Here is a 114,353-nt window from a genome sequence, read left to right on the forward strand (position 1 = left end):
CCGGCGAGCTGCCACCAGGTGAACACCTGGCCCTGCCGGACGGTGAACACCTGCAACCGGCCGTCGGCGTTGCGCCCGATCCAGGTCGTACCCCGGGGCCACCGGTAGACCATCCGCTCGGTCCAACCGAGCGTCGCGGCGGCCGGGTCGTAGACCCGGTAGGCGTCGAAGGCGGCCAGCTTCCGGGTCGCCTGGTCGGGCGGCAGGTTCATCGGCAGTGACCCGATGCTGTACGCGCGGTACGACGTCACCGGAACCTGCGTCACCGCCTCCGTGACGAGTCGGGCCGTGGTCACGTGATCGCCGTGATCCGGTGGCGAGTACCGGGATTCCGGCAGCGGGTCGAGCGTCCGCACCTCGCCTATCGGGTAGAAGGCGACCAGGCCGGCGATCAGCGCCACCACGTCCGCCCTGTTGTACGTGTACTGGGGCACCCCCGCTCCCCCGTCGGGGATGACGGTCCGGTGCGGGGTGCCCGCGTACAGGTCGTCGAGCTCGCCGTCCCGCAGCCCGACGAAGATCAGGTGTACGCGCGCACCCTTCAGCATGTACCGCTCGATCTGCCTCCCGTTGATGCTGATCACGTCGTGGTTCCACTCGGCCTGGTTCCCGGCCGGTGTGACCCCGGCCATCACCGCGTGCGCGTCCTGGATGCCGCGTTGCCGGTTGCGGGCCCGCTCCCCCTCCTCGGTGCCGAGGCCGGAGAGCTGACCGGCGGTCAGGAAGGCGGTGATCGTGGCGGTGCCGGAGCGGATCGTGTCGGCCAGGTCCGTACTGAGGAACAGCAGATCGTCGTCCTCGTGGGCGACCACGTGCAGGATCGGATCGGACATGGATCTCCTAGGGGTGCTGAGGGGTGAGTGGAGGGCGAGCGTCGCTACCGGTCGTGACGGATGTGAAACGGTCCCGGTATCTCCCGGTGGACCGGCGGGCCCTCGCCCACGGGTGTCGTCGTACCCGCGCCGCTGCAGCGGCGCGGATGATCATGTTAACGACGAGCCCCGACAGTCGACATTGGACGGCTGGCCATGCCGCGATGCCTTACCCGACACCGTAAAGCGCGCCGTCCACCCTCATCCGACGACTGGAACCGGACCGGCCGGTACGGGCGGCGCTGGGCGTGGATCAGCCGCAGCAGCCACCGGTGGACTCGGTGGGGGTACCGATGGCGACCAGCGGCAGGGGGGTGACCGACAGCCCGCCGGTGAGGCCGGTGGCCAGTCCCCGCCCTGCGCGTTCGGGCGCCGGGGTGGGGCCGCAGCAGGCACCCGACCGGGCCGTGGTCGGGTCGTCGGCGAAGGCCAGGTCGCTGGAGCAGACTCCGGTCTCCGGCAGTTGGAGTCGGACGTCCCGGGCGGCCTCCCAGTCTCCGGCGAGGGCGGCGACGACCGACCGGACCTGTTCGTAGCCGGTGGCCATGAGGAAGGTGGGTGCGCGGCCGTAGCTCTTCATACCGACGGTGTAGAAGCCGGGCTCGGGGTGGGCGAGGTCGTCGGCGCCGTGTGGTGGGACGGTGCCGCAGGAGTGCTGGTTCGGGTCGATCAGCGGAGCGAGCGCACGGGGCGACTCCATGATCGGGTCGAGATCGAGGCGCAGTTCGGTGCTGATCGTGTGGTCGGGGCGGAACCCGGTGGCGGCCACGATCCGATCCACCGTCACCGCCCGTCGACCGCCGGCGGCGTCGAGGGCCACCACCTCCACCCCGCCCTCCGTGACCCGCACATCGTGTACGGAGAACCCGGTGAGCAGCGTGATCCGGCCCGCTTCGACGTGGGCGTGGAGTCGGGTTCCGAGAGCGCCCCGTGCGGGTAGCGCGTCGTTGTCGCCGCCGCCGTAGACCCGGGAGGCGTTCGCGGCACGGATCGCCCAGTACACAGTGGTGCCCGGTTCCCGGGCGGCGAGGTCGGCAAGGTTCAGCAGGGTGTTCGCGGCGGAGTGCCCGGCACCGACGACGAGTACCCGGGCACCGGCGAAACGGTCCCGGTCCGCGCCGAGCACGTCCGGCAGCGCCTGCTCGATCACCCCTGGGGTGTCGGTTTCGCCGTGTGCCGGTAGTCCGTTGGCGCCGAGGACGTTGGGCGTGGCCCAGGTGCCCGAGGCGTCGATCACCGCGCGGGCGAGGATCTCCGCACCGGTGGCGAGCCGGATCACAAACGGGGTCTCCTCCCGGCCTCGGGAGCGGACCCGGTCGAGGCCGACCCGGCTGATCGCGACGACCCGGGCGTCGTAGCGCAGGTGGGGGGCGATCGCCGGGAGCTTCGCCAGCGGTTGCAGGTAGCTGTCGACGAGTTCCGCACCGGTCGGGAGCAGTTCCGGGTCGGGTGCGGTCCAACCGGCGGCGTCGAGGAGCCGTCGTGCGGCGGTGTCGATGTCGTACCGCCACGGGCTGAACACCCGGACGTGCCCCCATCGGGCGACCGAGGCGGCAGCCTGCGGGCCGGCTTCCAGGACCACGAAGTCCAGGCCGCGTTCGGCGAGGTGCGCGGCGGCGGCCAGACCGACCGGGCCGGCGCCGATCACCGCGACCGGCAGGGTGGTATCGGTATTGCTGGCACTCATTCCGAACTCCTTGTCTCGACGTTTCTCAAAATAAGAGGTTGGACTGATCCGCGGCCCCGATGGGCCTCGCGGTCAGCCGATGGTGGCGCTGCGTCGTTCGATCAACACCACGTCACGCCAGGCACCGTGATGCCGCCCGACGCGTTCCCTGGTGCCGACGATCCGGAACCCGACCCGCCGGTGCAGCGCGAGGCTGGCGGTGTTCTCCGGGAAGACCCCGGACTGGATGGTCCAGATCCCGGCGACCTCGGTCGAGGCGATCAGGGTGTCGAGCAGGACCCGACCCACTCCCCGCCCACGGGCCGCGGGGTCGACGTAGACGGAGTGCTCGACCACTCCGGCGTACACCGGGCGGGCGGAGACGGCCGACACCGCGACCCAGCCGAGCACCTTCCCGGTGGCCGCGTCGGTCGCGACGTACCGGTGTTCAGGTAGCCGGGCGGCATGGAAGGTCGCCCAGTCGGGGGCGGTGACCTCGAAGCTGGCCTGGCCGCCGTCGAGGCCCGCCTGGTAGATCGCCAGCACCAGGTCCGCGTCGGCGGGAACCAGCGGGCGTACGCGCAGCGGCCGGCTGCCGGTCGGCTCCGTAGCGCGATCCGGCATGTCCGCTGATGTCGCACGCGTCTGGTGCACGGCACGTCCTCTGTACGGGTGGCGGTCTGCTGTCTTGACGTTGCTCTAATCAGAGAGTTGCACGCTGTTTCGAGATCTGTCAACCTAGAGGCATGTCGAAGCAGTCGGCGTCCCTCAACCTCACCGACCTCAACGCCGGCGCGCCCTGCTGCGCGCCGATCAGCGAGCAGCGGATCCCGGCCGAGACCGCCGCCGTACTCGCTCCCGCCTTCAAAGCCCTCGGTGACCCGGTACGGCTCCAGTTGATGTCGATGATCGCCTCAGCGCCGTCCGGTGAGATCTGCGTCTGCGACCTCACCCCGGCCTTCGACCTGACCGGCCCCACCATCTCGCATCACCTGAAGACCCTCCGGGACACCGGCCTGGTCGACGCCGAACGGCGTGGCACCTGGGTCTACTACCGGGCCCGGCCCGGCATCATGCGGCAACTCGCGAGCCTCCTCGCGATCGAGGCCCCCGCGTCGGTGTAGGGAGTGGGCGGGACGGCCCACGGCAGCGGCGCTTCTCATCGACGGTGGGCCCGGATCCGGACCGGTCAAGCCCGCCGACCCCTCGGAACCGGAGCACCACCCCGATGACCACCGAAGCACCCTGGCGGCGACTCGTCGCCGAATTCCTCGGCACCGCACTGCTCGTCACCGCCGTCGTCGGCTCCGGAATCATGGCCACCACCCTGTCGCCCGACGACATCGGCCTACAACTGCTGGAAAACTCCGTCGCTACCGCCCTCGCCCTGGGCGCGCTCATCCTGATCTTCGGGCCGGTGTCCGGGGCGCACTTCAACCCCGTCGTCTCCGCCGCCGACTGGTTCCTCGGCCGGCGCACCCGGACCGGCCTCACCGCCCGGGAACTGGGCGGTTACGTCGCCGCCCAGAGCGCGGGCGCCATCGGTGGCTCGATCCTGGCCAACCTGATGTTCGCGCTGCCCGCCGTCGAGTGGTCCACCAGGGAACGGTCCGCCGGGCACCTGTGGCTCGGCGAGGTGATCGCCACCGCCGGGCTCATCCTGCTGGTCTTCGCCCTCGCCCGCTCCGGCCGCTCCGCGGTCGCACCGGCAGCGGTCGGCGCCTACATCGGCGCCGCCTACTGGTTCACCTCGTCCACGTCGTTCGCCAACCCAGCCGTCACCCTCGGTCGGGCGTTCACCGACACCTTCGCGGGCATCAGTCCCACGTCGGTGCCCGGATTCGTCCTCGCCCAACTCGGCGGCCTCCTCCTCGGCGTCGCCCTCCTCCTCGCCCTGTACCCGCGCGGCGGTCAGGCCGCCGACCAGGTGCTTGTCCCGCACACACCCGCCAGCAGTCCAGCCACCGGCAGTGCGGCCGGAGGCCCTGAAGCCGAAGGAAGACAACAGCAATGAGCAAGCCCAGCGTCCTGTTCGTCTGCGTACACAACGCCGGCCGCTCCCAGATGGCCGCGGGTTGGCTACGCCACCTCGCCGGTGACAGCGTCGAGGTCCGCTCCGCCGGGAGCGAACCCGCCGACCGGATCAACCCCGTCGCCGTCGAGGCAATGCGGGAGGTCGGCATCGACATCACCGCCAACACCCCGCGCCTGCTCGACCACGCCACCGCCGAATCCTCCGACGTCCTCATCACCATGGGCTGCGGCGACGTCTGCCCCGTGTTCCCCGGCAAGCGCTACCTCGACTGGCAACTCGACGACCCCGCCGGCCAGGACATCGCGGCAGTACGCCTCATCCGCGACGACATCCGCACCCGCGTCGAACAGCTCATCGCCGAACTACCCGCCAGAACCGGCTAGTGCCTCGTCTTGAAAGGTTGATCGTGTAATCCGTTGGTTTCCGAGTCGATCCCAGCCGAGCCGGGCCAGGCACCCGGCAGGCTGGACCCTCGGCGCCGTTGGAAAGCCGATGCTCCACTGCGCGTGCCAGTCATCCGTCACATGTCGGACAATCGCTGCTTCCCGCCGCCGTGTCGAGAACCGTTGGCCGCACAACCGGTCCGGAGCGCCGGAAAGCCTTGTGCCACGCGCAAATTCCACGGCTCACGCGCCCGACGCGGCCCGCTCCCGGGCGACCCGGAGGCCCTCTGAACAGGGAAAATGAGCAGGTCGAGCAGTTGGATGACCGGTTGTGTCGGTGGTACCAATGAGATGTCAGGAGGCCACCATGAGGCCCGTCTTGCACATCGAGAGTCAGCTCATCTCCGCTGAACCCCAGCCGATGGTCTGCCATCCTTCACCGCGCTGCGACCAACCGCCCGTGACCATGCCTCGCCCGCCGGCCGAATGTCCGGCTGCCGCATCGTACGACGGCCGACCTCGCCGTGGATCTACCCCGCTCCGTCGCCGTACCGGCGGCAGGGCCCGCGACCAGTCCGGCCAGCGAGTGAGAGCCGGTAGGACATCGGAAGGTGCCCCAGTGCCAGCCATCCGAATCAGATCGGGCCGTCACCCATTCCAGATCACACTGCTGGCTGCCACGCTCGCCTGCGGCCTCGCGCAGCTCATCGTCGATGTCCGACCCCGGTCGGTCAGCACCTCCATGCCCATCCTGGTGCAGAACGTCTGGGAGTGGGGGCTCGTCGTCGTTGGGATCGCCGGTCTACTCGGCATCGCCTGGCGCGGCCGGCTCAGTACGGGATTGGGCATCGAACTCGGCGCCATGTTCGTACTCGGCACCACCACCGGCATGTACGCCTTCGCACTGTTCGCCGTCTCCGGCACGGCAGCCCTGACCTCCAGTACGTTCATCGCCGCCATCGCCGTGGGGTCCGGGTGGCGAGCGGTGGAAATCCTGTCCGACCTCCGCGACCTCGCCACACCTGCGCAACCAGCAGCGGCTGGCCAACCCTCTCCCCGGTTAGAAAGAGATCCATCGTGATCGCCGCAGCCGCACCAACTGGTCCTCCATGGATCCAGATCCTGCTCTCCGCCGTGGGCTTGCTCGGTGGCACAGGCGGAGTGGCCGCGGTCGCCACCGTGCTGGGCCAGCGCCGCAAGTTCCGGGCCGACACCGCTGACGTCCTGACCGACACCGCACTGACCCTGATCGCGCCGCTGAAGACCCGAGTGATCGAACTCGAGGCGGAAACCGCCGAGGCCCGCCGGCTGGCCCTAGCCACGAGCGAGCAGATCGGCGAACTACGCGGCGCGGTGAACGAGGTGAGAATCCTGATGCGTGGCTGGCGCAGCGCCATCCTCGACCCGAACGCGACCCTCGCTCAGCTGCGTGACCTGATAAAACGCGACTGAGCCGCCTACCCGAGGCCCTGGCACGCTCCGCAAGAGAGCATGATCACAACCGGCCGAGCACAAGCCGGAATCCACAGCATTGTGAGGCTCCGAGCGACGAACCCGCCCATACAGGGCGCACCAGCAACGGCTCGACACCGGACACCCGACCATGTCGAACTGATCGCCTACGGGCGTTATCGGGGGGACGTCGGGGGCGATTCAAGACCACATAGATAAACATGAGGCCCTGACCAGCATTTCTGCTGGTCAGGGCCTCATCCCTGGAGCCGCCTGACGGAATCGAACCGTCGACCTACGCATTACGAGTGCGTCGCTCTAGCCGACTGAGCTAAGGCGGCAACGCCCGTCGAGTGTACGGCACGCCCCCCGCGCCCACTCCACGGGTTTCCCCTCCCTCGCCCCGAACACAGACCCTCTCCCCGAGATCGAAAGACAACTAGAGATCAACTATCCGAAATTCGCACTCGCATCGTGCGGCGAGCGCGGGCAGGGAGGGCGGGAGAAAGGGGCGGAGGGTCATGTACTGGACAGCAGAGGTGGGGTGCCGTTGAGTAGGCTGCCGGCCGTGAATAGGGATGAGGCAGCCGGGGCCGACCCGGTCACGCCAGACCGGCCGCGCAGCCTCGATCCCCGGGAACTCGGCTTCACACCGGCCCGCCCGGTGCCCTGGTTGGCGCCCCTGCTGCTGATCAGCACCGGTGTCCGTACGCTGCTGGCGCTGCTGTTCGGCGCCTATCTCGACAAGCGTGAGCTGCAGAACGCCCTGCCCAGCGAGGTCTACCGGGAGCCGGGCACCGACGGCGAGCTGTGGCTCGACTACGTGGCCGACCTGGGCGACGGGTTCAACGCGACGTACTCGGTGGCGTACCTGCTGGCGCAGCCGGAACTCGTGGTCGACTCCCACCGGCTGCCCCGTGGGCAGATGCTGATGATGGGTGGCGACCAGGTCTATCCGACCGCCAGCAGCGCCGCGTACGAGCAGCGGTTCAAGGGGCCGTACCAGGCGGCCATGCCGTGTCCGCCGGCCACCGGACCCCAACCGACGCTGTACGCGATCCCCGGCAACCACGACTGGTACGACGGCCTGACCGCATTCCTGCGCCTGTTCGCCCGCTCCCGCGACGACAACATCGGCGGGTGGCGTACCCCGCAGTCCCGCTCCTACTTCGCCGTACGGCTGCCGTCCGACTGGTGGCTGTTCGCCCTGGACGAGCAGTCCGGCACGTACCTGGACGACCCGCAGTTGCGGTACTTCGAGCAGGCCGCGGCCGAGTTGGGGCCGCAGTCGCGGGTGATCGTGGCGGTGCCGGCACCGACCTGGGTCAAGGCCGTCGACAACCCGCAGGCGTACGAGTCGGTCGACTACTTCGTCCGTACCGTGCTCGATCCGAGCGGCGCCCGGGTCCGGCTGATCGTCTCGGGTGATCTCCATCACTACGCCCGGTACGAGGGACCGGATCGCCAGTTGATCCACTGTGGTGGCGGGGGCGCGTACCTCTACCCGACCCATCACCTGCCCGAGCGGATCGAGGTCCCGCCCCGGGACACCCTGGCCCGCCGAGCCAGCCAGTCCCGCGAGTACGACCTCGCCGGCCGCTACCCGGAGGCGAGCCGGTCCCGGCGTTACGCCTGGGGCATCTTCGGCCGGTTGCCGCTGCGCAATCCCGGCTTCATCACCCTGCTCGGCGCCCTGCACGTGCTGCTGATGCTGCCGATCGCCGGGGTCGCGACCCAGCGGGCCAGCTCGACCGACCAGGGCCTGTTCAGCATCCCGCTGGTGCTGATGCTGGCCGTCGTCCTGCTCGGTGCGGCGTTCTTCGCCAAACCACCGACCGCGAGCGGCAAACGGCAGATCCGGCACTACCTGCTCGGCGTGATTCATGGGGTCGCCCACATCGCACTGGGCGCGGCCGGCGCCTGGCTCTGGCTGCAACTGCCGTTCCGGGACTGGCCGTGGCCGCTTCCGGTGGCCGCCGCCGCTCTGCTGTACGCCCCGGTCGCCGGGCTCGTCGCCAGCCAGCTCACCGCCGCGTACCTGCTGGTGGCCGGGTATTTCGGGGTGAACCTCAACGAACTCTTCGCCGGGCAGGGGATCGAGGACGCGAAGAGCTTCCTGCGGATGCGGTTCGCCCCGGACGGTTCGCTGACCATCTATCCCGTCGCGATCGACCGGGTGGGCCGGGAGTGGCGGGTGGACCCGGACAACAGCCGGCCGGACGGTCCGTGGCTGGCACCGCGGCAACCGCTGGTCGCCCGGCTCGCCGAACCACCGGTCGTCCTCCGCTGAGCCTTCCCCTACCGCCTTTTGTGACATTTCGCATCATTGCCCCGCTTTGCGCAGATAACCTCCGCTAGAAGGCCTTCTGGCGCCCGTCACCCGCGGTACGCCCGTTGAGGACCTTCGCGCTCTGAATCCCGCCGGGGGCGGGATCTCGATTGGTGGGGGAATTCTGTGTCGGTGATCCGTTTGGCCCGCGCGTGTCGTGTACGCCGTCGGTCTGCTGCGATGGTGATGGCAGGGGCACTCGCCTCTGCGACGGTTCTCGTCGGGATCGTTGGGATGCCAGCGGCCTGGGCCCAGGCCCCGGTTCCGTTGGGGGTCGCCGAGTCCTACGGGGTGTTGGCCGGCCAGGCCGTCACCGATGTCCCGCCTCCCGTCGGCCCTTCCACCATCAACGGGGACCTGGGTGTCTGGCCGGGCACCTCGGTCACCGGCGCCCCCGTGGTGAACGGCGAGGTGCACGTCGGTGACACCGAGGCGATGCAGGCCCAGGCCGCGCTGACCACGGCGTACAACTTTGCCGCCGCCGAACCGTCCACCGGCACGATCAGCGCCGACCTCGGCGGTCAGACGCTCCCCGCCGGGGTCTACACGTCCCCTGCCACCATGTCGCTGACCGGGACGGTGACGCTGGATGCGGCGAACGACCCCAACGCGGTCTTCGTCTTCCAGGTGGGATCGGACCTGATCACGGCGACCGACAGCCGGGTCAGCCTGATCCGTGGCGCGCAACCGTGCAACGTGTTCTGGCAGGTCACCAGCTCGGCGACGCTGAACACCAGAACAGTTTTCGTCGGGAGCATCCTGGCGTTGCAATCCGCGACCCTGGGCGAGGGAGCCACCGTTGCCGGACGGGTGCTGGCCCGCAACGGCGCGGTCACGCTGATCCACAACACCATCACGCGACCGTTCTGCGCCGCATCCGTCGCGCCACCGACGATCGCGAAGGCTTTCGAGGACGCGACCATCCCGTTCGGCGGTACGACAACGCTCGACTTCACCCTCACCAACCCCAACACGGCCACGTCGTTGACCGGGGTCAACTTCAGTGACGCATTGCCCGCAGGGCTCGTGGTCTCCACTCCCAGCGGTCTGACCGGCACCTGCGGCGGCGGCACGATCACGGCAACCGCCGGCAGCGGCACCATCACCCTCGCCGGCGCGACCCTACCCGCCAGCGGGACCTGCACCTTCTCCGTGAACGTCACCGCCACCACCAGCGGAACCAAGGTGAACACGAGCGGCCCGGTCGACTCGACCGAGAGCGGTCCGGGCGCACCCGCCTCGGCAACCGTCACGGTCGCCGCGCCGGTGATCGCACCACCGACGATCGCCAAAGCCTTCGGAGACGCAACCATTCCCTCCGGCGGGACAACGTCACTGGCCTTCACCCTCACCAACCCCAATACCGGCACACCGCTGACCGGGGTCAACTTCACCGACGCGTTGCCCGCAGGACTCGTCGTCTCCACGCCCAACGGCCTGACCGGCACCTGCGGCGGCGGCACGATCACGGCAACCGCCGGCAGCGGCACCATCAGCCTCGCCGGCGCAACCCTGCCCGCCAACGGAACCTGCACCTTCTCCGTCAACGTCACCGCCACCACCAGCGGAACCAAGCTCAACACCAGCGGCCCGGTCGACTCGACCGAAAGCGGCCCCGGCGCACCCGCCTCCGCCACCGTCACGGTCGGCGCGCCAGTCGTCGCACCACCGACGATCGCCAAGGCTTTCGACGACGCGACCATCCCGTTCGGCGGTACGACAGCGCTCGACTTCACCCTCACCAACCCCAACACCGGTACGCCACTGACCGGGGTCAACTTCACCGACGCGCTGCCTGCCGGGTTGGTGGTAGCGACACCCAACGGTCTGACCGGCACCTGCGGCGGCGGCACCATCACCGCAACCGCCGGCAGCGGCACCATCAGCCTCACCGGCGCGACCCTGCCCGCCAACGGAACCTGCACCTTCTCCGTCAACGTCACCGCCACCACCAGCGGAACCAAGCTCAACACCAGCGGCCCGGTCGACTCGACCGAAAGCGGTCCGGGCGCCCCCGCCGCAGCAACCGTCACGGTCGCCGCGGCGGTGATCGCACCACCGACGATCGCCAAAGCCTTCGGAGACGCGACCATCCCCTCCGGCGGGACATCGTCACTCGACTTCACCCTCACCAACCCCAACACCGGCACAGCTCTGACCGGGGTCAACTTCAGTGACGCGTTGCCCGCCGGGTTGGTGGTGGCGACACCCAACGGTCTGACCGGCACCTGCGGCGGCGGCACCATCACCGCAACCGCCGGCAGCGGCACCATCAGCCTCACCGGCGCGACCCTGCCCGCCAACGGAACCTGCACCTTCTCCGTCAACGTCACCGCCACCACCAGTGGGATCAAGGTGAACACCAGCGGCCCGGTCGACTCGAACGAGAGCAGCCCCGGCGGCCCCGCCGCGGCGAGCATCACGGTTGCCGTCACCACACCACCGACGATCACCAAGGCCTTCGGGAGCACGACCATCGGTAGCGGCGGAACGACATCGCTCGGTTTCACCCTCAGCAACCCCAACACGATCACGCCGCTGACCGGGGTCGGTTTCAGTGACACCCTGCCCGCAGGGCTCGTCGTCGCCACGCCCAACGGGCTGACCGGCTCCTGCGGTGGCGGAACGATCACCGCAACCGCGGGTAGCAGCATCATCAGCCTGGCCGGCGCGACCCTGGCGCCCAACGGAACCTGCACCTTCTCGGTGAACGTCACCGCCACCACCAGCGGAACCAAGGTGAACACCAGCGGCCCGGTCGACTCGAACGAGAGCGGCCCGGGTACCCCCGCCGCGGCGAGCGTCACGGTTGCCATCGCTTCACCACCGACGATCGCCAAGACCTTCGGGGAAACGACCATCCCCGTCGACGGGACGACGTCCCTGGGTTTCACCCTCACCAACCCGAACACCGAAACACCGCTGACCGGCGTCAGTTTCGTCGACAATCTTCCGGCGGGGCTGGTGGTCGCCACACCCAGTGCCGCGCAAACCACCTGCGCCGGCGGCACGATCGTCGCGACCCCAGGTAGCAGCACCATCAGCCTGTTCAGCGCAACCCTGCCGGCCAACGGGAGCTGCACGGTGTCGGTGAACGTCACCGCCACCACCACCGGAACGAAGGTCAATACGACGGCCGCCATCACCTCGGTCGAAAGCGGCCCCGGCACACCCGCCACGGCAACCGTCACGGTCGTCGCGGTGGTCGTCGCGGCGCCCACGATCGCCAAGGACTTCGGCGACGGGATCATCCCGTTCGGGGGGACGACGTCGCTCGACTTCACCCTCACCAACCCGAACACGGGTACGCCGCTGACCGGGGTCGGCTTCAGTGACACGCTGCCCGCGGGGCTCGTCGTCGCCACGCCCAACGGCCTGACCGGCACCTGCGGCGGCGGCACGATCACCGCAACCGCCGGCAGTGGGACCATCGCCCTCGTCGGCGCGACCCTGCCGGCGAACGGGAGCTGCACCTTCTCCGTGAACGTCACCGCCACCACCAGCGGAACCAAGGTGAACACCAGCGGCCCGGTCGACTCGAACGAGAGTGGCCCCGGCACCCCCGCGACGGCAACCGTCACGGTCAGCGCGGCGGTCGCCTCGGCACCGACACTTGCCAAAGCCTTCGGGAAGGCCACCCTCCCCCTCTACGGGACGACGTCACTGGGTTTCACCCTCACCAACCCCAATACCGAAACGCCGCTGACCGGTGTCGGTTTCGTCGACAACCTTCCGGTGGGACTGGTGGTCGCCACACCCAACGGTGTGAGTGGCTCCTGTGACGGCACGATCACCGCGACGCCCGGTAGCAGCACCATCAGCCTGGCTGACGCCACCCTGCCGGCCAACGGGAGCTGCACGGTGTCGGTGAACGTCACCGGCACCACCGCCGGAACGAAGGTCAACACGACCGTCGTCACCTCGGCGCAAAGCGGCCCGGGCACTCCCACCTCGGCAACCATCACGATCCGGAAGGCGGTTCTGCCCGTCACCGGAGGCCAGTACTCGGCGTACGTCACCATCGCCCTGACCGCGATCGGCCTCGGTGCGGCACTCATCGCGATCAGCCACCAGCGACTGATCGGACGTAGGCGCGACACCGCGTAGCTCGCGACGCGGGGCGGAACGGCGGATTCGGTGCTCGTGCGGGACAACGCACGAGCACCGAATTCGCTGCGGACCCGGCCGGGGTGAAGGCTGTCCTGTACGACAGCGGTCGCATCCCCCGAGCACTAGCTCGGGTCGGCCCCCTCGTACGCACGACGCGATCCGCAGACGTCGGCCACGGCGCACCGCCTGACGGTGCCGTCCTCGATCTGCCGGACCGTGACCGTCTCGCTCGGTGGATGACGGGACACCACCTTCGCCAGGCCGTCCGGGGTCTCGATCCGCTGACCGGAGGTGGGGTAGTTGCTGCTGTTGGCGTACAGCGGGTGTTCGTACTTGAGGCAGCACATCAGCCGGCCGCAGGCGCCGGAGATGCGCAGCGGGTTGAGCGGCAGATCCTGGTCCTTGGCCATCCGGATGGTGACCGGCTCGAAGTCGGTCAGGAAGGTGGCGCAGCACAGGTCGCGCCCGCAGGAACCGATGCCACCCTGCACCCGCGCCGAGTCCCTGGCCGAGAGCTGGCGCAACTCGACCCGGCAGTGCAGGGTCGCGCCGAGGTCGCGGACCAGTGCCCGGAAGTCGACCCGGTGCGGCGCGGTGAAGTAGACGGTGGTCCGGGAGCCGGACGAGGTGCCGCCCGGCGACTCCAGCACGTGGTCGACGGCGATCACCTTCATCGGCAGCCCGTGCTCCCGGATGAGCCGCTTGGCGGCGACCTTCGCCTCCGCCTTCCGCTTGCGCTGAAGCTCGTCGCGGCGTAGGTCGGGCTCGCCGGCCAGGCCGGCCAGGCGCGGGAAACCGCTGGTGTCGTCGCTGACCCACTGGGCCGCCCAGACACACTCGGCGACCTCGGTGCCGTCGTCGGTGGGGACCAGCACCCGGTCACCGACCGCCGGCCGGAACTCGCCCGGGTCCAGGTAGTAGAGACGCCCGTACCGGGTGAAGCTAACCGCACACAGCATCCCCATGTGCCCACCCTACGTCCAAACCACCGGGTCCTTACCTACCTGTTTTCCACCACCGGGCCGTGAGCACCGGCGTCAGCCGGAGATCCAGGTGGTCGCGTCGAGCCGGGTCGGACCCGGGTCGACCGGGCCCCGGTACGGCAACTCGGTCAGATCCGGCGCCCACTGGTGCAGCAGTGCCGTGCCCCGCGCCTCCGCCTCGGTCACCGTCGCCAGCACCCGCGCACCGATCTCGGCGGCAGCGAGCGCGACGGTGCCGGAGTCGGTGCCGGTGACGACCGCTACCGCCTCGGCCGAACCGAGGACGTCGGCGAGCGTACGGGCGAGGGCGTGCCGGCTCTGCGCCACCCAGTCGTCGACCGCGTCCGCGTACGCGGCGGTCGCCTCGAGTCGACCGGTGAGGCTCTCCGGATCACCGTCGAGGTACGCCGCGAGCGCGTCCCGGTGGGCCGCGTACGCCTGCGCCCCGGCCCCCTGCCACGGGTCACCGCCGGTCAGGTCCGCCCGCGCGTGGTCGTACTCCCGGACCAGGGTGCGTACGGCATGCCCGGCGGCGGCCAGCGGCGCCGGGCGCAGCGCGACGACCTCGCCCAGCGCGTCGCCGGGCAGTGTCCCGAGCCGGCGCAGCAGCGGCCAGATCCAGTGGTCGTCCGGCGCCCCGGCGGCGGCGAGCAGGTCGTCGACCCGGCGCAGCAGGTCGGATCCGGGTCCGGCGAGGTGGTCCAGCGGGTCCATCACGCCTCCTCGGCGTGCCGGCGCCGGGCGGCGTCATCGGTGTCGGTGTAGCCGTCGGCCACCACCCGCAGCCTGGCGGCGAGGTCGGCCACCCGGTCGGCGGTCACCGTCGCCTCGGTGGCCCGCGCCCCGGTCGCGGCCAGCCACTGCCCGGTCAGCGCACGGACGGTCTCGGCCAGCCGCCCCGGCCCGTCCGAGCCCGACGCCGGAGACGTACGGTCGAGCCGGCCCAGTTCGCGGCCGGCGGCGGTGAGGGTGCCGGCCGCCTCGTCCAGCCGGTTGGCGAGTTCGCGCAGACTCTCCACTCAGGCCTCCGCCAGCCGCCGGTACGCACCGAACGTCTCGGTGTGCAGCTTCTCCCGCGCCCACCGGGCGGCATCCGCTGCGGCCGTCACCGCCGCCTGCACCGAGCGGGCCAGTTCGGCGTTGCCGCGATGCTGGACCGGGGCCAGGAAACGGACGTCGGTGATCGCCCCGGCGGCGGTCACCATCACCTCGACCAGCCCGTCCGGCGACCGTACGCTGACCTCGACCGCGCGTACCGCCTGGTCGAACTCGGCCTGCAACGACTCGATCCGGCGGTACCGCTCGACCGCCTCCTCGACCCAGGCCTCGTCGATCTCCCGCGACATCGATGGGCTCCTCCCGGCAGCCATTCACTGACTGTGCCGTCGCTGTTGCACTAAGCACCGCACCGTACCGGTTGCTTCCGCCGAGCGGAACCCCGTACGGGCGACGGTGCTCAGCCGCGCCAGAGGGCGAGCATCATCGCCTCGACGGCGATCCGGGGCTTGACGTTCGTGTCGATCGCCGTACGGCAGGCGAGCACCGCCTCCAGCCGGCGCAACGCGGCCTCCGGCGCCCACTTCGCCGCCGCCGCGCTCGCCAGCGGCGCGGTGTCGGTGTGCACCGGCGCGACCGGGGCACCGAGGGTCACCGCCAGCACGTCCCGGTAGAAGCCGGCCAGGTCGACCAGGGCCCGGTCCAGCGCGTCCCGTTGCGCCCGGGTGGCCCGCGACTTCTGCCGGCGCTCCAGGTCCTTGAGCTGCCCGGCGGAGCCGCGCGCCGCACCGGCGGCACCCTTGCCGGTGCCGCCCGCACCCAGGGCGGTCTGCAACGCGGCCCGTTCGCTCGCGTCCGACTCGGCCACCGCCGCCTCCGCCTCCGCCTCGGCCGAGTCGATCAGTGTGGCGGCGGCGTCGAAACAGGCCCCGACCCCGGTCAGGCGCCGGGGTACGGCCAGTACCGCGTCCCGCCGCTTGCGGGCCTCCGGGTCGCGGGCCAACCGGCGGGCCCGGCCGACATGCCCCTGCGACGCGGCTGCCGCCCAGGTGGCCAGGTCCGGGGCCACCCCGTCCCGCTCGGCGAGTACGGCCGCCACCGCCTCGGCCGCCGGTTGGCGCAACGGCACCACCCGGCACCGGGACCGGATCGTCACCGAGACGTCGTCCGGGTGGGTGGACGGGGTGCAGAGCAGGAAGACCGTACGCGGGGGCGGTTCCTCGATCGCCTTGAGCAGGGCGTTCCCGGCTGCCTCGGTGAGCCGGTCGGCGTCCTCGATGACCACCACCTGCCAGCGCCCGCCGGACGGGGTGCTCGCCGACCGGAGCACCAGGGCCCGCATCTCACCAACCCCGATGGAGAGGCCCTCGGGGACCACGAACCGTACGTCGGCGTTGGTGCCGGCGAGCGTGGTGTGGCAGCCGGCGCAGTCACCACAGCCGGTTCCCCGTTCGCACTGCAACGCGGCGGCGAACGCGCGGGCGGCGACGGACCGGCCGGATCCCGGTGGCCCGGTGAAGATCCACGCGTGGGTCATCGCGCTGTTCGTGACGGCCGCCGGGTCGGTGATCGCGGCACCTACCCGGACCACCTCCGCCGCCGAGGCGGCCGCCCGACGCAGGGTCACGGTCGCCTCGTCCTGGCCGACGAGGTCGGCGAAGACATCGGGCATCAGGACCGCCGCTCCAACTCCAGGCCACCCGCCCCGTCACCGGAGCCCGAACCGGACCCGGTGGAACCGCCGCCGCCGGAACCGCCGTCTGCGGCGGCGCCAGGGCGCGGGACGTCGATCTCCGGCGTCCTCGGTTCCACCGACGGGTCCAGCGGCTTCGCCGGGTCGGGATGGACGATGGTCTCCGGGTCGGTGAGCATGCCCCGGACCCGCTGGGCGACCGTGTCGGAGATCCGCTCGATCGGACCACTCCCGTCGAGCACCAGGTAACGCTTGGGGTCGGCGGCGGCCAGGTCGAGGAAGGCGTCCCGGACCCGGTCGTGGAAGTCGAGCGACTCGCCCTCCAGCCGGTCGGTGCCCTCGCCCCGGGCCGCCACCCGGTCCAGCCCGGCCCGCGGGTCGACGTCGAGCAGCACCACCAGGTCGGGCTTGAGCCCACCGGTCGCCCAGGCAGAGAGCCAGGAGACCTCGTCGACCGGAAGCGTACGACCGGCGCCCTGGTAGGCCAGGGACGAGTCGACGTACCGGTCGCTGATCACCACCGCGCCCCGGGACAGCGCCGGGCGGACCACGGTGGCGACGTGATGGGCCCGGTCGGCGGCGTAGAGCAGTGCCTCGGCACGCGGGGACAGCGGTACGGCACCGGCCGCCACACTGTCGAGCACCAGGGAACGGATCCGTACGCCCACGTCGGTCGCGCCCGGTTCCCGGGTCACCAGCACCTCGCGTCCCTCTCCCCGCAGTGCCTCGGCCAGCGCGGTGACCTGGGTGGACTTGCCGGCCCCCTCACCGCCCTCGAAGACCACGAAGGCACCGGTCGAGGCGAACGGCTCGGCCGGGGAGAGCGGACGCCCCCGGATCGACCCCCACAGGTCCGCCAGGATCGGTACGCCCGGCTTGTCGTCCATCTGGCGGAACGCGTTGATGCCGGCGAAGATCCCGGCGACTCCGGCGACGAGCAGCAGCAGGCGGGTGGACGAGACGGAGATGCCCAGGTCGGCGATGCGCAGTTGACGGGAGCCACCGACGCCGACGAGCAGGCTGCTGACCGAGATGGCCAGGATCAGCACCAGTCGGGTGCCGGTCTGCACCACCGCGAAGACCCGGCCGCGTACCTCGTCGGCGACCTCGCCACCGAGCAGGGTGGTGCCGGCCAGGAACGCCATGCCGGCGCCGGCACCGACCAGGACCGCGCCGAGGATCGCCATCGACAGGTGGATGGCGGCGGCGAGGACCAGCACCGAGGCGCTGGCCAGGACGATGCTCATGCCGAACCAGCGGCGCCGGGACATCTCCCGGACGATCATCGGGCCGAGGCCGATACCGACCGAGAGGCCGACGAAGATCGAGCCGAAGAGCAGGTAGAACGCGGCCTCACCGGCGCTGAGCGACTTGGTGAAGAAGTTCGCCGTACCGATCACCACACCGCCACCGGCGAAGGCGCCGAAGATGCCCAGCACCAGGCCACGGATCAGCGGGGTCTTGCCGATGAACTTCCACCCGTCGACGAACTGCCGCAGCACGCTCTCCTGGCCGCCACCCTCCCGGGCGCCGGCGCGACCGCTGATCTCCCGGATGCCGAAGAAGACGACCAGCGCGGTGGCGAGCCGGCTCAGCGAGTTGAAGTAGAGCGCCAGCTGGGTGGGGTCGTTCCAGCCCTGCGGCGGCCCGCCGGAGACGGCGCGGACGCTGCGGTCGAGCACCGCGATGCTGACCGCGGCCAGCACCGGGGTCACCCCGTAGGTGGTGATCAGCGTGAGCTGGTTGGCCACCTCCAGCCGGGTACGCGGGATCAGGTTCGGGACCGCGGCCTCCTTGGCCGGGATCCAGATCAGGGTGATCGCCTCGATCAGGAAGGTGGCCACCGCCGCCCAGCCGACGACCAGTCCACCGCCGACGTTCAGCAGCGCGGCCAGCGGGATCGAGGCGAAGAGCACGAAGCGCAGCAGGTCGCAGACGACCATGGTGAGGCGCCGGTCGAACCGGTCGGCGAGCACACCGGCCACCGGGCCGAGCAGCAGCGCCGGCAGCAGCCGGACCGCGATCACACCACCGAACGCCAGACCCTTCGCGGTGTCGCCGCTGACCTGGGTGGCGGCGAAGATCGAGGTGGCCAGCAGGCCGAGCCAGTCAGCGAACGAAGCCGCGCCGAGCACCAGCCAGAGCCTGCGGAAGGGTCGGATCCGCAGAACCGACCGGAGTGCCTGGTAGCCCGTCCGGTCGACCTGGGTGGTGGACGACGCTGCCGAGGATGTCGCTCCTGGCTCGCCGCTGCTGTTCGTGTCGATGGCCGTACCTCCGAGTGCCCGGCCCATCGCTGGGCTCCCCCGGACACACTCTAATCGCGGCCCGAACGCGCCAGGTCCCCGACATTCCCCTGATCCCGGGGCCGGGGGTGCGGGGAAGGGCGCAGCGACCCGCCAATACGCGAGGGTGTTTCGCATTGGCTGCCCGCCCGTTAGCGTGCACATGTGCCCACCGAGGAAGCAATCGCCCGTGACGACCTGCGCACCCGCCTGGACCGGGCGACCGCCCACCTCGACCCGCCCTTCGCGGCGGTCGACCTGACCGCCTTCGACGGCAACGCCGACGCCCTCACCGCCCGCGCTGCCGGCAAGCCGCTGCGGGTGGCGAGCAAGTCGGTCCGCTGCCGGGATCTGCTCGGCCGGACGCTGGCCCGGCCCGGCTGGCACGGGGTGATGGCGTACACGGTCCGCGAGGCGATCTGGCTGGTCCGAGCCGGTGTGACGGACGACGCGCTGGTGGCGTACCCGAGTGTGGACCGGGCGGCGCTGGCCGAGCTGGCCGCCGACCCCGAGCTGGCCTCGGCGGTGACCCTCATGGTGGACAGCCCGGAGCAGCTCGACCTGATCGACACGGTCGTCCCGGCCCAGCACCGGGAGCCGATCCGGGTCTGCCTCGACCTCGACGCCTCGTGGCGCCCCGCCGGGGGTCGGCTGCACATCGGGGTACGCCGTTCCCCGGTGCACTCGGCCGCCGCCGCGGGCGCGCTGGCCGCCCGGGTGACGGCCCGTCGCGGGTTCCGGCTGGTCGGACTGATGTCGTACGAGGCACAGATCGCCGGGCTCGCCGACGCCCCGCCCGGACAGGCCATGCGCGGGGTGGCGATCCGGGCGTTGCAGCACTGGTCGTACCCGGAACTGCTGGCCCGGCGCGGCGCGGCGGTGGCCGCCGTACGCGAGTACGCCGACCTGGCCTTCGTCAACGGCGGCGGCACCGGGAGCGTGGCCGCCACCGGTGCGGACCCGTCCGTGACCGAGATCACCGCCGGTTCGGGGCTGTACGGGCCGACCCTGTTCGACGGTTACCGCGCCTGGCGACCGGTCCCGGCCGCGTTCTTCGCCCTCGCCGTCGTACGCCGCCCGGCGCCGGGCCTGGCGACGGTGCTCGGTGGCGGTTGGATCGCCTCCGGCCCGGCCGACCCCAGCCGGCTGCCCGAGCCCTGGCTACCGGCGGGACTGCGGCTGACCGGCTCGGAGGGTGCCGGGGAGGTGCAGACACCGCTGGCCGGGCAGGTGGCGGACACGTTGGCGGTCGGTGACCGGGTCTGGTTCCGGCACGCCAAGGCCGGTGAGCTGAGCGAGCACGTCAACGAGCTGCACCTGATCGAGGGTGAGCAGGTGGTGGCGACGGTGCCGAGCTACCGGGGCGAGGGCCACGCGTTCCTCTGAACCCGGCCGGTGGCTGCGCTGATCCGGCCCGGTGGCTGCGCTGAACCGGGCCGGCGGCACCCGCCGGTTGACCGGTGGGCGTCGGTGCGGACCGGGTCGACCGGTCAGCCGGTCGGGCCGTCCGCCGGTTGGGCGACCCCGACCACAACCGGTCCGTCCGCACCGGCACCTGCTCCCGGCTGCTCCGGCACGGCTGACGCGACCGGCACGGCTGACGCGACCGGCACGGCTGACGCGGCACCGACCTGCCGGTGCAGGTATTCGCGGATCAGCGCCTTGGCCTCGGCGAGGACCCGCTCGTCGCCGTCCTGGTCCCGCCGGAAGGCGAGCTTGATCAGGGCGTCGGCGGCCTCGACCGCGATCTCCAGCGCGAACCGCAGCGGTGGGCCGTCGGTGATCCCGAACTGTTCGACCAGCACCCGGGCGAGCTGTTCGGCGATCACGCCGTTGTTGTCCCGCTGCTCGTCGAGCAGGTGCACGTCGACCACGTCGCCGAAGTGCAGCGTACGGAAACCGGGCACCACCCGGTGCATGGCGATGTACTCGTCGATCCCGGCGTCGACCCCGTCCCACCAGTGGGCGAGGTCGCCCTGGGAGAACCGTTCGGCCAGCCGTTCGAGGTACGCCTCCATGTTGCGCAGCGTGAGCGCCTGCACGATGGCCCGCTTGTCCGGGAAGAACTGGTAGACCGAGCCGATCGCCACCTCTGCCCGCTCGGCGAGCAGGGTCGTGGTCAGCCCCTCGTAGCCCACCTCGTCGACCAGTTCGGCGCAGGCGTCGAGCATGCGCTGCACCCTGGCAACGCTGCGACCCTGCACCGGGACGCGGCGTAGTGGACCACTCGTGGCGGTTGATGTGGACACGCGTCGCCACTCCCCCTTCGACGGATGAGATGTGTCTGCACGTCGCGAGTTCGAAACGTTACCTGGATTAACGATCGGACCTGGTGTGCGATGTTTACTCATCGCATCGAAGCCTGATATGAATGCTACTCATATTCGGTTCTGGAGGCTGCATGGCCAGCACCCCGTCGCCATCCGGCGCGGTGTCGCCGCTCGGCGCGACGCCACCGAAGCCCGTGTCCGGGCCGGACTGGCGCAACTGGGCCGGCAACCAGCGGGCCACGGCGACCGCCGTACTCCGACCGTCGAGCGTGGAGGAACTGGCGGACGCCGTACGGGTCGCCGCGTCGGGCGGGCACCGGATCAAGGCGGTCGGCAGCGGCCACTCCTTCACCGACATCGCCCGTACGGACGACCGGCGGGTGGAGCTGACGAACCTCGCCGGGCCGGTCCGGGTCGACCCCGAACGGCGGCTGGTCACCGTCCCGGCCGGGCTGGAGGTGTGCGAACTCAACGTACTGCTGGCCCGACACGGGCTGGCCATGCCGAACCTCGGTGACATCGACGCCCAGACCATCGCCGGTGCCATCTCCACCGGCACCCACGGCACCGGGGCCGGCTACGGCTGCCTCTCCACCTTCGTCACCGCGCTCACCCTGGTCACCGGCACCGGGGAGGTACGGCACTGCTCGGCCGAGAACGACCCCGAGCTGTTCGCCGCCGCGCGGGTCGGGTTGGGTGCGCTGGGCATCATCACCGAGGTCACCCTGCGGTGCGTGGACGCGTTCGTGCTCCGGGCCGACGAGCGGCCGGCACCGCTGGCGGCGGTCCTGGCCGACCTGCCGGACCTGATCGCCGGGAACGACCACTTCGAGTTCTACTGGTTCCCGTACACCGATCGGGTGCAGGTCAAGACGAACAACCGGGTGCCGGCGGACGACCGGCCGCTGCCCCGGTTCCGGGGCTGGTTCGACGACGAGTTCCTGGCCAACACCGTCTTCGCCGGAGCCTGCCGGCTGGGTCGGGCGGTGCCGGCCCTGGTCCCCCCGATCAGCGCGATCTCGGCCCGCGCGCTCACCGCCCGGACCTACACCGGCCGGTCCGACCGGGTCTTCTGCACCCCGCGCCGGGTCCGGTTCACCGAGATGGAGTACGGCCTGCCCCGCGCCGTCCTGCCCGAGGCGCTGGCGGCGCTGCACCGGGTGGTCGACGGGCTGCCGTTCAAGGTGCAGTTCCCGGTCGAGGTGCGGTTCACCGCGCCGGACGACATCTGGCTGTCGCACGGCTACCAGCGGGAGTCCGCGTACCTGGCGATCCACCAGTACGTCGGGGCGCCGTACGAGCCGTACTTCCGGGCGTTCGAGCGGCTCGTGACCGAGTGGGGCGGTCGGCCGCACTGGGGCAAGCTGCACTACCGGGACGCCGGGTCGCTGCGGCCGGCGTACCCGAGGTTCGACGAGTTCGTGGCCGTACGGGACCGGCTCGATCCGTCACGGGTCTTCGCCAACGCCTACACCGAGCGGGTCCTCGGCGCCTGACCGCGCCCGCACCCGTCAGCCGGTACGGGAGAGCACCTTCAGCCCGTCCTCGGCGGCGCCACGGGCGTTCAGGTACCCGGTGATCCGCGTGTACGCACCCTGGTAGACCTGGCGGCGGGCCTGCGGCAGGGTCGGGTCGGCAAGCGCGGCGGCGAGATCCACCAGCCGGATGTCGGGCGTGAGTTCGGTCCAGATCGGAATTGCCGCAGCCTCGGTTATCTTCCACTTTTTCGGGGCAGTTTCCGTAAAGGTAATTTTCGCCATGACACCCTCGCGGTTGTCGTTCACCGGGTCGGAATGTCGCGCTAATTGGTTACCCATCCCGTAAACAACCCACTTGTCGCCAAACTGCTCGAACGGCTGCACCACGTGCGCGTGGTGTCCGAGGATCAGGTCGATATCGGGTGAGTTGATCAGCGGCTGCACCCAGTCCAACTGATTGGCATCCGGCAGATGCTGGTATTCCGTACCCCAGTGCAGGCTGAGCACGACGATCTCGGCGCCGGCCGCGCGGAGCCGGGCCGCCGCGGCCAGGATCTTGTCCGGCTCGATCAGGTTGGCCATCCAGAGCTTGCCCGCCGGCCGCTGCAGCCCGTTGAAGTTCAGGGTGTACGACAGGTGCCCGACGCTGACCCCGGCCGCCTGGTAGATCCTCGGCGTGCCGGCCTCCTGGGCGTTGCGGGCACTCCCGGAGTGGCCGAGCCCGGCCGCGTCGAGCGCGTCCAGGGTCCGGGTCACCCCCTGCGGGCCCTGGTCCATGGTGTGGTTCGAGGCGGTCGAGCAGGCGTCGAAGCCGGCCCGCTTCAGCCCGTCGACCACCTGGGGCGGGGCACTGAACTGGGGATAACCGAGGAACGGGCCGGCGGCCGGTGCGAGCGGGATCTCCAGGTGACAGATGGCTAGGTCGGCGGCGGCGATGGCCGGTGCGACCGGCTCGAGCATCGGCAGGAAGTCGAAACCACCGGGCTTGCCGTTCCGGGTGGCGTCCCGTTTCGCCTGCTCCGACACGGCCGGGTGGACCAGTACGTCGCCCGCCCCCAGCACGGTGAACAGCCGCCGGCCCTGCGCGTCCAGCCGGGCGTTCGACGTGGCCGCGCCCCCGGAGGACGCCCCCGGCGAACCACTCGGGGCACCCACCCACACAGCGGTACGCGGTGCCGAACCACCCCACCAGTCGGCACTGAGACCGACACCACCGAGACCGATCAGCACCACTGCCAATGCGGCCGAAAACAACAGCATTGTCTGCCGATGTCCACCGAATATCCCCCGTCGTACCACCGGTGGAGCGTAAGGCATGCCGCCGAACCGGAAAATCCGATCCGGCGGCCATTCACCCGTTCAGTTACTCGGCCCGATCGGTCGCCTTCGCCGGAGCGGCCTTCTTCGTCGCGGTGGTCGATTTTGCGGCGGTCGCCTTTCGCGGGGCGGCCTTCCGGGGGGCGGCCTTTTTCGCGGTGGTCTTCTTCGCCGGGGTGTCCGTCCCGGCCGCCGCGGTCGCCTTCTTCGCCGGGGCCTTCTTGGCCGCCGTCTTCTTCGCCGGGGCCTTCTTCGGCGCCGGCCCCTTGGCCCGCTTGTCGGCGAGCATCTCCGAGGCCTCTTCGAGGGTCAGCGACTCCGGGGTCTGGCCCCGCCGCAGCGACGCGTTGACCTCCCCGTCGGTCACGTACGGGCCGAACCGGCCGTCCTTGATCACCAACGGCTTCTCGGTCAGCGGGTCGGGACCCATCTCCCGCAACGGCGGCGCGGCAGCCCGCCGCTGTCGGGTCTTCGGCGCGGCGAGCAGCGCCAACGCCTCCTCCAGGGTGACCGTGAAGATCTTGTCCTCGGAGTCCAGCGAGCGGAACTCGTCGCCCTGCTTGACGTACGGGCCGTAGCGGCCGGCGGCGGCGAGGACCTCCGCACCGTCCGGCGCCAGCCCCACCACCCGGGGCAGGGTGAGCAACCGCAACGCCTCGGTGAGCGAGATGTCGTCCGGCGACTGCGACTTGAGCAGCGACGACTTGCGGTCACCACTGGAGACGTACGGGCCGAAGCGGCCGGACTTGAGCAGGATCGGCTCACCGGTCTCCGGGTGCTCGCCGAGCTTGCGCTCACCACCGCCGCCGAGGAAGAACTCGTTGACCTTCTCCGGGGTCAGCTCGTCCGGCGCGACACCCTCCGGGATCGACACCCTGTCACCCGACGGTCCACCGTCCTCCGGCTGACCGCCGTCCTCGCCACCGGTCTCGGCGGCGGCCGGCGCGGGCGCCTCCACCTCCGGACCGGCCAGGGTCCGTTGCAGGTACGGCCCGTACCGGCCGACCCGGACCACCACGTCGCGACCCTCGTCGTCGCGGAACAGCGGGATCGAGTTGACGCTGCGCGCGTCGATGTCGCTCAGGTTCTCGGTGACCATCTTCTTCAGCCCACCGGAGCGGGCCACCGAGTCGTCACCGGCGACGTCGCTGCCGAAGTAGAACGAGGTGAGGAAGTCGACCGCGGCGTGGTCGCCGCCGGCGATCTCGTCCAGCTCGTTCTCCATCGCGGCGGTGAAGTTGTAGTCGACCAGGCGTGGGTAGTGCTGCTCCAGCAGGCCGACCACGGCGAACGCCAGGAAGGACGGGATCAGCGCCTGACCGCGCTTGAAGACGTACCCCCGGTCCTGGATGGTCTGCATGATCGACGCGTACGTCGACGGGCGGCCGATGCCCAGCTCCTCCAGCGACTTGACCAGCGAGGCTTCGGTGTAGCGGGACGGCGGCTGGGTGGTGTGCCCGGTCGCGGCGAGCTGCTCGGCGGTCAGCGGCTGGTCCTTGACCAGGTTCGGCAGCCGCCGTTCGGCGTCCTCGGCCTCGGCGTTCTCGTCGTCGGAGGACTCCACGTACGCCCGCAGGAAGCCCGGATCGGTGATGGTCTTGCCGGTGGCGCCGAAGTCGGCCTCCTCGCCGGCCGTGGTGACCGCGCGGATCCGGACCGAGACGCTGGAGCCGACCGCGTCGGTCATCTGGGAGGCGATGGTCCGGCGCCAGATCAGCTCGTAGAGCCGGAACTCCTCGCCGGACAGCTCGCCCGCCACCTCCCCCGGCGTACGGAAGTGGTCGCCGGCCGGGCGGATCGCCTCGTGCGCCTCCTGGGCGTTCTTCACCTTGCCGGTGTAGCGGCGCGGCTCCGGCGGCACGTTGCGCTCGCCGTACAGCTCGGCGATCTGCCGGCGGGCCGCCGCGATGGCGGTCTCCGACAGGTTCACCGAGTCGGTACGCATATAGGTGATGTAGCCGTTCTCGTACAGCCGCTGGGCGGTGCGCATCGTCTGCTGGGACGACAGGCGCAGCTTCCGGGCCGCCTCCTGCTGGAGGGTGGAGGTGATGAACGGCGCGTACGGCCGGCGCCGGTAGGGCTTCTCCTCGACCCGGGTGACGGTGAACGGCCGCCCGTCGAGGCGGGCGGCGAGCCCACGGGCACCGTCGCCGTCGAGGTGGGTCACCCCGGCGCCCGGCTTCACCCGGCCGGTGGTCGGTTCGAAGTCCCGGCCGGTGGCGATCCGGTCGCCGTTGAGTCCGATCAGGGTGGCGTGGAACGTACGCGGGCCCTCGCCGGCCTGGCCCACGGCGAGGGTGGCCAGGATGTCCCAGTACTCGGCGGTGCGGAAGGCCATCCGCTGCCGTTCCCGCTCGACCACGATCCTGGTCGCCACCGACTGGACCCGGCCGGCCGACAGCCTCGGCATGACCTTCTTCCAGAGCACCGGGGAGACCTCGTAGCCGTACAGCCGGTCGAGGATGCGGCGGGCCTCCTGGGCGTCGACCAGGTCCTGGTCGATCTCCCGGGGGTTGGCCACGGCGGCCTGGATCGCCGGCTTGGTGATCTCGTGGAAGACCATCCGCTTGACCGGGACGCGCGGCTTGAGCGTCTCGACCAGGTGCCAGGCGATCGCCTCGCCCTCGCGGTCCTCATCGGTGGCGAGGTAGACCTCGTCCACCTCCTTGGCCAGTTTGGTCAGCTTGGCGATCTGCTGGCGCCGGTCGGCGGAGACGACGTAGAGGGCGGTGAAGCCGTGGTCGACGTCGACCCCGAGCCGGGCCCACGGTTCCTTCTTGTATTTGGCGGGCACGTCGGCGGCGTTGCGCGGCAGGTCACGGACGTGCCCCAGGCTGGCCTCGACGATGTAACCCGGGCCGAGATAGCCCGAGATCGTCTTGGCCTTCGCCGGTGACTCGACGATGACCAGACGGGTGCTCTTGGCGTTACTCGGCACGTCTCTCCCCGACCTCACTCACGACTTCTCGCCCCGCGAACCACCGTGGTCCGCCTTCCGACCGGGCTGCCACCACTGCGGCGCCGCGTTGAACGTCCAACGTAACGCGCTGCGCGGCGTCCGGGTTGCGCGGGCCGCGAAGACCCCCACGGAGCAGGGCGAACGCTGGACCCCGGAGCCGGCTTCGTGGTTCATCCCGGACGGCGACACCGTACACCGACGATGAATCGGCCTGGATCCATTAGCGGCGACGATCTCCTCCGAATGCCGCTATTTGCTGGATTATCTCCCAAATCTCCGGGCGGCTGTCTGCCATCGGACAGTGAGCCGGATTGGTTCCAAATGAACACTGGAAGTATTAAAGCGGAAGAACAGCATTGAAAGGCGGAAACCCGCCAAAGGGGATCTAAACGGCAAGAGCCGGCCAGATCGCCGCCGGGGCCGCCGCCGGCCGCTCACCCACCAGCTCCACCAGCCGGGCCAACCGGCGTCGACCCGTGATCCGGTACGCCGGACCCCCGGCTCTGGGAAGCAACAGTACGGCCGGCAGCCCGATCGCGGCGAGCGCCGCCCCGACCGCCTCCCAGCAGCTCTCCTCGGTCTCGCCGAGCCGGAGCAGGAAACCGGGCGGTTCGGGGCTGCCCGCCGCGGCCACCCAGAGCCGCAGCCGTCGCCCGTTGAGGTGCAGCCCGGCCGGCGGTCGTTTCGCCGTACCGCACAGCCAGGTCCCGGCGAGCGGGGCGAGCGTGGTCGCGTACGACGTCCGTACCTCGTGCCGTTGGTCCTCGGTCGGCTCCCAGCTCGCGTGCAGCCCGCGCAGGGCCAGCTCGGCCACGAGCACGTGCACCCGCCAGGCGGTGTCGACCACCACCGAGACCCTGGCCGTCCCGCCCATCCGGACCACCTGTCCGGGGCCGACGAGCAGGCCGGTGAGGTCGGCCGGCGACGGATCGGTCGCCTCCACCCCGAACAGCGAGAGCTGCCGCGCCGGCGGAACCGCCGGCTCGGGTGGGTCCGCCGGTTCGAGCGGCTCGACCGGCTCGACCGGGTTCACCGGTTCCGGCGGCACGACCGGGTCGGGTGGGTCGGCCGGGTCGAGCAAAACCGGCGGATCGGGTGGATCGGGCGGTACCAGTGCCAGCGCCTCCCCCGCCGGTGGTCCGGAGGACCCCACCGGCGGTGAATCGGGGGATGGCGTGGTCAGCGACACTCCGGGACCTCGTCGAAGGCCTGCTTCAACTCCGGTGAATCAAGTGTGCTGGTGTCCAGGGCGCTCGCGTCGTACTCCTCGTTGAGGGTGTCCACCGCCGCCTTCACCCCGTCGTAGAACGGACCCGACTGGCCGATGTTCAGCCCCTCGATCGTCCGCCTGGCCCGGCCGTACGCGTCGCGGACCTCGGTGAGCGAGTCGAGGAAACCACGGGACACCTCTTCACCCTGGGACACGTCGGGTACGCCCGCGTCGGCCACGCCGCGACGGGCGGTCTCGCTCGCCTGTTCCGCACCGGCCATCATCCGGACCAGGTTCTCCTTGGCCTGCGCGGGTGTCGTCTGCGCCGTCATCTGCTGCTGGGCGCTGCTGGTCAGGGCATTGATCTCGAGCCGCCAGGGGGCTAACGCCTCGCAGACCGAAGCCGCCCAGGCCGGTGCCGTCGGGCCCCCACCACATCCGGTCAGCAACACGAGGGTGCACAGAACCGCCGGGAGAATCCCGGCGGCCGGCGCGCGGGGCGTACGCATGCGTTGCAGCGTACGGGTTGCGCCGGGCGGTGCGGTGGCACAGCCGTACGCCCTCCGCGCCCCGGCCGGGGACGGGCCCCTCGTTGTCACCCGAGCGACACCGAGAGGCCCGTCCTGCGTCACGAACCCGATCAGGCGGTGATCGTCTCGGGTCGCTGCTCGGCGCCACCCGTGGCACCCGAACCGGAGTCGTCATCCGACATCGCGATCGGCTTGCGCTTGCTCCACACCATCGCGCCCACCACGATCAGTACGGCGACCAGCGCGACGGCGATCCGCAACGGGGTGTTCCGGTCACCCCCGACGCTCCACGCCACCACGGCCGGTGCGATCAGCAGCGAGACCAGGTTCATCACCTTGATCAGCGGGTTGATCGCCGGGCCGGCGGTGTCCTTGAACGGGTCACCGACGGTGTCACCGATGATGGTCGCCTCGTGCGAGGCGGAACCCTTGCCGCCGTAGGCACCGTCCTCGACCAGCTTCTTGGCGTTGTCCCAGGCTCCACCGGAGTTGGCCAGGAAGACCGCCATCAGGGTGCCGGCGCCGATCGCACCGGCCAGGTACGAGGCGAGCGCGCCCGGACCGAGGCCGAAGCCGACCGCGATCGGGGCGAGGATGGCCAGCAGTCCGGGGGTGACCAGCTCACGCTGGGCGTCCCGGGTGCAGATGTCGACCACCTTGCCGTACTCGGGGCGCTGGCTGTAGTCCATGATGCCGGGCAGCTCACGGAACTGTCGGCGTACCTCCATCACCACGGCACCGGCCGAGCGGGAGACCGCGTTGATGGCCAGCCCGGAGAAGAGGAAGACCACCGCCGCACCGATGATCAGGCCGACCAGGTTGCGCGGGTTGGCCACGTTCAGCGCGTTCAGGATCTCGGCGCCGACGTCACCCACACCCGCGTCGGCGTACGCCGAGCGCAGCGTGTCGGTGTACGACCCGAACAGGGCGGTCGCGGCGAGCACCGCGGTGGCGATCGCGATGCCCTTGGTGATCGCCTTGGTGGTGTTGCCGACGGCGTCCAGCTCGGTGAGCGTACGGGCGCCGGCCTCGTCGATGTCGCCGGACATCTCGGCGATGCCCTGGGCGTTGTCCGAGATCGGGCCGAAGGTGTCCATGGCCACGATCACGCCGACGGTGGTGAGCAGGCCGGTGCCGGCCAGCGCCACCGCGAACAGGGAGAGCACGATCGAGGTGCCGCCGAGCAGGAACGCGCCGAAGACCCCGGCCGCGATCAGCAGTGCGGAGTAGACCGCCGACTCCAGCCCGATGCTGATGCCGGCGAGCACGACGGTGGCCGGTCCGGTCAGCGAGCTCTTGCCGATGTCCTGCACCGGGCGCTTGTTGGTCTCGGTGAAGTAGCCGGTCAGCGCCTGGATGGCGGCGGCGAGCACGATGCCGATGACAACCGCGCCGATGGCCACCCAGCGGGGGCCGAGCGGCAGGTCACCCGTGACGCCGAGCTGCGTACGCCACTCGTCGCCGAGCAGTTCGGCCCAGGTCGCCGGCAGGTAGACGAAGGACATCGCCGCGACCAGGACCGCGGACAGCACCGCGGAGGCGTAGAAGGCCCGGTTGATCGCGGTCAGCCCGGACCGGTCGGAGGCGCGCAGCCGGGTGATGAAGACCCCGACGATCGCCACGATCACCCCGATGGTGGAGATGATCAGCGGGAAGACCAGGCCGTCCTGACCGAAGGCGGCCCGGCCGAGGATCAGTGCGGCGACCAGGGTCACCGCGTACGACTCGAACAGGTCGGCGGCCATGCCGGCACAGTCGCCGACGTTGTCACCGACGTTGTCGGCGATGGTCGCCGCGTTGCGCGGGTCGTCCTCGGGGATGCCCTTCTCGACCTTGCCGACCAGGTCCGCGCCGACGTCGGCGGCCTTGGTGAAGATGCCACCGCCGACCCGCATGAACATGGCCAGCAGCGCGGCACCGAAGCCGAACCCCTCCAGCACGGTCGGCGCGTCGGCCCGGAACAGGACGACAACCAGCGCCGCACCGAACAGGCCGAGCCCGACGGTGAGGAAGCCGACGACGCCACCGGTCCGGAAGGCGATCTGCATCGCCTTCTCCCTGCCGCCCTGGTGTTCCCGGGCGGCGGCGGCCACCCGCAGGTTGGCGCGGGTGGCCAGGGCCATGCCGGCACCGCCGATGAACGCGCTGAACACCGCGCCGACCACGAAGAAGGCCGACCGGCCGATCTTCACCAGGGTCTCGTTGTCGGTGTCGTGCACCGGCAGCAGGAAGAGCAGCACCACCGCCAGTACGACGAAGATCGCGAGGGTTCTGAACTGCCGGAAGAGGTACGCCGAGGCGCCCTCCTGGACCGCTGCCGCGATCTCCTGCATCTTTGGTGTGCCCCTACCGGTTGCCAGTACCGCCCGGGTCAGGGCGGCGGCAAAGCCGAGCGCCACCAGCGCGATGACCGCGGCGATGATGACGTACGACAGGTTCTGATCGGTGAGGGACAACCCGCCGCTTTCGGCGGCGAAGGTCGTGGACATCTATGTCCTCCTGTACCCAACACTCGCGCCGGCCGGCGGACGAGACCGGCCCGGCGTCTCCACACGTGGAGTCACGGTTCGCAAGCGTCTCCGCCGGGCCAGGCTTCAGCTCAGCGGTGACCACCCGGTCACGCGAGCGCGGGACCAGGGCTCTTGCTGATAACCCCGGGTACTCTAGCCGTCCGCAGTGTTGGAGGTCACAATTCCCACCCACCGTGTCGCAATGATCTTCGTCGCTGTACTAGTGGAGTTGATCTGTTATGGGAACTGCGACCGGGGGATGACCGGTCAGCGGCCGACCGGCCAGACCATGCGCACCTCGGTGCCGATGCCCTCGTCCACGGGACGCACCTGAAGGTCCTCGACGAAGCCCGCGAGCAGGGCGAAGCCCACCCCGACGGTGAGCGCCTCGTCGGTCAGCGACTCGTCTGCCAGCTCGTCCGGGGGCAACGCGGCCAGGCCCAGCCCGGCTTCGATCGGCGCCCGGTCGGTGACCCGGACCGTGTAGGAACCGCCGTCGGACATCTCCACCTGCACCAGGTCACTGAGGCCGTACTGGCGGTGCAGGGCCACCGCGCGGGTGCAGGCTTCGCCGATGGCCAGACGTACCTCGTCGAGCAGTTCCTCGGCGACGCCGGCCCGGCGGGCGACCGCGACCCCGACCAGGCGCGCGGTGCGGACGTGCACCGGCGCGGGAGAGAAGGACAACCGGACGGTCGACATCACGCGGTGGGGTTCGCCGCGCCCGGCGCAGTCGCCGCGTCGATCGTGGGGTAGAGCGGGAAGACCTGGTCCAGCGCGGTGATCCGGAAGATCTTGAGCAGCGGTTCCTTGTCGCAGACCAGCCCGAAGGTGCCGCCCACCGCACGCAGCCGCTTCAGTGCGCCGACCAGCACACCGAGACCGGTGGAGTCGAGGAAGTCGACCCGGCTCAGGTCCACCACGACCTGACGGGCACCGCCGTCGACCATCTCGATCAGCCGTTCCCGGAGCCGGGGGGCGGTGTAGACGTCCACCTCGCCACCGACCTCCAGCACCGCGTGCTCGGCGATGGTGCGGGTCGTCAGCGACAGCTCCATCCGTCCTCCTCGACTACCTCTCCGGCTGATGCCGGCCCGACCGGGCGGCTCCCGCCAGGAATGCTCATGGGCATCTAACCATCGTCCGGCCGGCGCCGCACCGAGCCGGAGCGTCGCCTACCTGACCCACGGTGCCACTGCCCGTCCCGCGCCCCCGCTTTCCGATTCCGGCGGGTCGGTGCGAGAGTGCAGGGCGTGACCACCGCAGCCACAGTATCCGCCGAGGCCGACCGGCCCCGCCCGGCCGGTGGCCCCACCCCCGGCCCGGCCGAGCTGCTACGTCAGCTACGGGCCCGGACCCGGACCGATCCGGTCACCCACGTCGAGCGGGTACCGGCCAGTGCCGGGCACGCCGTGCCGTGGCCGGGATGGGTGCCGGAGCCGCTGCGGGCGGCGTTCGTCGGGCGCGGCGTGGTCGCCCCCTGGCAGCACCAGGCCGAGGCGGCCACCCTGGCGTACGGCGGCCAGCACGTGATCGTCGCCACCGGCACCGGGTCGGGCAAGTCCCTGGCGTACCAGTTGCCGGCGCTGGCCACCCTGCTCACCGACCCCCGCGCGACCGTGCTCTACCTGGCACCGACGAAGGCACTCGCCGCCGACCAGTTGCGCGCCGTCGCCGCCCTGGACCTCGACGGTGTACGTCCGGCAAGCTACGACGGGGACACCCCGCGCGCCGAGCGGGAGTGGATCCGCAAGCACTCCCGGTTCGTCCTGACCAACCCGGACATGCTGCACCACGGCATCCTGCCCGGACACGGCCACTGGGCGACGTTCCTGCGCCGGCTCGCGTTCGTGGTGGTCGACGAGTGCCACACGTACCGTGGCGTGTTCGGCTCGCACGTGGCGCACGTGCTGCGCCGGCTGCGCCGCCAGGCCGCCCGGTACGGACCCACCGTCGACGGTGCACCCCGGTCCCCGGTCTTCGTGCTGGCCTCCGCCACCTCCGGTGACCCGGCGAACGCCGCCGAGCGGCTGACCGGGCTCCCGGTCACCGCCGTCACCGAGGACTCGTCCCCCCGGGGCGGGGTCACGTTCGCCCTCTGGGAGCCGCCGCTGCTGCCGCCCTCCCCCGACGCGGTCGAACTCACCGAGGCGGAACCGGTCCGGCGCTCGGCCCTGCGGGAGACCGCCGACCTGCTCAGCGACACCGTCGCCGCGGGTGTGCGTACGCTCGCGTTCGTCCGGTCCCGGCGCGGCGCCGAGGTGGTCGCGAGCACCGCCCGCCGATCGCTGGACGAGGCGGTGCCCGGCCTCGGCAGCCGGGTTGCCGCGTACCGGGCCGGCTATCTGCGCGAGGACCGGCGGAAACTGGAACGGGCGCTGCTCCACGGGGACCTGCTCGGACTCGCCTCGACCAACGCCCTCGAACTCGGCGTGGACCTGGTCGGGCTGGACGCGGTGCTGATCTGCGGCTGGCCGGGAACCCGGGCGTCGCTCTGGCAGCAGGCCGGGCGGGCGGGTCGCTCCGGCGGCGAGGCGCTCGCCGTACTGGTGGCGCGGGACGATCCGCTGGACACGTACCTGGTCCACCATCCGGAGGCGCTGTTCGGGCGACCGGTCGAGGCGACCGTGCTCGACCCGGCCAACCCGTACGTGCTCGGGCCACAACTGTGCTGCGCGGCCTCCGAGGCCCCGCTGACACAGGCCGACCTGGCGCTGTTCGGGCCGGGGGCGGCGGAGGCGGTGGCCGCCCTGGTCGAGTCCGGCGCGCTGCGGCAGCGCCCGACCGGGTGGTACTGGCGACACACCGGGCGCCCCGAGGTGGACCTGCGCGGGACCGGTGGCGCCCCCATCTCGGTGGTCGAGACGGCCACCGGGCGCCTGCTCGGCACCGTCGACCCGGCCTCGTCCCACTTCATGCTCCATTCCGGTGCGGTCTACCTGCACCAGGGCGTGTCGTACGTGGTCGACAACCTGGACTTGGACGACGCGTGCGCGCTGGTGCACGCCGAGGAGCCGGACTGGTCCACCCACGCGCGGGACGTCACCTCCCTCGGGGTGGTGTCGGTGCGGTCGTACCGGGACGCCGGGCCGGTCGGGCTGTTCCTCGGGGAGGTGGACGTGACCAGCCAGGTGGTGTCGTACCAGCGGCGGCGGCTCGCCTCCGGCGAGGTGCTGGACACCCGCCCGCTGGACCTGCCCGCCCGCGAACTGCGTACGGTCGCGGTCTGGTTCACCGTGTCGCTGAACGCGCTCACCCAGGCCGGGGTGGAGGTGGCCGACGTACCGGGTGCGTTGCACGCGGCCGAGCACGCGGCGATCGGCCTGTTGCCGCTGATCGCGACCTGTGACCGGTGGGACATCGGCGGGCTCTCCACCGGGATCCACCCGGACACCGGCGCGCCGACGGTTTTCGTCTACGACGGACATCCCGGCGGGGCCGGTTTCGCCGAGCGGGCGTACCACGCGGCGACGGAGTGGTTGACGGCGACGCGGGACGCGATCAGCGAGTGCGGTTGCGAGTCCGGGTGCCCGTCCTGCGTGCAGTCGCCGAAGTGCGGCAACGGCAACAACCCGCTGGCCAAGGCGGAGGCGGTCAAGGTCCTGGACGTGGTGCTGGCGAACCTGGCAGAGGAATCCGCCTGATTCATCTGTATGGATGACCACCCGTGTGGGTACCCTGCATGGGAGCGCTTCCATAGCACTGTCCAAGGAGGACGAGGTGGCCGACACCATCGCCGAGACCGTCGACCTGCTCTACGGCGTCGACCAGGACAACCTCACGGTGGACCAGCAGATCTCGCTCAGTCAGGCGTACGCCACCCTGGCCCAGGCCGAGCAACTGCACCGGATGAACGAGCACCTGCACGGCATCCACCAGATCCTCAGCGCCTCGGCGCTACGCGCCGCCACCGACGGCACCGCCCGCTGACCGCCCACCCCGGTCCGGTCCGGTCCGGCGCGGCTCGGCCCGCTCCGGTCCGGCGCGGCTCGGGATCTCATGGCCAGTCGTAGACGGTCACGGCAAGCTGACGTTCGCAGAGCGCGGCGACAACGAGGGGCTCGATCTTCTCCCAGCGACCACCGGCGAGCCCACAACCGATCCGTGGCATGTGTACGGACGCCGCGAGCCCCAGCGCCTGCTCGCCGAGCGCGGCCAGGCAGCGCTCGACGGCGTCGTACCGGATCGGCGGCCCCGCACTGCCACGCTTGATGCCGCGTTGCCCGATCATGTTCGCGACCCAGATGTCGGGTCGAACCTGCACCAGCCGTACGGCACCGAGCCCGAAGTCGTTGCCCGCCCTCCCTCGGTGCCACTGACGGTAGTCACGTTCGGGCTCCGGCCACCGACGCGAGACCGCGACGACAAATCCGGCACCCCAGCCCCCGATGTCGTTGCACACATGGGCGATGACCTTCGGGCCTGCCGCCTGCGGGCTGGTCGCATCACCCTTGACGATCCGCAACGGTGTCACCGCCCGCACTCTGCCATCCGGGTACGACGCCTCCATCGGACCACCGACGGCCGGGTCGGGTGACGTCGCCGCCGTGGTTGTTTCCTGCCCCTCCGGGGGCAGTGATCGAGCACAGTCCGCGCTCCGGCCACTGGTTCCGGAAGCAGCTCAATCAGCCGGGCGCTCCGGACCGGCTTCCGTCCTGGGCTGGTCCGGGACGACAACCAGGCTGACGACGCGACGGATACGGCCGTCGTCCCTGGTATGGCCGACCCGGGCGAGGACGGCGCTCTCGATCTCCTCGACCAGCGTGGCGAACTCCTCCTCGGTCAGCCACACCGCCGCCTGCCGGTAGACCACCCCGTCCACGGTGGGGTCGGCGTTTGCGTGGGCGAGGTAGCGGTCGAAATCCCCCATCAACGATGCCGAGAACGTCGTGTACGCCCGCAGGTGGTCCTCCTTCGTCATCGCCGCTCGCGCAGCGGGGTCGATCACCGCCTGCTCCTTGCGTACCCGGTAGCTGCGTTCCACCGTGCCGCGTACCCGTTTCTCGTCCACCACCTCGAGCACGCCCGCGTCGGCCAGCACGGCGATATGCCGGTACATCGTCGCGGCCGGGATGTCGGGTAGGCGGTCGCGCAGCTGTGCGGTGGTCAACGGATCGGCGTCGAACAGCGCTTGCAGGATGCGCATCCGGACGGGGTGCAGGAGAAGGTCCGCAGTTGCCATGGCCCCATGTTCCCACATACGATAATGTTCCCACATCTGATAATGTTCCCAAAGCCGAGAATGATGGGAGTGGAACATGCGGGACGTCGACATGACCGCCACCGCCGACGACGGGCTGCCCCTGGCCGGCACGTTGACCCTGCCCGCGGGCGCCGGCCCGCACCCGGCCGTCCTGCTGCTGCACGCCTCGGGGCGGCTGGACCGCGACGGCAACACCACCAGCCGGCACCGGATGGAACTCGGACCGCCGCTGGCCGCCGCGCTCGCGAACAACGGCATCGCGACCCTGCGCTACGACCGGCGCGGCGTCGGAGCCACCTCCGGCGATTGGCGTACGACCGGATTCGTCGACAACCGACGCGATGCCGCCGCCGCACTACGCGCCCTGGCCGGAAGATCCGACATTCGGGCGGACGCCATCGGTGTGGTCGGGCACAGCGAAGGCGCCGTGCACGCCATGTCCCTCGGCGCGGGCCCGGGGGTGGCCGCGGTGGTGCTGCTGGCCGGGTTCGCCCGACCGGGCGAGGACGCGCTGCGCTGGCAGGCCGGGATGATCGCCCGCACCCTGCCGGTCGCCGTACGCCCGCTGCTGCCGCTGCTGGGAGCCCTGGCCGGTCGGCAGTTGACTCGGATCAAGGCGACCAGCACGGATGTGGTGCGGGTCGCCGGGATGCGGATGAACGCCCGGTGGATGCGGGAGATGCTCGCCCACGATCCGCGCCCGGATCTGGCGAACATCAAGGTCCCCGTCCTGGCGATCACCGGTGCCAAGGACGTCCAGGTCGATCCCGCGGACCTGGACGAGATCCGCCGGCTGGTGCCCGGTGAGGTCAGGGTTCACCGGATCCCCGACCTCACCCACCCGTTGCGCCGCGACCCCGGTCGTGCGTCGGTGCGCTCCTATCCGCGACTCCTCCGCCGGCCGGTCGACCCCGATCTGCTCGCACAGGTCACCGGCTGGCTCGCCCAGCGACTGAACGAAAGCCCTCGCTAGATCCGGTTCGCACAACGGACGGATCAACTCCCGCCCGTCCCCGACAGGGCGGGATCCGGAACCCCCTCATGCACACCCCTCGAAAGGGAAACGGCGTGACTATCGCAGCCCCCACTCGTCCGCGCGGCGGCCTTACTGCTTTCTGGGCGGTCACCTTCGGCTGGACGTTCGCGTTCTGGCTTCTGGCAATCGCACTCGGCGGATCGGCGACGAGTTCCCCCACCGCCGTTCCTTACCTGCTCGGTGGCTTCGGCCCGGTGATCGGAGCGATCGTCCTGCGAGTACGGCGCTCCCGCCGCCGCGAACCCGTACCCGCCCATGCGGTGAGGACCCGGCTGGGCGTACGACTGCTCTGGGCCCTGCCCATGCTGGCGCTGGCCTCGGTAACCGTCCTGGCAGGCGCACTGCTCGCGGAATTCCTGGGCGGTCCCGTGCTGAGTCTGACCGAGGGGCGGGACCTCGTCGCGACCGTCGGCGGGCCCGTGCCGTTCTTCGTCAGCATGCTGATCGCCGGTCCATTGGCCGAGGAGCCCGGTTGGCGTGGTACGGCGTACCCACGCCTGCTCGCGTCGCTGAGTCGCCTTCAGGCCGGTCTGCTGCTGGGTGCCGCCTGGGCGGTATGGCACCTGCCACTGTTCTTCATCGACGGCACCCTTCAGGCCGAGTTCGGTTTGGTCAGCTGGAGCGGGTTGCTGTTCACCCTCAGCGTCTTCCCGATGGCACTGCTCACCGGTTACGCCTACGAGCTTGCCGGGGTTACCTCGTCGATCGCGGTCCACCTGGGCGTCAACATGACAATGGCGCTGTTGACCGTCAAGTCACCAATCACGCAGGTCTTCGTCCTGGCGGTTCAGGTCATCGTCGCGATCGCGCTGCTCGCCCGGCAGCGTCGTCTCCGGCCGGCTCGGGTGGACCTCCACCCGGTCGTCGCGGACTCGTCGCTTCAGGTCAGTCCGACCCGAGGTTGATCGGTTCGGGCGGCCCAACCCGAAGCGGTTCAGTGGCAGACCTGCCGGTTGGCAGGTCTGCCACTTTGTCTCGGGGGACTCGGCGAGTTTGTCCAGGGGCTTCGTGGGGGTGCGTCAGCCTCGTGCCGGGCCGGCGCGGGCGGAGGCGCGGGCCACCCGGCCCAGGCCCGGTAGTGGGGTCACCGCGACCTCGACCACGAGTTGCAGGTCGAGCCCGTCCACCATGCAGTCGAGCATCCGGCCACCGTTGGCGTCGACCAGTTCGGCGGCGCGTGCACAGGCCACGGCCGGGCCGTCGGGCGTACGGGCGGCGCCGGCCAGGGCGCCGAAGTCGGCGGCCACCCTTGCCCGGTGCTTGGCGACCCTGGCCGCACCCACCGCAGCCCCGGCCATACCGGCCATGACCAGCGTCAGCCCGACTGCCAGCAGCCACAGCGAAGCGCTCCCCCGATCCCCGCGACCGAACACGGACCCGGTCATGTCAGAGGTTCCGGGTTGCCGGGTTCCACGGCGGCCACCGCGGTCGCGGTGACGGTCAGCCTCGGCAGTCGGGTGCCGAAGACCCGAATCGGTGCGCGTACGGTCGCGATCACCCGCTCGCCCGCGACCGTGACCGACACGGTGGCGCCGGGTGGGGCGGACCCGGCTCCGGCCGGCACTCCGGGTTCGCCCCGGGAGACGGCGAGTGCCGCCTCCCGAGCCGCGTCCACACACTGGGCCTTCATGGTGACCGCACCGACGGCGGCCAGCCCGACGAGCAGCAGCATCACCAGCGCCGGCAGGCCGGCCGCCAACTCGGCGGTGAACGAGCCCCGGTCGCCCTCGGCCCACCGGCGCCGGATCACTTCAGCGCCCGGTCGATCACGGCGGTCAACGCCGACTGGACGTTTCCGGAGGTCAGGACCTTGAGCAGGATGCCGGCGAACGCGACGGCGGCGAGCGTGCCGACGGCGTACTCGGCGGTGTTCATCCCGGCGTCGCCGCGCAGCCGGGCCCTCAGTTTGCGGATCACGGTTGTTCCTTCCTCTGTGGAGTGTTCAGAGCACGTCGCCGAGCACGGCGACGATCACCGGCACCAGGCCGGCGAGAATGAAGGCGGGCAGGAAACACAGCCCGAGCGGCAGCACGATCAGGACACCGGCCCGCCGCGCCGCGGCCTCGACCGTGACGGCCCGATCGGCGCGGAGATCGTCGGCGAGCCGGGTCAGCGCCCCGGCGAGCGCCGCACCGCTGGTGGAGGTACGGACGGCGGCGGCGGTGAGCCGGTCCCCGCCGGGCACCGAACCGAGATGGGCCCACGCCTCCGCCGGTTCTCCGCCGAGGCGCAGGGTCCGGCCGACCCGGTGCAGCCGGTCACCGAGTGGACCGCCGAGGGCCTCGGCGACGGACAGCACCGCCCGGTCGACCGGGGCGCCGGCACGCAGCGCCGCAGCCAGCAGGTCCGCGCCGAGCGGCAGGTCGGCAACCTCGCGCAGCCGGAGCCGGCGGGCACTGGCCGGTTCGAGCCGGCGCAACAGCCGGTCGCTCACGATGCCGGCCAGCACCCCTGCCACCGCCCCGGTCCAGCCGCCGAGCACAACCACCACGGCCACGCCACCGAGCAGCGCCCCGAGCCGGATCAGATCCGGCCGGCGGTGGCCGTTCCCGGCAGCGGCATCCGGGCCCTTGCCGGCACCAGCCCGACCGTCTGCACCGGCGGCGCCCCGGACGCTGTCCAGGTCGAGTCGGACCAGCCGGCGCCGGGTCGACCGTTTGGTGGGTCGGCCGGCGGCGAGAACGAGTCCGGCCGCGCCGGCCAGGCCGAGGACCACCGCCGTGGGAGTCGACATCAGGCCGCCCGCAAGGCGCTGCCGGCGAGTCGGTCGGCCCAGGCCAGGCCCGCGAGTTGCAGGACGATCGCGCCGACCGCGCAGCCGGCCCCGATCGGCGTACGCAGCAGCACGGCGAGCGGGTCGACGCCGATGCCGTACCCGAGTGCGATGCCGCCCAGGGGCAGCCCGGCCAGCAGCATCGCGGTCGCTCGGGCACCGGCGGCCTGGGCGGCGGCAGCGGCGAGTCCGCGATCCATCGCTCGGGCGTCGGCCTCGATCCGCTCCAACAGATCGGCCAGGGGTGCGCCGGTCTGCTCGGCGAGCCGGACGGCCGCTCGGGCCAGCCCGTCGATCCGCCCTGCGCTCCCGCTCCCGCCGCCAGTCGCCGCGGCAGCGGCAACTGCGCGATCTGCCTCCGGACCGGCGGTCGACGGCAGCGCGTTGGTGATCGGTAGGCCGGCGCGGAGGTCGGCGGCGAGTGCACAGAGGCCGTCCAGTTGGCGGCGGCGGGCCCGCTCGACGACCCGTCCGGTACGCCGACGCAACGCCGCCCGTCCCGCGAGGCCGCCGTACGCCAGGCCGGCGAATCCGGCGACCGGTCCACCCAGCACGGCTCCGGCAACCGCCGCCAACCCGGCGACAACCACGGCAACCCGCTTCGGTGCGGCGTCCACCCAGCCGGGCACACCAATCCGCCATCCGACCGCAGCCTGTCCGGCGTCCTCGGCCGGTGCTCCGACGATTGCCCGCCACCGCGCCCGGTTTCCCACCGGCGACCAGGCAACGAGCCCCGCCGCCGCCACCAGGCAGGCCGCGACGAGCCACCAACCGGAGATCACGATCGACCTCCCGCCGGCCGGGACGGCAACTCCGGCCGAGCTAGCGGTCCCGATCGAGCCGGCAACTCCGGGCGAGTCGGGAGGCCCGGTCGCGCCGGCAACTCCGGCCGAGTCGGCGCCGCCGGTTCGAGCAGGACCGCTGGTACGGGCACCCCTCGTTCGGTGAGGAGTCGGGCCAGCGCGGTGGCGGCCGGTCCCGCCCCCTCACCTCGTCGCCAGGCCGGTACGACGGTGACCAGCCGTTCCGGCCCGCTCGGCAGGAGCAGGCAGACCGCTTCCAGCACCCGGCCCGCCTCGGTACGGCGTACCTGCAACAGGACCTGGAGGGCGGCGGTGACCTGTGCGTGCAGGGCTGCTCGGGGCAGGCCACCGAGCAGGCCGAGCGCCTCCAGTCTGGCCGGTACGTCAGCCGGGGCGTTGGCGTGCAGGGTCCCCGCCCCGCCGTCGTGTCCGGTGTTGAGCGCGGCGAGCAGGTCGACCACCTCGGCGCCCCGGCACTCGCCCACCACGATCCGGTCCGGGCGCATCCGCAGGGCCTGACGAACCAGGTCACTGAGCCCGACCGTGCCGGTGCCCTCCACGTTGGCGGTCCTGGCCTGTAGGCCGACCACGTGCGGGTGCACCGGGCGTAGTTCGGCGGCGTCCTCGACCAGGACGATCCGTTCGGTCGGCGGAACCAGGCCGAGCAGCGTGTTGAGCAGGGTGGTCTTGCCGGATCCGGTGCCGCCGACAACCAGGTACGCCAACCGGGCGGCCACCACGGCGGCGAGCAGTCCTGCCGCCGGCCGGGGCACGGTGCCGTGGCGTACGAGTTCGTCGAGGGTGAACGGGCGCTGCCGAAAGGTACGCAGTGACAGGTACGGCCCGTCGGTCGCCACCGGCGGCAGTACGGCGTGCAGCCGAGTGCCGTCCGGCAGCCGCCCGTCGACGTACGGGGATCCCTCGTCGAGGCGCCGCCCACAACCGGCCGCGAGCCGCTGGGCCAGCCTGCGTACGTCGTCACGAGTGCCGAGTGCGACCGGCACCGGTTGCAGTCCCCGTCCCCGGTCGACCCAGACCCGTACGCCGTTCACCAGCACGTCGGTGACCTCGGTATCGGCGAGCAGTGGGGCGAGCGGGCCGGCGCCGACGAGGTCGTCATGGACCTGACCGGCCATCCGGAGCACGGCGGTGTCGCCGAGGACCGCCGCACCGGGTTCGTCGCGTACGGCGGCGACCACGGCGGCCGGGGTGATCGCCGTACCCTCGGTGGCGAACCGTCGGCGGACCCGGCTGGCCAAGGGGCCACCGGCGGCGGCGCCCCGGCCGGCGGACGGGGGTCGGTTGTCCGCCGGCCCCGAACCGGTGGGACCGGCGACGCGGATGCGGTCGGTCATGCCGCACCCGCCGTCGGCAGGTCGTTGAGTTCGGTGAGCAGTCGCTGGCAGAGGATGGCGAGCGGTCCCCGGCCGGAGGCCGCGGGCGCCTCGCCGCGTTCCAGGCCGCGGCTGAGTCCCGGCTCCGGTCGCAGGGTGCCGGCGAGCGGCAGGCTCAGCGCCCGGGCGACGACGCGTTGCCTGATTCCCGTCTGCCCCATACCGTCGCCCCATGAGACGTGGTGCGAAGTACCGCCGGATCAGCGATGACCGGGAAGGGCGGGAGCTAGGGATCGCCCGCCAGGACGAGGACTTGGACGAGCTTGGCGAACGGGAAGGGGTCGTGTGGGTAGCGGACTACGTTGACAACGACATCTCGGCGAGCACCCGGTCATCCAAACCTCGGCCGGACTATGAACGGATGCTCCGCGACGCAAAGGCTGGCCAGTTCGAGGTCATCGGGGCTTACACCACCGGTCGCCTGACCCGTCGTCCTCGCGAACATGAAGACCTCATCGAGCTGGCCGAGAAGCACGGCACCGAGTTTGTCTACATCAAATCGCCGTCGTTCGACCTCAACACATCAGCCGGACGACGGATCGCGCGCATCCTGGCTGCCAACGACGCAGGCGAGGCGGAGGACATCGCGGAACGGGTCCAACGTGACGTGAGGCGCCGCGCTGAGGCAGGCGAGTTCCACGGTGGGCAGGTCCCGTTCGGTGTCACCCCGGTCTGGGGAACGAAACGAGTGCGTGGCCGGGAGGTGCCTCGGATCATCGACTTCAACCTGGACGCTGAACACGTCGCGTGGCTTGACGATGGTGCCGACCGGTTGCTCAACGGCGAGACGATCTACGGCCTGTGCAAGTCCTGGAACGACGCAGGCCGCCGGACCGACGCCGGGAACCTGTGGGAACCGAGAACCCTGAAGCGGATCTACACCGAGCCAGCGATCATCGGAAAGCGCGAGTACGGGGGCAAGCTAGTACCGGCACCCTGGCCAGCCATGATCGCTGAGACCAAGTGGCACCGCCTCCGCATCCTGCTGCTAGATCCGGACCGCCGGACCAGCGAAACGAACCAGCGGCGGTACGAGCTGTCTGGCCTGGTGTTCTGTTGCCGGGTCATCAACGGCAAGGCGTGCGGCACCCGCCTGCATTCCAACGCCAACGGGACGTTCGAGTGCCCGAAGATGCAGGGTGGGTGTGGTCGACTGCGCATCGCCATGGAACACCTCGACCGGTACGTGGTCGACATGCTGTTCTACCGGGCCGACGAGGTACGTGAGGCGTTGACCGTCGTTGCCCCGGACACCGACGACATCGAGCGGGACCTACGTGCCGCCCTGGTGGCCGATGACGAAGCCCTGCGCACGGTGGCGGACGAGCGGGACGACGGCAAGATTCAGAAACCCGAGTACGACCGACGCCGGACCCGCATCGAGGACCGCATGGCCACGACGCGCGCCAAGCTGGCCGCGATCGTCCGCACCCCGGCCAACATGCCGACCGGTACCGAACTACGGCGGGTGTGGAACGAACGGGACGTGACCTGGCGCCGAACCATGTTCGGGATGTTCATCCAGCGGATCGACATCGGACCACACCCAACCAACCCCGATACCGGTAGGCCGCTGGCCAGCGCACCATCACGCCGTAGGGGTGAGACCGAGGAAGCATGGCGCGAACGGTTCGACCTGGCCCGTGCCCACATCCTCGCCCAGCGGGTCACGGTGACGTGGGCTGCGTAGGACTAAAACGGCGGTTCGAGTTCCGCCAGGCGCCGCCTCTCCCTACGAGCAACTAATCTCCGAATTGGCCACCAAGGTAGGGGCGTTAGCGGAATCCTTGAAAGAGGGTCACCCGTCGTTCGATAGGGACGTTCTTGCCCTACCCGCGCCCACGAGCGGCCATTCGCGTCTGTGAACGCAACCGACAGCTCGAAATCTTTCGTCTCGAAACAACCCAGCTCACGCGAATCAAGAGGTTCATACAATTCAGCCTTGGTTCCAATCTCATCATCAACAACATCCCAAGTCTCTTCCGATGACCAGTACATCAGGAAGTCGCTGTGATGAATCCACACCCCCAGATTGAAGATCGGCGCCGAGCTATAGTTCTTAACCCTCCACGCAATAGATTCAATTCTACCCACCAGTCCGCTTTCCGGATCTACGTACGCTGCCGGTCCAAAATCGACGATGTGACCAACCACCAGCCTCGCTTGAGCCTCCTCATTGTCCCGTCGCTCGTCGCGCCTGACACGGATCTCATGACGGAACAGGAGCCACGTCGCCAGGGCAGCGATACCCGACAACAGCAGACCCACGACGCTCCCCCACGCCTGCATCCAGTCGGTGATCTTCGGGGCTTCCGCAGCTAGCACCGCGCCAGAGTACGGCCGCGCGTCCAGGGCGTGATCCCGCCTGACGGAGCCAACTTCTCCACGATGCGGAGAACTTCTGCGTCGAGTTCTCCACCTGTTGAAGATCAGCGCAGGCCAGTTCCGGAGTCCTCATACGTTCGCTGCGAACCGCACGACGAACCGGAGGACACCATGACGGACCCGACCCCCACCACGCCGGACGCGACCAAGCCCGCCCCGCGCAAAACCACCCCCGCGAAGCCGGCCACCACCCGGACCACACCGACCCCGGATGCCAAGCCGGCGACCCGCAAAGCTGCGGCCAAGAAGACCGCCGAACCGAAGCTGTACAACCCGACCGTGACCACCACCGGCCGGCTGGATCACTCGACGTGCGGGCACACCCGCGATTTGAAGGGCCGTGCCGCGTGCCGCGCCGAGGCGGCGAAGGCGGACAAGAAATGACCGCCGTCGGGGATGCCGAGGCCGGGGGTTACTCCCTGGCCCTCGGGCCGGTTCATGAGTGGATCTTTTACCCGTCACACGAGGCCATGACCCGTGCTGTCGCCCGGTGGATGGCGTTCGGTGTGGCCTTCTTCGAGGACACCGACGACGAAGAGTTCCCGTTCAGCGAGGAAGCCTCGGAAGCGCTGGCCGCAAACCAGGATGCGTCGCCATGCCAACCGGGGTGTGGTCCGTGCCGGTTCGGCCTCGGGGTTGTGTGCATCTGTGGCCCGGAGTGCGACCCGCCGACCGGGGGCGAATTCCGGTAACGCCACGACCCCGGCTCCCAACCTGGGATGTCCGGGGTTGTAGGCAGTGCAGGTTACGCGGGTACGGCACCACCAACGTCACGGAGAACACCGTCCACCCAGATCTGGAACGTCGGCCCGTTCCACCCCTCTGTCGGGATGTAGCAAGACACGCCGGCCACCTCCACCCGGACGTAGCGCACACCCAGGAAGTCGTACCACGGCTTCCCCTCCCGCATGGCGCGAGACATGGTTGCTAGGGCTGCGTCGATTCCCTCGGACATGACTCTCCCCTTCCGACGGCTGACCATCAGCGCGTCGAGAAGGACAGTTACACGGGATGGTTGACACCCACAAGCAGGAAGATCATCAATGCCTGAGTTCAGTGAAGGACCCTGAACCTCTTTCCGTTCCAGGGCTTACGGGGACATGTGCACTCGCACCGCCAGTCGCGGTAGATGCGGGTGTCGGGCTGGTCGATGCAGTCATGATCCTCGACGCCCGCCGCTGCACGGTCGAAGCACCGGATGCAGATCGTTGCCAGCTCCTCCCTCACTGCCAATCCCGCACAGCAGGCACGGTCCATCCATAGAACCGGGTGAACACCTCGTCCGGGGTCGGCACAGAGTCGTCCGGGTTCAGCGTGTAGAGGTCGTTCAGGCAGTCCAGGTACATCGTCGCCAGGTACAGGCTCAGCGACAGGGGCATCCCGTGATACCCGGCCAACAGCTCCGTACGCGCGGTTTCACACGGCCAGGGCTGACCACACGCCTTACAACCCCAGTGCGGTCGACCGGGAAGGTGCATGTGCCCCGTCACCGGAGTGCCGCCCGCACGTCGTACGCGTGGAGCTGGCCGAGCGTGTACCGGATCGGCTGCCGTTGCGGAACCGAAGCGGTCGGCATCGTCCATGCCGGGGCCGGCACCACGACAGCGGGTGTGGGCGGGGGGTCAGTCAGCTCATGCCGGCCGATACGGCGCGGCCGAGGGCGGAATAGGGACAGAAGGGCCATGAGGAATGCCATGCCCCATCGCACCACGTGGAGTTGTACCTGTACAACCCCCAGCTGAGCTGTACCACCCGAAACGGCGTGGTGCAAGTCCGCCAGGCCATACCTTCGGCTTGTGGAACTGCTTGGGTTGGACGAGATCCGTGACTTGCTTGGCGGGATCAGCAAGCAGCGCGCCACGATCATCGTGGGCCGCAAGGGATTCCCCGACCCGCTCGTCACGCTCAAGATGGGCCGGGTCTGGGATGGCAAAGCCGTCCGGGCCTGGATCGCCGAGAATCGACCCAGCCCGGCCGACGACTAAGGGTCAGCCTCCACGGCGCCTACGGGTCAACTTAGCCGGAAGCAGGGCGGGAGCATCGTCGTCTGGTTCCGGATCACCCGCTCCGGAGGGATGAAACGGGCGTATTCCCGCTAGCCCTTCAAAGATTTCCCTGCGTTGCTCGGGCGCGCTATCCCGGAGCGCCATCTCCACAAGGGAGCGATTGTGATCGGCCCGGATCTTCTCGCGGATGACGTGGAGAGCGAGGGCGGCGAGCGCCAGAATCGCGCCACCCAGTACCGCCCACGGCCCGTACGCAAGGAACGGGTCGATGCTTGTGAGCCCCACTGCCCTAATCCCCTTCACTCTCGGTCGAGTGAGGTGCACAGGCACGGCTCAGCTCGACCAGCCATTGATTGACTGATCTGCTGAGACCGCGCCACCGGCGAGCGGGGATCTCATTGGTACGGGGGGGGGGACGGCCCCTTAACGGGGCAGGTCCCGGTAGTCAGGTGTGTAGCCGCAAAGCAAGACTATTAGGTTGCCGGTACAGAAGATTTTAGGTTTAGTCTTTTATATCTTCTGGTTGTACTTGCTGAGTCCGCTGCAAATCGAACCCAGCCGCCTCAGCATACCCAACCCCGGCCGCGACACCAAACCGGCTCACCCACAGAGGCCCCTGAGATCAACACAGAGGCGCGAACGCAGCCCAGGGGTGGTGTGGGTAACCCCCGAACCGCGCACGCGGGCTTACGGGCGGTAACCGGCCTCTATGGACGGACCTTCCGGACGGACAACGACACGGCCTGGATGTTGAGCGCCGCACCCAGGGTGTGGAACGCCCTCAACGTGATGACCTCACCGGCGCTGGCCAACCGTTCGATCGAGCCGGCGACCGGGTCACCCTGGTTCGTCGTCGGTCGCTTCTGTTCCACCAGCGTCGTGCCGGCCTTGACGATGGCGAGGGATCGCACGCCGGCTGCGCCCGTCGACCACACCCCGTACGCCGTGAACGCGTAGACCCCGGTTGACGGGATGACCAGGTTGGTTGTGCTGGTGCCGGGGGTGAACATGCCGTGTGAGTCGATCTCGTCGGCGGTGAACTCGACGTTGGTGCCCGACCCGCCAGAGTTGATGGGCTGGGCAGCGCTCCGGAGGACGATGCAGACGGGCAAGGTCTCGACAGCATCAAGCCGGCTATCTACGTCCGTCACCCGATCATCGACCCTTGACACTCGGTCGTCGAGTTCGGCCACCCGACTATCGAGGCCATCGACAGCCGCCTCAACGCTGTCTGTTCGGGAATCCAGTTCGATGATCGCGTCTCGCAGCGGGTCGCCGTACTGACTCTTGCTGACCGGCTGCCCCGCGATCGGGACCTGGATCAGATCGTCGTAGTTACCCATCGTCGTCTTCTTCGTCATCAGTTTCGTAGAACTGACCGTCCACGACCGGGTGAGCGTCCACCAGTTGTCCGTGCTCGTCCTCGACCATGATGGCCTGAACCAAGAAATCCCTCGGGCCGACCGAGATGTCAGCGTCCACCTTGATCTGCGCCTTACCGATCGCGTGATCGATCGTGAACTTGGCGATGTCCGCGCGAACGCGATCGTCTGTGTTGGGGTCTCGCATGAGCTCACCCAACACCTTCGCTGCCGACTCGACGTGTTCCAGCAACAACCCACGCGCCCGACTCTTCAACCGGCGTTGAGCCTCGGCAATGACCTTCGGTGTGATCCATTTCGGCGTAGCGCCCCGGAAAGAGCCATCGCTTGCACGGGGTCGTCCGTGGGCCAGCTCGGCTGGATCCCATTCCTCAACAGGCTTGATAATGCCGACCTCTACGCCGGCCGCGTAATCCCGGTCGACGTTCATGCCACGCGCCAACCGCTTGCGTATCTGATCCGGCCTCCGCGACAGTTCGCGTCCAGCCATTGGTCCACACCTCCCCACTCTTGAATGCGTAAGGGGGACAGGCCAACCTTCCTGCACATGGCCTGTCCCCCGGTCTACGGGAAACGCTCAGAACGCCATGGGTGCGTGCCCGATGCCGTGCGGGTCGTTCCGGATGTCGTCCTCGGTTGGCGCGTTGTCGGTGGTCTGCGGGGTTGCTCCCGACGTCGTCGGGGCACCGCCCTGGAACTCCGGCTCGATCTGGCCGTACATCTCCATCAGCGACGGTTCGAGACCAGGCAGCACGGAGAACTTCCCGAGCTGTTCCCGCTGGAACTCATCCACGGTCTTCTCCGCGAACGCGGCCAGCTCGTCGTCTTCCGCCAGGATGGTTTCGTGCAGGTCGGTGACCCGTGCACGCTTGGCGGTCATGTCCCGGATCTGGGCGCGGAACTCGCGAAGGTCGGCACGGTCCACCACCTCGCCGTTGCGGATCGCGCGCCGGATCTCACCCAGCCGACGGCGCATCTCCGTGCACGCACCGACGACCTTCTCATCCCGCTGGTCGAATCGACGGTTCGCCCGGTCGTCGTACGCCTCTTGGTGGAGCTTCTGCCACTTGGTTTCCTGTCGATGGATGGCGGTGTCGATGATGCGCTTGCCCTTGTCGCTCAGCATCGGCGTCTCTTCGCGGTACAGCCGCCAGTCGGACAGGAATTTTGAGGCGGCGTATTGGACGGTCATCCGATTCCTCCGTACGTGGGTTCCCACAGCCCGTGATCGGCTTCCGTCGACCCGGTGTGGTCGAGTCCGTTCATGTCCTGCAACCGTTTGGCGGGAGCCATGTCGTCGGGAAGCCGCACCCCGCCGAACTCGCTGCCAGCGGCCATCTCGTCCACGGTCAGTTGAGTGCGCAGCGGGGGTGCAGCGTCAATCGCTGCGTCGAAGCGTTCCTCGGCGTTCACCCGTCCGTCTCCCGGAACTCCAGCGCCGACGGGTTGTTGAGCGGCCCGACGTACGGACCCGGACCCGGTCCCCGACCGAGCGCGGGGAAGGTGTCGGTCAGGTCTTCGCGCGCCACCTGCGCGGACTTGTCGTCTTCGCCGAACAGGGCTTCCTCGTCCTGGACGGCTCGCAGCGTTTCCCGGATCTCGTCGCGCAGCTCAGCCAGCGCGTCACGGCCCTTCTTCGGGCCGAGCTTCCGATGCCGGACCGCCATCACGACACCTGCCGCAGGCTGGTGAGCGGGAACGTGCCCTCCCAGACCTGGTCGTTGTCGTCGGTACCCGTGAGGACTACGACGCCGGTACCGTCCAGGGGTCGGATCTCCCACTTGCTGACGGTCAACTCGACCCGGTTGTATTTGAGCGCGTAGTTCACGCGGTTGGCCTCTTCAACGTCTTGCTTGGGCATTGCTTTTCTCCCATTCCTGATCGATCAGTTGCCGGATCAGCGCACCCAACGGCATGTCGTATCGGTCGGCCAGTGATTCCGCCCGGTACTTCTGCGATTCCGAGACACGGATCGTCGGCAACACTTTCGGGTACCTCATGACTTGTCCTCGTCGGCCCATTACCGACCTCCCGTCATGCGACGGCCAGACGTTCCGCGCGGAGTTGCGACACCAGATCCGCAGCACGGCACAACGTATCTCGATGGCTGTTGGCAAGGCGTTCGGTTCGTCTGGCCCGGCCGTAAGCCGCGTGGCTGCATCGGTCCCCCGTGATCGTGGCAACGACGCCGTACCGCTCCACGAGCTTGACCAGATACAGGATGAAAATCCAGGACATGAGCATGGCTTTCTCCCTTGTGTATGGCGTACGGAATTGCGACCACTGATCGCGGGAACTGTCGGCGGACCGCTGGTCATTCGCCACTGACGAAAAACACCGACACACGAATTATGCCCAGATAGCCCGAGCTTGTCAGGAAGGCCATTGTCGGTGTCGAGTTGTAGGCTGCGCGGCGTGAAGGTGAAGGCGTGGCTTGACGGCGATGAGATTGACCTTGAAGATCTGGTCGACCTGTTGCCCGATGGAGACATCCGGGTAGCGAAGGACGACGACGGGTACTACCTGTCTGCCACAAAGATCGACAATCGACCGGCCGGGGTGCCGTATTACGAGGCCGCCCGTGACGTGGTCCGGACGGTCAACGGACTGGGGCGGGCACACAACCCAGGCTTCCGGGCGGTCAGGCTGAACGGGCGCTACCAGGATGGGGACCGCAAGGCCACCGTCGTAATCGTGGGCACGGCCGAGGCGCGATTGGGTGCCTTCCGGGCGAAGGCCGTCGGGCGGGTGACCCGACCCGATGGGACGGTTCTGCCCCCACCCCCACCGCCTGGCCCCCGGCGTGCCGCACTGGCAGCCACACATCCGGACGTTGCGGAAGCGCTGGCCCTCATGGGTCAACCCACCCCGCTCGGATGGGTCGAGCTGTACAAGGTCTACGAGATCGTCCGCGATGCCGTGAGGCCGACCAAGCTAGAGAAATCGGGACTGGCCACCAAGGCCGAACTGAAGGCGTTCACCGGATCGGCCAATCGGCCAGACGTCAGCGGAGCCGACGCACGACACGCACGCCCGGATGGCGCTCTACCCCCAACGCGGACCATGACGCTTCCACAGGGCCGGCAATTCATCGGGGACCTTGTGTGCGCCTGGTTGGACAGCTTGGCGTAGCACTTCTCCACATAACGGCAATTATGGTGTCTCCGCATAGCGCACCAAAGCGGCGCAAGCTAAACGGACCACACCCACCCTCGCGGGGTCACCGGATGCGCGGCTAACGGGGTGCGTGTGGTCGGTGGGACAGAACCCGTTCAGTTCGTTTCTAAGACGATGGGGCACCCACACGCGACAAACCCCCGCGATTGGATGCCCCACTCCCTCTGTGGCCACCTGGACTGCCTTCCCGGCCCACGCATACGACCCCGGACGGATGTTCATGTTGCCATTTCAGGTTCGGCGTAGGTCCCGCCTTGTTACGGATGGCCCCGCTAACCGCAGACCACACCGCACACGACCAGGACGATTGCTGCCGGCACGACCAACAACCACACATGCCCGTTCAGCTTCATTGCGTTCCCCCATCCGTCGACCGGACGGTATGGCGGCAATCCGTAGCCGCGCATCTCGTGGGGTCGAGTTCGTGACTTCGTTCCCCCCATACACAACGGGAACGGGGAACGAACCCGTTCCCCCGCCGTCGTCTTGTGCCGGTTCCCCAGTTCGTTCCCTGGCAAATGGCGCTTGACGTGCGGAAATACGAGTTCGTTCCCCTGCGTTCCCTTCCTATGGGAACGAAGTCGGCCTACCGTGTCCGGGATTGAGTTCGTTCCCTTTATTCCTCACGTCGCGGCGGTCCCCACCGCTCGGATTCTTGGCGGTCGCCGTCACGCTTGACCGACCGCGCGACGATGCTCGGTGTGGGCATGCCGGTCAACTGGTTCCACACCTCGTTGAAGATCGTTGGCTTGCCACCGACCCGCGCCCGGACATCGGTCTTGGTGTGCTGCCACGGCTCGGCGGTCACGAGCGTCAGGATTTCCTTCCGCATGGCCGGGCGTGGTCCCTTCTCGCTGGCCGGGACGTCCGCGACTTCCAGCACCGCTGACCGGCCGACCGGGACACGGCGAACCCAGGTCTCCGCCCCCGCTGGCCCCTCCTTGACCTTCTTGCGTCGGATGCACACCAACGTCTCGGGGTTGTCCGGTTCCTGTTTCTCCAAGACGATGACCTCGTCGGCGTTGCTCTCGAACTGTGATCCACCTCGGGCGCGGTTCTGGGGTCCCCATCCGGTGTGGTGCACCAGCACCGCCGTCCCGTCGATGTCCATCGACAGGTCCGACAGGTATCTCATGACCGGCGCGGCGTCCTTCGTCTCGTCGGCCTCCGGTGCCAGAGACGAGAACGTGTCCAGCACGACGAGCACGGCATCACGGTCGACGGCCAGCTTCGTCAACGCCTCCCAGAAGATCGGATCCTTCAGGCTGGCGGGCTTCAGAACGAAGGTCACCATCTCCGGGTTCAACTTGGCTTCGTTCTCCTCTTCCCACGCAGCGATTCGACCGCCAAGCCCGTAGGCGCCTTCACCTACGACGAAGATCACGTGACCGGTCATGGCCACGTGGTGACCGAGCCACGGCTTACCGGTCGCCACCGAGCACCCCATGCCGATGACAGCAAACGTCTTGTTACTGCCCGTCGCTCCGACCATGATCACTGCCGAGCGGAACCCAAGCGCGCCCTCGATCAGCGGTTCGGGCGGTGGGAGCGCGTGGATGTCCGCCAGGGTGAGAACCCGCCCCAGCTTGTCCGACATCACGTCCTCGATCTCCTCGAACGCCAAGTCGTCGTCGGTCATCGCTGGGCCGCCTTCTCGTATTTCGCCCAGCAGCGAGGCAAGTCCTCGTCCAGCCGTTCGGCGTAGTCGGTGGTCGCGGGTTCGAAGTGCTGCATCAGCGCGTACGTCTGGTCGATCGTCAGACCGGCCGCGTAGAAGTCACGCCAGAACCCGTAGAACGTCCGGGAGATGTCACCCTTGGTCCGCAACATGTTGGACCGTAGGATGCTTCGGGTCTTCGATGGCAGCCGCGCCATCAGCTCCCGCCGTTCGGCTGTCGTCAGCGCGATGACCCGCATGGGTTCGGATCGGCCACCAGTCACCCCCAGCATGTCCCGAAGGTTCCGGAGGTCCATCCCTCCGGCGTACTCCCGGAGCATGTCCAGCAACGCCTGTGGATGGATCTGGGTCCGCCTGCCGACGGCTGGTATCGGGCCGACCCGCGCACCGGTCTTAGGGTTGATCGACCCTGGCAGCCGAAGCAACGAGTCGTCGGACCACTTGGCGTCGCCGTGGATGGCCTTCGTCAACAGCCAGTTGAGCAACGAGATGTTCTCCGGCTTCCTGACCGGCCGAGACAGCGGCACGTACACATGGAAGTTGCCAGGCCGCCCCGACGGCACTAGCCGGGTGTGGTCCCTGAGCTTGTCCGGCACGATCAGTTCGGGACGCTCCGGCGACGCGTCGAAGTCAGACCAGATCACATGTGACAGTGCCGCCGTGCCCTTCTTCCGCCTCGCCCCTGCCGGCCTCGGTGCCGGGCAGACGAACATGTGCGTCTTGGCCGCGTTGAACTTGGAGAAGTAGTCGAACACCCGCGCTACCGGCATCGTGGATGGTTCCGGGGCGGCGAAGAAGCCACCGTCGGGCTTCTGGCCCACACCCACCCACAGCGTTGCCGTCGGGTCCACCATCCGGAGCCAGGCGTTGACCTGGTCTTTGTCGATCACGACGGGTCACCACCGAACTCGATTTCAAGGAAGTAGTCACCCATAGCGTGATAGATGCGCTTGAACAGGCGGCGGTACTCGGGGTCGTTCTGGAGCTTCGGAAGGAGTTCCCGTCGCCAGTCCTCCAGCTCGGCCAGGCTTTGCACGGTGATCATCGACCAGAGGGCAATGCTCATGTACGAGTCGTCATCGAGGTGAGGGATCAACGCCTGCCGCTCGCGCCTCCCCATCCGGAAGAGCACCACGACGAACGGCGGCGGGGTCGGTCGCTTCGCACGCGGCTCGCCACCACCATGCGATGATGACCCGGCTGAAGCCTTTCCCGAGTGCCCGTCCTCCCTGCCATGGGGGCGGGCCTCATCCTGTTCAGCCACGGGAAGCACCGCCCTGGAACAGTGCAGCGGCACGGCTGATCAGGGATTGGTCCTGGACCTTGTCGGGCAACCCCTGCGCACGGGCCGACCGGACCGCGTGCTGTACCGCGACCTCACGCGCATTCTTCGGCCGGTACCACTCACGCTCGGGAGCGTGCAGGATCGCATCGTGCCGGAAGTCCACCGGCCGCTTGGTCGCCAGCTTTCGCAGCGCTTGGCGGAACCCGTCGTCCTGCCGGGCGCTCATGACCGGACCGCCTTCCGGGGGTCCAGGTGGGGCTGGTACGGGGTGGCCAGAATCCCTGGGGTGAACAGCTTCGACAGGGGGATGCCCAACAGCTTGGGCAACGAAGTCCGGCACCGATCGCAGGGGTGCGTCCGGCCTTGAAGGACGTTCTTCAGGTGGTTTTCGTTCACCCCGATCTCTCGGGCCGTCTCGACGATCGATCGCCCGTGTTCGGCAAGAGCCCCGATCGCTTTACTCTGCCGGCCGTGCCGACTAGTGGATCTCATCTGTGGTTCCTTCCACGCCCCGTCCGAGACAGCAAAGGAACCTGCGGCCACAGAAATCCGGACGGGGCATGGTCCGACTCACGTGGTGCAGGTTCCCGGTTTGTCTCGGTTGTGGACGGGAGCCACAGTGTCCGGCACGACTTGCCCGTTGGGTGACCCCGATACGGTGCGTGCTTGCCAATCATGTTACCCGACCGAACAGAGCCCTGATCATGAGTGAGCGTTCCGTAGCCGTCCGTACGGGTCGGGCACGGTCGCACCACCCCCAACCCGTGCCAACGTCTCTGGGGCCACCTCAGAGCGGTCAGCCCAGCCGTCCCGGCCACACTCGGGGCACATCCATCGCACTGGTTGTTGCCGCGCCCACGGTGTGTCATGCTCGGACACAAGGAGGGGAGTATTCCCCGACGGTGGTGCCGTCAGCACGGTGGAACTCCGGTCCAGCCGGGGAAGAAACCCGGCACCATCGGTCACCTCAGGGCCCAGCGCCCTGGTCAGTGACGGAAGAGACCTCCGACAGTCACCCAACCCATGCGTCCTGCTGGCACGAGTAGCCCATACGAGGGCGCTTCCAGCGGGTACGCGGCGTGAGCTGTCGGAGGTGCCCCCTTGCTCACGATTTACGCTGCTCTCACGGTGGCCGCCAGCACAACGATCTACGCTGGCGCCAAGATTGCCGCCCTCCTCATCGCTCTGCGGGATACGAAGCCGTCCGAGCGTGCCGTACTCATCGAGGCGGTGGCCGAGCTGTTCCGAACTCGTCCCTGGCCAAGGAGTCGAGTAGGAACACAACGCCGGCCCCGAGCGATTCCATCAGCCAAGCCCAAGCAGGATGCAGTCGACGCAGATGCGGGGTGACGGGTTTCGTGCAATGGGTCACCTCACGGGCCTTGAGCCGGCCGGGCGCCGGCCCGCGCACGATCACCGACAGCTCGGCGCAGTGCAGGCTGGCCGCGGTGACCACACGGGCCGCCGCGGCGGTTGCCCGCAGTTCGGCCGGTACCACGACAAAGGCCCGGTCGGCGGCCTGCAACGCGATCACGGCAGCGTCGTCGAGCTGGCGTGGCAGGTCGACGATGACCAGGTCGCGGCCACGGCGACCGGCGTCCATGGTGGCGGCCATCGCCTCGGCCGGCAGGTTGAACAGGTCACCCCGGTCCCAGGAGAGCATCACCAGGTCACCTCGGCTGGGCAGGGCCCGGACCAGCGCCGGTGCGTCGACCCGTCCGTCGACCTCGGTCAGGGCGGGCCAGCGGAGCCCTTCGAGCTGCTCCCAGCCGAGCACCAGGTCGAGCCCGCCGCCGAGCGGGTCGGCGTCGACCAGCAGGGTGCGCAGCCCGCCCCGCGCGGCGGTCACCGCGAGCCCGCCGGCCAGCACGCTCGCGCCGGCGCCGCCCCGGCCACCGATCACCGCGACCACCCGTCCGGGTGCGGCGGCGGACGATCCGGGTACGCCCTCGGCGAAGCGGTCCACCAACCACGGTTGCGCCGCCGGCAGCATGGCGACGTGCTCGGCGCCGATCAGCTCGGCCAGTTCCCAGCCGGGATCACCCGGACCGGACCGGCCGACCAGCACCACCCTCGGGCGGCGCGGAAGTCGCGCCCGCAGGCAGGACTGCGCCTGGTCGGTGCCGACCATGACGAGCGGCGCGGCGGCCCAGCGGGAGCGGGCGGCGGCCGGGTCGGCTACCACCTCGACCTCCGTGCCGCCGGCCGCGGCGAGTTGGAGCAGTTCGTCGAGCAGGTCACCGTCCGAGGTCAGGACCAGCGGCAGGCGGGGTCCGGGTTGGACAGGGGTACGGGGTGGCATCGCGGTCTCCAGCGGCGGGCGTCGGTACGGGGTGACCGACACACCCTGAACCGGCCGGCGTGTCCCCGTCCCCACCTCCGGCCCTGCCTGTGGATAACCGGGCCGCCTGTGGAAAACGCCCGAGGACGGCCTTGATCTGCTATGAAAGCTCGGACTTCCGGCGGCAAACCGGACAGGGAGTCGAGTTGATCCACAAGCCGGGTCGCCAAAGTCGCGCCTCCATCGGCGGATCACCGGGACATCGACCACCCGCCCGGTAGACCCCCCGAATTCGGGTACGCACCTCGAAGAGCAGCCGCCACCGCAGCAGGTCCACCGCTGCGTGAGAGGAGCGACCATGGCTCAGGCAGTCGGCACCGTCGTACTCGAGCCCGCCGCGCGGGAGTTCGCCCGGATGACCTCGCAGCCGCCCTTCCTGCACCAGATCCCGCCCAGCGATGGCCGCGAGAAACTCACCGATCTGCAGTCCAGTGGCATCGCCAAACCGGCTGTCGACTCGGAGAACCTGATGGTTCCCGGCGGCCCCTCCGGCCAGGTCCCCGTACGGATCGTGCGGCCCCCGGGCAGCGGCGGCGGATCGGACAACGGGAACAGACTGACCGACCGGGTACGCGGACTCGCGCAGGACATGATGCGTTCGCGCGGCGGTCAGCAGGGCGGTATGCCGGTCATCCTCTACCTCCACGGCGGCGGATGGGTCTTCGGTGACTCGTTCACCCACGACCGGCTGATCCGGGAGATCGCTGTCCAGGCGGACGCGGCCGTGGTCTTTCCGGAGTACAGCCGCTCGCCGGAGGCGCCCTTCCCCACGGCGTTGGAGGAGTGTTACGCGGTAGCGGAGTGGATCAGCGAGCAGGGCGCGGAGTTCGGTCTTGACCCGTCCCGGATCGCGATCGCCGCGGACTCGTCCGGCGCGAACCTCGCCGCCGTGATCACCCTGCTGGCGAAGCAGCGGGGCGGTCCGCAGTTCCGTCACCAGGTGCTCTGGTACCCGGTCACGAACGCGGACTTCGACACCGACAGCTACCGGGAATTCGACAGCGGCTACTACCTGCGGCGGGACCAGATGATGTGGTTCTGGGACCAGTACCTGCCGGACACCGCCAGGCGTGGCGACCCGACCGCCTCACCGTTGCAGGCCAGCATCGACCAGCTCCGGGGCCTGCCACCCGCGCTGATCATCACCGAGGAAGCCGACCCGCTGCGCGACGAGGGCGAGGCGTACGCGGCCAAGCTGCGCCAGGCCGGCGTACCGGTCGCCCAGGTCCGCTACCAGGGCATGATCCACGACTTCGTCATGCTCGACACGCTGGCCACGACGAGTGCCGCCCGCGCCGCCACCGCACAGGGCGCCCAGACACTGCGTACGGCGCTGCACACCACCCACTGACCGCCCGGATACGCAGGCGCCGCCCCGGTCCACCGGACGACCGGGGCGGCGCCCCGCCATCCGTGCGTCACAAGAGCGACGGGGCCCCGGGCAGAGTGCCCGGAGCCCCGTCAAGGGTTGGTGCTGTTGCGTTACCGCTGGCTGGCTACCCGCGGGGTGACACCCGGCACCGAGTCGGCCGAGGCCGCCTTGCTGCCCAGCGTCGGAAGGGTCGGCTCCAGCAGCGAGGTCGGGCGCGCCGCGAGGGAGCGGGCCGAGCTGCTGGAGGAGGTGGACGTGAACTCGCCGTACAGGGAGGTGCCCGGCAGCCCGATCGAGTCGCCGATCGGCGCGATGAGCGAATCGGCGAGCGAGTTGTTGCTGCCCAGGAGCTGGACCACGGCCAGGCTCGAGGCGTTGGTGCTGAGGTAGTTGCTCACCTCGGAGTTGAGGGAGTCCTTCCAGTTGATCAGCATCGGACCACCGATCGCCCCGGCCATGGCACCGCCGGTGAGGGCGTCGAACCAGCTGTCCGAGGTGGCGACCGAGGCCGTCACCGGACCGTAGAAGAACGCCTGCGCGACCATCACCGCGGTGTGGATGGCGCTCGGTCCGATCAGGTCGAACCCGCGGTAGAACGGGTAGTCGGCCCACAGGGTCACGTTTTCCCAGTGGGTCTGCAGCGCGGTGGCTCCCCAGCCGCCGACACCCACGATGTTGACCAGGGGATCCACGGGGTCGATCTCGTTCAGGTAGTTCAGCGCCACCGCCGGCAGGGTGTTACCGGTGCTGAGGACGATGACCGTGTTGGGATCCAGGCCGGCGACCGCACCCGCCGCCAACGCGTCGTAGAAGTCGAGACCGGTGGCGACGATGACCGTCCGGGGGGTGGTGGTGATCTCCCGGTTGATCCGGATGTTGGTGTCGAACATGTTGGTGCCGGCGATCCGCTTGATGGTGTAGCCCAGTCCGGCCAACTGGTTGCTGATGTTGTTCGAGACCGCGTCAGCCCCACCGAGGACGTAGATGGTGCCCGAGTTGCCGAGCACCCGCCTGATCTCGTTGAGGACCTCCGCCGGAAGGGCTGCGGTCGGCGTGATCAGCAACGGAGCACGCTTGCTGATGGCGAGTGCCGAGCCGGCGAGCGCGTCGTAGTAGGCGTCGGACCGGGTCAGCACGACCGCGTTGGCCTGCTGCCGCCCGCGCGGGTCGTTGACGTTGCCACGGTCGGCGTAGGCGTAACGGGAGGCCGCCACCCCGGTCCCGATCGCGTTCGGGCCGTAGACCCGGTCGACGAAGTTGATGCCGACCGACTGCCAGGTCGCGTTGGACACGGTGTTGACACCGTCGTCCGGCACCACCGTGGTCACCGTCCGGGAGGCAACGTTGATCTTCTTCAGCGCCCGGCCGCTCTCGAACAGCAGGCTGCTGCCATCCGCCGACCAGGCCGGGCGGAGGGCACTCTGCGGCTCGGTGGTCACCTGCTGCGCACCGGTTCCGTCCGGGTTGGACACCCAGACCTGGCTACCGCCGAGCACGTAGGCGAGTCGGCTCCCGTCCGGCGAGAACGCCGCGCTGGCCGCGTTCGACGCCACCTGCGCCGTGGTGGCGGTGCTCCGCGACCAGACCCGCACGGTGGAGACGCCGGCTGCGGTACGGCGGGTGAAGGCGACGTTTCCGCCCAGCGACACCGACGGCTGGGAGTCCTGCTCGCCGTCTGCCCGTACCAGACCGGGCAACTCGCCCTCGTTGGTCAGGCCGTCCACACCCTGGAACCTGATCCGGTAGTCCGGCGTCGTGTAGAGCACGTCGCTACCGCTCGGCCACCAGGCCACGTCGAGCGGGCGACCGCTCAGGTTCGGGATGTCGACGACGCGGGACATGTCGGCGTTGGCGATGTGCAGGCCGCTACCGGTGTTGTTGATGTACGCGATCCGGCTGCCGTCCCGGGACCAGGCCGGTCGGCCGATGATCCCGGTGCTGAGCAGACGTGCGTTCGACCCGTCCACATTGGCGATGTAGGTCGACCCGTTGGCGACCTGGTACGTGATGTGCTCGTCACCCGGAGCAGCCTGGGCGGCCGTGCTGGTGAGTAGGGGCGTGACCACTGCGGCAGCAGCGGCGACGCTGACGATTCGACGCAGATGGGATGTGGACAAGAAGATGTGCCTCCCCGATAGATGTGCGGTGCAGGAGTCCGGTGGGAAGCATCCCGCCACCCGTGCCGGCGACACCGCGCCAATCAGCGTAGGCATTGTGGGCCAACCGCGCTGCCCCTTTGATCTTGCGTTCGCCGCCGGGTCCCCTGCCGTCGCACCCGTCCGTCGAGCCACCGTCGACCGGACCACCGGGGCCGGCCTGCGGTTCCGCGACCCACGGCGCCCGCAGGCCGGACCGCCGCACCGCCGCCTCGGTCGGACGGAACCGACGGGAGGATGATCCGGACGGGGACGAAGGGCTGACCCGATCTGACTGAAGGCGCTATCCCGGATAGGCGACGACCCCCGTCGGGGGGAGACGGGGGTCGTCTGGGGGTTCGGCTCCGGGGGGGTCGAGCCGAACCCACTCAGCGGTCACGGGGGGTGCAACCGCCGAGAGCTGCCGGGCACACGGGATATGAAAGTGTGTCGTGAATACAAGCATGCCTGAGCGGACCTGTATACGTCGAGTGGCGCACTCTCCACTCACCGCAAAACCACGGCGGTCCGACGTGATCACGCTCACCGCCGGCAGCCCCGGGACCAGGGTGTCCGGGGCCACAGCCGGCCGGGTGACCCCGCGCACCCGCCGACCATAGACCATCCGGCTAGACTTGCGCGCCGTGGGCCGAAGTGCCGCTTTTTTCGATCTGGACAAGACCGTCATCGCGAAGTCGAGCGCGCTGGCGTTCGGCAGGCCGTTCTACCGGGACGGTCTGATCTCGCGTCGGGACGTCGTCAAGTCCGCGTACGCCCAGCTGATGTTCCGGCTCGGCGGGATGAACGACCAGACGATGGCGCGTACCCGGGACTACCTGGCCGCGCTCACCAAGGGCTGGCCGGTCGAACAGGTCCGCCAGATCGTCGCGGAGACCCTGCACGAGTTGATCAACCCCTACGTGTACGCCGAAGCCGCCGCCCTGATCGAGGAGCACCAGGCTGCCGGTCGGGACGTGGTGCTGGTTTCCGCCTCGGGTGACGAACTGGTCCGCCCGATCGGTGAACTGCTCGGTGTGACCGACGTGATAGCCACCCGGATGGCGGTCCGGGACGGGCGCTACAGCGGCGAGGTGGAGTTCTACGCCGCCGGTGCGGCCAAGGTCAGCGGCGTGGCCGAGCTTGCCGAGGCGCGTGGTTACGACCTCGCCGAGTCGTATGCGTACTCCGACTCGATCAGTGACCGCCCGCTGCTGGAGTGTGTCGGGCACCCCACGGCGGTCAACCCGGACCGGGCCCTGCGCAAGCTCGCCACCGAGAACGCCTGGCCGGTGCTGGAGTTCCGGCACCCGGTGCCGCTGGGTCGCCGGCTGCGGGACAAACCGGCCGTGCCGGTGGCCGCCGCCGCGCTCGGGGTCGGAGTCGGGGTCGCGATCGGCATCGCCTGGTACGGCCGCCACCGCCGGACCCGCGCCACCTCCGCTCAGAAGAGCTGATCTCAGGCGGCGGCGAGGACCTCGTCGCCGACCAGGGCGACCTGCTCGGCGCCGATCTCCACCGCCGTCGCGTAGTGCCGCAGCCAGGAACGGACCCCGTCCGGCGTACCGGTGGCGAAGGCGCCGGCCGCGCCGACGTACTCGGGGGAACGCTCCTGGTGACCCACGTCGACCGCGACCAGGCCGCGCGGGTCGAACCCGCTGGCGAGCAGGGTCAGTCGGGCGGCGGCTCGGGCCACCACCCCGGACGGCCCGGCGAACGGGCGCAGGGCGAGCAGTTCGCCGTGCACGACGGCGGCCAGGACCAGCGGATCCACCTTCGTCCCGCCGGTCAGCAACCCGGCCAGTCCGTCCAGCCGGGCACCGGCCGCCGGGTCGGCGACCGGGCGGCCGAGTTCGTGCTCCGGGACCACGTCCCGGGCGGCGAGCACGTGCAGCTTGGCCAGCACCTGCCGGGGCGCCCGGGTCCACAGGTCGGCAAGTCCGGGCAGCGCCCCGGCCACCCGCAGCGCACCCTGGAGCACCGGGTCGGTGACCGTGCCGGCGCGTACGGCTTCGCGCTCGTGCTCGTACCCCTCCAGGGCGGCGCTGGCCACCGCGGACCGGAGGCTGATCTCGGCCGCGACCTGGCCACCGTGCCGGCGCAACGCGCGGTGTCGCAGGGCCTGGTCGACCCGCTCGCGGGCCCGGTCGACGGCGGGCCCGACGTCGGCGAGGGTGAGCAGCGGGGCGAGCGGGTCGGTGGTCACGACCCCACGCTAGCGACCCGCCGGGCGGCCGGGCGCGGCAGCCGGGCCACAGCCCCCGACCGGGGGCGGACCGGCCGGCGCTCGACGGCGTTCACTCGGCGCGCCGGACGGCCCAGCGACCCGACCAGCGCTCGCACCACCGGTGAGGGCGCCGTTAACCTCCTACCGAGACGCATCTCACGCTGACCACGAGGAGCCCCACCGATGAGCGAGCAGATGAGCGAGCACCGCGCATGAGCGAGACCCTGGCGAACCTGTTGCAGGAGACGCGGGAGTTCCCGCCCCCGGCGGAACTGGCCGCCGCCGCCAACGTCACCGCCGCCGCCTACACCGAGGCCGCCGACGACCGGCTCGCCTTCTGGGCGGAACAGGCCCGCCGGCTGGACTGGGCCAAGCCGTGGGACCAGATCCTGGACTGGTCGAACCCGCCGTTCGCCAAGTGGTTCGTCGGCGGGGAGCTCAACGTCGCCTACAACTGCCTCGACCGGCACGTGGCCGCCGGTCGCGGTGACAAGGTCGCCATCCACTGGGAGGGCGAGCCCGGCGACACCCGCACCCTCACCTACGCCGACCTGCACCAACTCACCTGCCAGGCGGCGAACGCGCTGACCGACCTGGGCGTCACCGCCGGTGACCGGGTCGCGATCTACCTGCCGATGATCCCCGAGGCCGCGGTCGCGATGCTGGCCTGCGCCCGGATCGGCGCCACCCACAGCGTCGTCTTCGGTGGCTTCTCCGCCGACGCCCTCGGCAACCGGATCCAGGACGCGAGCGCCAAGGTCGTGATCACCGCCGACGGTGGTTACCGGCGGGGCAAGCCGTCCGCGCTGAAGCCGACGGTGGACGAGGCGGTCGCCGCCTCCTCGACCATCGAGCACGTGCTGGTGGTCCGGCGTACCGGGCAGGAGGTGGCCTGGACCGACAAGGACCACTGGTGGCACGAGACGGTGGAGACCGCCTCGACCGAGCACACCGCCGAGGCGTTCGACGCCGAGCACCCGCTGTTCATCCTCTACACCAGCGGTACGACCGCCCGCCCGAAGGGCATCCTGCACACCACCGGGGGTTACCTGACCCAGGCGGCGTACACCCATCACGCGGTGTTCGACCTGAAGCCGGAGACGGACGTCTACTGGTGCACGGCCGACATCGGCTGGGTCACCGGGCACTCCTACATCGTGTACGGGCCGCTCGCCAACGGCGCCACCCAGGTCATGTACGAGGGCACCCCGGACACCCCGCACAAGGGCCGGTTCTGGGAGATCGTCGACAAGTACGGCGTCAGCATCCTCTACACCGCCCCGACGCTGATCCGCACCATGATGAAGTGGGGCGACGACATCCCGCAGGGTTACGACCTGTCGTCGCTGCGGGTGCTCGGCAGCGTCGGTGAGCCGATCAACCCCGAGGCCTGGATGTGGTACCGGGAGCACGTCGGCCGGGACAGGTCCCCGATCGTCGACACCTGGTGGCAGACCGAGACCGGCGCCATCATGATCTCGCCGCTGCCGGGGGTGACCGCCACCAAGCCGGGCAGCGCCATGTCCCCGCTGCCGGGGATCACCGCCGACGTGGTCGACGACCAGGGCGAGTCGGTGCCGAACGGCGGTGGCGGTTACCTGGTGCTGCGTGAGCCGTGGCCGTCGATGCTGCGCACCATCTGGGGCGACGACGACCGGTTCATCGAGACGTACTGGTCCCGGTTCCAGGGGATGTACTTCGCCGGTGACGGGGCGAAGAAGGACAACGACGGGCACCTGTGGCTGCTCGGTCGGGTGGACGACGTCATGCTCGTGTCCGGGCACAACATCTCCACCACCGAGGTCGAGTCGGCGCTCGTCTCGCACCCATCGGTGGCCGAGGCGGCGGTGGTCGGGGCCACCGATCCGACCACCGGTCAGGCGATCGTGGCGTTCACCATCCCGCGCGGCAACGTCGACACCGCGGGCGAGGCCGGCGAGGCGCTCATCGTCGAACTACGCAACCACGTCGCCCGTACGCTCGGGCCGATCGCGAAGCCGCGGCAGATCATGCTCGTACCGGAGCTGCCGAAGACCCGGTCCGGCAAAATCATGCGCCGGTTGCTACGGGACGTGGCCGAGAACCGCTCCCTCGGTGACGTCACCACGCTTCAGGACTCCTCGGTAATGGAAATGATTTCCTCGGGGTTGCAGTCCGGCAAGTCCGACGAGGACTGACCGGCAAGGGAAAGACCCGGATGGGCGCGGCTCCGCGAGGGGCCGCGCCCATTTCCGTACGGTGGTCCGGTTCCTGTCAAGTTGATCGATTTAACGGACTGCACATTCCGACGACTTGCCCCACCCGGCGTGAGTCCGGGTAAACATCGCAGCACCATCGATCTCCAACTCGTGACATCGGTGCATCGATCTGCAAAGGTAGTCACGATCATGAGTGACAGGTGTCGCGCCCTGCGCCGAGTTCCTGTCACATTCCACGAAGGGAGGAGGACCCTTTGAGGAGAGACGTCAAAGCAGGCATGGCGAGCGTTGCCGCAGCCGTCCTGGCGGCTGGTTTCGTTTCCGTCCCGGCGTACGGCGCACCCAAGCCGTCGCCCACGTCGTCCGCACGGGTAACCGGCGCCGATGGGGACCCCACTGCGGTACACCGCGAGGACAACCTGCCCCACCCGCTCGGTGACCAGCAGGACGCCCTGCGTCGCGAGGCGATCGCCGACCTGCTTTCCGGCAAGTCGGCACCGCAGCAGCGCAACGGCTCCGAGGTCGTCAAGGTCAAGGGCAACCGCTGGGTCGAGGTGAAGAAGAAGCCGGCCAAGGTCGACCCCATCTTCTCCATCCTGGTGGAGTTCGGCGACCAGGTGAACCCGCTCTACGGCGGCGACGCGGGCCCGAAGCACAACGAGATCGCCGAACCGGACCGGGTCTGGAACGGCGACGCCACCGACAACAACTCCACCATCTGGCAGGAGAACTTCAACCGCCAGAGCTACCTGGACCTCATGTACTCCAAGAAGAAGGAGTCCATGGCCTCCTTCTACCTGGACCAGTCCGGGGGCAAGTACACCGTCGGTGGCGACGTCAGCGACTGGGTCACCGTGCCGTACAACGAGGCGCGTTACGGCAGCAACAATGTCGTGGAGTCCGAGGGCGAGGTCTACTGGCCGTTCGTCGAGGACACCGCCCAGGCGTGGTACGACTCGCAGCTCGCGGCCGGCAAGACCAAGGCCCAGATCACCGAGTACCTGAAGCAGTTCGACATCTGGGACCGGTACGACTTCGACGGCGACGGCAACTTCAACGAGTCGGACGGCTACATCGACCACTTCCAGGCGATCCACGCCGGTGAGGGCGAAGAGGCCGGCGGCGGTGCCCAGGGTGAGGACGCGATCTGGTCGCACCGCTGGTACGCGTACCCGACCCGGATGGGCGACACCGGCCCGTCGTACAACGAGCGGGGCGGCGTGCCGCTGGGCGACTCCGGGATCTGGATCGGTGACTACACCACCGAGCCGGAGAACGGTGGCCTGGGCGTGTTCGCGCACGAGTTCGGCCACGACCTCGGTCTGCCGGACCTGTACGACACCACCAACCGTGCCGAGAACGGCACCGGTTTCTGGTCGCTGATGTCCGGTGGGTCGTGGCTGAACAAGGGCGGCGACAACATCGGCTCCACTCCGGGCTACATGGGCCCGTGGGAGAAGCTGACCCTCGGCTGGCTGGACTACAAGGTGGTCAACCAGGGCGACGGGGCGAAGTACGAGATCCTCGGCCCGGCGGGTGACAACGACGGGCTGCTGCCGCAGGCCGTGGTGGTCAACCTGCCCACCGCCCGGAAGTACATCGAGTACAACAAGCCCACCTCCGGACAGTACGAGTGGTGGACCGGCAGCGCCGACGACCTGGACATCAAACTGACCAGGGACCTCGACCTGACCGGCGCCACCACGGCCTCGCTGACCACCAAGGCCTGGTACGACATCGAAGAGGGTTACGACTTCCTCTTCGCCCAGGTGTCGGCCGACGGTGGGGAGAGCTGGATCCAGGTCGGTGACCGGATCGACGCGAACTCCGGTGGCTGGCAGGACCTGAGCTGGGACCTGTCCCCGTGGGCCGGTCAGTCGGTCAAGTTCCGGTTCCGTTACTACAGCGACGGCGGTTACCACCTGGCCGGCGCCTTCCTCGACGACATCAAGCTGTTGAAGAACGGCGCGGTGGCGTGGAGCGACGACGTCGAGTCCGGTGACAACGGCTGGACCCCGGCCGGCTGGAGCCGCTTCGGCGGGACCGTGGACGAGCAGGTGCCGCGTTTCTACATCGCGGAGAACCGGCAGTACATCGGTTACGACAAGGGGCTCAAGGTCGGCCCGTACAACTTCGGTTGGTCGACCACGAAGCCGGACTGGGTGGAGCGCTTCCCGTACCAGGACGGTCTGCTGATCTGGCAGGTCGACTACAGCCAGGAGGACAACAACACCTCGACCCACCCGGGTCAGGGTCTGGTGTTGCCGATCGACGCTCGGCCGGCCCCGATCGCGTGGCCGGGCACCTGCGCCGTGACTCCGTACAACCCGCAGGGGCTGTGCCTGCTGGCCAACCGCCGGCAGCCGTTCGACGCCACCTTCGGGCGGCAGAAGACGGACGCGCTCACCCTGCACCGCCTCGGGGTTCCGCTGGCGATCCCGTCGAAGCCGGGCATCCCGACCTTCGACGACTCGGACCCGAACCGCTACTGGTCCGCGGCGAACCCGACCGGCTCGGTCAAGGTTGCCGGCACCGGCACCAAGATCGAGGTTGTGCTGGAGCTGGGCATGCCGATCGGTACCAGCCTGATCAAGGTGAGCACCCCTCGGCGCTGACCTCCGTCAGGTAGAACCACCGGTTGAGAACCACAGGGCCGGTGCCGCGTACCGCGGCACCGGCCCTGCTCGTCGTCGAGGCCGGTCAGCGGGTCAGGCTGAGCCAGCCGTACTCGTGGCCGCACGGCGGTCCGGCGGCGATCCCGAGCCGCAGGTCGTCCAGGTCGAGCAGGACCGAGTAGACGGTCTCGGACCGGTCCGCCACCGCGTCGCGCTCGTCCACGTGCCGGCAGATGGCGTGCGGGAAACTGGCGTGGTCGCCGAAGAGTTCGGCCAGGTCGTCCTCGGTGACCTTGCCCGCAAGGGCGGCGGGTCCGAGCAGTCGCCGGGCACGCGCCGAACGGAACATGGACGAGCCGCCGTAGTCCTTCATGGTGTCGTGCACGCGTACGCCGGACTCCAGGTGGTTGGCGTGCGTCAGCACCCCGTCGACCGGATGCAGCCAGCCGGCGTCACCCGGCACCAACTCCAGGTCGATCAGCTCGCCACCGGACTCGCCGGCCTGGCCGAGGAGCAGGTTGATGGAACTGTTCCGGGTGCCCCGCATCGCCGCCTTGAACGCCCCGGCCAGGCTGTCCGCCTCCAGCGCGGCCCGCAGGAGCACGTGGTACGGCACCCCGGGCGGCGTACCGTCGGTCGGCAGGCCGTCCCGGTCGCAGCCGAGCATGTTGACGCAGACCCCGACACCGGCCGAGTTGAGCCCGGTCTTCGCCAGCATGCCCGCCTCGGCCAGGGCGAGTACGGTCAACCCCCGCTCGTCACGGGTGGCGAGCAGCACCATCGCCTCCCGCTGGTCCGGATGCCAGTCCCAGTTCTGCCCGAGCAGCAGGTTCCCGCTGGCGGTGTGGGTGCCGAGAACCCCGGCCGCGGTGCAACCGCCGTCGCGACCGTCCACCACGGCCGGCGCGGTCGTGCTCCCGTAGATCAGCTCGGTACGGGCGTTCAGCGCGTAGATCTCGCCCACCCCGACCCCGGCGCCCTCGGCCACCCCGTCGAGCATCTGCGCCACCCGAGGGTGCAGCTCGACGGTCGTACGCCGGAACGCGTCACCGGCGGTGCGAACCGCCGCCAGGTCGAGTCCCGCCTCGACCCGGAACCTGCGCAGGTAGAGGTCCAGGTTGGCCCCGATCAGCGCCTGGGCGGCAACGCCGTACTCGAAGCCGCAGTACTCGGGTGTGCCCTGCACCCGGATCACCGGCACGGGCAGGTAGGAAAAGGTTCCGTCGTCAGCGGAAATCATGTCCGCACCATATCCGGATCGGTCGAAGACGTTCACCCGGAAAATCCGGCCCCGTTTCCGTGACATCCCCGACGATCCCCTGAACTGTCCCGCCGTACGGGACGCAGGCGCAGGTCCGGGGCCTAGGCTGTGCGACATGAGCGATCAGCGAGGCGGTGGCCGCAAGCCGGTCGTCGACGAATCCCGGGTGCTGGTGGACGGGCCGTGGACGCATCGCTTCGTCGGCGCGAACGGCAGCAGGTTCCATGTGGTCGAGGCGGGCAGCGGTCCGCTGGTCCTTTTCCTGCACGGCTTTCCGGAGTTCTGGTGGGCCTGGCACGAGATGCTGCCCGCCGTCGCGGACGCCGGCTACCGGGCGGTCGCCGTGGATCTGCGCGGTTACGGTGCGAGCGACAAGCCACCCCGGGGGTACGACGGCTACACGCTCGCCGCCGACGTGGCCGGACTGATCCGGTCGCTCGGTGAACGTTCCGCCGTGGTGGTGGGTGCCGGTTTCGGGGGAATGGTCGGTTGGACCACCGCCGCGTTCCATCCGGGCCTGGTCCGGCGGCTGGTGGTGCTCGGCGCACCGCATCCGCTGCGGCTGCGTACGGCCGTCTTCGCCGACCCGCGTGGTCAGTTCCTCGCCTCGACGCCCACGCTGAAGTTCCAGCTCCCCCGCTACGAACACGTGCTGACCAGGGACAACGCCGCCCTGGCCGGCGAGTTCCTGCGCCGGTTGGGCGGCGAGCGGTGGGTGGCCGGCGACTCGTTCGAGGCGTACGCGCAGCGGTGCCGGGAGGCGATGCAGATCCCGCAGGCGGCGTTCTGCGCACTGGAGGGCTACCGCTGGGCGTTCCGTTCGGTGCTGCGGTTGCAGGGCTACCGGTTCGTCCGGCTGATGCAGAAGCCGCTGGTCACGCCGACCCTGCAACTGCACGGCGCGCTGGACCGGGGCGTGCTGCCGCGTACCGCCCAGGGCTCCAGCCGCTACGTCACCGCCGCGTACGAGTGGCGCCTCCTGGACGACGTGGGCCACTTCCCCCACCTCGAAGCACCCGACCTCGTCCTAGGCGAAATCCTCCGCTGGGCCAAGTCCTGACGCCTCGGACTCCCCACTGCGCATAGGCCCCGGTTCACCGCCAGCGAGCGGACGTCAAGAGGTTCGTCGTGTCAATCGGCGGTAGACCGTCGTCGAGGCCGCGGAGCCGCTGATAAACGTCGTGCATCGTGGCCTTGTCCGGCATGTGCACGCTGCCTGCCGCGCGCTCCAGAACTGTCAGCGTGCTCACCAGCTTGATCGATCCCACCGCACGACCTTGAGCGCGAAGTCGCTGCAGGCGCCCCGCTTCGCGGGTGGCGATCCGCGCGCCGGACCCGTCGTCAATGAGCACCGTCATCGTCTCGCCCGCCTCGGCGGCGACGACAGCATGCGCCACGACCATCATCTCGCCCAGATCTCTTGGCTGCCTCAGCCGCTGTTGCATGGGTTGCTGGGTAATCCGGTGAACGACTGCGGAAAGCTCGGGTGTCTCGTCGTCGGAGAGTATCTGGAGCCAGCGTGGGGACAACTTGCGCCAAACCGTTGCGGCAGCGCGGAAGCGCCTGTCCTCCTGGGACTTGCGCATTACCTCGGCCTGGACCGTCTCGGGGGCACTGAGCGCCCCGAGAACTCCGATGAGGAGCCGCTCCTTGTTGATCGAAAAGAAGTTCAGGCTGGGTCCGGCGTCGATGATCGGCCGTTGGCTCATCGTGCGTCGGTCTCGGCCGCCGGGTCCTGAGGCTCGTCCGATGCACTCAGGTCCGCATCCAGCGCCACCCAGTCCACCGGCACGTCGGGCAGTTCGGCTGGGTCGGCCCAGGCGATCGGACTCTCGGCGGGCGCGATCCCCGCCGACCGAAGCTCCGCTTCAGCGGTTTCCACCGCGATGCCGCGCAAGGTGGCGATCGCCTGTGCGGATAGCACGCCCTCCGCGTACCCCCTGGTCGCACGGGCGAGCAGCCGTTGTGGCGCCCTCCGCCTGTCGGAGTCGGCCTGCAACGCGTGATATTGATCGATCCACCCGAAGCGGACAGCCAACTGAGCCGTGGACAGGGTCATCCATTCCCTCTTCGTGGCCACGTCGAGGTATCCGTCCTGGTGCAGCGCGATGGCAGCGACGGCGGGCGAGACCAGGAATCGCTGGACGACCCCGGAGAGGGTGGACCGGGTTACCTGGTCTCCCTCCCCGAGGAATTCCCGCAGGCCGTCCACAGGGAGAAGCAGATGTCTGGCGAAGACGTCGGCCCGGACCTCGGCCGGCGACCGATCGCTCCAGTTGCCCGCGTCGACCTCCGCCCAATCCCTGAACTGGACGTGACCGAGTTCGTGAGCAAGCGTGAAGCGTTGCCGCATCGGATTACGGGTACGCGCGACACCGATGAACATGGTGTCCCGCTTCGGGTCCCGCATCGTCAGGCCGTGCTCGTCCGGCCCCGCGTCGAGCACGGCCACATCGATCCCGGTCGTCTGCTCGATGATCGCTACGAGGTCACCAAGAGGCTGTACGCCCAAGCGGTGGTCTTTCCGGAACCGTTCGGCAGCGCTACAGCCGTCGGCTTCAGCATTCACGGTCTCTCACCAAGTCAGTTAGCGGCAGGAATTGCCTGCTCGGCTAGGTAATCGTCCAGTTCCAGGAAATGCAGAAGTGCCTGACGCATGTCTTCCATGCCCGAGCCGTTGGTGGCCCTGGCCGCACACTGGGCTCGGTCGGCCACGGTCTGCGCCCCGGTGAGCTGAGCCACCGTGTGCCCGGTGGCCCATGCGATCGACACGATCTCGGGCATCTTTGCCGCACGGTCGCCCGAGATGATCCGCGACAGGGTCGGCTGGGAAATGCCAGTCCTGTCCGCGAGAGCACGCTGACTCAGACCTGCGGCCGCCCGGGCACGCTCAATTGACGCACCCACGTCCACCCTGCTCACGACCCACCCCCAGCACTGAATCATGATCAATTCCCGTGATTCAGTCTACACCGGTGCTCGTACACCCCGCAAGCCTCGACCCGATCCTCAATCTCGACGTCCGATCCGTGGCAGAGCAGGTCGGACGTTATCCCCAAGGCATTGATCCACCCCGTCGGGGATACGTGAATTGAATTTGCACTACCTCGGTGAAATCCCGGGCGTTCGGTTCCACGAAAAAACGTCATCCTCTGCTTCTTCCCTCGGGCGGTGTGCCTCGGGAGTGCTCGGAGGATGACGCTTTACTCGTTGTGGCAGGTCAGTTGCCCTGAGGGAGAGTCCGCTGAGGGCTGGTCAGCGCTGCTTTGTCAGACTGACGAACGCGCGCCACGCCTCGGGGCCGAAGCTCAGGGCCGGGCCGGACGGATCCTTGCTGTCCCGCACGGCCACGACGCCGGGCAGGTTGTCCGCGACCTCGACGCAGTTGCCGCCGCTGGTACCGCTGCGGGTGGCCTTACGCCAGGTGGCGCTGGTCAGGTCCATGGCTTCACCACTTCCTTGATCAATTCCAGCGACTGCCGTCGTGACAGCGCCTCGTTACGCACGCTCTCCCACCGCTCCAAGACAATATCGAGCTGTGCCGGCCGATGCACCGCCGTGCCACCGAGCTGGTTTTCGAGATGGCCGATCCAGGTGCCGTCAGGCATCCGCGCCAGCGAGAGCGGTCCGGACAGGCCGGCATGGAGGACCACATCGCTCGGCAGGATGTGGACGCTGACGTTGGGGCGCTCCGCGCAGTCCAGCAGGTGCACCAACTGCTCGATCATGATCTTCTCGTACGCCCCACCGATCCGTCGGATCGCCGACTCGTCGATCACCGCGATGAACTGCGGAGGGGGCTCGCGCAGCAGGGTCGCCTGCCGTTCCATCCGCGAGGCCACCTTCTGCTCGAGCTCGTGGTCGCTCAGTCGGGGGTCGAAGCGCAGCACCGCGCGGGCGTAGTCGGCGGTCTGGAGGAGCCCCGGGATCAGGTTGGGCTCGAATGCCCGAAGCTGGGTGGCCGACTGTTCGGCCTCCAGCCACGACTGAAACCACTCCGGAGCACCGAACCTGCGGACCAGCCGCTCGTAGACACCCCCGGTGTGTAACGCCCGATCGCCGCCGCGAACGAAGTCCATGGTCAGTGCCCGCGTGCCGTTCTCCACGGCACTCACGTGCGACGCGCTGAAGCCGGCAGCCTTGCCGAACGCCTCCTGGGTCGTACCGGCGGCGGCTCGCCCCCGGCGTAGCTCCCCAACGATGAATTCGGCAAGTGGACCCGGTACGTCAGTCATTCAGCTTCCCCCAAATTATAAGATCAACTATTCACGGGCACCGCGCACGTACTCCTGATAGTGCGGCAGCACCCCGTTGCCCCCGATGCCATTTGAGGGTAGGCGTATCCATAGGAGACTGTCATCGACAGAAGCGCTCGAAGTTGTCGGATCCCATGATCCCGGAGAGTTTGGCCGGCTATAGCGAGCCAAACTCTCCGGGATCATGGGGAGCATTACCGATGGCGGTGGATCAGCCGGAGATGATGTGCGAGCACCTGCTCGGGTTGCTCAATGGAGTCGCCCAACCCAGACACACATATACGGAAGGGGAACTGCCACCCGCCCATGATGGCTGGGAGATGGAAGCCCTCGTGGAGGTGGAAGTGTCGTCGGTGGCGTACTGCCCCGACTCGCGCCTTTCCGTGCCGATGTAATAGGTGGCCCAGGCGCGGGCCGCATAGCCATCGGCCTTCTGGTCCTTGACGTAGTTGTAGTACGTCGGGTCCAGGCGGTAGCTCCAGTTGTCGTAGCAGATCTTGGCCCCGGCCGTCGCGCCGAGTCCACCGGTCGGGCTCGGCACACTGGTCGATCGCGTCCAGCAGGTGGCGGCACTGGCGGCCGACGGAGCGACGAACACGGCCGTCGCCGCGAACACGACTCCGACGACGATCCGGAGCATCGTCGATCCCGGGTGCCGCCGCCGGGACGAAACGGAAGCGTCGGACGCGATCAGTGCACGGACTGCGGGCGATCTCTTTTCCATGTTGCCACCTTCCGATCGCGGGTAGCGATCATGAGTGGCGCCCAAGACAAGATGGCTTGCGCTGGCAGATCCCCGGTTCACACGTCAAGGGCGCACAAGATACGTGACCGAGGATTCTCGACCGGGTTGATGAGGGACGGAGTTTGGCCGCGTACCACGCCGTCGGGGAATCGAAAAGCTGTACGGGACAGTCCCGTACAGCGCCGGTGGTGCGTTGCGCTAGCGGATCAGAGCGTTGTACTGAGGGGACGTGAGGAAACGACGGACGACGTCGTTTACGCCGGGAGTCATCCGGCGGGTGAGGATTTCGGGCGGGGACAGGAAGACCATTGCGGCGCGCTCGCCGAGGATCACCTGATCCTGGTGGGCGCGGGTGGGCGCGTAGTAGACGTGCCAGTGGCCGTTGTCGTTGAGCGCCGGGCCGCTCCAGAACAGTTCCAACGGGCCGTCGACGCGCAGACCGGTCTCCTCCAGCAGCTCCCGGTGGGCCGCCTGCTCGGGTGTCTCCCCCGGTTCGATGTGCCCACCGGGTATCCCCCACAGGTTCGGGTGACGAGGGGCGTACTCGTCGCGTAGCTGCATCAGGACCGCGCCGGACGGGTCGACCAGCAGGACACCGGCGAGCAGGTGCACCGGATCGGACACGATCGCGGTCAGGCCCGTTGTTCGCGCAGGTCGATGACCTCGGCGGCGGGGGCCCAGCCCTGGTAGACGCCGAAGTCGAACGCCTCCAGGCCCATCGCCTCGGCGATCGGCCAACGGCCGCCGGTGTACTCCACCCGCAGCCAGGTGTCGTGTTCGGCGAGCACGATGAACGGCTCGCCCTTCCACCAGCAGGTGGTACGCACGTACGCCAGCTCGTCGACCTCGGTGGCCGGCACCACCCGGACGAACCGGCCGGGGCGTACCTCGGTGAAGCCGTCGGCCGGCGCGCTCCGGTAGAGGCGGATCTCGTCCTGGTCCGGGCTGACCTCGTACTCCTGGCCGCGCCAGCGGGCGACGTAACCGTCCCGCATCACGGTGCCTCCACCCGCTGCCAACTCGGTGCGTCGCCGTCGAAGGTGGCGATGAGCTGTTCGGTGCCGTCCGAGCCGATCCGCCACAGTTCGGCGCCGTGCGGCAGCCGGGCACTGTCCACCTTGAACTCCGCCACCACGTCGCTGCTCTCGCCGGGGGCGAACCCGTTGCCCCGGAACGGGGGCCGCTCGATCACCCAGCCCTCCATCGCCCGCATCGCGGCCTCGTTCTGGCCGCCGTACGGGATCCGGTAGAGACTCGGCCGGTACGCCGGCCAGCGCAGTACGTAGATCTCGTCGGCGTCGCGGGCGAACGGCGAGCCGGCGTAACCCAGCCCGAGCGCGGCGTGCAGCTTGGCCGGGGTGTTGAGGTGTGCCACCTCGGGGGCGCGGTGCACGAAGCCGGAGACCCGGTCGTAGCCCCGTTCGAGGTAGTAGATGACCTGGCTCGGGGCGATGGTCTTCTGCATCATCGTCGGTCGGCCCGGATCCTCCTGCGCCGGCGCGTACGTCGACCGGGGCGTCTCCTCGACCGGGGACGCGGTCGGCTCGATCACCCCGGTGTCGTCACCGAGGCCCACCTCGGCAGCCCAGTTGGCCAGCGCGACGATCTGGGTACCGGGGAGTTTCGCACCGACCGGCGTGCCGGGGTTCACCGCGAACGACCACTCCATGTCCGGCCATTTACGAATCATCTGTACGAACTTGACGCTGATCGTCTCGACCGGGATCTCCGGGTGGTGGTCGGCGATCCGCTCCGGCGAGGTGAACACCACCACGTACGTCTCGCCGTCCATCCGCTCGGTGTTCCAGACGAAGCCGTCGTCACCGGGTCGGCTGCCCGGCACGGCGGCGGCCGAGACCGGCAACAGCACCTTGGCCAGCAGCAACGTGGAGAGGAAGGTGTCCGTGCTGCCGTCACCGGCGGCGGTGAGCAGACTCTCCTCGACATCGTTCGCGGGAACGAAGTCCGGCGGGAGCGGCTGGGCCGGTGCGACCGGCTCCGGCTGCACCGGGGCGACATCGGAGTACGGCGCGGCCACCGACGAGAAGTCCGGGTAGACCGGTTCGGCCGCTGGTGCGGGCGTGACCAGGGTGTGGTCCGCTCCCACGGGATCGATCCGGGCGTACTCCGCGGTTCCCGGCTCGACCGGGGTGTAACCGGCCACCGTGGGCGGATAGCCGGCGGCCGGGGCCTGCACCACCGGCTCGGCCGGCGCCAGGTCGGTGACGCCCTGCTCGGCTGGTGCGTAGTCCGCCGGAGCCGGGTCGGGGACCGCCGGGGCATAGTCGGCGTAGGCCGGGTCGGCCGGGGCGTGGGGCGTGACGGTGTGGTCGGTCGGGGCGTAGTCCGCGAAGGCCGGATCGGCCGGGGCGTAGTCACGGAGGACCGGTTCGGCCGGGGGTGACTCGGTGAAGGCCGACCCGGTGGGGGCGTACTGCGCCGGCATCGGTCCGACCGGGGACCCGGCCGGCACGGGACGGGTCGGCAGGGGGCGGGCGAAGGTGGGCGGCGGATCGGCCGGTGCGGGCTCGAAGTGAACCGGGGCGGCCGGTGGCGGAATGGCCATCGTCGCCTCGGCCTCGGCGAGGGGACCCGTGACCGGGGTGATCGCCGGCAACATGGTCGTGCCCGGGTCCGGCGCCTGCGCCTGACCGGTCGACTTCGCGGCTGCCGCATACCAGCCGGACAGCTCCTGGGTGACGGCGGCGGCCGGGGTCACCGGCGGGGGCGGCGGGACCCTCGGCTGGCGCGGCGCGGAGGTGAAGAAGTCCGTCGTACGTTCCGGAGCGGCGGGACCGCGCCCGTTACCGGAAGTGGCGAACCCCCCACTCGGCGCGTATCCGGAGTCCGGTCGCTGGCCGGCGTAACCGCCGTTCGTACCGTTGATGCCGTCGGCGAGGGGTTGCCGTGCCGGCAGTGCCGGTTGCTGGTCCGATGCCGCCGGAAGCTGCTCGGCCTGCTCGTGCGGCGGGCGGCCCGGTACGACCGCGGTCGCCCGTGCCCGTGCGGCGCTCTCGGCCCGCTCCAGCCGCGCGCGGGCACCGATGGTGCGCCCCGGCAGCCGGACGTCGCCCCGGGCGAGTTGCGAGACGAACCAGGCGGGCAGATATCCCTCGACCGGCAGGCCGGGGTTCACCGCCAGCCACCACTCCAGATTCGGCCAGTTACCGGCCAACTCGTGGTACGGCGTACGCCGGGTGGAGCCCGCGTTGTCGCCGAGGCAGGCGCGCAACGAGTTGACGGACGTGAACGCGAGCACGTGCGTCCGCCCACTGGTGGTCCAGGTGCCCCAGCCCATCGGCGCGTGTCCGGCCAACGCGTTCGCGGAGACGGGTAACAGCAGCTCGGTACGGGCGAGAATCCGGAAGTAGCGCTCCTGGTCATTCGCGCGGAGCGCGTCCCGCATTGCCGCCTCGGCCTCGGTGGCCGGCTCCCATTCCGTCACGGCCACCTTCCTTTCCACGAAGAGGCCACAGGCATCGCGTACAACCTACAAGGTTGGAACAAGATCACGATGTCAGCCCGGCGGTGGGTGCCGCGCACAGTGGCACACAGATAGCATCCGGTCGCGAAACCGACACACATTCGGAGGCGGACGATGCCGGGGCGCGGATCATTTCTCGCACTCACGTACGTCGCCCTGGCGGCGGTGGTGCTCCCCGCCGCCCCCGCACCCGCGGCAGCCGCACCGGTTCCGGTGAACCGCCGGGCCGCGCCCCAGTGCGACGCCAGGGCCGACCCCGCCAAGTTCGTCGCCGAGGATCCCTGGGCCCAGCGACGTTACCCACCGGACCGGCTGGCCCCGCTCGCCACCGGCGCCGGGGTCACCGTCGCCGTCATCGACTCCGGGGTCGACGTCGACCATCCCCAGTTGCGCGGGCGGGTGGCCGACGGCACCGACCTGCTCGACTCCGGCGGCGACGGCACCCACGACTGCGTCTACCACGGCACGGCCGTCGCCAGCATCATCGCCGCGACCCCGCGCGACGGCGTACGTTTCCACGGGCTCGCCCCGCTGGCCACGATCCTGCCGGTACGGGTCAGCGAGCAGCAGGACCTCGACGGTGAGCAGAAGGCGCGCAACGTCACCCAGCAGGAGTTCGCCCAGGCGATCCGGTGGGCGGTCAACCACGACGCCGACGTCATCAACCTCTCCGTGGTGCTCTACGAGGACAACCCGGCCATCCGTGACGCGATCGGTTACGCGCTCGAGCGGAACGTGGTGGTGGTCGCCGCCGCGGGCAACCGGTACGAGAAGGGCAACCCGCGCCCCTACCCCGCCTCCTACGACGGGGTGCTGGGCGTCGGTGCGATCGACGAGAACGGCGTACGGGCCTCGTTCTCGCAGACCGGGCCGTGGGTTGACCTGGTCGCGCCCGGTGTCGGGGTGCTGGCGGCGACCGCCGGCCCCGGACACAGCAAACACGACGGCACCAGTTACGCCGCACCGTTCGTCGCCGCCACGGCCGCGTTGCTGCGGCAGTACCAGCCACAACTGTCGGCCGCCGAGGTGGTCGCGAGGATCGTGGCCAGCACCGATCCGGCACCGGACGGTGGGCGCAGCGACGCGTACGGCAGTGGCGTGCTCAACCCGTACCGGGCGCTCACCGACACCAGGCCCGCCGGGGCGGCGCCGACCGCCGCGGCGCTGCCGGTGGAACAGGGCGATCCGGTCGCCGTCGCGGCGCAGCAGCGACGCGACCGGGCCGGGGAGCGGTCTCTATGGGTGGCCGGGGGGGCCGGTGGGCTGGCCGCGCTGGCCCTGTTCCTGGCCGTGGTCCTGCCCCGGGGTGCACGGCGGGGCTGGCAGCCGGCCGGGCGCGGATAGCGACGCCGGCCGGTCCGCCAATCCGCCTACTGGAACAGGCTGGTGTTCTTCTTCTCGGTGCTCTGGTAGTCGGCCGCCGAGTCGTCCACCGCGATCTTGATGTCCCGGAGCATGCTCTGCAGATCCTGCGAGGCCGAACGCCAGGCCGCCTGCCGCTGCTCGTAGGCCTCCTTGGCGTCGCCGCTCCAGGTGGAGACGAGCGGCGCGGCGTCGCGCTCGAGCTGGCCGAGCTGCGAGTCGAGCGTGTTCAGCGCCCGCTGGATGTCCGCGCTCGCCTGCTGCAACGCGGTGAAACTGACAACAAGTACGCCATCGTTCATCGGTTTTGTCCTCCCCCGAGGATCAGAGCGGCAGCGAGATGCCGCGGTTGGTGTTGGCGACCCGGCTGGCCGCCTCACTGTCGGACGCGTCGTACTGCTGACCGGAGGTACGGACCGCGCCCGCCGTCTCCCGAAGCGCCCGACCCAGCTTCGCCTGGTCGCTCGCCCACTGCTGCTTGACCTGCCCGAACGAGCGGCCGCCGGCGCCCTGCCAGGCCTGCTGGAGCCCTTCCAGCTCGCTCATGAGGCTGTTGAGCATCGACTGGAGAGACTGGTCGACCTCTTCGAACTTCTTCGCGGTCTGTTGCATCACCGCGGCTTCTGCCTGCGTCTGGGACACCCCGGACGTCACCCCGTTCCCTTGATCGTGGCACCCCCGGCGACCACTGTGGACGCCGCGGCGGATCGGTCCGCCCATCGACCGGCACCCGCGCCGGTACGGCGAACTCCGTCGCTGACCGTAGCGGGCCGGGACCATGCCCGGTAGCCCCTGCCAGCGGCCTGTGGAAAACTCCGGCCCTGATGGGCGGCTCAGTCCTGGGTGGCCGGTGACCGTGCCGCGGCCGGATCCAACGCCTTGCCCGCCGGGACCAGCGCCACCAGACTCGCCGGCAGGCGCAGGGGTTTCGCGTTGCCGAAGCCGAGCATGCCGAGCACGTCCGCACCCGTCACCGCGTGCCGCCGGCCCAGGTCGGTGACCACCGAGATGGCTCCACCGGACAGTCCCGGTGCCGCCACCGCCTCCACCACCGCGCCCCGACCCGGCTCGACCAGGATGTGGTCGGCGAGCGCCGCGCCCTGCACCGACTGGGCCGCCGTACGCGCCGCGTCGGTGAGGTCCGGCAGGTTCGCCCCGACCAGCATCTGCCGTACGCCGCTGTCGTCGCGGACCTGCGCGCAGAGCCCCCCGCTCTCGGCCGGCACCAACTCCGGCCGGTTCGCCGGGGGCGCCCCCGGATCCTCGGAGACCAGCGAGTCCACCTTCGGGACCCGGGCGTACGTGCCCTGGGACATCGGCGTCGGATCGTCCTGCCGACCGGCGGTGAGCAGCAGGTCCGCCTGTACCTGGGTGATCCCGGCCAGTCCCTCGCGCTTGGCTACCGCGTACTGGCGGCCACCGCCCTGGCTCTCCACCACGAAGACCTCACCGACCCGGGCGTCATCCACCCCCTGCGACTCCCGGCCCTGGTCGGCGATCGGGACCCGACCCAGGTCCGAACCTGCCGGCAGCGCGTTGAGCAGCGCCGGGGCCACCGGCACCGGACGCTCACTGGCCCAGGTCAGCGCGGGCAGCACCAGGTCGGAGTCCCGGATCAGGTGCCGACGGTTGTGCCAGACCAGGTACAGGCTGCCGTCGGGGTGGCGGACCAGGACACCGTTGTCGCCCAGTGGCGTACCGCCGGCGACGTCGCCGCCGACGAGCAGCGCCGAGCGGGGTGCCACAGGGCCGTCGCCGGTGACCAGGGTGGAGCAGACCGTCCACGGTGCGGTGGAGAGCCGGTCGGCGGCCGGCAACGAGTCGGGGGCCCCACTGATGCCGAGCGTGTTCCCGCGCGGCACCCCCTCGATCGACTTACGCGACACCAGTACGGTCTTCGGCTGCGCGCCACCGACGATCAGCAGGGCGGACGCGTAGTTGAGCACCAGGTGGAGTTTTTCCTCGCGGAAGACGTACCGGGCGCCGGACTCCTTCTCGACGATCACCGCCGCCGGATCGCGCCAGCTCTTGGCGCCACCGCCGACGATCGCGCCGTAGACGGTGACCCCGCCGAGCGCGATCGCCGCGATCAGCACACTGGCCAGGGTCGCACCGGCCGCCCGCCGGAACGGTGACTGCGCCGGGTCGGTCTCCCGCATGACCAGTGCGGCCACCACGCGTTGGACCATGAACTGGTAAGAGTGCAACTGGTCCTGCCGAGACGGCATGCGGGCCCCTCCCCGGTGTGTCCGGCCCATACGATAGGCCCCTGCGGGAGTGTCGCGGGGGGACGCCCGTGGGGCGGGCCCATGCACGGGAGGCTATCGCGGTGACGGTGAGTGTGGCGGATGACGTGGCCCGTTCCGGCGGGTCCGAGGCGACCGGCTGGAGCGGTGACCCTCGGACGCCCGACCCGGTCCGCACCCCCACCGCGTCGGGCCCGGTACGCCGCCGGTCGTTCGGTGTCCGGGCGGGACAGATCGTGGCCGCCCAGACCGCGGTGGCCCTGCTGCTCGCCGCCGCCGGACGCGGACCACTCGTCATGGTCGCGGCCGTGTTCGGCGCCGCCGTGCTGGTGCTCACCGCGTGGCTGCGGCTGCGCCGCCGGTGGCTGTTCGAGTGGATCCGGATCGGCGTGCGTTATTCGCTGCGCCGGCACGCCCTCGCCCCGTCCGCCGAGCCCGAGTCCCTGCTCGACCTGCTGGTCCCGGGTGCGCGGGTGTTCCCGGCCGAACTCGGTGGCGACGCGGCGGCGGTGATCAGCGACGGGTACGGGCTGACCGCCGTACTCGAACTCGGGGATCCGACCGGGCTGCTCGCCGACACGCCCCTGGCTCTGCCCAGTCCGGCGAGCCTGCTCCCGGCGGCCGGCGCGCAGACTCCACCGATCCGGATCCAACTGGTCCTCACCGGAGCACCGGCGCCGACCCTGCGTGCCGGTGCCGGCACCCCGGCGACCTCGTACCGGCAGCTCACCGACGGGCGGCTGCTCGGGCACGAGCGGGCCCTGCTCGCAGTCCGGGTGCTGCGGGCCGAGGGGTGGTCCGAGACGGACCTCCGCCGGGCCCTGTCCAGCACCGTTCGGAAGGTGTGCCGCCGGCTCGCCCCGGTGCCGGCGCGCCCGCTGGGGGATCGGGCCGCGTTGGGCGTACTCGCCGAACTGGCCCACCACGACGGCGCGTCACCGGCCCAGGAGAGCTGGCAGGCGGTGCGGCTGGGCGGGCTGTTGCAGACGACGTTCCGGCTGCGTCGCTGGCCGGAGGCCCGGTCGGAGACCGCTCGCCGGCTGGTGCCTCGGCTGCTCGCCCTGCCGGCGACCGCGACCACGGTCTCGGTGAGCGCCGGTCCGCGGGTCGGCGCCGCCACCGACCCGGTTCCGCTGGATCTCACCGTACGGCTGGCCGCCGAGAACGCGGCCGGTCTCTCCACCGCCATGCAGGCGATGCGGCGGCTGCTCGCCGCGGAGAACGCGACCGGTCGGCGGCTCGACGGCGAGCACCTGGACGGCTTCGCCGCCACCCTCCCGGTCGGTACGGCCGAGACCGGTCCACCGCGGCAGTCGTCGAACGCCCTGCTGGACGTCCTCGACCTGCCGTTCGGCACGGCCGGGCTGATGATCGGCGCGAACCGGCACGGTGCGGCGGTGACGGTCCGGTTGTTCCGGGCCGAGGCGACCCGGGTGATGTTGATCGGTGGGGTGGCGGCGGCGCAGCTCATCGCGCTGCGGGCGATGGCCCTGGGTGCGCGGGTGGTGGTGCAGACGGCGAGGCCGCGCGCCTGGGAGCCGTTCGTCCGGGCGGTGAGCGCACCGGGTGAGACGATCCCGCTGATCCCGCCCGGTCGGCAGGTCGGCGGCCCGGCCGGCACCCCGCTGCATCCGCTGCTGGTCGTGGTCGACGTGGGGCCGGTCAACGCGGACGCCCAGCCCGGACCGGGTTGGCAGGCCACTCTGGTGGTCCGGGACGGGCTGACCCCGGCGGACACCGATGCCGTCTCCCGCGCCGACCTGGTGGTGTTGCAACCGCTGCGGCCGGACGAGGCGGCCCTGGCCGGGGTGGCGCTCGGGCTCGGTGACTCGGCGGAGTGGCTGACCCGGATCCGCGGCGACATGGTGGGCGTGGTCAACCGGCGGGTGCTGCGTTGGGCGCTGCTGTCGGCGACCCCGATCGAGGTCCAGTTGGTCGGCCCGCCCACGCGTCACTGACCCCGGCCGAGGCCGGGGGCCAGGGCAGCGGATCACAGCTTGCCGTGGCACGATCCGCGGCATGAATTTCCTGACCGGGCTGCTGATCCGCCTCGCCACCACCGCGTTCGCGTTCTGGCTGGCGACGCTGTTCATTCCGGGCATCACCCTGGGTACGGACTCGATCGGCGAAGCGGTCCTCACCCTGCTCCTGGTGGCCGTGATCTTCGGGGTCGTGAACGGGGTGCTCCAGCCCGTCATCAAGACCCTGGGCTGCGGGTTCTACCTGCTCACCCTGGGTCTGATCGCGATCGTGGTGAACGGGCTGCTGTTCCTGTTGACGAGTTGGATCGCGGGTCAGTTGGACCTGCCGTTCTCGGTCGACGGGTTCTGGCCGTCCGCCGTACTCGGTGCGCTGTTCGTGAGCGTGGTGACCTGGGTGCTCGGGATGGTGACCAACCGGGACTGAGACGCCCCCACCGGTCCAGAGTTCGGGAATTGGCCTGGCGCGGACCACCGGTGGTGGCGATACGGTCTGCCCGTGTTGACCATCACCCGCAGCGACGGTTACGAAATCTCCACCGATCCCGACCGGCTCGACCTGGACCGGGTGCACCGGTGGCTGTCGACCGAGTCCTACTGGGCGTTGGGCCGGCCGTACGAGGTCACGGCTCGGGCCGTCGCCGGCTCGATGGTGTTCGGGGTCTACCGGCCGGGTGACGGGGTCCAGGTGGCGTTCGGCCGGATGATCACGGACGGTGCGACCTTCGCCTGGCTCGCCGACGTGTTCGTGGACCCGGAGCAGCGGGGGCGCGGGCTCGGCGGCTGGTTGGCCGAGACCGCGCGGGACGAGGCGACGAAGCTCGACGTGCACCGGATCATGCTCGTCACCGTCGATGCGCACGACGTGTACGCGAGGATCGGCTTCACCCCGCCGGCCACGCCGCACATGCTGATGGAACTGATCCGGCCGCGTCCGGTGGACGGGCTGCCGGGGTCCACAGCGGATCTGGTGACGCCGGTCACCGATAAGGAGAGGACTGCGGGTTCACCCCTTACGGTGAGGGAGTGAGCCAGCTCCGCCTCGGCTATGTCTTCGGACTCAGCGCGTACGTCCTCTGGGGTTTCTTCCCCTTCTACATCAAGCTGCTCCGGCCGTCCGGGCCGGTGGAGATCCTGGCCCACCGGGTGATCTGGTCGGTGGTGTTCGTCGCGCTGGTCCTGGCCGTCACCCGGCACTGGGCGTTCCTGCGCCGGTTGGTCCGGCAGCCCCGGCTGCTGGCCGGGATCGCCGCCGCCGCCGCGCTGATCGCGATCAACTGGGGCACCTACATCTACGGGGTGAACTCCGACCGGGTGGTGGAGACCGCGCTCGGCTACTTCATCAACCCGCTGGTGGTGGTCCTGCTCGGCGTCACCGTGCTGAGCGAGCGGCTCCGTACGGTGCAGTGGACCGCCCTCGGCATCGGCGGCCTGGCCGTGGTGGTCCTCGCGATCGACTACGGTCAGCCGCCGTACATCGCGCTGACCCTGGCCCTCAGCTTCGGCGGCTACAGCCTGCTGAAGAAGCGGCTCGGCCTGCCCGCCGCCGAGGGACTGTTCGTCGAGTCCGCGCTGCTGGCGCTCCCCGCCCTCGGTTACCTCGGCTGGCTCACCTGGCACTCCGGGTCGAGCTTCGGCAACGGCTCGACCGGACACACCCTGCTGCTGGTGTTCGCCGGTGCGGCCACCGCCATCCCGCTGCTGCTGTTCGCCGGTGCCGCGAACCGGCTGCCGCTGACCAGCCTGGGCGTGCTCCAGTACACCGCGCCGATCCTGCAACTGGGCCTGGGCGTACTGGTCTTCCACGAACCGATGCCGCCGGCCCGGCTGGCCGGCTTCGCCCTGGTCTGGCTGGCACTGATCGTCTTCACCGTCGACGCGGTCCGCAACGCCCGCCGCCCCGCCCGGTCCGCCGCCCCGGTCACCCCGGTCGCCGAACCGGTCTAGCCGTCGTCCCGTGGACCCGGATTCCCATCCGGATCCACGGGCAGCCCGGCCGGGCTCACTGGCCGGGTTCGTAACCGAGGTTGGGGCGCAGCCAGCGTTCGACCTCCGACAGGTCCATGTCCCGCCGCTTCGCGTAGTCCTCGACCTGGTCCCGGCCGAGGCGGCCCACGGTGAAGTAGCGCGACGCCGGGTTGGCGAAGATCAGGCCGCTGACGCTGGCGGCCGGAGTCATCGCGTACGACTCGGTCAGGCCCATGCCGATGGTCTCGGCCCCGAGCAGGTCGAACAGCCGCTGCTTGAGGCTGTGGTCGGGGCTGGCCGGGTAGCCGAGCGCGGGGCGGATGCCCCGGAACCGCTCGGCGTGCAGGTCGGAGATCGCGGGCTCGGCGTCCGGCTCGAACCAGTCCCGCCGGGCGCGCAGGTGCAGGTACTCGGCGAACGCCTCGGCGAGCCGGTCGGCCAGCGCCTTCACCATGATCGCCCGGTAGTCGTCCTGCTGGGCCTCGAAGGTCGCGGCCAGCTCCTCGGCACCGTGCACGGCCACCGCGAAGCCGCCGAGGTGGTCCCCGGCCGGAGCCAGGTAGTCCGACAGGCACCGGTTGGGTCGACCGGTCGGCTTCGCCGTCTGCTGGCGCAGCATCGGGAAGTGCGGCCCGGCGATCCCGTCACCGTGTTCGGTGAGGACGATGTCGTCGCCGTCGGCGTACGCCGGCCAGAAGCCGTACGAGCCCTCGGCGCGCAGGGACCCGTCCCGGATGATCTGGTCGAGCAGGGTGTTCGCGTCGTCGTAGAGTTCGCGGGCCACCGGCTGGTCGAGGATCGCCGGGAACTTGCCCTTCAACTCCCAGGCCAGGAAGAGGAACTGCCAGTCGATCATCTCGCGGAGTTCGGTCAGCTCCGGTCGGACCGTACGGGCGCCGGTGAACGCGGGTACGGGCAACTCGTCGTACGGAACCCGTTCCCGGTTCTCCCGCGCCTGGGCGAGGGTCAGCAGGGCGACCCGTTCCCGTCCCTCGTGCTGCACCCGCAGGCGCTCCTGCTCGGCCCGGTTGCGCAGGTCGAGTTCTCCGGCCCGTTCCGGGTGCAGCAGGTCCGACACCACCCCGACCACCCGGGACGCGTCCAGCACGTGCACGGTGCTGTGGTCGTACGCGGGCGCGATCCGTACCGCCGTGTGCTGGCGGGAGGTGGTGGCCCCGCCGATCAGCAGCGGGAGCTTGAGCCCTCGGCGCTGCATCTCGGTGGCGACCGAGACCATCTCGTCCAGCGACGGGGTGATCAGTCCGGACAGGCCGATCACGTCGGCGCCCTCGGCCACGGCGGTGTCCAGGATGCGTGCGGCCGGCACCATCACCCCGAGGTCGATGACCTCGTAGTTGTTGCAGCCGAGCACCACCCCGACGATGTTCTTGCCGATGTCGTGCACGTCGCCCTTGACCGTCGCCAGCACCACCTTGCCCTGGCCGCGTCCGGTGTCGACGCGCCCGGCCAGCCGCGCCTCCTCCTTCTCCGCCTCCATGTACGGCTCCAGGTAGGCGACGGAGCGTTTCATCACCCGGGCGCTCTTGACCACCTGCGGGAGGAACATCTTGCCGGCGCCGAAGAGGTCGCCGACGACCTTCATCCCGTCCATCAGCGGTCCCTCGATCACGTCGAGGGGGCGGGTCGCCTGCTGCCGGGCCTCCTCGGTGTCGGCCTCGATGAAGTCGACGATGCCGTGCACCAGCGCGTACGACAGGCGTTCGCGTACCGGCGTCCCGCGCCAGGACAGGTCCACGGTGCGCTGGGTGCCGGAGCCGGTCACCGTGGAGGCGAACGTCACCAGCCGGTCGGTGGCGTCCGGACGCCGGTCGAAGAGCACGTCCTCGACGAGTTCGAGGAGGTCGGCGGGGATGTCCTGGTAGACGGCGAGCTGGCCGGCGTTGACGATGCCCATGTCCAGCCCGGCCCGTACGGCGTGCAGCAGGAACGCCGAGTGCATCGCCTCGCGTACGACGTCGTTGCCCCGGAAGGAGAAGGACAGGTTGGAGATGCCGCCGCTGGTCCTGGCCCCGGGGCAGCGTTCCTTGATCAGTGGGAGCGCGTCGATGAACGCCTTCGCGTACCCGTTGTGTTCGGCGATTCCGGTCGCCACGGCCAGGACGTTCGGGTCGAAGACGATGTCCTCGGGCGCGAACCCGGCCTGTTGGGTGAGCAGGTCGTAGGCGCGGGCGCAGATCGACACCTTGCGCTCGACCGTGTCGGCCTGGCCGAGTTCGTCGAAGGCCATCACGACGACGCCGGCACCGTAGTCCCGGATCCGGCGGGCCTGGGCGAGGAACGACTCCTCACCCTCCTTGAGGCTGATCGAGTTGACCACGCCCTTGCCCTGTACGCACCGCAGCCCGGCCTCCAGCACGCTCCACCGCGAGCTGTCGATCATGACCGGGATCCGGGCGACCTCCGGTTCGGTCGCGATCAGGTTCAGGAAAGTGGTCATCGCCCGCTCGCTGTCGAGCAGGTCGGCGTCCATGTTGACGTCGAGGATGTTGGCGCCGCCGCGTACCTGTTCGAGGGCGACGTCGACGGCGCCCTGGTGGTCGCCGGCCTCGATCAGCCGGCGGAACCGGGCCGAGCCGGTGACGTTGGTCCGCTCCCCGATCATCACGAACCCGGTGTCGGGGCCGATCGCGAACGGCTCCAGGCCGCTGAACCGGGTCTGGGCCGGCGGTGCCGGCACCGGCCGGGTCGGGCGCCCGGCGACGGCGGCGGCGACCTGCGCGATGTGTGCCGGGCTGGTGCCGCAGCAGCCGCCGACGATGTTGACCATCCGGTCGTCGGCGAACTCGCGCAGCAGCCGACCGGTCTCCTCGGGCTGCTGGTCGTATCCGCCGAAGGCGTTCGGCAGGCCGGCGTTCGGGTGGCAGGCGACGTAGGTGTTGGCGAGCCGGGACAGGTCGGCGACGTGCGGGCGCACCTCGGCGGCGCCGAGCGCGCAGTTGACCCCGACCACCAGCGGCTCGGCGTGCTCGACCGAACTCCAGAACGCCTCGACGGTCTGCCCGGACAGGGTTCGACCGCTCAGGTCGACGATGGTCACCGAGATCCACAGCGGCAGGTCCGGCGCGACCTCGCGGGCTGCCGCGATCGCCGCCTTCGCGTTGAGCGTGTCGAAGATCGTCTCGATCATCAGGATGTCGACGCCACCGTCGGCGAGCGCCCGGATCTGCTCCGCGTACGCGTCCCGGACCCGGTCGAACGTCACCGCCCGGTAGGCCGGATCCTCCACCCGGGGCGACAGCGACAGGGTCACGTTCAGCGGGCCGACCGACCCGGCGACGAACCGGCCGCCCAGCTCGTCGGCGGCCTGCCGGGCCAGTTGGGCGCCGCGCAGGTTCATCTCCCGGACCAGCGACTCCAGGCCGTAGTCGGCCTGGGCGATGCTCGTCGCGGTGAAGGTGTTCGTCGTGGTGATGTCCGCGCCGGCCGCCAGGTACTGCCGGTGTACGTCGAGGATCACGTCCGGCCGGGTCAGGTTCAGCAGGTCCGGGTCGCCGGTCACGTCGTGCGAGTGGTTCGGCAGCAGCTCGCCCCGGTAGTCCGCCGGGGTGAGCCCGGCGCCCTGCAACATCGTGCCCCAGGCCCCGTCCAGCACCACGATGCGCTGGTCCAGCAGCTCCCGGAGCGCCCGGGTACGGGACGCCCGGTTGATGTCGGGGCTCGAAGACGTGTGCATAGGCCACCTCCGCTGTTCAACGGAGGCGCCCTTGCAGTCTGCGGTGAAGATCCGGGTCGAGCGTGGCGGGCGTCTTCGCCCGTTGCAGCGCCTCTCGACCTGAGAGATCCAGGGTACGGGATGCAACGCCGGGACGCCGAAACTCGGCATTCCGTGGGACGGCGGATTCGGCGGAGGGTGGAACGGTTCAGCGGACGTCGTAGCCGAGCAGCGGGGTGCCGTTGGAGCGGAGGACCTCCAGCCGGACCAGGTCCATGCCGGAGAACCGGGTCGCCCCGGTGAAGGTGACCTCCTCGCCGGGGGCGGCCAGCCAGGATCCGACCTGCTCGGCGGCACCGTCCGGCCCGTACGCGACCAGGCGGTAGGTGTAGGTCCTCGGGTGGGTGCCGCTGCTGACGTACTCGCAGCGCATGATCACCTCGGTACCCCATCTGGTGCCGTTGAGTCCGATCTCGGCGCGTACCGGCACGGCGCCGGCCACCGGTTCCATCGCGACCATCCGTACCTGGACGTCGGTGGTGGTCGGGGTGGCGCTGGGCGGGGCGGCGGCGGGGGTCCCCGGATCGCCGCCGAGGAGCCGGTCCGTACCGAGCCCGAGCACGACCGCCAGGCAGGCGGCGGCGAGCACGGTGCCGGCGTACCGGGCGCGGGTGACCCGGCGTTGGCGGCGTTGCGCCGTCCGGGCGGCCGTCAGCAGCTCGGGCAGTCGGGACTCGACGGTCGGCGACGGCGCGGTGATCAGCGCCAACCCGTCGGCGTCCAGCCGGCTCAGCAGCCCCGGCAGGGCCGCGATCTCGGCGACCGCCTGCCGGCAGGACGGGCAGCTCGCGAGATGACGTTCGTACGCGGCGCGGTCGGCCGGAGCGAGCGCACCCAGCACGTACGCGCCGTCGTCGAAGGCGAAGTCACACCGCTCGTCGGGCTCGCTCATCTATTGGGTCACCCCCATCTCCGCCAGCACCAACCGTAGGGATCGCAACGCGTAGTGCGTCCGCGACTTCACCGTGCCCGGCGGTACGCCCAGCCGCGCCGCCGCCTCGGCAACCGACCGCCCCTGGTAGAAGCACTCCACCAGCACCTCGCGGTGGGTGGAGGAGAGCCGGGCGAGGGCCTCGGCCACCATCCACGCCTCCACCGCCCGGTCCGCCTCGTCGGTCAACTGCGGCGGCTCGGGCAACTCGTCGGTGATCACCTCACCGATCCGGGACGTACGCCGCCGCCAGGCGTCGATCGCCAGGTTGCGGGCGGTGGTGAACAGCCAGGCCCGGACCGAGCCGCGCGCCGGATCCAGCGCCTCCGGATGGCGCCAGGCCCGCAGCAGGGTCTCCTGAACCAGGTCCTCCGCCCGCTGGCGGTCGCCGTTGACCAGGCGCAGGGAGTGCGCGAAGAGCGCCTCGGCGTGCTCGTCGTGCAGCGCGCGCAGGAGTTCGGCGTCCCGGTCGCTGATGGCAACCTCCTCGGTGCCGCACCCGGCGCCGGCGCTCCCGACACCCTTGCGAACTGTTCCACGTAATCCACGGGCGATCGGTTCACCCGCCCTGCCGGTGATCCACCCGTCCCCCCTCGGCGCACTTGTTCATGTGGGGTTCACCACAGCGCTGACAGGCGCTCACAGCGCACTCCTAGCGTGCGGCTCACCCACCCACGCGCTTGTCACCGGGTGCGGCCAGCACTTTTACGTGTAAATGCCTTGATCGCTGACAAAGTGCCCCACCCGATCGTCTGATCCAGCCAAGGAGGCCATCCCACATGAGCGACCGTCCCCGGCTGCTCCCCCTGCTCGGCCAGACCGGCCCCCACGGTGGCCGCGACGCAATGACCTGCCTGTACCGCTGCGGCAACGCCTGCGACCACCCGGTACCGAACGAGTCGGACAACGAATACTTCGGTGACGTGGTCAAGGCCGAGGTCACCCGGCGCGGTGTGGTCCGGGCCGGCGCGGTCGGTGCCCTGGTGCTCGGCTTCGGCGGTGCCGCCGCCGGTGCGCTGGCCGGCGCGGCTCCCGCCCTCGCCGCCCCGGGCGGAACCCCGGCCCTGCCGGACGTCGAGTCGTTCACCGCCCGCAAGCCCCCGGCCGGCAACGGCGCACTGACCTTCAAGGCGATCCCGCCGAACAAGCTCGACACCCTGGTGGTCCCGAACGGGTACGACCACGCCGTGGTGGCCCGCTGGGGCGACCCGGTCGTGCCGGACGCGCCCGAGTTGGACGTCCACCACCAGACCGCGGCCCGGCAGTCGAAGCAGTTCGGTTACAACAACGACTTCGTCGCCGTCCTGCCGCTGGACAACAAGGGCAACCGGGCGCTGCTCGTGGTCAACCACGAGTACACCAACGAGGAGCTGATGTTCCCGGGCTTCACCTCGCTGGACGCGCTCACGGTCGAGCAGGTCCGGGCCACCATCGCCGCGCACGGTCTGTCCGTGGTGGAGTTGGAGCGGGTCGACGGCACCGGCGAGTGGAAGCTGGTCCGCAGCGGCAAGCGGCCGTACAACCAGCGGATCACCGCCCTGAACACCCGGTTCGACTTCACCGGCCCGGCCGCCGGCTCGGCCTGGTTGAAGACCGCGGCGGACCCGCGCGGCAAGGTCGCCATCGGTACGCTCAACAACTGCGCCGGTGGGGTCACCCCGTGGGGCACCGTGCTCTCCGGCGAGGAGAACTTCAACCAGTACTTCGTCGGCGGCGACGGTGCGCCCGAGGCGCTCAAGCCGAAGCTGGCCCGGTACGGCATCCCGGTCACCGAGCGCTACCCGAGCGGCAGCCGCAAGTGGGACCGCGCCGACGAGCGCTTCGACCTGGCCAAGCACCCCAACGAGGCGCACCGGTTCGGCTGGGTGGTCGAGGTGGACCCGCTCGACCCGGAGGCGAAGCCGCGCAAGCACACCGCGCTCGGCCGGCTCAAGCACGAGGGCGCGAACGTCATCATCGCCAAGTCCGGCCACGTGGTCGCGTACATGGGTGACGACGAGCGGTTCGACTACATGTACAAGTTCGTCTCCGACAAGAAGTACATCAAGGGCAACTCCTGGACCGCCCGGCAGCACAACCTGACCCTGCTGGAGTCCGGCACCCTGTACGTCGCCAAGCTCGACTACACCAGCGCCGACGAGATCGACGGTTCGGGCAAGCTCCCGACCGACGGCGCGTTCAACGGCCGGGGCCGGTGGATCAAGCTCGTCCGGGGCAACACCTCGTACGTGCCCGGCATGACCGCCGCGGACGTACTGACGTTCACCCGGCTCGCCGGTGACGCGGTCGGTGCGACCAAGATGGACCGGCCGGAGGACGTCGAGCCGTCGCAGGTCACCGGCAAGATCTACGTCGCGTTGACCAACAACACCAACCGGGGTGTTGGCACGAACCCCAAGGTCGACGAGGCGAACCCGCGCAACGCCAACAAGCACGGGCAGATCCTGGAGATCGTCGAGGACAAGGGCGACCACACCGGCGAGAACTTCGCCTGGTCGCTGCCGATCGTCTGTGGGGACCCGACCGACCCGTCGACCTTCTTCGCCGGGTACGACAAGACCAAGGTCTCGCCGATCTCCTGCCCGGACAACGTGGCCTTCGACGGCGCGGGCAACCTCTGGATCTCCACCGACGGCAACGCGCTGGGCAGCAACGACGGCCTCTTCGCCACCCCGATCGAGGGTCCGGAGAAGGGTCACCTGAAGCAGTTCCTGACCGTACCGATCGGTGCCGAGACCTGCGGCCCGTTCATCAGCACCGACAACCGCTCGGTCTTCGTCGCCGTACAGCACCCGGGCGAGATCAGCGGGGCCTCGATCGAGAAGCCGGCGTCGAACTGGCCGGACGGCGACTTCGCCAAGCCGGGTGTGGTCGTCACCTGGCGCCTGGACGGCGGCCCGGTGGGAAGCTGATCCACCGGAAACTGATCTGACCGACCCCGCCCGGACCGGCACACCGCCGGCTCCGGGCGGGTTCGTGTTCGCGGTCGTCAGCGGCTTGTCTGCTCGGCGGACCGGCGCAGCAAAGTCAGGCCTTCGGCTTCGACGCACCAGGGCCTACCGTCGACCCCGAGGACCGCCCCCGGTCAGGTCTCGGTGGCGAGGCCGTCGGCGACCGCGCGGGCCACCGTCAGCAGCTTGGCCCGGACCACCCGCGCCGAGGTCATCATCTCCGCCGCCGGCAGGGCGCAGGCCAGCACGACCCGGCGTTCCATGTCCTTGTCCGGGGTGACCAGCACTGCGGCACAGGCGACCCCCTGGCGGTACTGCCCCAGCTCCAGGTGCATCCCCCGCCGGTCACCGGCGGTCAGGTCGGCCTCGAAGGTGTCGGTCGCGGTCAGCGTCGCGGTGGTGAACGGGCGCATCCCGTACTCCCGGAGGTACCGGAAGCGCTGCTCGGGCGTGAGCGTGGCGAGCAGGGCCTTGCCGAGGGCGGTCGCGTGGGCACCCTCGTCGAAGCCGGGCACAAGATCCTCGAGGTACGGCGACCGTGGACCCTCCGCGACCGCGGTGATCGCCACCTGCCCGCCGACGAACCGGCCGAGGAAGTGGCTGTAACCGCTGTCCGAGGCGGCCCGACGCAGCGCCTCGCCGACCACCGGCGGCCCCCGGAACGCCGTCACCAGCTCCCGGTAGCGGTCGGCCACCTCCAGCCCGACGATGTACGTGCCGTCCTCGCGCCGGATCACGTAACCCTCGTACGCGAGCGTGCGCACCAGGTGGTAGGTGGTGGCCACGGTCAGCTCGCAGCGCCGCGCGATCTGCTTCACGGTCAAGCCTTTGGGGGCACGTCCGACCGCTTCGAGGACACGTAGCGCACGCGACACGCTACGGATCAGGTCCGAAGGTTCCGCCAGAGGGTCGCGCACAACCACCTCCGCCGCTGGGGATTACACCATATGAAAAATCCGCCGACTACGAAATGCCCGTTCGGATCGAGGATGCCAGATCTACGGCGACAGTGCGTGCAGCGACAGACACGGTAAGTCCCTCCGCTCGGCTTTCCCGAGCACTCCCGCACCGCCCGGAGGGCCCGTGTCCGGGGTCACGTCAACCCGCCGCAGCCCCGCCCGCGTTGTATCCCCGTACGGCGGGAGGGAGCAGGGATGGGGACGGCCAAGGATCCGGCCGCCGCGCGGGACCAGGGCTTCCGGGACTTCTACCTCGCGCGCGGCGCACGTCTGCGCGGCACCGCCTACCTGCTGTGCGGCGACTGGCACCTGGCCGAGGACCTCGTACAGGCTTCCTTCACCAAGCTGTACCTGGCCTGGCCCAGGATCTACCGGTACGAGCACCTCGACCAGTACGCCCACCGCACCCTGCTGAACACCTTCTTCAGCGAACGACGCCGCTCCTGGCGACGGGAGGACCCGGTACGGGAACTTCCCGTCACCCCGGCCACCGCCACCGGCGGGGACACCGAGGACCGGCTGGTACTGCTCGGAGCACTCGCCGGCCTGCCGGACCGGCAACGCGCCACCCTCGTCCTGCGCTTCTTCGAGGACATGTCGGTCGAGCAGACCGCCGACCTGCTCGGGATCTCCCCCGGCGCGGTCAAGACACACACGTCCCGGGCGCTGGCGACACTGCGTACCCGGCTGGGCTCGCTGGCCCTGGTGCCGACGGAGGAGAGCCGATGACCGAGACCTCGATCCGGGACCTGATGGCGCGGGCCGTCGAGGATGGACCGCCGTCGGGCATCCAACTGCCGGTCGACGACGTACTGGCCCGCAACGCGCGGATGCTGCGCCGTCGCCGGATCGGCCAGGCGCTCGTCGCGGTCGTGCTGCTGGCGGGCGCGGCCGGGCTCTCCGCCCTGCTCCCCGGACGACCACCGTCGGCCCTGCCACCACCGGCACCGGCCGCCACCGGACCGCTCGTCGTGACGCCGACACCGCCGATCGACCTCGAGAGCCGGGCGAAGGCGGCGCTGGGCCTGCTCGTCGCCGCCGCACCGCCCGGATACCGGGTTCAGAAGGGCGAGACGGCGCCCGGTCCGGGCGGGAGCACCTACGCGGTACGGGAAACGAGCTGGCGCGGCCCGGAGCGGCCGTTCAAGGAGCTGTACTGGGCGTTGCTCGAAGTCCAGCTCGACGGCCGCGCCGCCGTACTGACCGTGCGGGTCACCGACCAGGTCCCCGTCAACCTGCTCTCGGCGGCCGACCCCTGCGCGGTCCGGATCAACCCCGACGAGCAGAGCTGCCGGGTGGTGCCCGCCTCCGACAACACCCCCGTACGCATCGCCAGTTGGCATCCCGTGACCGGTCCGGTGGACGAGGCCACCCGCGTCGTGAACGGGGTGCTGGTCACGGTCCAGCAGGCGGGTCGGCCACGCCCCAACGTGTACGCACTCGGCCGTCCCGTCCTGGACGACCGGCAGTTGGCCGACCTGACCACCAACCCGACCCTGCTCCCCTGATCCCACCCGCCCCGCGCCTGTCCCACCACCCGAAGGGCTCCGCCACCACCCGCAGCACACCGCACCGACCGGCCTGACCGGTCCCGCCCCGGCACCACCCGAAGAACCGACCCGACCGACACAACCGGGCCGGCCGGTCCCGCACGCCCACAACCGGCCGCGCGCCCACAACCGGCCCGGAACGCCAACGACCCGCAACGCCCCGTCCACGACCGGCCGGATCCGCCCACGGCCGGCCGCGACCGCCACGGCACCGCCGCCGGCCACCCGTACCCCCGAGGAGCAGCAGATGTCCGCCCGCCGTACCGGATCCGACCAGCGTTCCGCCAGTCGTCGCCTGCTGCTGCCGGCGGTGGGTGCGGTGGTGATCGGCCTGGTGGTCGCCCTCCTCGGGGTGGCCGGCGAGGCCGGCGGCAAGCCCGACCCCGCGCCCACCGGTACGACGAACGCCGTCACCGCCGAGCCCTCGTCGGCCGGTCCCGCCCCGGAACCCACCACACCCCGACCGGAAACCCCCGTCACGCCGCCGGTGACGTACCCGGAGAGCGGACCCCGGACCTGGCACACCGCCGACGGCCGCAGTCCCGTCCTCGGGACCTCGGGCCAGCTACTGCGCTTCCGGGTGGCGGTCGAGGGCGGGATCACCGGTATCACGCCGGCCGCGTTCGCCGAGGCGGTGGTGACCACCCTGGGCGACCCGCGCAGTTGGACCGGGAACGGTCAGCGACGGCTCCAGCGGGTCGGCCCGAACGAGGCTGCCTCGTTCACCGTCTACCTCGCCACCCCGGCGACCCGGGACCGGCTCTGCGACGACGGTTATGACCGCTACACCTCCTGCCGCAACGGCAACCAGGTGGTTGTCAACGTCGCCCGCTGGGTGCACGGTGTACCGAACTACGGCGCTCCCCTGGCCACGTACCAGCAGTACGTCATCAACCACGAGGTCGGTCACCGCCTGGGTCAGGGCCACCAACTCTGCCCCGGCCCCGGCAAACCCGCCCCGGTCATGCAACAACAGACCCTGGCCCTACACGCCTGCACCCCAAACCCGTACCCACTCCTGAACGGCAAGTTCTACGCCGGCCGCCCCGGCCAGTACAACGACCCCGTACCCCACTGACCCTTCCGGGCCCCTGTTCCGGCGATCTTGCAGTTGTGGCGCCCCGAATCACGGTGTTGACCCCGATTTGCGCGCGACCACAACTGCAAGATCGACGCGGTGCCCGACGCGGGGGGGAGGGGGAGGGAGGGGGTTAGCTGGTGCGGTCGGCTATGAAGTCGCAGAGGGATTCGAGGGCCTGGCGGGAGGAGGTGTTGGGGAGGGGGGCCAACTGTTCGCGGGCTTCCTCGGCGTAGCTGCGTACGGTCTCGCGGGCGCGCTTGAGGGCGGGTGACTCCCGGAGCAGGCCGAGGGCCTCGGCGTGCAGGGCGTCGTCGGTCACCGGGCCGGCGGAGAGGATCTCGCGGAGGCGTACGGAAGCCGCGTCGTCGTCGTCGGAGGCGAGCGCGTACAGCACCGGCAGGGTCGGTACGCCCTCACGCAGGTCGGTGCCGGGGGTCTTGCCGGACTGGACCGACTCCGAGGCGATGTCGAGCAGGTCGTCGGAGAGCTGGAACGCCACACCGATGGTTTCGCCGTAGCCGGCGAGGGCCTCGGTGTGTGCCTGGGTGGCGCCACCGAACATGCCGCCGAACCGGGCCGAGGTGGCGATCAGGGAACCGGTCTTCTCGCTGATCACGTGCAGGTAGTGGCCGACCGGATCCTCACCGGCGCGTACGCCGACGGTTTCCGCGATCTGGCCGTGCACCAGCCGGGCGAAGGTACGGGCCTGGAGGCGTACGGCTTCCGGGCCGAGGTCGGCGGCGATGTCGGCCGCTCGGGCGAAGAGGTAGTCGCCGACCAGGATCGCCACCGAGTTGGTCCACCGGGAGTTGGCGCTCGGTGCGCCCCGGCGCACCGCGGCCTCGTCCATCACGTCGTCGTGGTAGAGCGTCGCCAGGTGGGTGAGCTCCATCACCACCGCGGCCGGGACCACCAGCGGATTCGTCGGATCGCCGAACTGGGCGCCGAGTGCGACCAGCAGCGGGCGGAACCGCTTGCCACCGGCCTCCACCAGATGCCGGGCCGCCTCGGTCACGAGCGGGTCCGCGCTCGCCACACTGGCCCATAGCTCGGTCTCGACCGAGGCCAGGACCGCTAGGGCCGACGCTTCCACTTCAGCGTCGACAAAGTCGAGCCCAATCCCCGTCAGGCCGTCAGCCGGTCTCCCCACGCTCTCAACCATGCCACACCGGCCCGACCACCCCTGGCCGGGGGCGGTCGGCGGCCTTCGTGCGCTGGTACGGGGCCCGGGCGGTGGTGCCGGTCACTTCACGAATTCTGCCGCGCCGTTGGCGAGGTCCAGCAGCGGTGCCGGCACCACTCCGAGGGCGAGCGTGGCCACTACGCCGATCATGAGCGCGGCGGAGGTCAGCCCGCCCGGGATCGAGACCGTCGGGGTGGACTCGCCGGGCTCGGAGAGCCACATCATGACCACGACCCGCAGGTACGGGAACGCCAGGATCATGCTGGTCAGCACACCGGCGATCACGAGCCAGGTCTGCCCGCCGTCGAGGGCCGCCCCGAAGACCGCGAACTTGCTGGTGAAGCCACTGGTCAGGGGGATGCCGGCGAAGGCGAGCAGGAGGAACGTGAACACCCCGGCGAACAGCGGGGACCGCTTGCCCAGCCCGGCCCAGCGGGACAGGTGGGTGGCCTCCCCGTCGGCGTCCCGGACCAGGCTCACCACGCCGAACGCGGCGAGCACGGTGAAGCCGTACGCGACCAGGTAGAACATGGTGCTGGACAGGCCGTCGCGGGTTAGCGCGAGTACGCCGACGAGCAGGTAACCGGCGTTCGCCACCGACGAGTACGCGAGCAGCCGCTTGATGTCGGTCTGGGTGACCGCGAGCACCGCTCCGACCAGCATGGTCAGGATCGCGATGGTGCCGAGGATCGGGGTGAAGTCCCAGGCGGCACCGGCGAACGCCACGTAGAGCACCCGGAGCAGACCACCGAACGCGGCGATCTTCGTGCAGGCGGCCATGAAGGCGGTGATCGGCGTCGGGGCGCCCTGGTAGACGTCGGGGGTCCAGACGTGGAACGGCGCCGCGGCGGCCTTGAACAGCAGGCCGATGCTGATCATCGCGATTCCGGCGACCAGCAGCGTACGGCTGGCGGTGGAGTCGGTGACGGCGGCGCTGATGGTCGCGAAGTCGACACCGCCCGGCTCGTCGCCCGGCTGCCCGTTGGTCACACCGGCGGTGAAGCCGTAGGTGAGCGCGATCCCGAAGAGGAAGAACGCGGAGGCGTACGCGCCGAGCATGAAGTACTTCAGCGCCGCCTCCTGGCTCAGCAGCCGCCGCCGACGGGCCAGCGCGCAGAGCAGGTAGAGCGGGAGCGAGAAGACCTCGAGCGCGATGAACATGGTGAGCAGGTCGTTGGCGGCGACGAAGAGCAACATGCCACCGACCGCGAACATGGTCAGCGGGAAGACCTCGGTCGACCCGCCCTCCTCGGCCGCCTGCCGGCGGTCCTCCTCGGAGCCGACGGTGATCGCGGCGTGGGCCACGAAGGGCCCGCCGTGCTCCAGGGTGCGTTCGCCGATCATCAGCAGCGCCATCCCGGCGAGCACGATGATCGCGCCCTGCAGGAACAGGGTCGGACCGTCGACCGCGACCGCCTCACCGGCGGTGACCGTCTGGGTGGTCCGTTCGACCACCACCACGATCAGCGCGGCGACGAGGGCGGCGAGGCCCAGGACGAGCTGCACCACGTGCCGGAAGCGCCGGGGGACGAACGCCTCGACCAGGATCCCGACGCAGGCCGCGCCGACCAGGATCAGGATCGGTGCGAGGGCCGCGTAGTTGATGGAGGGCAACTGCAGCGTGTTCATTTAGCGGCCTCCGGAAGGTGCCCGACCGTCGGAGCGGGGTCGGTCTTGCCGACGTTCTCCATCGTGGCCTGTACGGCGGGGTTGATGACGTCGGTGACCGGCTTCGGGTAGAAGCCGAGCAGCAGGAGCAGCGCGATCAGTGGCGCGACCACGACCTTCTCCCGCAGGGTGATGTCACGCCGCATCCCCGGCACCTCGGACAGCTCCGGGTTCAGGGTTCCCTGGGTGGTGCGCTGCACCATCCAGAGGACGTACGCGGCGGCCAGGATGATGCCCAGGGTGGCGATGATCGCGACCGGCTTGTTCACCGTGTAGGTGCCGACCAGCACCAGGAACTCGGAGATGAACGGGGCCGTTCCGGGCAGGGCCAGCGAGGCCAGACCGGCGAAGAAGAACACCCCGGCCAGCACCGGAACCAGCTTGCCGGCGCCGCCGAAGTCGCTGATGAGCGCGGAGTTGCGGCGGGCGACGAACATGCCGACCACCAGGAAGAGCAGGCCGGTGGCGAGGCCGTGGTTGAGCATGTAGAGCACCGCACCGGTGCCGGCCTGGCTGGTGAAGGCGAAGATGCCGACCCCGATGAAGCCGAAGTGCGCGATCGAGGTGTACGACACCAGGCGCTTCAGGTCGTTCTGACCGACCGCCAGCAGCGCCGCGTAGATGATGCCGATCACCGCGATGGCGATCGCGTACGGGGCGAACCAGCGGGACGCCTCGGGGAACAGCGGGAGACAGTACCGGAGGATGCCGAACGTGCCGACCTTGTCCATCACGCCGACCAGCAGCGCGGCGGCACCGGCCGGGGCGGCGCCACCGGCGTCCGGCAGCCAGGTGTGGAACGGGAAGAACGGCGCCTTGATCGCGAAGGCGATGAAGAAGCCCAGGAAGAGCCAGCGTTCGGTGCCGGTGGAGATGTCCATGTTCGGCAGCGTCTGGATCAGCGTCTGCCAGTCGAAGGTCTTGCCGCCGACGACCCAGAGGCCGATCACGGCGGCGAGCATGAACAGACCGCCGACCAGCGAGTAGAGGAAGAACTTCACCGCGGCGTACTGGCGCTGGTGCCCGCCGTAGCTTCCGATCAGGAAGTACATCGGGACGAGCATGACCTCGAAGAAGACGTAGAACAGGAACACGTCGGCGGCGGCGAAGACGCCGATCATCGTGCACTCGAGGAGCAGCAGCAGGGCGAAGTAGACCGGGACCGACCGCTTCGACTTGTCCGCGTCGTGCCAGCTCGCCAGGATCACCAGCGGCACCAGGAGCGCGATCAGCATCAGCATGACCAGCGCGATGCCGTCGGCCGCGAAGGTGAAGTTGACGCCCCAGCGCGGGATCCAGGAGTACGACTCGCGGAACTGGAGCCGGTCACCGCCGGCCTGGAACGCCACCCACATGAAGATCGAGAGCACCAGGACCGCGACCGACCAGACGAGCGCGACCCGCTTGGCCAGCTCCGGCTGGCTACGTGGCAGGAACGCCACGATCACGGCACCGACCAGCGGCGCCACCGTCAGTACGGAGAGGAAGGGAAAGTCCCCCATTAGGCCAGCCATCCCATCTGCAGGGCCAGGAACGCCGCCACCACCAGCAGGGCGCCGGTGAGCATCGACATCGCGTACGACCGGACGAACCCGGTCTGCAGCCGGCGCAGCCGGCCGGAGCCGCCGCCGACCGCCGCGGCGAGCCCGTTGACGAGCCCGTCGATGCCGCGGTTGTCGAGGTAGACCAGGGCCCGGGTGAGGAAGATGCCGGGCTTCTCGAAGACGGCCTGGTTGAACGCGTCGGTGTAGAGGTTGCGCCGTGCGGCCCGTACGACCGGGCCGACCGGCTGTTCCGTGAGCGCGGTGCCGTTGCGGAACAGCAGCCAGGCCAGTCCGGCACCGAGCACGGTGAGGATCAGCGACAGCGCGGTGATCACCCCGTGCGAGAGCACACCGTGTACGCCCTCCTCGGCCTCCGGCAGTACGGCCGGGGCCAGCCAGTCCGGGACCGAGGTGGCGAGCAGCGCACCGGCGCCGAGCGACCCGATGCCGAGCAGGATCAGCGGGATGGTCATCACCGCGGGCGACTCGTGCGGGTGCTCGATGTCGTCGGTCCAGCGCTTCGGGCCGTGGAAGGTGAGCACGAACAGCCGGGTCATGTAGAACGCGGTCAGACCGGCGCCGAGCAGGGCCGCGCCGCCGTAGAGCCAGGCGGTCCAGCCGTGCCGCTCGAACGCGGCGGCGATGATCGGCTCCTTGGAGAAGTACCCGGAGAACGGGAACATGCCGATGATCGCCAGCCAGCCGGCCCCGAAGGTCAGCCAGGTGATCTTCATGTACTTGGCGAGACCACCGAAGCGGCGGATGTCGACCTGGTCCTTCATGCCGTGCATGACCGAGCCGGCGCCGAGGAACATGTTGGCCTTGAAGAAGCCGTGCGCCAGCAGGTGGATGATCGCCAGCGCGTACGCGCCCCCGCCGAGCCCGACGCCGAGGAACATGTAGCCGATCTGGCTCACCGTCGACCAGGCGAGGACCCGCTTGATGTCGTCCTTGGCCGCGCCGATGATGCAGCCCATCAGCAGGGTGAGCGCACCGACACTGACCACCACGGTCTGCAGCGTGTGGTCGGCGGAGAAGATCGGGTTGGACCGGGCGATCAGGTAGACGCCCGCGGTCACCATGGTCGCGGCGTGGATCAGGGCGGAGACCGGGGTCGGGCCCTCCATCGCGTCGGGCAACCACGCCTGGAGCGGGAACTGACCGGACTTGCCGGCCGCGCCGAGCAGGAGCAGCAGCCCCATCACCAGTACGGTGCTCCCGGCCAGCGAGCCGGCGTCGATGCCGCCGATCACCCCGTTGAAGACCTCGTTGTACTGGGTGGTGCCGAAGGACGCGAACATGATGAAGATCGCGATCGCCAGGCCGGCGTCGCCGACCCGGTTCATCAGGAACGCCTTCTTACCGGCGGTGGCCGCGGACGGCCGCCCGTACCAGAACGAGATCAGCAGGTACGACGCCAGACCGACGCCCTCCCAGCCGAAGTAGAGCATCACGTAGTTGTTGCCGAGCACGAGCATCAGCATCGCGGCGACGAACAGGTTGAAGTACGCGAAGAACCGACGCCGGCCCGGGTCGTGCTCCATGTAGCCGACCGCGTACACGTGGATCAGGAAACCCACGCCGGTGATCAGCAGCACGAAGACCCCGGACAGCGGGTCGAAGAGCAGGCCGAAGTCGACCTTGAAATTGCCGACCGAGATGAACTCCCAGAGGCTGCTCTCGACGGACTTGTTGTCCAGGCCGCGCAGCTGGAAGAAATAGGTCAGGCCAAGTACGAAGGCGGCACCGATACTCGCCACGCCAAGCCAGTGACCCCACCGGTCGGCCCGCCGGCCGAGCAGCAGGAGGATCGCCGCGCTGGCCAGCGGGATGGCCACCAGCAGCCACACGCTGCTCAGTAGCCCCGTGGCCTGGGCGTACTCCACAGTCTCTTCCACTCCAGGGCCCCTTTAGTACTTCAGCAGGTTGGCGTCGTCGACGCTCGCGGAGCGTCGAGTCCGGAAGATCGACATGATGATCGCGAGCCCGACGACAACCTCGGCCGCGGCGACCACCATCACGAAGAACGCCATGATCTGGCCGTTGAGGTCGCCGTTGATCCGGCTGAAGGTGACCAGCGCCAGGTTGGCGGCGTTCAGCATCAGCTCGACGCACATGAACAGCACGATCGCGTTGCGTCGGATCAGGACCCCGACCGCGCCGATGGTGAACAGCACCGTGGCGAGGACCAGGTAGTAGTCAGGACTCATTTCTCGGTCCCCTTCAGCGCGGTCTCCGACTCGGTCATCTCCCGCGTCGGAAGGATCTCGGGCACGCTGCGCTCGCTGAGCGTTCCGTCCGGCAGGCGGCCGGGGGTGGCGACCGAGCTCGAGGTGGCGAAGACACCGGGGCCCGCCTTCGGGCCGGGGTAGTTACCCGGTGCGAAGCGCGCCTTCATCGTCGCCACCTGGTCCATCCGCTCGCCCTTGCGCCGCTCGACGTGAGCCAGCACCATCGCCCCGACCGCCGCCGTGATCAGCAGCGCCGAGGTGATCTCGAAGGCGAAGACGTACTTGGTGAACAGCAGCGAGGCGATGCCCTGGACGTTGCCGTCGGCGTTCGCCTCGTCCAGCCCGACCGCCGTCGTGCCGTGTACGGCCCGGTAGACCCCGGTCCCCACCAGCGCGGCGAAGCCGAGGCCGAGGGCGATCGCGGCGACCCGCTGGCCGCGCAGCGTCTCGATCAGCGAGTCCGAGGCGTCCCGGCCGACCAGCATCAGGACGAACAGGAACAGCATCATGATCGCGCCGGTGTAGACGATGATCTGCACCATGCCGATGAACGGACCGGCCTGGAGCACGTAGAACACGCCCAGGCAGAGCATGGTCAGGACCAGCCAGAGCGCCGAGTGGACGGCGTTGCGGGCCGCGACCATGCCGATCCCGCCGATCAGGGCGAGTGGGGCGAGGATCCAGAAGGTCACCGCCTCGCCGGTGGAGACGTCACCGGCCGCGGCGAGCACCGTCTGCGTCGTCATTTCGTGTCTCCAGTCGCGCCGGAGCCGTCCACCGTGCGGGTTTCCGACCAGGGCGCCCGTTCGGCGCCGGCGGACGTACCCGGATTGGTCAGTGCACCGACGTAGTAGTCCTTCTCGGTGTCCCCGAGCCGCATCGGGTGCGGCGGCTGCTCCATGCCGGGCAGCAGCGGAGCGAGCAGCTGTTCCTTGGTGAAGATCAGGTCCTGCCGGTTGTCCCGCGCCAACTCGTACTCGTTGCTCATCGTCAACGAGCGGGTCGGGCAGGCCTCGATGCAGAGCCCGCAGAAGATGCACCGGGCGTAGTTGATCTGGTAGGTGCTGGCGAACCGCTCACCCGGCGAGAAGCGCTGCTCGTCGGTGTTGTCGCCGCCCTCGACGTAGATCGCGTCCGCCGGGCAGGCCCAGGCGCACAGCTCGCAGCCGATGCACTTCTCCAGCCCGTCCGGGTGCCGGTTGAGGATGTGCCGCCCGTGGTAGCGGGGAGCGGAGACCGGCGGCTTGAACGGGTAGTCGGTGGTGACCACCTTCTTGAACATGTGCGAGAAGGTGACCCCGAAACCCTTGAACGTGCCCGAGATCGCGCTCACGTCACACCTCCTTCTCGTCCGCGCCGGCAACAACGTTGGCCGGCTCCCGCTCGGCGACCGCGCGCTTGAGCCGCGGACTCGGCGGGACCTGCAGGTCCATGGGCGGCAGCGGGAAGCTGCCGGTGGGCCGGTTACGCACCTGCTGTTGCAGGGTCTCGGTCGGTTCCGGCTTGCGGCTCGGCCAGAAGAGCACGATCAGCAGCAGGACCAGCAGGACCACCCCGAAGATGATCCAGCGGTCGGTCGCGCCGCGACCGTCGACCGAGCGGATGCCGGCGAGCGCCAGGATCCAGACCAGGTTGATCGGGAGCAGCACCTTCCAGCCGAACCGCATGAACTGGTCGTACCGGAGCCGGGGCAGCGTGCCGCGCAGCCAGACGAAGACGAAGACCAGCAGGATGACCTTGCCGAGGAACCAGAGCAGCGGCCACCAGCCGGAGTTGGCACCGGACCAGAAGGTGATCGGCCAGGGTGCCCGCCACCCGCCCAGGAAGAGCGTCACGGTCACCGCCGACATGCTCACCATCGCGACGTACTCGGAGAGCATGAAGAGTGCGAACTTCAGCGAGCTGTACTCGGTCATGAAGCCGGCGACCAGCTCCGACTCCGCCTCGGGCAGGTCGAACGGCGCCCGGTTGGTCTCGCCCACCACCGCGATGAAGAAGATGATGAAGCTCGGGAAGAGCAGCAGCGCGTACCAGCTCGGGGCGGTGGGGTGCCAGCCGAAGATGTCCCAGCTCGCCGCCGAGTTGCCCGACTGGGCGGCGACGATACCGCTGGTCGACATGGTGCCGGCGCTCATGAAGACGGCGACGATGGAGAGTCCCAGCGCGATCTCGTACGAGATCATCTGGGCACTCGACCGCAGACCGCCGAGCAGCGGGTACGTCGAACCGGAGGCCCAGCCACCGAGCACGATGCCGTAGACGCCCATCGCGGAGCAGGCCAGGATCACCAGGACGGCCACCGGCACGTCGGTCACCTGCAACGGCGTCCGCTCACCGAAGATGCTGACCATCGGTCCGAACGGGACCACCGACAGCACCGTCACCGCGCTGATCACCGAGATGGTCGGCGCGAAGAAGAAGACCACCTTGTCCGACGCCTTCGGGAGGATGTCCTCCTTGAAGGCCATCTTCAGACCGTCGGCGAGGGTCTGCAGCAGACCGAACGGGCCCACCTGGTTCGGACCCGGGCGGACCTGCATCCGACCGACGACCCGGCGCTCGAACCAGACCCCGAGCAGGGTGGCGAGCACCGCGAAGACGAAGGCGAGAACGATCTTGAGCAGCACCAGCCACCAGGTGTCCTGGCCGAAGTCGGCCAGGGTCGGGTCCTGGGCCAGATAGTCGAGCCTCACTGAGCACCTCTTCCACTGCCTGTGGACAGCCGGACGACCGCGCCGGAGGTCGCGCCGAGGCTGCGCCGGACCGTCGAGCCGGGCGAGTTGGTCGGCAGCCAGACCACACCGTCGGGCATGTCGGTGATCTCCAGCGGCAGGGTCAGCGCGCCCCGGTCGGTGCCGACCGTGACCGCTTCGCCGTCGGCCACGCCGAGCGCCTCGGCCGCCGCCTTGCCGAGCCGGACGACCGGCGGGCGGGCGGTGCCGCCCAACTGCTCGTCGCCCTCGGTCAGGGTGCCCAGGTCGATCAGGTGGTGCCAGGTGGCGAGCACCGCTTCGTCCGTACCGAGGGTGGCCGCCTCGGCCGGCTCGACCGCCGGGCTGGCCGGGCGGTCGGCCCGGGTCACCGGCAGTCCGCCCAGCTCGCGGCGGATGCTGTTCACGTCGCCCGCGTTGAGGTTGACGCCGAGCTGCGCGGCGAGCGCGTCGAGCACCCGGGCGTCGGTCATCGCGGTGGTGTCGAGCACGGCCTCGAAGGTGCGCAGCCGGCCTTCCCAGTCGAGGAAGCTGCCGGCCTTCTCGACCACCGGGGCGACCGGGAAGACCACGTCGGCGCGCCGGGTGACCGGTCCGCCCTTGATCTCCAGGCTGACCAGGAACTGGACCTTCTCCAGTGCTTCCTCGGCCAGTCGCGGGTCGGCCAGGTCGGACGGGTCGACCCCGGCCACCACCAGGGCACCGATCTTGTCGGCGGCGACCGCGGCGATGATCTGGTCGGTGTCCCGACCGGTCTGGCTCGGGATGACTCCGGCGGCCACGTCCCAGGCGCCGGCCAGTTCGGCCCGCGCGCCGGGGTCGGCCACCGGGCGTCCGCCGGGCAGCAGGTTGGGCAGGCAGCCCGCGTCGACCGCACCCCGGTCGCCCGCTCGCCGCGGCACCCACGCCAGCTTGGCACCGGTACGCTCCGCGACCGCGGCGGCGGCGGAGAGCCCGCCCGGTACGGAGGCGAGCCGCTCGCCGACGAACAGGATCGCTCCCGGCTGGCTCAGCGCGTCGGCGACCGTGTCGTGCTCGGCCAGCACCTGCGCCTCCTCACCCGGTACCACCCGGGCGAGCTTGGCGCCGAGCTTCTCCAGCCCACGGGTGGCGAACGGGGCCAGCGCGTAGACCTTGAGGCCCTTCTTCTGGTACGCCTTGCGTAGCCGGAGGAAGAGGATCGGGCACTCCTCCTCGGGCTCCAGCCCGGCCAGGACCACCGTGGACGCCCGCTCGATGTCGGCGTACGTCACGTCGGTCACGCCGGCCACGTTGCTCGCCAGGAACTGGGTCTCCTCGACGGCGACCGGGCGGGCCCGGAAGTCGATGTCGTTGGTGTTCAGGGCGACCCGGGCGAACTTCGAGTACGCGTACGCGTCCTCGACCGTGAGCCGGCCGCCGGTGAGCACCCCGACCCCGTACGCGCCGTCGCGGGCAAGCCGCAGTCCCTCGGCGGCGAAGGCGAACGCCTCGCTCCAGGACGCCTCGCGCAGCTCACCGGTCTTGGCGTCCCGGATCAGCGGGTGGGTGAGCCGCTCGGTGGCGGTGCTGTAGCGGAAGCCCCAGCGGCCCTTGTCGCAGTTCCACTCCTCGTTCACTGCGGCGTCGTCACCGGCGAGGCGGCGCTGGACCTTGCCCCGGCGGTGGTCGGTGCGCTGGGCGCATCCGGCGGAGCAGTGCTCGCACACGCTCGGGGTGGAGACCAGGTCGAACGGGCGGGCCCGGAACCGGTACTGGGCTCCGGTCAGCGCGCCCACCGGGCAGATCTGCACGGTGTTGCCGGAGAAGTACGAGTTGAACGGGACGTCGCCGACCCCGCCCGCGTCCCGGCCGCTGCCGTCGCCCTCGCCGCCGTAGACCTCGTCCCGGTAGACGTTGATCTGCTCGCCGGAGGAGCGGTCCATCAGGTCGATGAACTTGTCTCCGGCGATCTCCTCGGAGAACCGGGTGCAGCGCTGGCAGAGCACGCAGCGCTCGCGGTCGAGCAGCACCTGGGAGGAGATGTTGATCGGCTTCTCGTATTCCCGCTTCGTCTCGTGGAAGCGGGTCTCGGGGCGGCCGGTCGACATCGCCTGGTTCTGCAGCGGGCACTCGCCGCCCTTGTCGCACATCGGGCAGTCGAGCGGGTGGTTGACCAGGAGCAGCTCCATGATCCCCTCCTGCGCCTTCTTGGCGACCGGAGAGGTGAGCTGGGTCTTGACCACCATGCCCTCGGCGACCGTCTGGGTGCACGAGGCGACCGGCTTGCGCTGGCCCTCCACGTCGACCAGACACTGCCGGCACGCCCCGGCGGGCGCGAGCAGCGGGTGGTCGCAGAACCGGGGGATCTCGATGCCGAGCTTCTCGGCGGCCCGGATGAGCAGCGTGCCCTTCGGCGCGGTCACCTCGATGCCGTCGATGGTCAGGGTCACGGTCTCGACCGGCGCGACGGCACCGGCCGGGTTGACAGCCTTCAGGTCGGTCATTAGTGCGCCCCCACCAACTGCTTGTCCGACAGCTTCGGCGCGGTGCGCCCCTCGATGTAGTCGAGGTAGTCCTGCTTGAAGTACTGCAGGGACGAGGTCACCGGGCTGGTCGCGCCGTCGCCCAGACCGCAGAACGAGCGGCCGAGGATGTTGTCACAGGTGTCGAGCAGGGTGTCCAGGTCCTCCTGGGTGCCCTGTCCGGAGAGGATCCGGCGGTAGACCCGGACCATCCAGTAGTTGCCCTCCCGACACGGGGTGCACTTGCCGCACGACTCGTGGTGGTAGAACTCCAGCCACCGGTAGGTCGCGTAGACCGGGCAGTCCTGGTCGGAGAAGATCTGGGTGGCGGTGGTGCCGAGGATCGAACCGGCCGCCGCCACTCCCTCGAAGTCCAGCGGTACGTCGATGTGCTCGGCCGCGAGCAGCGGCGTCGACGAGCCACCCGGGGTCCAGAACCGGAGCTCGTGACCGGGGAGCATGCCGCCGGCCAGCTCGATCAACTCCCGCAGGGTGATGCCGAGGCCGGCCTCGTACTGACCGGGGTTGACCACCCGGCCGGAGAGGGAGTAGATCATCGGGCCGGACGACTTCTCCGTACCCATGCTCTTCCACCAGTCGGCCCCGCCGAGCACGATGTACGGCACGCTGGCGATCGTGCCGACGTTGTTGACCACGGTCGGCGAGGCGTACAGGCCGTGCGTGGCCGGGAACGGCGGGCGCAGCCGGGGCTGGCCCCGGAAGCCCTCGAGCGAGTCGAGCAGTGCCGTTTCCTCGCCGCAGATGTACGCCCCGGCGCCGCTGTGCACCACGACTTCCAGGTCGAACCCGGAGCCGAGGATGTTGGTGCCGAGGTAACCGGCCCGCTTCGCCTCGGCGATCGCGTTGCGCAGCCGCCTGGCGGCGTGCACCGCCTCACCGCGGATGTAGATGTAGGCCCGGTTGGCCCGGATCGCGTACGACGCGATGATGACGCCCTCGATCAGCGAGTGCGGATCGTGCGTCATCAGGGGCAGGTCCTTGCAGGTGCCGGGCTCGCCCTCGTCCGCGTTCACCACCAGGTAGTGCGGCTTGCCGTCACCCTGCGGGATGAAGCCCCACTTGAGTCCGGTGGGGAAGCCGGCGCCGCCACGCCCCCGCAGACCGGAGTCCTTGATGAGCTGGATGAGGTCGTCCGGGTGGGCGGCGATCGCCTTGCGCAGCGCGGCGTAGCCGTCGAGCTTCTGGTAGACGTCGAGTTTCCAGGCGTCCGGCGAGAGCCAGCGCTTGGTCAGCACCGGAGTCAGCTTCGCCACCGTCTCCGGTCGAGGCGTACTCATGATTGAGCCTCCTTCAACGAACGCTGCTGCTGCTCGGCGTCGTCGCCGGCCGGCTTGCCATCGCTGGCCGGCTTGTTGGCGGCGACGCCGGCATCGGCGGCGGCCTTGGCGTCCGCCGGTGCCGGCGGTTCGCCGTCGACCGGGGTGGCAACCCCCGGCGCGTCCGGTGCCGGCGTCTTCGCGTCCGGCGCGCGGGTCTCCGCGGTACGCAACTGCGGCGACTTCTGGTCCGGTGCCGGCAGGTCCGGCGCGGTGGTGCCGGTGGCGGCGGCCGGTCGGGTGGTGGCCGGGGCCGGTGCGGCGGCGGCCTTCGTGCTCTTGATCGGGGTGTTCGGGTCGAAGCCCGGCACCGAGATCCCGTGCTGCTCGGCCAGGCGCAGCCCGCGCAGCGTCGCGTCGCCGGCCGGTCCGTCGGCCACCGCGCCCTCGCGCTCGTCGGCGAAGCCGGCGAGTTGCAGCGACATCTCCTTGAGCGTGCAGAGCCGGGCCCCACGGGTCGGCATCGGCCGGTTGCCGGCGCGCAGCTCGTTGACCACGCCGACCGCGCTGTCCGGGTCGACCTTGTCGAAGAAGTCGTAGTTGACCGTCATCACCGGGCCGTAGTCGCACGCGGCCAGGCACTCGGCGTGTTCGAGGGTGATCGTGCCGTCGGTGGTGGTCTCGTCGTGCCCGACGCCGAGGTGCTCGGAGAGGGAGTCGTAGACCTGCTGCCCGCCGAGCACGTTGCACATCGTGTTGGTGCAGACGCTGACCAGGTAGTCACCGGTCGGCCGGCGCTTGTACATGGTGTAGAAGGTCGCCACCGCGCCGACCTGCGCCTTGTTCAGGCCGAGGACCTCGGCACAGAACGACACGCCGGCCGGGGATACGTACCCCTCCTCGGACTGCACCAGGTGCAGCAGCGGCAGCAGGGCCGAGCGGGACCGGTCGGCCGGGTAGCGGGCGACGATCTCCCGCGCCCGCCCGTACGTCTCTTCACTGAAGGCCACTAGCGATCACACCCACCCATCACCGGATCCAGAGAGGCACCGCCCGCGATCACGTCCGCGATCAGGCCGCCCTCGGCCATTGCCGGGAGGGCCTGGAGGTTGACGAAGCTCGGTTCGCGGTAGTGCACCCGGTAGGGCCGGGTCCCGCCGTCCGAGACCGCGTGTACGCCCAGTTCGCCGCGAGGCGCCTCGATCGCGACGTAGACCTGGCCCGGCGGCACCCGGAAGCCCTCGGTGACGAGCTTGAAGTGGTGGATCAGCGACTCCATCGACTGACCCATGATCTTCGCTACGTGCTCGAGGGAGTTGCCCATGCCGTCGACGCCGATGGCGAGCTGCGCCGGCCAGGCGATCTTCTTGTCGGCCACCATGATCGGGCCGGGCCGGAGCCGGTCCAGCGCCTGCTCGATCAGCTTGAGCGACTCGCGGATCTCGCCGAGCCGGACCTGGTAACGACCCCACACGTCGGCGTCGGTCGAGGTCGGCACGTCGAACTCGTACGTCTCGTAGCCGCAGTACGGCATCGTCTTGCGCAGGTCCCACGGAAGTCCGGCCGAGCGGAGCACCGGACCGGTGACGCCGAGCGCGAGACAACCGGTCACGTCGAGGACGGCCACGTTCTTCGTCCGCTCGATCCAGATCGGCTGCCCGGAGAGCAGGTCCTCGTACTCCTTGAGCCGCTTCGGCATCATGTCGAGGAACTCGCGGATCTTGACGATCGCCGCGTCCGGTACGTCCTGGGCGACCCCGCCGGGGCGGACGTACGCCATGTTCATCCGCAGGCCGGTGATCATCTCGAAGATGTCGAGAATGTACTCACGCTCGCGGAAGCCGTACAGCATGATGGAGATGGCGCCGAGTTCCATGCCGGTGGTGGCCAGCCAGACCAGGTGCGACGCGACCCGGTTCAGCTCCATCATCAGCACCCGGATGGTGGTCGCCCGCTCGGTGATGTCGTCCGTGATGCCGAGCAGCTTCTCCACCGCGAGGCTGTACGCCGTCTCGTTGAAGATCGGTGCCAGGTAGTCCATCCGGGTCACGAACGTCGAGCCCTGCGTCCAGTTGCGGTACTCGATGCTCTTCTCGATGCCGGTGTGCAGGTAGCCGACGACGCTGCGGGCCTCGCGGACCGTCTCGCCCTCGAGTTCCAGCACCAGCCGCAGCACCCCGTGCGTGGACGGGTGCTGCGGACCCATGTTGACCACGATCCGCTCGTCGGCGATCGGGTCGTGTCCGGCCACCACGGTGTCCCAGTCGCCACCGGTGACGGTGAAGACCCGGCCCTCGGTGGTCTCGCGCTCAGCCGCGTATCCAGGAGTGGTCATTACTGGTAACTCCTCCGCTTGTCGGGCGGTGGGATCTCGGCGCCCTTGTACTCGACCGGCACGCCACCGAGCGGGTAGTCCTTGCGCTGGGGGTGTCCCTCCCAGTCGTCCGGCATCAGGATCCGGGTCAGGCCGGGGTGGCCGTCGAAGACGATGCCGAACATGTCGTACGCCTCGCGCTCCTGCCAGTCCGCGGTCGGGTAGACCGTCGTGACGCTCGGCAGGTGCGGGTCCTCGACGCTCACGGCGGCTTCCAGCCGGATCCGGCGCCGGTAGGTCATCGAGGTCAGCTCGTAGATGACGTGCAGCCGGCGGTCGTCGGTGCCGAGGTAGTCGACGCCGGAGACCGAGGAGCAGAGCTCGAACCGGAGTGCCCGGTCGTCGCGCAGCACCTGGCAGACCTCGAAGATCCGCTCGGGTCGTACGTGCAGGGTCAGCTCACCCCGGTCGACCACGATCTTCTCGATCGCGTCGGCGAACGCGGGGTACGCCTCTTCGAGCGCGTCCCGTACCTCGTCGAAGTAGCCGCCGTACGGCCGGGGGCTGTCGATCAGGCCGACGTGCCGGCGGACCAGGCCGCCGAAGCCGGAGGTGTCACCGGAGCCGTGGATGCCGAACATGCCCTGCCCGGCCGGGCTGGCCGGGGGGTGTTCGGCGGGGGCTCCGCTGGTCGCGCCGACCGGGGGCGCGGCCACCGGTACGCCGTTGCCGGGCTTGTCACTGGGCGTGGTCACGGCTTGACACCCCCGGTGATGTGGTTCTGTGCGTTCATCCAGTTCTCGATCCGGAGCTGTTCCTCGCGGCCCTCGCGAACCGCCTGCGTCCACTCGGCCCGCCGGGCCTTGTCGGACCGGTACGACGACGGCATCGAGCCGTACGGCACCACCGGGACGTCACCGCGCGCCTGCCGGGCCTCGAGCATCTTGCGGCCGTTCGGACCGAGCGGCTCGTGCATGATCTTCTCGCGGAGCTTCAGGATCGCGTCGATCAGCATCTCCGGCCGGGGCGGGCAGCCGGGCAGGTACATGTCGACCGGGACGATGTGGTCGACGCCCTGCACGATCGCGTAGTTGTTGAACATGCCGCCGCTGCTGGCGCAGACGCCCATCGACAGCACCCACCGGGGCTCGGCCATCTGGTCGTAGATCTGGCGCAGCACCGGGGCCATCTTCTGGCTGACCCGGCCGGCGACGATCATCAGGTCGGCCTGGCGCGGCGAGGCGCGGAAGACCTCCATGCCCCAGCGGCCCATGTCGTAGTGCGGGCCACCGGCCGCCATCATCTCGATGGCGCAGCAGGCGAGGCCGAAGGTGGCACCCCAGACCGACGACTTGCGGGACCAGTTGACCAGCTTCTCCACCGAGGTGAGCAGGACACCGGCGGGGAGCTTCTCTTCGATACCCATCTGACGTCCTCCCTCAGTCCCAGTCCAGGCCGCCGCGCCGCCAGACATAGGCGTACGCGACGAAGACCGCGACGATGAACAGCACCATCTCCACGAAGCCGAAGATGGGCAGCGAGTCGAACACGACCGCCCACGGGAAGAGGAAGATGATCTCGATATCGAAGATGATGAAGAGCATCGCGGTCAGGTAGAACTTGATCGGGAACCGACCACCGCCCGGAGGCTGTGGGCTCGGCTCGATGCCGCACTCGTACGCTTCGAGCTTGGCCTTGTTGTAACGCAGCGGACCGGCGAACCGCGCGGCGCCGACGGAGAACAGCGCGAACGCCGCGGCGAGGGCCATGAGCCCGATGATGGGTACGTAAGGCGAGAGCGACATCTCTTCTCCTGCTCGTCCTTCCCTGCCCTCGGTCATTAACAAAATTCACACTATTCACAGTCCTCCGGGCGCCTTCGCCCGGGGGGCCGCTGCTCACACCGCTGGTGCCACCTTGGTCATCGCGTTGATCACCCGGTCCATCGCGTCCCCGCCGCGCGGGTCGGTCAGGTTGGCCAGCAGTTTCAGGACGAACCGCATCAGGGTCGGGTGCGGCATGCCGTGTTTGGTGGCGATCCGCATGATCTGCGGATTGCCGATGAGCTTCACGAAAATCCCGCCGAGCCGGTAGTAACCGCCGTAGCGGGCCTTCAACTCGGCCGGGTAACCGGCCAGCGCCCGCTCCCGGTCGGGTCCCTCGGCGCGGGCCAGCGCCTGGACGATGACCTCGGCGGCGAGTTCGCCGGACTCCATCGCGTACGCGATGCCCTCGCCGTTGAACGGGTTGACCATGCCACCGGAGTCGCCGACCAGCAGCACCCCGCGGGTGTAGTGCGGCACCCGGTTGAAGCCCATCGGGAGGGCGGCCCCGAGGATCGGGCCCTCCGCGTTGGTCTCGTCGGTCATGCCCCACTCGGGCGGGGTGTTGGCCAACCAGTCCGTGAGCATCCGGCGGTAGTTGGTCTTGCCGAACGCGGACGACGAGTTCAGTACGCCGAGACCGACGTTGACCCGGCCGTCGCCCATGCCGAAGATCCAGCCGTAGCCGGGAAGCAGGTTGTCGCCGGAGTCCCGGCTGCGCAGTTCGAGCCACGACTCGAGATAGTTGTCGTCGTGTTTGGCCGGTGACTTGTAGTAGCGGCGTACCGCCACCCCGATCGGCCGGTCCTCGCGCTTGGCCAGGCCCATGGCGAGCGGCAGTCGACCGGAGACACCGTCGCCGGCCACGACCAGGGGGGCATGGAAGGTCACCGGTTCCTTGCCCGGTCCCGCCTCGCCGGTGACCCCGATCGCCCGGCCGGTCGCGTCCAGCACCGGCCCGGTGACGTTGATGCCCGTACGCAGCTCGGCTCCGGCACCGACCGCCTGCTTGGCGAGGAGGTCGTCGAAGTCCAGCCGGGTACGGACCAGGCCGTAGTTGGGGAAGCTGGCCAGGTCGGGCCAGTCGAGCTCCAGCCGCATCCCGCCGCCGATCACCCGCAGGCCGCGGTTGTGCAACCAGCCGGCCTCCGCGGAGGTGTCGACGCCGAGCCTGATGAGCTGCTTGACCGCGCGCGGGGTGAGGCCGTCGCCGCACACCTTCTCGCGCGGGAACTCGGTCTTCTCCAGTAGCAGGACCCGTAGTCCGTGCCGCGCCAGGTGGTAGGCGGTGGTGGAACCACCCGGTCCGGCGCCGACGACGATGACGTCCGCGTCGTACTCGACCGTGGCCATCAGCGCCTCCTTCCCGAGGTGCTCGTGAAATGCTTCACAAGCTGGTTCGGGAGGAGTCTAAGACCGCGTTAAGGGTGCCAGCGGGTTAGGTGAACCTAACTTCCCGAGGTGGGCGCGGTGAGCCTCCCGGGCGAGCGGACCGGTCGGATCAGCCCGATCCGGTGGGACGCTCCTC

General features: G+C 69.8%; 108 protein-coding genes, 1 tRNA gene, 1 pseudogene and 1 riboswitch (2 of these 111 cut by a window edge). Of the genes and pseudogenes, 32 read left to right on the forward strand and 78 right to left on the reverse strand.

From position 1 onward, the window contains the following. From OIE47_RS10745 to OIE47_RS10755, 3 genes are all read right to left on the reverse strand, one after another. Positions 1 to 833, reverse strand: partial view of a PIG-L family deacetylase gene (locus tag OIE47_RS10745; RefSeq protein WP_326561351.1) — the 5' end (the start) only. Its footprint begins 901 nt before the window's first position; the window shows 833 of its 1,734 coding nt (coding positions 1–833); its start codon is at positions 831 to 833; the stop codon falls past the left edge of the window. Between the two features lie 292 nt (positions 834 to 1,125). Further along, the gene (locus OIE47_RS10750; RefSeq protein WP_326561352.1) at positions 1,126 to 2,559 is read right to left on the reverse strand and encodes an FAD-dependent oxidoreductase; all 1,434 of its coding nucleotides are present in this window, start codon (positions 2,557 to 2,559) and stop codon (positions 1,126 to 1,128) included. 72 nt (positions 2,560 to 2,631) lie between these two features. Further along, positions 2,632 to 3,162, reverse strand: coding sequence for a GNAT family N-acetyltransferase (locus OIE47_RS10755; protein ID WP_326561353.1), 531 nt, complete (start codon positions 3,160 to 3,162; stop codon positions 2,632 to 2,634). A gap of 122 nt (positions 3,163 to 3,284) precedes the next feature. On the opposite strand from OIE47_RS10755, the gene OIE47_RS10760 reads away from it, so the two are divergent. The 5 genes from OIE47_RS10760 to OIE47_RS10780 all read left to right on the forward strand — a co-directional run bounded on the left by OIE47_RS10760 (position 3,285) and on the right by OIE47_RS10780 (position 6,408). Then, on the forward strand, positions 3,285 to 3,662 hold the full coding sequence (locus OIE47_RS10760) for an ArsR/SmtB family transcription factor (RefSeq protein WP_326561354.1): 378 nt from the start codon (positions 3,285 to 3,287) through the stop codon (positions 3,660 to 3,662). 104 nt (positions 3,663 to 3,766) lie between these two features. Further along, positions 3,767 to 4,552, forward strand: a complete 786-nt coding sequence (locus OIE47_RS10765) for an MIP/aquaporin family protein (protein ID WP_326561355.1) — start codon at positions 3,767 to 3,769, stop codon at positions 4,550 to 4,552. Continuing rightward, complete coding sequence (locus OIE47_RS10770; protein WP_326561356.1) at positions 4,549 to 4,956, forward strand: arsenate reductase ArsC; 408 nt, start codon at positions 4,549 to 4,551, stop codon at positions 4,954 to 4,956. Before OIE47_RS10765 ends, OIE47_RS10770 begins: the two co-directional genes overlap by 4 nt. A 619-nt stretch (positions 4,957 to 5,575) precedes the next feature. Beyond that, positions 5,576 to 6,037, forward strand: a complete 462-nt coding sequence (locus tag OIE47_RS10775; protein WP_326561357.1) for a hypothetical protein — start codon at positions 5,576 to 5,578, stop codon at positions 6,035 to 6,037. Continuing rightward, on the forward strand, positions 6,034 to 6,408 hold the full coding sequence (locus OIE47_RS10780) for a hypothetical protein (protein ID WP_326561358.1): 375 nt from the start codon (positions 6,034 to 6,036) through the stop codon (positions 6,406 to 6,408). Before OIE47_RS10775 ends, OIE47_RS10780 begins: the two co-directional genes overlap by 4 nt. A gap of 264 nt (positions 6,409 to 6,672) precedes the next feature. On the opposite strand, the gene OIE47_RS10785 is transcribed toward OIE47_RS10780, so the two are convergent. Further along, a tRNA-Thr gene (locus OIE47_RS10785) sits at positions 6,673 to 6,749 on the reverse strand. Between the two features lie 185 nt (positions 6,750 to 6,934). Between OIE47_RS10785 and OIE47_RS10790 the strand changes: the two genes are divergently transcribed. Both OIE47_RS10790 and OIE47_RS10795 read left to right on the forward strand, forming a co-directional pair. Continuing rightward, positions 6,935 to 8,698, forward strand: a complete 1,764-nt coding sequence (locus tag OIE47_RS10790) for a metallophosphoesterase family protein (RefSeq protein ID WP_442792141.1) — start codon at positions 6,935 to 6,937, stop codon at positions 8,696 to 8,698. A gap of 273 nt (positions 8,699 to 8,971) precedes the next feature. Further along, positions 8,972 to 12,844 (forward strand): ice-binding family protein, encoded by a 3,873-nt coding sequence (locus OIE47_RS10795; protein WP_326561360.1) that lies wholly within the window; start codon positions 8,972 to 8,974, stop codon positions 12,842 to 12,844. Positions 12,845 to 12,969: 125 nt separating this feature from the next. Here OIE47_RS10795 and OIE47_RS10800 read toward each other — a convergent pair whose 3' ends face one another. The 6 genes from OIE47_RS10800 to tmk all read right to left on the reverse strand — a co-directional run bounded on the left by OIE47_RS10800 (position 12,970) and on the right by tmk (position 18,654). Further along, positions 12,970 to 13,812 carry a PSP1 domain-containing protein gene (locus OIE47_RS10800; protein WP_326561361.1) on the reverse strand — a complete coding sequence of 281 codons (843 nt, stop codon included), beginning with the start codon at positions 13,810 to 13,812 and terminating at the stop codon, positions 12,970 to 12,972. Positions 13,813 to 13,884: 72 nt separating this feature from the next. Further along, entirely contained in the window at positions 13,885 to 14,544 is a 660-nt protein-coding gene (locus OIE47_RS10805) for a hypothetical protein (protein WP_326561362.1), read from the reverse strand. Beyond that, positions 14,544 to 14,849: a hypothetical protein gene (locus OIE47_RS10810; RefSeq protein WP_326561363.1), complete on the reverse strand. Its 306-nt coding sequence runs from the start codon at positions 14,847 to 14,849 to the stop codon at positions 14,544 to 14,546. Before OIE47_RS10810 ends, OIE47_RS10805 begins: the two co-directional genes overlap by 1 nt. Further along, positions 14,850 to 15,176 (reverse strand): YbaB/EbfC family nucleoid-associated protein, encoded by a 327-nt coding sequence (locus OIE47_RS10815; protein WP_326561364.1) that lies wholly within the window; start codon positions 15,174 to 15,176, stop codon positions 14,850 to 14,852. A 110-nt stretch (positions 15,177 to 15,286) separates the two neighbouring features. Continuing rightward, complete coding sequence (locus OIE47_RS10820; RefSeq protein WP_326561365.1) at positions 15,287 to 16,498, reverse strand: DNA polymerase III subunit delta'; 1,212 nt, start codon at positions 16,496 to 16,498, stop codon at positions 15,287 to 15,289. Next, complete coding sequence (gene tmk, locus OIE47_RS10825) at positions 16,498 to 18,654, reverse strand: dTMP kinase (protein ID WP_326563051.1); 2,157 nt, start codon at positions 18,652 to 18,654, stop codon at positions 16,498 to 16,500. The genes OIE47_RS10820 and tmk overlap by 1 nt, the downstream gene beginning before the upstream one ends. Positions 18,655 to 18,969: 315 nt before the next feature. Here tmk and OIE47_RS10830 point away from each other — a divergent pair, with 315 nt between their 5' ends. Then, on the forward strand, positions 18,970 to 20,190 hold the full coding sequence (locus OIE47_RS10830; RefSeq protein ID WP_442792074.1) for an amino acid deaminase/aldolase: 1,221 nt from the start codon (positions 18,970 to 18,972) through the stop codon (positions 20,188 to 20,190). 104 nt (positions 20,191 to 20,294) lie between these two features. Here the strand turns inward: OIE47_RS10830 and OIE47_RS10835 are convergent, their stop codons facing one another. Next, positions 20,295 to 20,975 (reverse strand): TetR/AcrR family transcriptional regulator, encoded by a 681-nt coding sequence (locus tag OIE47_RS10835; RefSeq protein WP_326563053.1) that lies wholly within the window; start codon positions 20,973 to 20,975, stop codon positions 20,295 to 20,297. Between the two features lie 230 nt (positions 20,976 to 21,205). On the opposite strand from OIE47_RS10835, the gene OIE47_RS10840 reads away from it, so the two are divergent. After that, positions 21,206 to 22,570, forward strand: a complete 1,365-nt coding sequence (locus OIE47_RS10840; protein WP_326561366.1) for a D-arabinono-1,4-lactone oxidase — start codon at positions 21,206 to 21,208, stop codon at positions 22,568 to 22,570. Between the two features lie 15 nt (positions 22,571 to 22,585). Here OIE47_RS10840 and OIE47_RS10845 read toward each other — a convergent pair whose 3' ends face one another. From OIE47_RS10845 to OIE47_RS10875, 7 genes are all read right to left on the reverse strand, one after another. Beyond that, the gene (locus OIE47_RS10845) at positions 22,586 to 23,707 is read right to left on the reverse strand and encodes a CapA family protein (RefSeq protein ID WP_326561367.1); all 1,122 of its coding nucleotides are present in this window, start codon (positions 23,705 to 23,707) and stop codon (positions 22,586 to 22,588) included. A 208-nt stretch (positions 23,708 to 23,915) separates the two neighbouring features. Then, positions 23,916 to 26,807, reverse strand: coding sequence for a type I DNA topoisomerase (topA, locus tag OIE47_RS10850; protein ID WP_326561368.1), 2,892 nt, complete (start codon positions 26,805 to 26,807; stop codon positions 23,916 to 23,918). Positions 26,808 to 27,213: 406 nt separating this feature from the next. Beyond that, positions 27,214 to 27,876 (reverse strand): hypothetical protein, encoded by a 663-nt coding sequence (locus OIE47_RS10855; protein WP_442792142.1) that lies wholly within the window; start codon positions 27,874 to 27,876, stop codon positions 27,214 to 27,216. 131 nt (positions 27,877 to 28,007) lie between these two features. Further along, complete coding sequence (locus tag OIE47_RS10860; protein ID WP_326561369.1) at positions 28,008 to 28,547, reverse strand: hypothetical protein; 540 nt, start codon at positions 28,545 to 28,547, stop codon at positions 28,008 to 28,010. A gap of 131 nt (positions 28,548 to 28,678) precedes the next feature. After that, the gene (locus OIE47_RS10865) at positions 28,679 to 31,057 is read right to left on the reverse strand and encodes a sodium-translocating pyrophosphatase (protein WP_326561370.1); all 2,379 of its coding nucleotides are present in this window, start codon (positions 31,055 to 31,057) and stop codon (positions 28,679 to 28,681) included. 288 nt (positions 31,058 to 31,345) lie between these two features. Next, the gene (locus OIE47_RS10870; RefSeq protein ID WP_326561371.1) at positions 31,346 to 31,783 is read right to left on the reverse strand and encodes an ATP-binding protein; all 438 of its coding nucleotides are present in this window, start codon (positions 31,781 to 31,783) and stop codon (positions 31,346 to 31,348) included. Beyond that, entirely contained in the window at positions 31,780 to 32,136 is a 357-nt protein-coding gene (locus OIE47_RS10875) for an STAS domain-containing protein (protein ID WP_326561372.1), read from the reverse strand. The genes OIE47_RS10870 and OIE47_RS10875 overlap by 4 nt, the downstream gene beginning before the upstream one ends. Positions 32,137 to 32,331: 195 nt before the next feature. Between OIE47_RS10875 and OIE47_RS10880 the strand changes: the two genes are divergently transcribed. Further along, the gene (locus OIE47_RS10880; protein ID WP_326561373.1) at positions 32,332 to 34,722 is read left to right on the forward strand and encodes a DEAD/DEAH box helicase; all 2,391 of its coding nucleotides are present in this window, start codon (positions 32,332 to 32,334) and stop codon (positions 34,720 to 34,722) included. A 76-nt stretch (positions 34,723 to 34,798) separates the two neighbouring features. Next, positions 34,799 to 35,008, forward strand: coding sequence for a hypothetical protein (locus OIE47_RS10885; protein ID WP_326561374.1), 210 nt, complete (start codon positions 34,799 to 34,801; stop codon positions 35,006 to 35,008). Between the two features lie 67 nt (positions 35,009 to 35,075). On the opposite strand, the gene OIE47_RS10890 is transcribed toward OIE47_RS10885, so the two are convergent. Then, positions 35,076 to 35,552, reverse strand: coding sequence for a macro domain-containing protein (locus tag OIE47_RS10890; RefSeq protein WP_326561375.1), 477 nt, complete (start codon positions 35,550 to 35,552; stop codon positions 35,076 to 35,078). Positions 35,553 to 35,699: 147 nt separating this feature from the next. Continuing rightward, positions 35,700 to 36,260 (reverse strand): helix-turn-helix domain-containing protein, encoded by a 561-nt coding sequence (locus OIE47_RS10895; RefSeq protein ID WP_326561376.1) that lies wholly within the window; start codon positions 36,258 to 36,260, stop codon positions 35,700 to 35,702. A 76-nt stretch (positions 36,261 to 36,336) separates the two neighbouring features. Here OIE47_RS10895 and OIE47_RS10900 point away from each other — a divergent pair, with 76 nt between their 5' ends. Further along, positions 36,337 to 37,254, forward strand: coding sequence for an alpha/beta hydrolase family protein (locus OIE47_RS10900; RefSeq protein ID WP_326561377.1), 918 nt, complete (start codon positions 36,337 to 36,339; stop codon positions 37,252 to 37,254). Positions 37,255 to 37,349: 95 nt separating this feature from the next. Beyond that, positions 37,350 to 38,222 (forward strand): type II CAAX endopeptidase family protein, encoded by an 873-nt coding sequence (locus OIE47_RS10905; protein ID WP_326561378.1) that lies wholly within the window; start codon positions 37,350 to 37,352, stop codon positions 38,220 to 38,222. Between the two features lie 114 nt (positions 38,223 to 38,336). Here OIE47_RS10905 and OIE47_RS10910 read toward each other — a convergent pair whose 3' ends face one another. From OIE47_RS10910 to OIE47_RS10940, 7 genes and pseudogenes are all read right to left on the reverse strand, one after another. Beyond that, positions 38,337 to 38,702 (reverse strand): Rv3654c family TadE-like protein, encoded by a 366-nt coding sequence (locus tag OIE47_RS10910; protein WP_326561379.1) that lies wholly within the window; start codon positions 38,700 to 38,702, stop codon positions 38,337 to 38,339. Further along, on the reverse strand, positions 38,699 to 39,067 hold the full coding sequence (locus OIE47_RS10915; protein WP_326561380.1) for a TadE family type IV pilus minor pilin: 369 nt from the start codon (positions 39,065 to 39,067) through the stop codon (positions 38,699 to 38,701). Before OIE47_RS10915 ends, OIE47_RS10910 begins: the two co-directional genes overlap by 4 nt. Beyond that, positions 39,064 to 39,192 (reverse strand): DUF4244 domain-containing protein, encoded by a 129-nt coding sequence (locus OIE47_RS10920; RefSeq protein ID WP_208418639.1) that lies wholly within the window; start codon positions 39,190 to 39,192, stop codon positions 39,064 to 39,066. Before OIE47_RS10920 ends, OIE47_RS10915 begins: the two co-directional genes overlap by 4 nt. Positions 39,193 to 39,259: 67 nt before the next feature. Beyond that, positions 39,260 to 40,051: a type II secretion system F family protein gene (locus OIE47_RS10925; protein WP_326561381.1), complete on the reverse strand. Its 792-nt coding sequence runs from the start codon at positions 40,049 to 40,051 to the stop codon at positions 39,260 to 39,262. Further along, the gene (locus OIE47_RS10930; RefSeq protein WP_442792143.1) at positions 40,051 to 40,803 is read right to left on the reverse strand and encodes a type II secretion system F family protein; all 753 of its coding nucleotides are present in this window, start codon (positions 40,801 to 40,803) and stop codon (positions 40,051 to 40,053) included. Before OIE47_RS10930 ends, OIE47_RS10925 begins: the two co-directional genes overlap by 1 nt. 65 nt (positions 40,804 to 40,868) lie before the next feature. Beyond that, positions 40,869 to 42,248, reverse strand: a complete 1,380-nt coding sequence (locus OIE47_RS10935) for a TadA family conjugal transfer-associated ATPase (RefSeq protein ID WP_326561382.1) — start codon at positions 42,246 to 42,248, stop codon at positions 40,869 to 40,871. After that, positions 42,245 to 42,418 (reverse strand): annotated as a pseudogene (locus tag OIE47_RS10940) (septum site-determining protein Ssd); the annotation flags it as partial. The pseudogene OIE47_RS10940 and the gene OIE47_RS10935, both read right to left, overlap by 4 nt. 41 nt (positions 42,419 to 42,459) lie before the next feature. Between OIE47_RS10940 and OIE47_RS10945 the strand changes: the two are divergent. Beyond that, a complete protein-coding gene (locus OIE47_RS10945) occupies positions 42,460 to 43,977 on the forward strand; it encodes a recombinase family protein (protein WP_326561383.1) in 1,518 nt (505 codons plus the stop codon). Between the two features lie 2 nt (positions 43,978 to 43,979). Here OIE47_RS10945 and OIE47_RS10950 read toward each other — a convergent pair whose 3' ends face one another. Further along, a complete protein-coding gene (locus tag OIE47_RS10950; protein ID WP_326561384.1) occupies positions 43,980 to 44,612 on the reverse strand; it encodes a hypothetical protein in 633 nt (210 codons plus the stop codon). 171 nt (positions 44,613 to 44,783) lie between these two features. Here OIE47_RS10950 and OIE47_RS10955 point away from each other — a divergent pair, with 171 nt between their 5' ends. Then, on the forward strand, positions 44,784 to 45,056 hold the full coding sequence (locus OIE47_RS10955) for a hypothetical protein (RefSeq protein ID WP_326561385.1): 273 nt from the start codon (positions 44,784 to 44,786) through the stop codon (positions 45,054 to 45,056). Next, complete coding sequence (locus tag OIE47_RS10960) at positions 45,053 to 45,364, forward strand: hypothetical protein (protein WP_326561386.1); 312 nt, start codon at positions 45,053 to 45,055, stop codon at positions 45,362 to 45,364. The genes OIE47_RS10955 and OIE47_RS10960 overlap by 4 nt, the downstream gene beginning before the upstream one ends. Positions 45,365 to 45,895: 531 nt before the next feature. Here the strand turns inward: OIE47_RS10960 and OIE47_RS10965 are convergent. After that, a complete protein-coding gene (locus OIE47_RS10965) occupies positions 45,896 to 46,051 on the reverse strand; it encodes a hypothetical protein (protein ID WP_326561387.1) in 156 nt (51 codons plus the stop codon). 417 nt (positions 46,052 to 46,468) lie between these two features. Between OIE47_RS10965 and OIE47_RS10970 the strand changes: the two genes are divergently transcribed. Continuing rightward, positions 46,469 to 46,657, forward strand: coding sequence for a hypothetical protein (locus tag OIE47_RS10970; RefSeq protein WP_326561388.1), 189 nt, complete (start codon positions 46,469 to 46,471; stop codon positions 46,655 to 46,657). A 728-nt stretch (positions 46,658 to 47,385) separates the two neighbouring features. Here the strand turns inward: OIE47_RS10970 and OIE47_RS10975 are convergent. The 8 genes from OIE47_RS10975 to OIE47_RS11010 form a co-directional block, all read right to left on the reverse strand. Further along, complete coding sequence (locus tag OIE47_RS10975; RefSeq protein ID WP_326561389.1) at positions 47,386 to 48,021, reverse strand: hypothetical protein; 636 nt, start codon at positions 48,019 to 48,021, stop codon at positions 47,386 to 47,388. Next, positions 48,014 to 48,550: a hypothetical protein gene (locus OIE47_RS10980; RefSeq protein ID WP_326561390.1), complete on the reverse strand. Its 537-nt coding sequence runs from the start codon at positions 48,548 to 48,550 to the stop codon at positions 48,014 to 48,016. Before OIE47_RS10980 ends, OIE47_RS10975 begins: the two co-directional genes overlap by 8 nt. Before the next feature lie 87 nt (positions 48,551 to 48,637). Beyond that, positions 48,638 to 49,252, reverse strand: a complete 615-nt coding sequence (locus OIE47_RS10985) for a hypothetical protein (protein WP_326561391.1) — start codon at positions 49,250 to 49,252, stop codon at positions 48,638 to 48,640. Beyond that, on the reverse strand, positions 49,249 to 49,473 hold the full coding sequence (locus tag OIE47_RS10990) for a hypothetical protein (RefSeq protein ID WP_326561392.1): 225 nt from the start codon (positions 49,471 to 49,473) through the stop codon (positions 49,249 to 49,251). Before OIE47_RS10990 ends, OIE47_RS10985 begins: the two co-directional genes overlap by 4 nt. Next, positions 49,470 to 49,727, reverse strand: coding sequence for a hypothetical protein (locus OIE47_RS10995; RefSeq protein ID WP_326561393.1), 258 nt, complete (start codon positions 49,725 to 49,727; stop codon positions 49,470 to 49,472). The genes OIE47_RS10990 and OIE47_RS10995 overlap by 4 nt, the downstream gene beginning before the upstream one ends. Next, complete coding sequence (locus OIE47_RS11000) at positions 49,727 to 49,921, reverse strand: hypothetical protein (protein WP_326561394.1); 195 nt, start codon at positions 49,919 to 49,921, stop codon at positions 49,727 to 49,729. The genes OIE47_RS10995 and OIE47_RS11000 overlap by 1 nt, the downstream gene beginning before the upstream one ends. Beyond that, positions 49,902 to 50,060: a hypothetical protein gene (locus OIE47_RS11005; protein ID WP_326561395.1), complete on the reverse strand. Its 159-nt coding sequence runs from the start codon at positions 50,058 to 50,060 to the stop codon at positions 49,902 to 49,904. Before OIE47_RS11005 ends, OIE47_RS11000 begins: the two co-directional genes overlap by 20 nt. Positions 50,061 to 50,094: 34 nt before the next feature. Continuing rightward, positions 50,095 to 50,304, reverse strand: coding sequence for a hypothetical protein (locus tag OIE47_RS11010; protein WP_326561396.1), 210 nt, complete (start codon positions 50,302 to 50,304; stop codon positions 50,095 to 50,097). A gap of 171 nt (positions 50,305 to 50,475) precedes the next feature. Between OIE47_RS11010 and OIE47_RS11015 the strand changes: the two genes are divergently transcribed. Next, on the forward strand, positions 50,476 to 51,192 hold the full coding sequence (locus OIE47_RS11015; protein ID WP_326561397.1) for a hypothetical protein: 717 nt from the start codon (positions 50,476 to 50,478) through the stop codon (positions 51,190 to 51,192). A gap of 661 nt (positions 51,193 to 51,853) precedes the next feature. Here OIE47_RS11015 and OIE47_RS11020 read toward each other — a convergent pair. The 5 genes from OIE47_RS11020 to ssd all read right to left on the reverse strand — a co-directional run bounded on the left by OIE47_RS11020 (position 51,854) and on the right by ssd (position 56,502). Further along, on the reverse strand, positions 51,854 to 52,876 hold the full coding sequence (locus tag OIE47_RS11020; RefSeq protein WP_326561398.1) for an AAA family ATPase: 1,023 nt from the start codon (positions 52,874 to 52,876) through the stop codon (positions 51,854 to 51,856). Beyond that, positions 52,873 to 53,805, reverse strand: a complete 933-nt coding sequence (locus OIE47_RS11025) for a hypothetical protein (RefSeq protein WP_326561399.1) — start codon at positions 53,803 to 53,805, stop codon at positions 52,873 to 52,875. The genes OIE47_RS11020 and OIE47_RS11025 overlap by 4 nt, the downstream gene beginning before the upstream one ends. Next, the gene (locus OIE47_RS11030; protein ID WP_326561400.1) at positions 53,802 to 54,179 is read right to left on the reverse strand and encodes a hypothetical protein; all 378 of its coding nucleotides are present in this window, start codon (positions 54,177 to 54,179) and stop codon (positions 53,802 to 53,804) included. Before OIE47_RS11030 ends, OIE47_RS11025 begins: the two co-directional genes overlap by 4 nt. Then, on the reverse strand, positions 54,172 to 54,426 hold the full coding sequence (locus OIE47_RS11035) for a hypothetical protein (protein WP_326561401.1): 255 nt from the start codon (positions 54,424 to 54,426) through the stop codon (positions 54,172 to 54,174). Before OIE47_RS11035 ends, OIE47_RS11030 begins: the two co-directional genes overlap by 8 nt. Positions 54,427 to 55,419: 993 nt before the next feature. Further along, positions 55,420 to 56,502 carry a septum site-determining protein Ssd gene (gene ssd / locus OIE47_RS11040; protein ID WP_326561402.1) on the reverse strand — a complete coding sequence of 361 codons (1,083 nt, stop codon included), beginning with the start codon at positions 56,500 to 56,502 and terminating at the stop codon, positions 55,420 to 55,422. A 337-nt stretch (positions 56,503 to 56,839) separates the two neighbouring features. Here ssd and OIE47_RS11045 point away from each other — a divergent pair, with 337 nt between their 5' ends. Then, the gene (locus OIE47_RS11045; protein WP_326561403.1) at positions 56,840 to 57,892 is read left to right on the forward strand and encodes an alpha/beta hydrolase; all 1,053 of its coding nucleotides are present in this window, start codon (positions 56,840 to 56,842) and stop codon (positions 57,890 to 57,892) included. Positions 57,893 to 58,023: 131 nt separating this feature from the next. On the opposite strand, the gene OIE47_RS11050 is transcribed toward OIE47_RS11045, so the two are convergent. Next, the gene (locus OIE47_RS11050) at positions 58,024 to 60,030 is read right to left on the reverse strand and encodes a cell wall-binding repeat-containing protein (RefSeq protein WP_326561404.1); all 2,007 of its coding nucleotides are present in this window, start codon (positions 60,028 to 60,030) and stop codon (positions 58,024 to 58,026) included. A 662-nt stretch (positions 60,031 to 60,692) separates the two neighbouring features. On the opposite strand from OIE47_RS11050, the gene OIE47_RS11055 reads away from it, so the two are divergent. Continuing rightward, positions 60,693 to 61,502, forward strand: a complete 810-nt coding sequence (locus OIE47_RS11055; protein ID WP_326561405.1) for an HAD family hydrolase — start codon at positions 60,693 to 60,695, stop codon at positions 61,500 to 61,502. A 2-nt stretch (positions 61,503 to 61,504) separates the two neighbouring features. Here OIE47_RS11055 and OIE47_RS11060 read toward each other — a convergent pair whose 3' ends face one another. After that, complete coding sequence (locus OIE47_RS11060; RefSeq protein ID WP_326561406.1) at positions 61,505 to 62,251, reverse strand: oxidoreductase; 747 nt, start codon at positions 62,249 to 62,251, stop codon at positions 61,505 to 61,507. A 233-nt stretch (positions 62,252 to 62,484) separates the two neighbouring features. On the opposite strand from OIE47_RS11060, the gene acs reads away from it, so the two are divergent. Both acs and OIE47_RS11070 read left to right on the forward strand, forming a co-directional pair. After that, positions 62,485 to 64,449, forward strand: coding sequence for an acetate--CoA ligase (gene acs, locus OIE47_RS11065; protein WP_326561407.1), 1,965 nt, complete (start codon positions 62,485 to 62,487; stop codon positions 64,447 to 64,449). Positions 64,450 to 64,724: 275 nt separating this feature from the next. Further along, positions 64,725 to 67,085, forward strand: a complete 2,361-nt coding sequence (locus tag OIE47_RS11070) for an immune inhibitor A domain-containing protein (protein WP_326561408.1) — start codon at positions 64,725 to 64,727, stop codon at positions 67,083 to 67,085. A gap of 85 nt (positions 67,086 to 67,170) precedes the next feature. On the opposite strand, the gene OIE47_RS11075 is transcribed toward OIE47_RS11070, so the two are convergent. After that, the gene (locus OIE47_RS11075; RefSeq protein WP_326561409.1) at positions 67,171 to 68,325 is read right to left on the reverse strand and encodes a C45 family peptidase; all 1,155 of its coding nucleotides are present in this window, start codon (positions 68,323 to 68,325) and stop codon (positions 67,171 to 67,173) included. 136 nt (positions 68,326 to 68,461) lie between these two features. Between OIE47_RS11075 and OIE47_RS11080 the strand changes: the two genes are divergently transcribed. After that, positions 68,462 to 69,406 (forward strand): alpha/beta fold hydrolase, encoded by a 945-nt coding sequence (locus tag OIE47_RS11080; RefSeq protein ID WP_326561410.1) that lies wholly within the window; start codon positions 68,462 to 68,464, stop codon positions 69,404 to 69,406. Positions 69,407 to 69,440: 34 nt separating this feature from the next. On the opposite strand, the gene OIE47_RS11085 is transcribed toward OIE47_RS11080, so the two are convergent. The 9 genes from OIE47_RS11085 to OIE47_RS11125 all read right to left on the reverse strand — a co-directional run bounded on the left by OIE47_RS11085 (position 69,441) and on the right by OIE47_RS11125 (position 76,792). After that, complete coding sequence (locus OIE47_RS11085) at positions 69,441 to 70,055, reverse strand: hypothetical protein (RefSeq protein ID WP_326561411.1); 615 nt, start codon at positions 70,053 to 70,055, stop codon at positions 69,441 to 69,443. Continuing rightward, positions 70,052 to 70,915, reverse strand: a complete 864-nt coding sequence (locus OIE47_RS11090) for an ImmA/IrrE family metallo-endopeptidase (protein WP_326561412.1) — start codon at positions 70,913 to 70,915, stop codon at positions 70,052 to 70,054. Before OIE47_RS11090 ends, OIE47_RS11085 begins: the two co-directional genes overlap by 4 nt. Positions 70,916 to 70,929: 14 nt before the next feature. After that, positions 70,930 to 71,268 (reverse strand): helix-turn-helix domain-containing protein, encoded by a 339-nt coding sequence (locus OIE47_RS11095; protein WP_326561413.1) that lies wholly within the window; start codon positions 71,266 to 71,268, stop codon positions 70,930 to 70,932. Between the two features lie 333 nt (positions 71,269 to 71,601). Beyond that, positions 71,602 to 71,790, reverse strand: a complete 189-nt coding sequence (locus tag OIE47_RS11100; RefSeq protein WP_326561414.1) for a DUF397 domain-containing protein — start codon at positions 71,788 to 71,790, stop codon at positions 71,602 to 71,604. Next, on the reverse strand, positions 71,781 to 72,581 hold the full coding sequence (locus OIE47_RS11105; protein WP_326561415.1) for a helix-turn-helix domain-containing protein: 801 nt from the start codon (positions 72,579 to 72,581) through the stop codon (positions 71,781 to 71,783). Before OIE47_RS11105 ends, OIE47_RS11100 begins: the two co-directional genes overlap by 10 nt. A gap of 232 nt (positions 72,582 to 72,813) precedes the next feature. Continuing rightward, entirely contained in the window at positions 72,814 to 73,242 is a 429-nt protein-coding gene (locus OIE47_RS11110; protein WP_326561416.1) for a hypothetical protein, read from the reverse strand. A 303-nt stretch (positions 73,243 to 73,545) separates the two neighbouring features. Then, positions 73,546 to 73,971, reverse strand: a complete 426-nt coding sequence (locus tag OIE47_RS11115) for an NUDIX hydrolase (RefSeq protein WP_326561417.1) — start codon at positions 73,969 to 73,971, stop codon at positions 73,546 to 73,548. Positions 73,972 to 73,979: 8 nt separating this feature from the next. Then, entirely contained in the window at positions 73,980 to 74,345 is a 366-nt protein-coding gene (locus OIE47_RS11120) for a hypothetical protein (RefSeq protein WP_326561418.1), read from the reverse strand. Continuing rightward, on the reverse strand, positions 74,342 to 76,792 hold the full coding sequence (locus OIE47_RS11125; RefSeq protein WP_326561419.1) for an SseB family protein: 2,451 nt from the start codon (positions 76,790 to 76,792) through the stop codon (positions 74,342 to 74,344). The genes OIE47_RS11120 and OIE47_RS11125 overlap by 4 nt, the downstream gene beginning before the upstream one ends. Positions 76,793 to 76,945: 153 nt before the next feature. On the opposite strand from OIE47_RS11125, the gene mycP reads away from it, so the two are divergent. After that, on the forward strand, positions 76,946 to 78,175 hold the full coding sequence (mycP, locus tag OIE47_RS11130; protein ID WP_326561420.1) for a type VII secretion-associated serine protease mycosin: 1,230 nt from the start codon (positions 76,946 to 76,948) through the stop codon (positions 78,173 to 78,175). A 26-nt stretch (positions 78,176 to 78,201) separates the two neighbouring features. Here the strand turns inward: mycP and OIE47_RS11135 are convergent, their stop codons facing one another. The 3 genes from OIE47_RS11135 to eccB form a co-directional block, all read right to left on the reverse strand. Then, complete coding sequence (locus OIE47_RS11135; RefSeq protein ID WP_326561421.1) at positions 78,202 to 78,495, reverse strand: WXG100 family type VII secretion target; 294 nt, start codon at positions 78,493 to 78,495, stop codon at positions 78,202 to 78,204. Between the two features lie 22 nt (positions 78,496 to 78,517). After that, positions 78,518 to 78,835 carry a WXG100 family type VII secretion target gene (locus tag OIE47_RS11140; protein WP_326561422.1) on the reverse strand — a complete coding sequence of 106 codons (318 nt, stop codon included), beginning with the start codon at positions 78,833 to 78,835 and terminating at the stop codon, positions 78,518 to 78,520. A 191-nt stretch (positions 78,836 to 79,026) separates the two neighbouring features. Beyond that, positions 79,027 to 80,421, reverse strand: coding sequence for a type VII secretion protein EccB (gene eccB / locus OIE47_RS11145; RefSeq protein WP_326561423.1), 1,395 nt, complete (start codon positions 80,419 to 80,421; stop codon positions 79,027 to 79,029). Positions 80,422 to 80,522: 101 nt separating this feature from the next. Between eccB and eccE the strand changes: the two genes are divergently transcribed. From eccE to rarD, 4 genes are all read left to right on the forward strand, one after another. Continuing rightward, on the forward strand, positions 80,523 to 82,397 hold the full coding sequence (gene eccE, locus OIE47_RS11150; RefSeq protein ID WP_326561424.1) for a type VII secretion protein EccE: 1,875 nt from the start codon (positions 80,523 to 80,525) through the stop codon (positions 82,395 to 82,397). Between the two features lie 61 nt (positions 82,398 to 82,458). Further along, a complete protein-coding gene (locus OIE47_RS11155) occupies positions 82,459 to 82,845 on the forward strand; it encodes a phage holin family protein (protein ID WP_326561425.1) in 387 nt (128 codons plus the stop codon). 72 nt (positions 82,846 to 82,917) lie between these two features. Then, positions 82,918 to 83,448, forward strand: a complete 531-nt coding sequence (locus OIE47_RS11160) for a GNAT family N-acetyltransferase (protein ID WP_326561426.1) — start codon at positions 82,918 to 82,920, stop codon at positions 83,446 to 83,448. Then, a complete protein-coding gene (rarD, locus tag OIE47_RS11165; RefSeq protein ID WP_326561427.1) occupies positions 83,445 to 84,365 on the forward strand; it encodes an EamA family transporter RarD in 921 nt (306 codons plus the stop codon). The genes OIE47_RS11160 and rarD overlap by 4 nt, the downstream gene beginning before the upstream one ends. Before the next feature lie 55 nt (positions 84,366 to 84,420). On the opposite strand, the gene metH is transcribed toward rarD, so the two are convergent. The 3 genes from metH to OIE47_RS11180 form a co-directional block, all read right to left on the reverse strand. Then, the gene (gene metH / locus OIE47_RS11170) at positions 84,421 to 88,080 is read right to left on the reverse strand and encodes a methionine synthase (protein WP_326561428.1); all 3,660 of its coding nucleotides are present in this window, start codon (positions 88,078 to 88,080) and stop codon (positions 84,421 to 84,423) included. 16 nt (positions 88,081 to 88,096) lie between these two features. Next, positions 88,097 to 88,182: riboswitch (S-adenosyl-L-homocysteine riboswitch) on the reverse strand. Between the two features lie 85 nt (positions 88,183 to 88,267). After that, on the reverse strand, positions 88,268 to 89,011 hold the full coding sequence (locus OIE47_RS11175; protein ID WP_326561429.1) for a zf-HC2 domain-containing protein: 744 nt from the start codon (positions 89,009 to 89,011) through the stop codon (positions 88,268 to 88,270). Further along, complete coding sequence (locus OIE47_RS11180) at positions 89,012 to 89,527, reverse strand: sigma-70 family RNA polymerase sigma factor (protein ID WP_326563055.1); 516 nt, start codon at positions 89,525 to 89,527, stop codon at positions 89,012 to 89,014. It lies immediately after the preceding gene. Between the two features lie 302 nt (positions 89,528 to 89,829). On the opposite strand from OIE47_RS11180, the gene OIE47_RS11185 reads away from it, so the two are divergent. Beyond that, positions 89,830 to 91,962 (forward strand): PhoX family protein, encoded by a 2,133-nt coding sequence (locus OIE47_RS11185; protein WP_326561430.1) that lies wholly within the window; start codon positions 89,830 to 89,832, stop codon positions 91,960 to 91,962. 173 nt (positions 91,963 to 92,135) lie between these two features. Here the strand turns inward: OIE47_RS11185 and OIE47_RS11190 are convergent, their stop codons facing one another. Further along, complete coding sequence (locus OIE47_RS11190) at positions 92,136 to 92,918, reverse strand: IclR family transcriptional regulator (protein ID WP_326561431.1); 783 nt, start codon at positions 92,916 to 92,918, stop codon at positions 92,136 to 92,138. 237 nt (positions 92,919 to 93,155) lie between these two features. Here OIE47_RS11190 and OIE47_RS11195 point away from each other — a divergent pair, with 237 nt between their 5' ends. From OIE47_RS11195 to OIE47_RS11205, 3 genes are all read left to right on the forward strand, one after another. Beyond that, positions 93,156 to 93,689: a SigE family RNA polymerase sigma factor gene (locus OIE47_RS11195; RefSeq protein ID WP_326561432.1), complete on the forward strand. Its 534-nt coding sequence runs from the start codon at positions 93,156 to 93,158 to the stop codon at positions 93,687 to 93,689. Then, positions 93,686 to 94,468 carry a hypothetical protein gene (locus tag OIE47_RS11200; protein WP_326561433.1) on the forward strand — a complete coding sequence of 261 codons (783 nt, stop codon included), beginning with the start codon at positions 93,686 to 93,688 and terminating at the stop codon, positions 94,466 to 94,468. The genes OIE47_RS11195 and OIE47_RS11200 overlap by 4 nt, the downstream gene beginning before the upstream one ends. A gap of 289 nt (positions 94,469 to 94,757) precedes the next feature. Beyond that, positions 94,758 to 95,588: a DUF3152 domain-containing protein gene (locus OIE47_RS11205; protein WP_326561434.1), complete on the forward strand. Its 831-nt coding sequence runs from the start codon at positions 94,758 to 94,760 to the stop codon at positions 95,586 to 95,588. A 133-nt stretch (positions 95,589 to 95,721) separates the two neighbouring features. Here the strand turns inward: OIE47_RS11205 and OIE47_RS11210 are convergent, their stop codons facing one another. From OIE47_RS11210 to OIE47_RS11290, 17 genes are all read right to left on the reverse strand, one after another. Continuing rightward, positions 95,722 to 96,753, reverse strand: a complete 1,032-nt coding sequence (locus tag OIE47_RS11210) for a polyprenyl synthetase family protein (RefSeq protein WP_326561435.1) — start codon at positions 96,751 to 96,753, stop codon at positions 95,722 to 95,724. An 81-nt stretch (positions 96,754 to 96,834) separates the two neighbouring features. Beyond that, complete coding sequence (gene nuoN, locus OIE47_RS11215; protein WP_326561436.1) at positions 96,835 to 98,403, reverse strand: NADH-quinone oxidoreductase subunit NuoN; 1,569 nt, start codon at positions 98,401 to 98,403, stop codon at positions 96,835 to 96,837. Further along, positions 98,400 to 99,944 carry an NADH-quinone oxidoreductase subunit M gene (locus OIE47_RS11220; protein WP_326561437.1) on the reverse strand — a complete coding sequence of 515 codons (1,545 nt, stop codon included), beginning with the start codon at positions 99,942 to 99,944 and terminating at the stop codon, positions 98,400 to 98,402. The genes nuoN and OIE47_RS11220 overlap by 4 nt, the downstream gene beginning before the upstream one ends. Beyond that, positions 99,944 to 101,884, reverse strand: a complete 1,941-nt coding sequence (gene nuoL / locus OIE47_RS11225; RefSeq protein ID WP_326561438.1) for an NADH-quinone oxidoreductase subunit L — start codon at positions 101,882 to 101,884, stop codon at positions 99,944 to 99,946. Before nuoL ends, OIE47_RS11220 begins: the two co-directional genes overlap by 1 nt. Positions 101,885 to 101,896: 12 nt before the next feature. After that, positions 101,897 to 102,196 carry an NADH-quinone oxidoreductase subunit NuoK gene (gene nuoK, locus OIE47_RS11230; protein WP_326561439.1) on the reverse strand — a complete coding sequence of 100 codons (300 nt, stop codon included), beginning with the start codon at positions 102,194 to 102,196 and terminating at the stop codon, positions 101,897 to 101,899. Then, entirely contained in the window at positions 102,193 to 102,963 is a 771-nt protein-coding gene (locus tag OIE47_RS11235) for an NADH-quinone oxidoreductase subunit J (RefSeq protein WP_326561440.1), read from the reverse strand. Before OIE47_RS11235 ends, nuoK begins: the two co-directional genes overlap by 4 nt. Then, entirely contained in the window at positions 102,960 to 103,550 is a 591-nt protein-coding gene (gene nuoI, locus OIE47_RS11240; RefSeq protein ID WP_326561441.1) for an NADH-quinone oxidoreductase subunit NuoI, read from the reverse strand. Before nuoI ends, OIE47_RS11235 begins: the two co-directional genes overlap by 4 nt. 1 nt (position 103,551) lies before the next feature. Further along, positions 103,552 to 104,910: an NADH-quinone oxidoreductase subunit NuoH gene (nuoH, locus tag OIE47_RS11245; RefSeq protein WP_326561442.1), complete on the reverse strand. Its 1,359-nt coding sequence runs from the start codon at positions 104,908 to 104,910 to the stop codon at positions 103,552 to 103,554. Then, a complete protein-coding gene (locus tag OIE47_RS11250; RefSeq protein WP_326561443.1) occupies positions 104,907 to 107,393 on the reverse strand; it encodes an NADH-quinone oxidoreductase subunit G in 2,487 nt (828 codons plus the stop codon). Before OIE47_RS11250 ends, nuoH begins: the two co-directional genes overlap by 4 nt. After that, the gene (nuoF, locus tag OIE47_RS11255) at positions 107,393 to 108,709 is read right to left on the reverse strand and encodes an NADH-quinone oxidoreductase subunit NuoF (protein ID WP_326561444.1); all 1,317 of its coding nucleotides are present in this window, start codon (positions 108,707 to 108,709) and stop codon (positions 107,393 to 107,395) included. Before nuoF ends, OIE47_RS11250 begins: the two co-directional genes overlap by 1 nt. Then, positions 108,706 to 109,698 carry an NADH-quinone oxidoreductase subunit NuoE gene (nuoE, locus tag OIE47_RS11260; RefSeq protein ID WP_326561445.1) on the reverse strand — a complete coding sequence of 331 codons (993 nt, stop codon included), beginning with the start codon at positions 109,696 to 109,698 and terminating at the stop codon, positions 108,706 to 108,708. Before nuoE ends, nuoF begins: the two co-directional genes overlap by 4 nt. Next, positions 109,698 to 111,023 carry an NADH-quinone oxidoreductase subunit D gene (locus OIE47_RS11265; RefSeq protein WP_326561446.1) on the reverse strand — a complete coding sequence of 442 codons (1,326 nt, stop codon included), beginning with the start codon at positions 111,021 to 111,023 and terminating at the stop codon, positions 109,698 to 109,700. The genes nuoE and OIE47_RS11265 overlap by 1 nt, the downstream gene beginning before the upstream one ends. Beyond that, positions 111,023 to 111,757, reverse strand: coding sequence for an NADH-quinone oxidoreductase subunit C (locus OIE47_RS11270; RefSeq protein ID WP_326561447.1), 735 nt, complete (start codon positions 111,755 to 111,757; stop codon positions 111,023 to 111,025). Before OIE47_RS11270 ends, OIE47_RS11265 begins: the two co-directional genes overlap by 1 nt. Then, entirely contained in the window at positions 111,754 to 112,428 is a 675-nt protein-coding gene (locus OIE47_RS11275; protein WP_326561448.1) for a NuoB/complex I 20 kDa subunit family protein, read from the reverse strand. The genes OIE47_RS11270 and OIE47_RS11275 overlap by 4 nt, the downstream gene beginning before the upstream one ends. A gap of 13 nt (positions 112,429 to 112,441) precedes the next feature. Then, positions 112,442 to 112,807 carry an NADH-quinone oxidoreductase subunit A gene (locus OIE47_RS11280; RefSeq protein ID WP_326561449.1) on the reverse strand — a complete coding sequence of 122 codons (366 nt, stop codon included), beginning with the start codon at positions 112,805 to 112,807 and terminating at the stop codon, positions 112,442 to 112,444. Positions 112,808 to 112,900: 93 nt separating this feature from the next. Continuing rightward, a complete protein-coding gene (locus OIE47_RS11285; RefSeq protein WP_326561450.1) occupies positions 112,901 to 114,178 on the reverse strand; it encodes a geranylgeranyl reductase family protein in 1,278 nt (425 codons plus the stop codon). A 148-nt stretch (positions 114,179 to 114,326) separates the two neighbouring features. Continuing rightward, positions 114,327 to 114,353, reverse strand: the final stretch of a protein-coding gene (locus OIE47_RS11290) for a hypothetical protein (protein WP_326561451.1). Its footprint extends 474 nt past the window's final position; only the last 27 of its 501 coding nucleotides appear in the window; its start codon lies off the right edge, out of view — the gene reads right to left on this strand; the stop codon is at positions 114,327 to 114,329.

The sequence above is a fragment of the Micromonospora sp. NBC_01796 genome, assembly GCF_035917455.1.
Classification (GTDB): domain Bacteria; phylum Actinomycetota; class Actinomycetes; order Mycobacteriales; family Micromonosporaceae; genus Micromonospora_G.

Coding starts and splice junctions, on each gene's coding strand:
- OIE47_RS10920 (WP_208418639.1), bottom strand. CDS start 39,192: ATGAACACCGCCGAGTACGCCGTCGGCACGCTCGCCGCCGTCGCGTTC.
- OIE47_RS10840 (WP_326561366.1), top strand. CDS start 21,206: ATGGCCAGCACCCCGTCGCCATCCGGCGCGGTGTCGCCGCTCGGCGCG.
- OIE47_RS11205 (WP_326561434.1), top strand. CDS start 94,758: ATGTCCGCCCGCCGTACCGGATCCGACCAGCGTTCCGCCAGTCGTCGC.
- eccB (WP_326561423.1), bottom strand. CDS start 80,421: ATGCCGTCTCGGCAGGACCAGTTGCACTCTTACCAGTTCATGGTCCAA.
- OIE47_RS11010 (WP_326561396.1), bottom strand. CDS start 50,304: ATGCTCATGTCCTGGATTTTCATCCTGTATCTGGTCAAGCTCGTGGAG.
- OIE47_RS11250 (WP_326561443.1), bottom strand. CDS start 107,393: ATGACCGACCTGAAGGCTGTCAACCCGGCCGGTGCCGTCGCGCCGGTC.
- OIE47_RS10875 (WP_326561372.1), bottom strand. CDS start 32,136: ATGGAGCTGTCGCTGACGACCCGCACCATCGCCGAGCACGCGGTGCTG.
- nuoK (WP_326561439.1), bottom strand. CDS start 102,196: ATGAGTCCTGACTACTACCTGGTCCTCGCCACGGTGCTGTTCACCATC.
- OIE47_RS11155 (WP_326561425.1), top strand. CDS start 82,459: ATGAATTTCCTGACCGGGCTGCTGATCCGCCTCGCCACCACCGCGTTC.
- OIE47_RS11000 (WP_326561394.1), bottom strand. CDS start 49,921: ATGCCCAAGCAAGACGTTGAAGAGGCCAACCGCGTGAACTACGCGCTC.
- OIE47_RS11220 (WP_326561437.1), bottom strand. CDS start 99,944: ATGGGGGACTTTCCCTTCCTCTCCGTACTGACGGTGGCGCCGCTGGTC.
- OIE47_RS11045 (WP_326561403.1), top strand. CDS start 56,840: ATGGCTCAGGCAGTCGGCACCGTCGTACTCGAGCCCGCCGCGCGGGAG.
- OIE47_RS10865 (WP_326561370.1), bottom strand. CDS start 31,057: ATGTCCACGACCTTCGCCGCCGAAAGCGGCGGGTTGTCCCTCACCGAT.
- OIE47_RS10760 (WP_326561354.1), top strand. CDS start 3,285: ATGTCGAAGCAGTCGGCGTCCCTCAACCTCACCGACCTCAACGCCGGC.
- OIE47_RS11100 (WP_326561414.1), bottom strand. CDS start 71,790: ATGGACCTGACCAGCGCCACCTGGCGTAAGGCCACCCGCAGCGGTACC.
- OIE47_RS10755 (WP_326561353.1), bottom strand. CDS start 3,162: ATGCCGGATCGCGCTACGGAGCCGACCGGCAGCCGGCCGCTGCGCGTA.
- ssd (WP_326561402.1), bottom strand. CDS start 56,502: ATGCCACCCCGTACCCCTGTCCAACCCGGACCCCGCCTGCCGCTGGTC.
- OIE47_RS10765 (WP_326561355.1), top strand. CDS start 3,767: ATGACCACCGAAGCACCCTGGCGGCGACTCGTCGCCGAATTCCTCGGC.
- OIE47_RS10805 (WP_326561362.1), bottom strand. CDS start 14,544: ATGGACCCGCTGGACCACCTCGCCGGACCCGGATCCGACCTGCTGCGC.
- OIE47_RS10910 (WP_326561379.1), bottom strand. CDS start 38,702: ATGACCGGGTCCGTGTTCGGTCGCGGGGATCGGGGGAGCGCTTCGCTG.
- OIE47_RS11175 (WP_326561429.1), bottom strand. CDS start 89,011: ATGAGCGAGCCCGACGAGCGGTGTGACTTCGCCTTCGACGACGGCGCG.
- OIE47_RS11200 (WP_326561433.1), top strand. CDS start 93,686: ATGACCGAGACCTCGATCCGGGACCTGATGGCGCGGGCCGTCGAGGAT.
- OIE47_RS11005 (WP_326561395.1), bottom strand. CDS start 50,060: ATGAGGTACCCGAAAGTGTTGCCGACGATCCGTGTCTCGGAATCGCAG.
- OIE47_RS11285 (WP_326561450.1), bottom strand. CDS start 114,178: ATGGCCACGGTCGAGTACGACGCGGACGTCATCGTCGTCGGCGCCGGA.
- OIE47_RS11210 (WP_326561435.1), bottom strand. CDS start 96,753: ATGGTTGAGAGCGTGGGGAGACCGGCTGACGGCCTGACGGGGATTGGG.
- OIE47_RS10945 (WP_326561383.1), top strand. CDS start 42,460: ATGAGACGTGGTGCGAAGTACCGCCGGATCAGCGATGACCGGGAAGGG.
- mycP (WP_326561420.1), top strand. CDS start 76,946: ATGCCGGGGCGCGGATCATTTCTCGCACTCACGTACGTCGCCCTGGCG.
- acs (WP_326561407.1), top strand. CDS start 62,485: ATGAGCGAGACCCTGGCGAACCTGTTGCAGGAGACGCGGGAGTTCCCG.
- OIE47_RS11105 (WP_326561415.1), bottom strand. CDS start 72,581: ATGACTGACGTACCGGGTCCACTTGCCGAATTCATCGTTGGGGAGCTA.
- OIE47_RS10795 (WP_326561360.1), top strand. CDS start 8,972: ATGCCAGCGGCCTGGGCCCAGGCCCCGGTTCCGTTGGGGGTCGCCGAG.
- OIE47_RS10820 (WP_326561365.1), bottom strand. CDS start 16,498: ATGCCCGATGTCTTCGCCGACCTCGTCGGCCAGGACGAGGCGACCGTG.
- OIE47_RS10935 (WP_326561382.1), bottom strand. CDS start 42,248: ATGACCGACCGCATCCGCGTCGCCGGTCCCACCGGTTCGGGGCCGGCG.
- metH (WP_326561428.1), bottom strand. CDS start 88,080: ATGCACACGTCTTCGAGCCCCGACATCAACCGGGCGTCCCGTACCCGG.
- OIE47_RS11235 (WP_326561440.1), bottom strand. CDS start 102,963: ATGACGACGCAGACGGTGCTCGCCGCGGCCGGTGACGTCTCCACCGGC.
- OIE47_RS11035 (WP_326561401.1), bottom strand. CDS start 54,426: ATGAGCGCCCGGCAGGACGACGGGTTCCGCCAAGCGCTGCGAAAGCTG.
- OIE47_RS10980 (WP_326561390.1), bottom strand. CDS start 48,550: ATGGCTGGACGCGAACTGTCGCGGAGGCCGGATCAGATACGCAAGCGG.
- OIE47_RS11280 (WP_326561449.1), bottom strand. CDS start 112,807: ATGTCGCTCTCGCCTTACGTACCCATCATCGGGCTCATGGCCCTCGCC.
- nuoF (WP_326561444.1), bottom strand. CDS start 108,709: ATGAGTACGCCTCGACCGGAGACGGTGGCGAAGCTGACTCCGGTGCTG.
- OIE47_RS11135 (WP_326561421.1), bottom strand. CDS start 78,495: ATGAACGATGGCGTACTTGTTGTCAGTTTCACCGCGTTGCAGCAGGCG.
- OIE47_RS11080 (WP_326561410.1), top strand. CDS start 68,462: ATGAGCGATCAGCGAGGCGGTGGCCGCAAGCCGGTCGTCGACGAATCC.
- OIE47_RS11195 (WP_326561432.1), top strand. CDS start 93,156: ATGGGGACGGCCAAGGATCCGGCCGCCGCGCGGGACCAGGGCTTCCGG.
- OIE47_RS11185 (WP_326561430.1), top strand. CDS start 89,830: ATGAGCGACCGTCCCCGGCTGCTCCCCCTGCTCGGCCAGACCGGCCCC.
- OIE47_RS10750 (WP_326561352.1), bottom strand. CDS start 2,559: ATGAGTGCCAGCAATACCGATACCACCCTGCCGGTCGCGGTGATCGGC.
- OIE47_RS10955 (WP_326561385.1), top strand. CDS start 44,784: ATGACGGACCCGACCCCCACCACGCCGGACGCGACCAAGCCCGCCCCG.
- OIE47_RS11110 (WP_326561416.1), bottom strand. CDS start 73,242: ATGCTCCGGATCGTCGTCGGAGTCGTGTTCGCGGCGACGGCCGTGTTC.
- OIE47_RS11075 (WP_326561409.1), bottom strand. CDS start 68,325: ATGATTTCCGCTGACGACGGAACCTTTTCCTACCTGCCCGTGCCGGTG.
- OIE47_RS11275 (WP_326561448.1), bottom strand. CDS start 112,428: ATGGGTATCGAAGAGAAGCTCCCCGCCGGTGTCCTGCTCACCTCGGTG.
- OIE47_RS10995 (WP_326561393.1), bottom strand. CDS start 49,727: ATGGCGGTCCGGCATCGGAAGCTCGGCCCGAAGAAGGGCCGTGACGCG.
- OIE47_RS10965 (WP_326561387.1), bottom strand. CDS start 46,051: ATGCCCCTGTCGCTGAGCCTGTACCTGGCGACGATGTACCTGGACTGC.
- OIE47_RS11085 (WP_326561411.1), bottom strand. CDS start 70,055: ATGAGCCAACGGCCGATCATCGACGCCGGACCCAGCCTGAACTTCTTT.
- nuoN (WP_326561436.1), bottom strand. CDS start 98,403: ATGAACACGCTGCAGTTGCCCTCCATCAACTACGCGGCCCTCGCACCG.
- OIE47_RS11265 (WP_326561446.1), bottom strand. CDS start 111,023: ATGACCACTCCTGGATACGCGGCTGAGCGCGAGACCACCGAGGGCCGG.
- OIE47_RS10895 (WP_326561376.1), bottom strand. CDS start 36,260: ATGGCAACTGCGGACCTTCTCCTGCACCCCGTCCGGATGCGCATCCTG.
- OIE47_RS10800 (WP_326561361.1), bottom strand. CDS start 13,812: ATGGGGATGCTGTGTGCGGTTAGCTTCACCCGGTACGGGCGTCTCTAC.
- OIE47_RS10815 (WP_326561364.1), bottom strand. CDS start 15,176: ATGTCGCGGGAGATCGACGAGGCCTGGGTCGAGGAGGCGGTCGAGCGG.
- OIE47_RS10960 (WP_326561386.1), top strand. CDS start 45,053: ATGACCGCCGTCGGGGATGCCGAGGCCGGGGGTTACTCCCTGGCCCTC.
- OIE47_RS10770 (WP_326561356.1), top strand. CDS start 4,549: ATGAGCAAGCCCAGCGTCCTGTTCGTCTGCGTACACAACGCCGGCCGC.
- OIE47_RS10900 (WP_326561377.1), top strand. CDS start 36,337: ATGCGGGACGTCGACATGACCGCCACCGCCGACGACGGGCTGCCCCTG.
- OIE47_RS10985 (WP_326561391.1), bottom strand. CDS start 49,252: ATGACCGTCCAATACGCCGCCTCAAAATTCCTGTCCGACTGGCGGCTG.
- OIE47_RS10835 (WP_326563053.1), bottom strand. CDS start 20,975: ATGCTCGACGCCTGCGCCGAACTGGTCGACGAGGTGGGCTACGAGGGG.
- OIE47_RS10925 (WP_326561381.1), bottom strand. CDS start 40,051: ATGTCGACTCCCACGGCGGTGGTCCTCGGCCTGGCCGGCGCGGCCGGA.
- OIE47_RS10975 (WP_326561389.1), bottom strand. CDS start 48,021: ATGGGTAACTACGACGATCTGATCCAGGTCCCGATCGCGGGGCAGCCG.
- OIE47_RS11020 (WP_326561398.1), bottom strand. CDS start 52,876: ATGACCGACGACGACTTGGCGTTCGAGGAGATCGAGGACGTGATGTCG.
- OIE47_RS10860 (WP_326561369.1), bottom strand. CDS start 28,547: ATGCGTACGCCCCGCGCGCCGGCCGCCGGGATTCTCCCGGCGGTTCTG.